An 85,253-nucleotide genomic window follows, 5' to 3' on the forward strand; every position below is an offset into this window, starting at 1 on the left:
TCAATCTCACCGGGTTCGATACGGTATCCCCTTATCTTGACCTGGTCATCACCGCGACCGAGGAACTCGATATTGCCGTCGGGGAGCCACCGTCCCAGGTCACCAGTTCTGTAGATACGATCACCGGCTACGGTACTGAAAGGGTGGGGGATGAACTTTTCGGCAGTCAAGTCAGGGCGGTTAAGATAACCCCTCGCCAATCCGGCCCCGCTGATGCAGATCTCACCGGTTACCCCAACAGGCACCAGTCCCTGATCCGGCCCCAGGATGTATATCTGGGTATTGGCTATCGGATGACCGATAGGTACTAAGTTATGATTTTCATCTTTAAAATGATAAACTGTGCTATAGGTGGTACATTCTGACGGACCATATAGGTTTCGAACTTCAATAGTAGAATAGTCAAGGGCTTCTTTAAGTTTTACAGGTACGGCTTCCCCCGCTATATTCAAAGCAACTACGTTATGCCAGTTGACTCCCAGTTCAATTAAACTTCTTACTGCGGATGGCACTGTATTAATCAGTACCATGCTATCCTGTAATAAGTAGTTTTGAATTTCAAACACAGAATTAAGTACTCTGATAGTTTTCCCTAAAATAAGCGGTAAAAAAAATTCAAAAACAGATAGGTCAAAACAATAAGATGTCGTGGCATACATTATCTCAAAAGAGACTTCCTTAAACGCATTAACAGCCCAATTTAAAAAAGCTATGGCATTGCCATGGCATAGTTCTATCCCTTTCGGTTGTCCTGTAGAACCGGAGGTATAGATGACATAAGCGAGGTTTTCATATCCTGCTTTTTTTCTCACTTTTTTGGATAATCTTCGTTTTGAAAATTCTCCAACCCTTTTAACATTAATTATACTTCCATCAAAAGTACGAGGAATTACTTCTAATCCATTTTCGTCAGTCAAAAGCAGATTTAATAGCGTATCTTGAATTATATCAGTAATTTTTGATTCAGGGTAATTTATGTCAATTGGTACGTAAGCGAACCCAGCTTTTAATACCGCTAATAACGATATGATCATCCATTCAGAACGATCGAGGAGTAAGCCAATAATTGAATTTTGATTACCTTCTTTAAAATTCCAATCAACCAATAATTTGGCTAAATTGTCAGAACATAAATCTAATTGTTTGTAAGAAATAGTATTATCTTGAACTAGTATTGCTGTTTTGTGAGGGTTCTTTAAAAATGATTGGTTAAAAAGATCAAGGATGTTATTTTCTTTTATTTTTTCAATTGGTTTGTTAAAATGGAATAAAAGAGTATCTTTTTCTACCTGAGTCAATATTTCAAGATCTTTAATTGGTTTTTCGGGAAAGTCGATTACTTGTGATAATATTATCAGGTATATTTCGTAATATTTTGATATTGTAGATTTATGGAAAAGATCCGTTGAGTATTCGATTTCGAGAAAGAAATCGCCATCAGGGTCATTCGAAAAAAAAAAGGTTAAATCCAGCTTGGAGGTTAAATTTTCGAATTCAATTTTTCCTCTAGGAAATAAATATTTCTCTATAGAACTCCATATCAGGGAACTCTGTTGGCTATTGAAGTTACCCCAATTCGTTTTATGTAAAACAACCATAACATCAAACAAGGGATTTCTACTGGCATCCCATTTTAAGTCAATGGCTTTTATCATTTCCTCAAAAGGGAAATCCTGGAATTCAGTTCCTTTGAGCGTATTTAAACCAAGTGTTTCAAAAAAAGATAAAAGCGATTGTTTTTCATCAATATGAGAGCCTATGGGTATTGTATTAATGAATAATCCGATTTGATTTTCAATAGCAACATGATTTCTTCCTGATACGGGAGCTCCAATGATAATTTTTCTTTGACCGGATAACTTGTAAATCAGCAAGATCAATACTCCAGAAAGCAAATTGAATACGGACAAATTTATCTTTTTGCAAAAATCAACAACGGTTCCATACTTTTCTTTTCCAAGGTAGAATTTAGATATTCCTCCATTAAACGTCTTTGTTTGCTTTCTGGAATAATCATAGGGAAGATCAACCAGATCGTATCCTTCTAAAAGATTGCTCTCGCGAAATAATTTTGATTTTTTTTCCTTAGAATCATTAACCTTTTTTATAAACCAGTTAGAATAATCCCTATATTGAATACCAAGAGGCTCAAGGTTAACAGACTTATTTTTAATAAGGTTTTCGTATGCGGTATTTACTTCATTTATTAATATATCTAACGACCACCCATCGCATATAATATGATGAATGCAGATAAATATTGCAGCTTCGTTATTTGCGACATTAGTTAATACAACTTTAATTAGAGGGCCTTCCGAAAGGTTAAAATAATGATTATGTAAGACATTGATATTTTTTAAAATATCTTTCTTCTTATGGGTGACTTGGCTGAAATTCTCAAATTGGATATTGAAAAGAACGTCATTTAAAATAAATTGTCGCGGTTCGTTTTTTACTTCTTTAAAAATTGTACGTAGACTTTCGTGCCGTTTTATAACAATTCTAAATGCTTCTTCTAGATGAATTTCATCGATGTGTCCCCGGATGAGAAAGCCTTTTACTATATTATAAGCTATGGTACCTCTTTGGGACTGGCACAAAATCCAAATCCTAAATTGAGCATTTGAGAGCGCGTAACTTTCTTCCTCTTTTATTTTTTCAATTGGATTACTAGTGTTGGTGGAGTTTCTTAAAAACGCAATTAAATCATTTTTTTTTTTCTTAACCTCGGCGATGAATTCATCTGATAGATTCTCCACTTGTCCAATTAATTTTAATTGACCGGCCTCTGCTGCTACAGGAACAACATTTTTATTTTTTAATTCCTGAATAATTTCAAAAACATTCATAAGATGATTTGGTTTCCATGCGCTTCATTGTATTTCAGCCATACTATTTGTTCAATAAAGTTAATTAGTGAACTAAGCCTACTATTTTTAAATATGTCAGAAGCCTGAAGATTAATACTAAAATCTTTGTTAATTATGTTAATTATTTCCACCATTATTAATGAATCTACCCCGATTTCGTTGAGTTCAAGATTTGAGTACTCAAGCAGTTCTATATCAGTTAATCCTGATTTTAGAGCGATGATGTAAATTAAATATTTTTTTACACTTTGGAAGTCTTTTTCTAATATTACCCGATTTAAAAGTTCTGTTTTTGTTTGCGGCAGTGTGACATTGATGGCTATTTTATTCTTCGACATTAGGCTTTTAAAATCTTTTTTCAGATAGAGCTCTTTACACAGCAGCCGCTGCAATTTTCCGCTAGTGGTTCTGGGAATTGCACGGGGTTTTAAAATAACTATGTCAGACGGTGATATACCGAATTTAGAAGTGACACAACGGCTGATCGAATTAATTATTTGGGTTAAATCGATTTGATTAAGAAACTTTCTTTGCAATTCTGCAGCAATTATAAATGTGTCTTTTTCTTGTGGGTTTTCAAAAACAACAACTCCATTGGACTCCAACTTTGAATGGCTTTCAGATACCGCCCTCTCAATGTCATATGGGTAATAATTTTTACCTCTAACGATTAACATCTCTTTTATGCGGCCGATAACAAAAAGTTCATTGTTGTAAAAAAAACCAATATCTCCGGTTTTTAGATATCGATTTCCGCCTAGTTCGATAAAACCCTCACCACTTAATCCACTCCAGTACCGTTTGGTTACGTTCTTGCCAGAGATGCAAATTTCTCCACATTGTAACTCCTGGCATTCAATAATATATTTGGTTAAAATTATTTTAACTGTTAAAGCATCAGGAACTTTCCCAGAGCTCACAATTTTTTCTGATGTTTTATTGTTTTTTTTTGTTAGTTGAATAAAGCCCCCGTCTTCTAAATTTTCCCCCTTATTAATTGAAATGATAGTTGGTTTCTTTGAACTTTTAATCCCGGAAACAAGCAAAGTAGCTTCCGCTAAACCATAACACGGGTAAAAAACATTTTTTTTAAATCCACATGGTCTAAAAAAAAATGAAAATTGGGTAATCGTCCCCGGTTTTATATAGTCAGCTCCGTTAAATGCGACTTTCCAGCTTGAAAGATCAATTTTAGATAAATCACTATCAGCCATTGCTTTAATACATAAATCATAGGCGAAATTGGGTCCCCCAGAATGAGTAACTTTAAACTTCGATATGGCTTCAATCCATATTTTAGGCTGTTGAAAAAAATAAAATGGAGAAACTAAAATACAAGTGCAACCAACGTAGATACTTTGAATGATGTTTCCAACCAACCCCATGTCATGGTGAAATGGAAGCCAGGAAAAAATGATAGACTCTTTGTTACAATTGAATGCCTGTTTTATTTGACGTTGATTGCTTATCAGATTTTCGTGTGTAATCACCACGCCTTTAGGGTTGTCTGTGGAGCCAGACGTATATTGAATAAAGGAAATTCCACTGTTTAAGATATCAGGAAATCTTGAACTCTCGATTAATGGGTAATTAAGGTCAGTAGCAAATATGGGTAAATATTCTAAATGGTTTAACTTAAGCGAATATTCTATTTTTGATAGTAAACTATTTGAACACAAAATAAGGCTGGCTTCAGAATCCTTAATTACATTTAAAAATTTCTCAGTTAGGTTATTCTTTAATAACGGGGCAATAGGTACAGCAACGGCACCCACATATTGACAGGCAAAGAAAGAAATGATAAATTCTAAGGTATTATCGTATACCAATAGTACATTTTTTCCATTATGTGACCTAAATAGTAGTTGATTAGCTAGTGACTCAATTCTATTGTGAAGTTCACCATAGGAAATTTTAATATCAGAAGCATCATTTGTGTCGGCAAATATAAATGCCGTTTTTTCAGGAAAAATAGTGGCATTTTTTTTTAGATATTTAACAATGTTATCCTGGATTTCCTCCATAATACAAAAGCGTTTGTTTTAATATTTATTAATTTTTTTTAGCTCAGTTGGAAACAATGTGCGGCGTATTATATGAAAGCATTTAAAATTAATAACTAAAAGTTGAAGTTGCCAATAAAATATAGTTTCGAAAAGATATAATTCTATAATGCGGTCGTAAGTTTTTGTTAATTAAAAAATTGGAATTAAACAATTGAAGGAAAGTACTAAAGGGGTTAGAAAAATCAAAGAGATAATGGAGGTTGCAGGCGGAGATCAGGCAGCTATGGAATTTATAGGTTTAAAGCAGAGAGCTTCATTGCGGCTATTGTTCCTGTATCTTAAATTTCTAAAAAACGCCTTTATTTTTATTCGCAAAATGTAAGTGCCTCTTGATAAAGGTTTGCTAATTTGGGGTCGCAATAAAAATAATAGGGGTATTTGAAATTGATAGATGGCAGTCAGCGATTACAATATCGGCTGAAAATTGGATTTTTTGAGCGCTGATATTTTTAAAAGATTCTAATAAACATGGCGAGGGAGAGATAAATATTATATTCCAAAACTTAATTAATTTTCATAAATGATAGCTTATTGGGCATAAGTGTAGATTGGGATAGTACTAAAAACGCCATTAACTTAAAATTATTTATGCTGAAATGTATTTTAAATTTTTTATAATCAATTATTTAATATGAATTGTATTGTAATATTTATCAAAAGACTCTTTGAGAAAATGTAATATATAGTAAAAGCAGTATGAATATAGAAGTATTAAAATCAAAAATCCACCGTGTAAAAGTCACGCAGTCTGAGTTAAATTATGTTGGTAGTATAACCGTCGACGAAAATCTACTGGATGCCGCAAATTTAATTGCGGGTGAAAAGGTACAGGTTCTTAATTGTAACAATGGTGAACGTTTAGAAACATATATCATTAAGGGAGAACGCGACAGTGGAATCATATGTCTAAATGGACCTGCAGCGAGGAAAGCCTCGGTTGGCGATATCATTATTATAGTATCGTACGCAACAATGGATTTCGAAGCAGCTAAAGAATTCAAGCCTTGGATGATCTTTCCGGATTGTGATAACAACCTAATAAAATAAATCTCTTTCCGAAGGAAATGCCTTTAGTTGGTGTTGTTAATTAGATACGTCGCTGGGAGAGTTTGTATTTTGTAAATTTGTTTGGAATCATAAACAACGAACATTTATGTGCTTGAGTAAACAAAATATAAATAAGAATGAATGAAATCTGATGCTCGATACAAAGATGTCGTTTAAGATTTGCAAAAAATATTCTAGATTTTATTTCGACATCGTATGGAAAATATAAAGAATAAATTGAATTGTATTCTTCATTTTTGAAATTGGCACCGTGTTAAATAAAATTTTAATAAATAAGCTGATTTGATAAAATCTGAATATATATATATTTATATTGTAAGCGCTTTGACTAGGCTTCAAACAATAGTTTGAAAAGAAAATGTAATCTCAAAAAATTAAAAGATAAATTTGATTAGGATGGAAGATAAAATGTATCTAAAACCCAATGTGGTGTTCGAACCTTTAATTTCAAATTGGTATGCCTGGAGTCATTTAGTGTTTCCTGCGACCGCTGCGCTAAATTTGACCGGCAGATACCTCCCTATCATAGATTCTTACCTTTTGGAACCGGAAGCTCATGCAGAATCAGTACGTAACCCTAAAATGTTGGGGGGGCCATTTATGGATTTGAAAGGCGAAAAAGTGGATGAGGTTAGTCAACTTAAAACGAACATTTTAAAATTTAATAGTCTATTAATTAATTTTTCCGACGCTATCAAAGCTCTTGATAGGTTACTTTTCTATGAAGCTAAGGGATATGGACTTGAGAGCCTTTATGAAAAAATACCGCAAATTCTGAAAGGATATGTGGAACTATATTATGATCGCAACAACAACGCTGATTTTCGATTTGTAGAGCCATTGTTATATAAAAGTAAGTATTATAATAAAGAGATACAAAGTATAGCAATATGGGTTACAGAGAATGATCAACGGCCATTTTGTCTTAGTACCCCTCGTTTTAAAGACCTAAAAACAGTTTTTTTACCTTTGCCATTTGAGGACCGTCGCATAGATGAATTAGTTAAAATGAAAAGAATACCTCAACCGCTCCAGAACATTAAATCATTGTTCGATATTTCAGAGTCAGACGAGAAATTATTTGATTCGTTTTTTACCGAAGAAAAGCCAAAAGAGTATAAAAAATATTTAGGGGATAAAATACGTATGCGATATTTTGGACATGCATGTATATTAATTGAAACTAAAGAACTTTCGATTTTAATAGATCCACTAATTAGCTATTATGGATATGTTTCTGAAGTAAATCATTTTTCTTATGAAGATATTCCGGAAACTATTGATTACGTACTGATAACGCATAATCATCAAGATCACATTTTGTTTGAGACTTTACTACAATTGCGATATAAGATAAAAACAATTATAGTCCCAGATTCAGGCGGCGGTAGATTGGAGGACCCCAATTTGAAGCTCATTTTAAATAATATCGGTTTTGACAATGTAATTTCCATTAAGGAGATGGAAACTATAAATTTTTCTGATGCTGCTATAACGGGAATACCCTTTACCGGAGAACATAGTGATTTAAATATTTTGTCAAAAACTTGTTTCCTGGTAAAAATAAGCAAGTTTAAACTCTTATTTATGGCTGATTCAAGGATTATAGACCCGACATTATATCAACATGTTCAAAAAGAGATAGGAACGGTTGATGTAATGTTCTTCGGAATGGAATGTGATGGAGCTCCATTAACTTGGCTTTATGGTCCATTAATGACAAAAAAGATTCCTCGGGATCAAGATGCTAGCCGTAGACTTGCTGGTTCCAATTTTGAGGAGGCATTCTCGTTGTTAAATATTTTTCGTCCAAAAGAGGTTTATGTTTATGCAATGGGGCAGGAGCCGTGGTTGGAATATATATCTTCTGTAAGGTATACCGACGAGTCGAATCCGATTATTCAATCAAATAAATTAATAGCAAAGTGCAAAGAACTTGGACTGACTACTGAAAGACTATTTGGAGAAAAAGAAATCCTTTATGAACGACTTAGTTGATTTTTCAGATAAAGAAATGAACTGCAATTTATTAATTCGTTTATCATAAAATACAATTAGGTTTTAAAAATAAAATGAATATTGATGCTGCTATTAAAATTTACAAAAGTATTCATTAGTGCAAATAGCAGCCTTTGGTTATAGAGGATATGAATGGAAATTCTGAGAAACACGAAAATAGAAGAAGACAGTTATTTTTGTTTCATTTTGCCGGGGGGAGTCGTTATTCGTTTGAGTTTATGATGCCCTTTCTTGCCGATTTTGAAGTAATTGCTTTAGAACTGCCAGGAAGGGGAAATCGGATTAACGAAAACTTAACAAAAGATTTTGAAGAAGCTGCATGTGATTTTTTCGGTCAAGTATTAAAATCTTTAAAAGGCTTAAATTTTGTACTTTACGGACATAGCCTTGGTGCATTATTTGCTTTCAGAGTTTGTCAGCTTTTGGAACAACGAAATGTTTTTCCGACATATATTGTCGTAAGTGGTAATCCGGGGCCAGGAATAACTCTAGATAAAAATCTGAGTGAGCTTAAGAGAGACGATTTTGTATCCGAATTAATAAATCTGGGTGGTATTCCTCACGAGATAGTTGAAGATTCAGACACATTGGATTTTTTTATACCGATTTTGAGATCAGATTTTGGAATGGCTGATTATAAAAAACTCAAATTAGTAGGTGTAATCAATGCTCCTATTTATGCTTTGATGGGGGATAAGGAAGAGAGCGTAAACGAAATTACAAATTGGAAAAACTTCACTAGAGCCGATTTTCAGTGCAACGTTCTAGATGGAAATCATTTTTTTATTTACGAGCAAGCTGAAAGGATTGCCAACGTTATTAAGTCATTTAATTTAAGGAATAATTGATATATTAGGTATGAAAAAGCAATTACTATTGGCCGCCAGTTTACTGATGGCATCTATTACCACTGAGGCCCAGATAAGCGACACGGCGCGGATACTGGTGCATTACAAATTTACCCATATAAGAGATACAACAGATCGACTACATGCATACACAGAAAACATGGTGCTGTTCGTCGGTAAAAGTGCGAGTGCTTATAAAAGTTACGACGGAATCTTAGCAGATGCTCAATTTAAAAAGGACTATGCCGTGCAGTCAGCTAGCAGCCCGGATGGCCGTGTTAGAATAGATCGACGACATGTGGGGTCTTTCTCCGAATATTATCAGTTCCCTAATAAACAAAAGCTATTCATAACGGATCAGCTGATGGTCAACAGGTACCTGATAGAAAGCCAAATGCCAACAATCGAATGGAAGATTAGCAGTGATACCGCTACTTTTAGTAGCCTGCATTGCCAGAAAGCCGTTTGCAATTTTAAAGGGAGAAGTTATACTGTATGGTTTTGCCCTGATCTGCCTGTGCGTACCGGCCCATGGAAATTAAACGGATTACCTGGCGTTATCGTAGATGCCCACGACTCAAAAAACGAAGTGATATTTAAGTTTGACGGAGTAGAGAATGCAATTCCATCACCGCCAAAACGTCAACCTTCAGGCAGCTCCAATTCCAGTGGGCAGGATCTGCCCCCAATATTGCAGGGTTTGGATGATGACCTTAATTTAATAGAACCGCCGGTCAGAGCGATCAAAACTACACAAAGGGAATTCGACAAGCTACAGGAAACCATGAAGAAGGACCCGAATGCATTTGCGCAAGCCATAATGGCGGGGCAGCGCGCGGATATACAAGGCGACCGTCCAAAACCAGATGCTATCAGGGTTAAACGCGGTCCCGGCCGAACTGGTCCAGTAATCAATAACCCAATAGAAATAATCCAATAGGAAAGGAAATGATGCAGTTGATGCGAGTTGCATCTTTATCGCTTTTATGGTTTTTTTTTGCTGCTGGGGGATATGCACAATCGGTGAGGGGAACAGTGAAGGACACTATTGGGAAGGGGGTGCCTTATGCCTCCGTTAGCCTGAGGAACAACCTGAACAATACCATCGTTGCTTATACGATAACTGATAGTGACGGCAGCTATACTTTGAAGATTCCTGTTAACTCCCCTACAAATAATCTGGCGATTGTAGTCCGCATTATTGGTTATAAATCTGCAGTCAAAAACATAGCAAGTCTTGATCTTCCTGTTGATTTTACGCTAATGACAGTGCTTAACCAGTTGCAGGAAGTAGTGGTCAAGAGCAACCTGCCGGTAATACGTACCCGTGGCGATACATTGAGTTACAAAGTATCCGATTTTACCAGTCCGCAGGATCGAGTAATCGGAGATGTGATCAGGAAATTACCGGGTATAACTGTCTCGGCCGACGGAACAATAAGTTATAATAACAAGCCGGTTTCGGCTGTCTATATAGGTGGTGATAATCTACTCGACGATAAGTATAGCATTGCGACGAGTTCTATTCCGCAGGGAGCGGTTAATCATGTGCAGGTAATTCAGAACGACCAGCCTATAAAAGTATTGCAAAACAAGGTGATGAGTAATGACGTAGCATTGAATCTGGACTTCAATAAGGGGGCAAAACTGCATTTGATCGGAGAGGAGAGTATCGGCGTCGGACTGCCTGGCAATTACGACGTGACTTTGAATGCCATGACGTTTAAGAATAGTTATAAGGCTATCAATTACCTCGGAGGCAATAATGTTGGTTACAATGTGCAGAAGGACTTGTTGTCACATAACATAACCGATTACAACCAGCGCATAGATAATGCTTTGCCCGCAACGATACTTTCAATTGGTACGGTAAATACCCCAGCGCTGGCGGAAAATAGGTATCTACTTGATAAGGCGGGGGTCTTCAACTTAAATAACCTCATAAATCTGAAGAAAAACGTACAACTTAAGGTTAATGCTTACTACGTGCACGACACACAACGACAGGAATACAGGCAGCAAACAAGTTATTTTTTACCCAACGACACAGTGAGATACACGGAGATACAGCACGGCCGTTCAGTCTCCGATATTTTGCATACTCAGGCTACGCTGAATATTAACCGGGATAAATATTACTTAAACAATGCTTTATTGATAGATTTTAAAGACATAACCACTTATTCGGGATTGAATACCGACAGCGCTGCGGTTAATCAGGTACTTAAGGATAAGACTCTGAACATCTCGAATGAATTCAATTTGATTAAGGTATTAAAGTCGAATAATATTATTCAGGCGTATTCTTATATCAGTCACTCCGCGGAGCCGGAGAACCGTTTGATTGGCCCAGGTTATAATGCCGCAGTATTCAATTACAATATGCCATACGCACAACTAATACAAAATGTGAATATCCCTAGTTGGTATACCAATAATTATTTTTCATTCAAGATACCTTCAAATCTGATAACGCAGAGCTTCAAAACAGGCTTTAGCGTTCAATCGCAAATACTTTCGTCGGATTTGAATGTTGTGCAGAATAATAACAGTGTCAACCTAGAATCGGATAGTGCTTTGAATCACGTCAATTGGAGAAAGAAAAAACTGTACGCCGAAGCGGCATACGACTTGCTTGGCACTGTTATGAAAGCAAACTTGACCTTGCCGGTTGTTCTCCAGCAAATCAACTATTCCGAGGGTTTGTATACACTAAATAAAAATCTGACGCGGTTTTATTTTAATCCGCAATTGAGTGTTAGATATCAGGTGGGTACAGAGAATTATATGAACTTTTATTACAGTTACCGTGATCAAACTGGGACTATTGAGGATATTTACCCTGGATACATCCTGATTGATTACCGCACACTTTATGCCAATAATGCCGGACTCACCGAACGTAAGAACCAGCAAGCTGGTGGCGGTTTTAGCTACCGTAAAGCAATTAAATTGTTTTTTTGGAATATTAATACGCTTTATAATCATATTGCTGCCAATAACATAGCATCAAACGTGATTACTAATAATTTACAGAAAGGCATTGTGCTTCCATACCCCAACACCACAGATTCGTGGATAATCAACGGCTCCATTAGCAAATATTTATTTGCGCTGCGTACCACCTTTAGTGGGGCTATACAGTGGCGGAGCAGCCGTTCTGTTCAGCTACAGAATAACGCCCTGTTACCGTTCAAAACGATATCTGAAACATTTAGTTTGAATGCCGATACAAAAGTGAGCGACAGGATAAATTTTAGCTATAAAGCAACATTGACTCAAACGTACAGCCATTCGCCGGCGGTGACCTCCGCATATCAGGTCAATCAATTGCTACAGCAGGGTTCAGTTAGTTATATTCCGGTCGAGGCTTTACAATTCAAATTATCAGGCGAGCATTATTTCACCCGCCAACAGGGGAATTCTGATTTAAAATATTTTTTCGCCGATGTCGCAGCCAAATTCCGGTTGAATAAATGGAAGACGGACTTCGAACTAACTGCTGTTAATTTGCTTAATGTGAAAACTTATGACGCGCTCTACTTATCAACAAACACGTTGACGGTCAGTTCATACGAATTACCCGGAAGGATCGTATTGCTTAAAGTGATGTTCAATCTATAATCTAAATACATCCGAAACCTGAATTGGGGGACAAGCCGTTACCAGAGCTGTACATTACACTTTATTTAATATACTCCCTTTAGCAATGTTAGCCTACTGGCTTAAAGCTATTATGCTGATGCTTTCGGATTTTGCCAAACTCGATAGTTTGGCGCTAAGTATTAATGGCAATTTGAACTACAACGGCATTGGTACACTTATTTTATTACCCAGATGATGCTTACAGATTAAAGAATTACATAAATGCCGCCACCAAAGGTGAGGGCTTTAAAGAAAGCCCGTAAGGTGGGATTCATTAGGATAATTTTAAATCTGTTGTACTGTCTTGTTTAGGCTCCTTCAGTTCCTGATATTTTTCGTACTTCTTTAGCGGCTCTTCATCCATTCATACCGTACTTATACCATAATCTCTGCTCCAAAATTATTTCCCCAATACTGCTTCTTGCGTAAACCCGGGTAATTCTTGAACATTGTCAACGCTGTTTTTCCTTTTATTATCCCCATAGACCCGCCAATGCTCAAGTTGGATGGAATGCTGCATGCCGGATGTACATGGTCTGCCGGGATGGTAATCTCCAGAATCTCCACTTCATTCCAGTTACATACTGCCTTTGTCTTGTTTTTCGATGTATTAGCTGCCATATTACCATCTTGTTTAATATAATTTAATGTTGTAAGGAGGCTTTTGTTTATCAGATTAGTAACTTTATGGCAATCTAATTGATACATGACTTTTCCTTAGATACGTCAGCTACTAAACTGCCTCAGTTTACAAGAGCCAACGGCCCTAAAACTATATATCACTAGCTTACTATAAAGGTAATAGTATTCCGCATTACCAGTTGTCTTATCATTATATGGCGATTGATCTCACAATTAAATCGAACCATTGTATATTTAGTTCGAAGTATGTCCAGTAAGAATTTACTAACCATATTCTACAGTGAGCAGAAAGTGCAATTGGTCTAACATGTGGCCCAAACTCTGCCAAATACGAGAATTTCAAAAACAAAAGCCTCAAGTCGAAAGATTTGAGGCTTTTGTTTTATATGTATATAAATCTTCCGTGATATAGGGAGGAAGTAAAGCGTGCCGATTAACGAGACAAATAGATTTCCCCCATATTGGTGTAGTTACTATATGAATAAGTATCATGTGTTAATTTTCTGCTTTTTTTTATTGTTAATAATTGTAAATATTTAGCAAGCAATTTATTGGTATATTGCGTTATATCTCGATGGTTTTTTGTTTTTGTTTTTTGTCCAAATCTATATCAGCCACCTAATGATAAAGCATCATTTTAAAATTGCTTTTCGAGTATTTTGGAAGCATAAATTGTTCACTCTGGTAAATATTTTCGGTTTATCTATCGGTATAAGTGCCTTCCTAGTGATTTACATGGTTGTCCATTATGACTTTACGTTTGATAAATTTCATAACGACAGCGACAGAATATACCGTGTTGTTATGGACATTTCATCGCAAGGGCAAAAAAAACATTCTAGCGGCGTGCCCGTCCCGCTGGCTAAAGCAGTTAAAGAACAATCCACTGGGATACAGGCAACTGTGCCACTTTTAACACTATCGCCAGATTTCGTTTACGTCGAAGGAAATAAAAATGCAAGGCGGCGGTTTAAAGGAGGGGCCAGGATCACATTGACTGATCAGCAATATTTTAAAATTTTTAACTATACATGGCTTGCTGGTTCATCGCAACACGCGCTGGATGCACCTAATCAGGTAGTATTGACATCTAAACAGGCAATGCTTTACTTCCCGTCTTTGCCATTCCAGGATATAATTGGTAAAATAGTTACCTATGATACCCTGAGCACAACTGTTAGCGGAATAGTTCAAACACCTGCTAAAAACACTGACTTTGCTTTTCATGATTTTATCTCCTTTGGTACAGCTACAACTAACAAGCCTTTAGCTGCTGGATTAAAAATAGATACCTGGAACAGTATCTTTTCAGGATCGCAGCTTTTTGTAAAACTAATGCCAGGTGTATCCGCTACTGGAGTTGTAAAACAAATTAGTATCATTTACAGGAAGAGTAATCCGCCACAGTCGGCTAAGCAAGAGCTTACAAACACTACGAACCTGATCTTGCAACGATTAGATGATATTCACTTCAATCGCGATTATAGCATTTTTGATTTTTCTTCTCCGACCAGTAAAACCACCCTTTACGGTTTGCTGACTATTGCCGGCTTTTTGTTGTCACTTGCATGTATCAACTATATTAACTTAACCACCGCCCAGGCATCACAAAGGGCAAACGAAATTGGCATCCGCAAAAGTATGGGTTGCAGTCGACTGCAATTGATAGTTCAGTTTTTAAGCGAAACATTTTTTATAACATTCTTCGCCGTTATCATATCTATGTTACTCGCGTTAGGTATTTTAAAACTGTTTGCCGACTTTATACCTCCGGGCATCCATGCAGATTTACTATATCAGGAGGATGTTATAATGTTCCTTCCCATTTTAGCTATTGCGGTAAGTGTTTTGGCTGGTTTTTACCCTGCGATTTTACTATCTAGCTATAAACCGATATCGGTTCTAAAAAATCAAGTTAGAAGTGAAAGCGGCAAAACGCGAAACGGATGGCTCCGCAAGTCACTTACTGTTTCACAATTTATTGTAGGTCTGTTTTTTCTAATGGCAACGATTTTGGTAAGCAAGCAGATTTATTATGTATTGCATAAAGACCTAGGGTTTAAAAAAGATGCTATCCTTATCATTAGAACACCCAAGAATATTAATATGGTTAGCCGTAATAAGATCCTACTGAATGATTTCCGATTGATGCCCCAGATTACCCTTGTAAGTTTAGGTGACGAACCTCCCTCATCGTTTACTTATAACAGAATGCGGGGTGTTTACGACGATGGGAAAAAACAGATAATAACGGAAGAAGTGATATGTGAGGCAGGTGATGAAAATTTCATTAAATTATACCAGATAAAACTACTTGCAGGTAGAAATATACAGGAATCGGATAGCGGGAAAGCCATTATTGTCAATAATACATATGCTAAGGCATTGGGATTTGTTAACCCTTACGATGCTATTGGAAAACAGCTGACCGGTTTTTCTGGCAGCGGAAAATCCGTAAACATTATCGGGGTGGTTGCTGATTATAATCAGCGGTCACTGCATTCGCCCATATATCCTTCAGCTATACTATGGCCACAGCGTAAGATAGATATGAGAACAATACATGTTGGTTTGAAACCTGCAACTGCGGGCGGTAATGAGTGGAAAACCGCTATTGCTGAGATGGGGAAGACGTGGAAGAAAGTTTATCCTGATGACGATTTCGATTGCCAGTTTTATGATGAAACAATAGCTAAATTTTACGATGAAGAACAACAAGCATCAACTTTGCTCAGGTGGGCAACAGGGTTTTCAATACTGATTAGCTGTCTTGGGCTATTAGGACTTGCTGTTTATACAATGAACCAACGAAAAAAAGAAATCGGTATACGCAAAGCTTTTGGAGCAACTGTTGCTCAAATAGTAATCTTACTATCAACCGAATTGATTTTGCTTATTTTACTTGCTTTTATTATAGTGACGCCGATTGCGTGGTACGCCATGCACCATTGGCTAGAAAACTTCGCTGACCACACAGCTATAAGCTGGTGGATATTTGTTTTAAGCGGTATGGGGATGGTGCTTGTTGCGATATTGACGTCTGGATTTGAAACAGCTAAAGCAGCGTTAGCCAACCCGACGAAAAGTTTAAGGAGTGAATAAGTTTATTGCAATGCCCCTATCAACTAAAGGCTCCTGCTAGTTTTAGTTCAATAGGAAGGGGCCAAATCTTATACTTGCATTCCTCTCATGACCATTTCGCAAATAGTCCCAAATGGATAAACTGGCTCCTTGAGGTGAAATTTTCGGGTCACATCAGTTCGGCTATGTGTCTATGGTCGGTCTTTGTTTTTATATACTCAATGAAACATCAGGAGAATTAATTCAGGTATGGGGTAATATCAAAAGATAATATCAATCCGGCAGACTTGATAATGTCAACCCCATCCAATTTGAAATCGCTAACTCCATGGGGCTTAGAATAAACTTAGTTGAACCAAACCTACAAATGCTTTTTCAATGTCACTTAAGGTTGCCAGGATAATAGTTTGTTTATCGTTTATGGTATCCGTACTGCCAATCTTTGCAGTCATTTCAGATTTCAGATCGTTCAAGGCTGCATTTAAGGCATCCTGACGGTTTTTAAATTGTTTACCATAAACAGAGAGACCATAGCCGCCACCTGCAATCCCAAAACTATAAGATAAGGCATACGTCCATACCGCGTTAGGGCCCCTGCCTGGACATTCCGGGGGCCTTGACCACCTTATCCGAAAACTGCAAACAGGCAGTTCCGTAACACTTTGATCATATTAATTCATTGACTGTTAATTGCGATTTTCCAAATTACAGACACAACTCAATGCTCTATTGGGCACGGAATGGGCTGGTCTAGCTACTCAGAATATCCAATTACGATCAGAATTTCATAAAAATTACGTTACAGTTGATGTGCTTAGAAAAACAATTTTTGAAAGCCTGGACGCTGAAATGTCTAAAAGCCGCGTCAGGCTTTTTTAACAAATTCCGATTTGAGAGCCATCGCGCCAAAACCATCAATCTTACAGTCAATGTTGTGATCGCTGTCTACCAAACGGATGTTCTTGACTTTTGTGCCGGCTTTAATGGTTTGGGAGATTCCTTTTACCGGCAGGTTTTTGATCGTTACCACTGTATCGCCAGCCACCAGGATATTGCCGTTACTGTCCTTTACCACTAAGCCTTCATTTCCTGGCGTTTCCACTGCAGCGTTCAATTCATGACCACATTCCGGGCAAACAAGTAAGCTTTCCAGTTCATAGGTATAAGGGGATTGGCAGATCGGGCACGGCAAAAGTTCAGTCATGGCAAATAGGTTGTTAAAACGTAAAGGTAAAAATTGCCATGTTCGTGCAGGAGCAAATAATAAATCAACTGGTGACAGTGAAATTTTCAACATAAGTACAACTATTTGATTACCTGATTGTTTAAGATATATGGAACGAACAGAGGAAATGCACAGTTTTCCGTATGATGCGACTATTGATGGCATCGAACATCATTTCCGCATTACGCAAAATCATAGTAGCTACGGCATTGAACAGGATGGTGTGGTGATCGGTGAGGTGGCACACTTCGACAACTGGCAGCAGACGACAGGAGAGCCACTGAGCAAGAAATTACTGGATAGCATCTGCGAACATATTGAGTCACACTATGGCTGAAATTTCAGCGCGGATTGAATTTGATGTGCGCCAGATAGGGAGTCACCAGTTGCGTGCCTTCGAATACACGGTACCGAAGGATACGGTTAGCCAGCCGGTCATAATAGACCTCACCGTAAATCGATCCAATATTATACAATTGCACAACTAACCCGTTCTCTTCCCGGTCGGCAAGGAAAGTACCCTGCATGATCGCTTCTGCTTTTTCCTGCTCGCTTAATAGTTGGTATTGTTCCATCGTCAGCATATCCAAATTTAAGCAACAAAGCTGACAAATCGGCTTCATAATAATACATTTGCCGTATGACTGTGAATTTTACTATTGAACTGGACGGTGTAAATTTCCGTTTCCATACGATGAACCGGGTGCGGCTGCAACTCTACCAAATCTATGTGCAGCATGAGGGTAAGGAATTGCGGTTCCATATGCAGGCGGATGAAGCCGGGGAATTTAAAATCGTGGGTGACCATGTCTGTCCGGAGACCTACCTGCACCTGGAAAGCACCTTTAGCGATGCGATCAAAAAACTGGGTGAAATAACTTCATAAATACTTAAAGCTCTTGCAAACTATGGGTAACAAATTGCTTTTCCCGTTCCCGCAGGTTGCGGTCCGTTTTGATCTGGTATCCTTTTTCCATTTCATGCAGTTTGAACCAGTCGATTGCCGGTATCATATTCCGCGAATGAAGTTCGAGCCTGATCATCAGGCTTTCGTTTGGTTCCCGGCGGTTCTTGATAATATTGCTTAGTTGCGTCTGGTGGATCTGGATATCAACGGCGAATTCCTTCTTTTTTCTGCCGGTCACCCGGAGGTACTGATCGAGGTAATAGCCGAAATGATGGGTAGGCTCGAAATGGCCTTTTTTGATATAATTCTCTAGTTTAAATTTGAGCTGCATAAGCTGGTAACGCAATTTATCGTCGCTGCTCATCGATTCCTGGCGTTTTTTCCGATGCGCTGCCAATTCCTGGTCCGCTTTAGCTTTTTGCCTCGGCGTGATCCGCGCAGGCATCAACATGCTGTCGGCGATCTGTTCACCATTATTTTCTGTTAATATTTTTTTGATGCTCATGCCAGGTATTCGTTTATGACGTTAAATAAACCGATGTCTTCCAGATATAACTGTCTGCCTGAATCCTCCATGCCATAATGGTTCATGTAGTGTTGCTTCAGGTTCGTTTTCGGCAACAGGGATATCGCCGGGAAATCCTCGAAGCGGTCCATGGCCTCCTGCGCAGCAAATGCGATCAGACACCCGGCGACCCGGTCGAACTGCTTGCCCTGCCCGATGTTTTCACTGGACGCCGTCAACAATTTGATCTCGATCCTTTGCTCGGCCGGATGTTCGATTAAAGCTACTAGGCCCAGTATATCATCGCTGCCAGTTATTGTCAATTTGTATAACTCGCAATCTGCAACTAAGGGCCGCCACCGGAACACATACCGTTTAACGGTAATGTTCCTGAAGTCCGCAGGCAATACCGGCGAAACCTGCGCCGGGTGCTGCGCTCCATTAGCTACTTCGAGTATATACATATCAAATATAAATAAAAATTTACATAAATGGTAAATTTTATAGCGAAACTTTTCAGCTTCCTTGCAATTTAACCATTCATTCGCCGTGAATTCCGAGTGACTTCAGCCTGAACAAGTTAATGGTCTTAAAACAAAAGTGCAGAAAAAAATGTAAAAAAGATTATGGAATTGCTAAAAATATTAGCATAACTTTATAGTCCCAAATTTAAAACGTTATGGTGCCCTTCAATTTAGAAATCGAACTGGAAAACACAGCGGCCTCGGCCAGCATTGAGCAACTGGACCGACTGGCAGATGAAGATGGCTTTATCCGCTTTGATGTGACCTGCTGCGAACGCCGTTCGGTGATTTATGTCAATGTCGAGAATGATGTCCCGCCTGTCACACCACAGGGTGCCGAAGCTTATTTTGAAGCAGTGCATTATCCCGAACAGCCATTGGCCTTCAGCGAAGAAGAGGTTTTCAGCCGGGACGAGATGCAGGCTATTGGACACGCGATCCGTAAATACAACCGGGAGCTAAACAGCGGGTCTGGACGCTTAATGTCACAACCTTAATATTAAAAAATCATGGAAGCAGAAAAAGAAACTATTATCGCCCGACTTCGCCAGGACATCCTGGCCTGGGAGGGCTTCAAGCCACCGCAGCCGGGTGCCGCGGGCAGCTTTGGTCTCGGCCTGCTGGAATCTGCTTTTCCTAACGGCGTATTCCCGACGGGCGCAATTCATGAATTTATCAGTGAGTGCCCCGAAGAAAGCTCGGCTTGCAGCGGGGTTATATCCGGGCTATTAAAAAACCTGCTGGCGCAAGGAGGCGCTTGCCTCTGGGTCAGCTATACGCGTCGGATCTATCCGCCTGCGTTGAAGCTTTTTGGCATCGACCCCGACCGCATTGTATTTGTGGATGTACCCCGCCAACAAGATGTGCTTTGGGTTGCTGAAGAAGCGCTGAAATGTGACGGCGTAGCGGCCGTGATCTGCGAGACGGCCAGCCTGACCTTTATGGAATCCAGGCGCTTACAGCTGGCGGTAGAACAAAGTCATGTGACAGGCTTTATCCTGAGAAAGAATGCTAAAAAGATAACGGCGACCGCCTGCATCGCCCGCTGGAAAGTGACACCTGTACTCAGCAGGCTGCGGACAGGCATGCCCGGTGTGGGTTACCCGCGCTGGCAGATCGAGCTGTTAAAAGTAAGGAACGGCACGCCAGGCAGTTGGACTGTGGAATGGCGGCACCATCAGTTCCGCCCGGTGACCAGAGAAAAGCAACCCGAAAAACTGCGCCGGTATGCCTAAGCGTTTTGTATCCATATGGTTTCGTCATTTGCTGACCGACCGGCTGACCATTCGCCGCCAAGAGCTCAAAGGGAAGGCTTTTGTCTTTGCAGAACCTCAGCGGGGCCGGAAGGTGATCACCGCAGCAACAGCGACTGCCGAAAAATACGGGATCCTACCGGGCATGACACTGGCCGACGCCAAAGTGATCGCGCCGGACCTCCAAGTATTTGACGCAACGCCCGGCCGTAATGAAAAGCTACTGAAGGGCCTGGCTGAATGGTGCCTGCGATATACGCCGCTAGTGGCTGTCGATCTGCCTGACGGACTGTTGCTGGACGTTACCGGCTGTACGCACCTTAAAGGCGGCGAACGTGCTTTTCTCAAAGACCTCGTCGAACGGCTGGCAACTCTCGGTTATGATGTGCGGCCGGGAATGGCGGATACTATCGGCTGCGCCTGGGGAGTGGCACGCAGTGCCAAAAAGGGGCTGATTGTCGCGCCCGGCAAACACCGCGATACGCTAATACCCTTACCGCCATCAGCATTACGTCTGCCCCTGGATCTGCTCATGAAATTACATAACCTTGGCCTTTATACAGTCGGTAGCTTTATCCATATGCCCAAAGCGGTCATCCGCCGCCGCTTTAATAAAGACATGGTGCTGCGTTTGTACCAGGCGCTGGGCCAGGAAGAAGAATTCCTGATCCCGATGCAGGAGCCGATGCCCTATAGTGAACGGTTGGCCTGCCTGGAACCCGTTCGTACCCGGACCGCCATTGAAATGGCGCTGACGACTTTACTTGAAACCTTATGCAAACGTTTGTATCAGGAAGGAAAGGGATTGCGAAACGCGGTACTGACCTATTACCGTATCGACGGCAAAATTGGCACCGTCAGCATCGGTACCAATCACCCGACACACCGCTGCAACCACCTTTTCAAGTTATTCAGCTTAAAATTAGATACCGTCGCACCGGGATTAGGAATTGAGCTATTTGTTTTGGAAACCCTAGCTACCGAACCAGTCACCGATATGCAGGCCGATCTTTGGGCTGCGAAGCCCGGACCCGACAGCGAAGAGGTAGCTGAACTGCTGGACCGTGTCGCGGGCCGCATCGGCGTCGAGGGCATTCAACGTTTTTTGCCTGCCGAGCATTTCTGGCCAGAGCGCAGTGCAGAGCCCACCGGGAATATCGCTAAAAAGCCCGTTAATGAGTGGCGAACCGATAAGCCGCGCCCAATACAGTTGCTCGAACCGCCGGAAACAATAGAGGCGATGGCGTTGACTCCGGACTATCCGCCGAAACAGTTCAACTATAAGGGAACGCGGCATGTCATCGTCCATACCGACGGACCGGAACGGATCGAGCGGGAATGGTGGCTGGATCAAGGGGAACACCGGGACTATTACACGGTCGAAGATGAGGATGGCCGCCGGTATTGGGTTTTCCGTTCCGGGCATTACGACCCCGATAAGCCGCAGCACTGGTATTTACACGGATTTTTCGCATGAAATACGTTGAATTACAAGTCACCAGCAATTTCAGCTTCCGGCGTGGCGGCAGTCATCCGGAGGAACTCGTCGACCAGGCGGCCGACCTGGGCTATGACGCCATTGCAATCACCGACCGAAATACGTTTGCCGGTGTAGTCCGCGCGTATGTCATTGCCAAAGAGCGGGGCATTCGCTTCATCCCGGCCTGCCGCCTGGACCTGCTGGACGGCCCAAGCCTGTTAGCCTACCCGAAGGACAAGGCTGCTTATGGGCGCTTATCGGCGCTGTTGACAGTAGGCAACTTGCGGGCCGAAAAAGAAAAATGCTACCTCTATAAAAAGGATGTTTATGACTATGCGGAGGGCAACATCTTTGTGATCATTCCACCCGACAAGATCAACGAGGATTTTGAATTTGAGCTGGTTTTTAAAAATCATGTGCATGATTATCGCGACCATCTGCCCGAGCTCTACCTGGCGGCAACCCGCTATTATACCGGTGATGACAACAAGCGGCTTTTCCTGCTCTCGGAACTCGGTGTACCGCTGTTAGCTACCAATGATGTCCATTATCATGAGCCCGGTCGCCGGGAAATTCAGGACATTCTCACCTGCGTTCGGGAAAAATGCACAATCTTCAATGCGGGTTATCGGCTGCACCAGAACGCCGAGCGCTTTCTGAAGCCCATCCCGGAAATGGAGCGCTTATTCCGCAGCTACCCCGAAGCCCTTGAAAACGCCCGCAATATCGCCGATGCCTGCAGGTTCGATCTGAAAAGCCTGGAATATGAATATCCCCGTGAACTGACCGAGGATGGCCGGACACCACAGGAACAGCTGGAAATGCTAACCTGGCAAGGCGCAAGGGCTTATTACGGCAACGAGATCCCTGAAAAGGTGCGCAAAGCACTGATCTCCGAATTGTCGATCATCGAAGAAACCAAAAACGCCAATTATTTTCTAACCGTCGAGGACTATGTACGCTGGGCCAATGACCGGCAGATCCTGAACCAGGGACGCGGCTCTGCCGCTAACTCCGCGGTTTGTTTCTGCCTGAAGATCACTGCAGTAAAGCCGCACAATTCGCGGCTCCTCTTCGGGCGTTTTCTGTCCGTCGAAAGAAACGAACCGCCTGACATTGATGTCGACTTTGAACACGAGCGCCGGGAAGAGGTCATGCAATATATTTATAATCGGTTCAGCCGGGGGCGAGCCGCGATCCTGCCCACGGTGACTGTTTTGCATTATAAAGGCGCGGTGCGGGATGTCAGCCGGGCGATGGGCCTGTCGGTGGATGTCGTGAATAAACTAGCAGAGGCATTTGGTGAATTCAATGAAGAAGATATGGACGCGAAACAACTCCGGGAATATGGGCTGAACCTGAAAGATCCGCACCTGCTCAAAGTCCTGCAATTGACCGGACAGATGATCGGCTTTCCCCGCCAGCTCGGGCAGCATACAGGTGGCTTTGTCATTACTGAGGGCCAGCTGACCGACCTCTGCCCGGTGTTCCATGCCCGCATGGAGAACCGGACTAATATTGAGTGGAACAAAGATGATATCGATGCGCTCGGCTTTATGAAGGTGGATGTGCTCTCGCTTGGCATGCTTACCTGCATCCGTAAGGCGTTCACGCTTTGCCAGGAATTTTATGGGATGACGCTCAACCTAGCTAATGTGCCGGAAGATGATCCCAAAGTATATGAGATGATCACCGCAGCCGATACACTTGGTGTATTCCAGATCGAGAGCCGCGCGCAGATGTCCATGCTGCCGCGCATGAAACCGACCTGCTTTTATGACCTGGTGATCGAGGTCGCTATCGTACGGCCAGGTCCGATCCAGGGCGATATGGTGCATCCTTATATCCGCCGCCGCAATGGCGAAGAGCCCGTGGATTATCCTTCCGACGAGATCAAGGACATCCTGGAACGTACGCTCGGCGTACCGCTTTTCCAGGAGCAGGCGATGGAATTGGCCATCGTTGCTGCTGGTTTTACCCCTGGTGAAGCCGACCTGCTTCGGCGCAGCATGGCGACCTTTAAGTTCAACGGGTTGGTCACCAAATTTGAGCATAAGCTGATCAACGGGATGGTGTCCAGAGGGTATACGAAGGAATACGCACAGCGTATCTTCAAACAACTGGAAGGATTCGGCAGCTACGGCTTCCCGGAGAGCCATGCTGCGGCTTTTGCACACTTGGTCTACATCTCCTGCTGGTTGAAATACTATTATCCTGAGATCTTCGCGGCGGCTTTACTCAATAGCCAGCCGATGGGTTTTTATTCGCCTGACCAGATCGTGCGGAACGCTCGGGAACATGGGGTAACAGTATTGCCTATCGATATTAACTATTCTTACTGGGATAATGTGCTGGAGGCCAGACAAGGAAAGTACTTTGCCCTGCGCCTCGGCTTCCGCGAGATCAAAGGAATCCGTGAGGAAGATATGCAACTGCTGGTAAACGCACGGAAGCAGTCCTATACCCACGCAAACCAACTCTGTGAGATCGGGATCGGTGTTGCCATGCTGGAACGGCTGGCGAACGCCGATTGTTTCCGCTCGCTTGGCATGGACCGTAGGCAGGCGCTTTGGGAAGTAGCCGCGTTAAAAGACCGGCCCATTGGTGCCTTCGAGGGGCAGCCCTCCGAAAGCGAATTTGAACCGCAGGTGAAACTGCCTTTCATGCGCCTTTCCGAACATGTGGTTCATGACTATGCTTCCACCGGCCTGAGCATCAAAGCGCATATAGTCAGCTTTATCCGGGAAAAATTAGCGCTGCTGCGCGTACGGCCCATTCACCAGGCAAACAATACAGAAAATGGCACTGTGATCAAGGTCGCTGGCAGGGTCATGAACCGACAACGACCCGGAACCGCCAAAGGGGTTTGTTTTATTACGCTTGATGACGAGACAGGGTTCTGCAACCTGGTGGTGTTCCCAAAGACATTCGATCAGTACCGCAAAGCAATTTTGGGTTCACGCATCCTGATGGTGGAAGGTAAGGTGGAGCGCACCGAGGTCGTGCATATCATTGTCAGCAAATGTTATGATTATACGAAGCTGCTTGGCAACCTGACCGATACCATGGGCGATGAACTGCCCATCATGACACCAACCAGTTCGGATGACAAAAGCGGCTTATACATCCCAGATGATCTGCGAGGTAAAAGCAAGGGCATGCTGCCGCAGGAATACCTGGACAACGGCCGCAATTTTCGATAAGATATACGATCTTTGCAGCCCATGAATGCAACAAACGCAAAAGCCACACCTGAGATTAAACTGCTCAACTTCCAACCCAAAGATGCAGAAGCTTTTATAGCAATGGTCGGTGATACAGAGATCAAAGCGTATTACGCCGAATTTAATGACGAAGAAGAAGTGATCCTCTCCAAATTCAACGGCTTAAACACCGATATTCCTTTCGTTCAATACTGGGGCATTTTCAATGCTGGTGGCGTACTCGTGGGCTTTGCCTCCCTGAAAAAAAGCCATTCGATTTTTAAAACCCTTCAAAAGCTGGAACAAAAAAAAGCAGATGATACAAATGTGGACATTGAGATTGAAACGGATGGGCAAGTCAAAAGGCGGGAATGGCGCGAAAAGGTACAAGCGCCGTTTACTATTGATATTGCCGTCCATCGTGATTACAGAAAGCAAGGCATAGCCAGGGCCGCCTTAAACCAAGTATACCAATATGCAACGGAGGCCGGCTTAAAAGAGGTCTATTTTGAAGTAGGTCACGATAATGAAAAATCCCAGTTGTTAATAGAAAGCCTGAGCGCCGAAATAGTCACCACCGCTGAAAACCATTACGGCCACGACCTTTACCGCTTGCCCGTTTATGTAGAACCCGTACCGGATGCCGAACTACTCCAAGCAATAAAGGATGAAAAAAACGATGCAGAAAAGATACTGTTGGTTAAGTGGCGTTATATCGTACGGGCAATCCCTGAACTTACACCCCACCGGAAGCTAATCATTGACTTATTCACTGCGATTATTTTAAAAAAAGGATCTATAGACTTTCATGATCGCCATGAAGGATGCAGTCATTCCTCTTTTTTGGGACACCACACGGTAAACATCAGCTTGAAAAGCCGGCCTGACCCAATAACAATTATCTGGTCAATTGCTCATGAGTATGGGCATCTGTTGCAAGATCCTGCCTCCGATGATGAACAGAAACTTTATACTCGGAAAAATTTCATTAGGGAAGAAGATGCATGGAAAAAAGCAGAGGAATGGCTGAAGGAAAAGCCCATGTTTATCTATAACTGGCCAAACTTTACGCGTTTTCGTCACCGCCGTCTTGAAGACTACTTGCCTGATCGCAATTTTCAGGCGGATGCTTCTGACCCTTTAGAGGACTAATCTGTATCCAACATTCCCATTTCTATAGCATAGTCAATGAGTTGTTTACATCGTTGAATGGAGAATACATAAATTATTTTGGTATCAGGTTTAACTGCGCTTGCAACGCCAACTAAATTTTCTTGAGAATCCAATACCGGTGCTCCGCTACACCCCTTATAATCATACTCATCTCGGATAATTTCAGGGGCAAGCAAAATATAAAAATCACCTAATTTGCACTGAAACTCGAGCGAATGTTTTAAAGTTGGCTGTGATTCATGAACGCGTGGGCCTGGGTTATGTCGCACTTTGCCATAAAATCCATATCGCTCATTAAGATTAGGTATTGCGACATAATCAAGATTAAGTGTGATTTTTTCAGTTTTTTCAATCGTAAAATACTCAAAATCAATCGGTAGTTGTATTAAGGGGAAGTCAGATTTCAATTCAGTAAAACATATGTCGAGCCGTTCTTCTTTTTCATTTTCAAGCAATTTTAATAAATCTTCAGGCACTGTCACCTCGCTGCCTTCGATCAAACTAAAATAACAGAAGCCGCCGATTTTTTTCCATATCCAGGCTCTTTTATCTTTATCGTATATGTTTGTTTCAAGGTAATTATCTAAATCGCCCTTGTCAGTTACATGAGCAACTGAAATAAAAAAAAGGCGATCACGATATACTGCTTTAAAACCTGAACCAAAACCGATAGCTCTGTCTTCACCTGGGCGAGTTTGGTATATCTGGACTGATGATAACACCATCAATTCCGCATCAGTCAATCCACTCATGAGGGTTCAATGTTCAATTCCAGTGCAGGCAAATTCGCATAAGTGAATGGTTCAGTCGGGTCAGGTTTTCCTAAGAAATCACTGGCAACGCTACAAGCAGCCATCTCCTGATAAGGATATTGGGTAGCGGCAATTTGCAAGATTTCCTCATCGGTCAAGTCTTCACTGATCCAGCGCCAGGCAAGATCATCGTTAAGGATAGCTGGCATGCGCTCCTTCGAATTGTGGACTTCCTTTGTAAGTGGATTCGCGACTGCAGTTACCATTGCGACCGTATTCACCATTTCGCCCGTTTCCCTGTCTGTCCACGGATTCCATATACCGGCGGTGAAAAAATATTCATGCTCAGGAAGGCTAACATAGTACGGATATTTGTCCGGTGTTTTTAATTTTTCTCCTGTTTTTTTGTTTGTTCTATATATGTGACGCCAATCAAAATAATCTGTTGAGAGGATAAGGCACCTGTGATTCTTCGCCGCATCATAAAACATTGATCTCCGGCCACTCCGCTCACTTACAAAAAGATTTTCAGATTTTGCATTTAGCTGGGGCTGGCCCTGTATCCATTTCCCGTTCGCATCTTTGTAACCAGTACGCATACGACGTACCTCTTCTCGGTTATTTAAGTAGTTGGGTATAAAACCCCACTCCATCTGAACGACGTCAAAATTATTTCTATAAGGAGTAGCTACAATCACAGCTACCGGTGTATCTGTAAACCCGCTGATCACACCTTTATCTAGAAAGTTGAAGTTCTTTACCGCCCGTTCCATTTGTTTGAGGCGTATATATTCAGCTCTTGTAACCTTTGACCATTATAATAGCACATCTTTTTAGCCCTTTAGTTTATTACGTATAAAGTTAGCAATTAATTTGCCGAATTGTTCGGCCTCAGTTTGCCTGCCTTGCGGCACCGAGGTCCAAAACTTTTCGCCAGATGGCCGTTTTTCTGCAACGCTAATATTCAGCGCTTTCCTGTTATCGGAAAAGACAAGGTGGAATATCCGATCCCCGGAAACACTGTGCTCCGTAATCGATATAGTTATCCCATCACTTTGAATTTGAAAAGGTGGCTCCAGTTCTCGCATGCATGCAAATTAAGTAAATTTGATTCACTGATAATAGTAGGGATTTAATATGAAGAAAACGGTTGAATTGGATCGATACCTCAATGGCCAGGCGGCTGCAAGAAATCACATAGCCCAATACGAAGTTCCTGAAGGAGATGCGAAACGGATCATTTCGTGGTATTTTGAACGTTCCGCGAGGCTTGACCTGGCCGTTCCGTGCGCTTTGGAGCACCGAGTTGTGTAGTCAGTTAGGTAAATCGCAATTGATAATAAACAAATTAGGATGGTCAAAGTGTTACGGATCAACTGTATGCTATTTCCGGAATGAGATGGTTAATGGCTTCGGAATACCCACGTAGAGCTCATTTATTAGGTTTCTAGGTATTCTTGATTGAAGTTAAAATACGCAAGATTTTCGATAACTTTTCGAACGCTTGTAAAACACTTGATGCCCGTAAGGGCCGCCTGGGATTTGGGCGGTCATAACGGTGCTGTCGGTCGTTTACAACCTTTTCAACTTTTAATTGAAAAGTGGTTACAGATGGATTATAATGGTAATAATTGCTATCATAATACACAATGCCCCCAACAGGTTTAGTAGGGTCTCTAAAATGGTGGTTACTACGCCTTTAAAATAACTGCTATATAGTTGTATACCAGTAATACTCCTGCGGTTAAACCTGCGCCTGCCGATTTGGTAGCGAATGCATAAGCCTAATACTAAAAGCAGGATTCTGTGGTAGTTTGAATGGTTGATATGAAGAAATAATACTGTCATGGTTTTGCTGATTAGTGGAACGGTAAAAGCAAGGGGGATAAAATCCCCCTTGCGATCAATTGAGGGCGTTTGCGCCGATTTTGGTAAAATCCATACAGAGGTCAAAAGCCGTTTGCGCTCTTGTTAGGGCTGTTCCTGCCATGATAGATTTAAATTTGCTTTCTTCGGTTTTGAAGTTGCGCACGTTTTGATAATACCCCGTGATTGAATTAAATGCCCCAAAAACCGTCCCTTTGGTAGTTTCCAGTTGTTGGGTTGGGCTTTGCTGGCTGTACTCGTAAACGTTATTAATGATATTGTTATAAGTGGTCGAAAGTCCATCTTCCTGAGCTGTACGCAGTTTTTCCAGTACTTCCTTATTCGGCGCCATGGCCATTTGAATGAGCCGTTTTAATTCGGGATCGGTGATGCGTACCCTTGCCCATCGGTTATAGATGGCTTCCATTTCCACAGACAGCATATTAGAAATCCCTAACAGCTTATGCGCCTGTTTTAATTTATCGGTCGCACTGGCGGTATGGCGTATTTTCAGAATACCCGAATTGTTTTTTAAGGCTGCATTAAGGGTGTTGTTACAGCAAACCCTTATTGGCGTAAAGGCAATATTGATACTGCCCGAACCATCATGTGATGAAGTTAAAAACAGGTATTGAGATATTAAATCTTCCCTCCCCACACGGATGTATTCAGGCAACTTGGCGGTGATAAATATAATTTCCGCATTGCCCAATGCCCCGGCAGTTTCATATTTGATACCATCTTTACCGCCAACAATACTGTCAAAAAAGCTAAAGGCATCAATGTTCTGTACCACATTATAGTCTTTGCCAATTTTGTCGCCTAATACCGCCTCGTTATCGGTACGGAAAGTATAAAAACTGTTATCTGATACAATGCTGTTACCACTTGGTAGGGTGTGGATATTCGGGCGTTTAGCTACTTCAAAGTCAAGCCCTGCAAACTGTATAGCTTCTGCACTTGTCGGATAATGCGTGATGATCTGCCCGAGATTATGCCATGCGGGCACATTCACGCTCATAAAACTGTATTTCCCTGTTTGCTCGTTATAATTTAGATTGTGTGCCATGATTGATATTTTTAATGTTCCTTACTCTTGATACTAATATTTCAGTTTCCAGTATATTGACGTTTGCGGTATCTGTTAAACTCAATTTTGACTGTGTTTCCAGTTCGTTAACAATTTCGGCGATACTGGTATGGTCGGCGTGGACTGCCACACGGACCATGATAAAAAGGGTTTCGTATTTCATCTTGATTATATTTATGTTTTTAGGGTATGATTAGCTTTAAATTTTTCCAGTTGCTGGTAAAAAGCTGTGGGGTTTTCTTCTTCAAATTCTACGGCATAGCCCTCGTAATAAATCTGATCTAAAAAATCTCTGAATGCGTCTAACATGATTTTTTAATTTATGGTGGTGGGAATAAATACCCCTGCCAAATGATGGCAGGGGTATTGTGAATTAGGCAGGGATAATAATACCTGCTTCAATTTCTGCCAGTTTATCCACACAAAGCGCATTAACGAACTGTGCCACGGCCTGAATGATAACCGGGTTTTTAGTAATAAATTCCCTGCGGTCGTCATCCATAATCTTTAATGCGCAGCCCTGATAATAATTACCACCAGTTTCGTCCGCTTCTTTTTCCAAATCCACGTTAAAGGCTTCCAAATTGTTGATGGTTGCTAAAAGCTTATCCCTTTGTACCTTTTTTACATGCAGGGTTTCCAGTAGCTTAATGGTTTCATCTAAATTTAAGACTGGTTTAGTAGGTGCAATTTTAACCACTTCTTTGGGTTGCTCTGCCTGTGAGGCTCTTGCTTGTAATGTTTCTGCTTTTGGCTGTTCCTGTGCAGGTTCAGCAGGTTTTACCGTTTCGGGTTTGGCGGTGTTCAGTTCTTCTTTTTCATCGGTTTTTACCGATACCTTGTTTACGGGGTTACCTGCTACAAACTGTGTTTTTTTGTCCGCTTTAACGGTGTTAATTCCTTTAACTGCTCCGTTGTTGTTTTTTGCATTAGTTTCCATTTTTTATGGTTCTTAAGTTCCACCCTGCCTACTACCATTCGGCAGGAGCCATTTCCGGCTTTTTGTTAAGCAACCTCACCTGATGGAGCAGGGGTGATAGACAAGGCTTTGCCGAAAAAAATACTACCCGGAGCGCAGCGGAGGTGTGGAGATTTTTTTTGGCAAACCCGCAGGGCTTGGCCTTGGCTGGCAGCCCTGCGGATCAGAACTTTTTGCGCAAACAGCCTAAATTCAGTTTGATCAATCATCAGAAAATCTTTATCAGTGGCAAAAAAAGAGCTTGTGGTTTGAGTGGTGCGTAGGCAAGGACCAAACGCATGATCTTTTAAAAGGTAGCGAAGCTGCTGAAAAGGGGGAACGAAATGAGCTGCTGGAGCTGCTCTCAATAGAAGACTTAATAAGTGACTTATATTACGGCATTAAGATAGATTTACATCGGTTTATATTTTTAAAGAATTAAAAAATAAGGCGAATGTGGACAGATTCAAACATTAAAGGGGATATCTCAAGATGTCTTTGTTTTTTTATAGTACTATATTTACATGTTAAATTATAGAACCTAATAGCCTATGCCTAAAAAGAGACCGTGGAATTTGTGGCCGCAGAAATTCAAAGAGGAGCTTAATAGTGTTGCAGGGGTAACTGGATTTGGTGGAGCAGCCATGTCTATAGCTGGAATGACTATCATGGCCGGAACGGTTGGTTTGGTAACAAGTGGTGCAGGTGCAGTGATTACGGCCTTAACTTTTGCTTACGCAGGGTATAAAGCTATTCCCGCTAAGTTCATTAATGCTGAAAGTGTCGTAGGTATAAGCTTTAATTTGCGTGAGTTAAGCAACATATACCCACCGATAAAAAAACTGGCTATTGTCGGGCCTGAAAGTGCGGGTAAAACGACTTTAAAGACTAACCTTGCTTTTGAGGCACGCACCAGGCAACGAACTCAACTACTTTCTGCTCAAATTGTCGCTATCCCGGATTCGCCACCAAAATACTTAGCAGTTATCGATGGAGCAGGAGAAAAATTCTATCAACAGTTTGAAATTGCTAAGCAGGCGGATTATATATGTATTGTCATTGATCACAACATATCGGATATTGATATTAAGCTTTCGTCCGATAGAATTCAGCAAAACACTGATTTTCTAGACCAAGTAAGAAATATGCTGTCAGAGGAAAGGCTACCTCGTAAAAACTGGATTGAAATCTTAATTAATAAACATGATCTTTGGGGGAATGCAAGTACAATACAGCAGGCCAAGTTTGATGATTTTTGTAAAAGTGAGCTTGTTAAATGGCAGGGAAGTAACCTTGCAGACCACGTAGACATGCATCCTCATTCCAACGAGCGAACCGGTGACGTTAACAAGTTTATGGAAGTATTAAAAAGAAGTTTAAAGAATAACTAATTATTGGAAATGATCTTATACGAACCCATTACGTTTGACAATTCTCCTATTGAGTTTGTTCTAATAGGACCTTTTAAAGGGAAAGATGTCATTTTGATCAAAAGTGTTCATGCTGGCCTGGATCTAATTGGTCTGGCAAATTTCAGGCAAAAGACTTCGGAATATATACCCAATAATAATTCACTTTTAAGTTCTCTTTCGGGACCTGTACGGCAGTTAAACATGGTTGAAAGCGGCAAATCGTTCGATATAGAAATGGAAAGCGATGGCAGAAGATCAGCTTATCGTTTTGCCTGGGTTGGAAGCGGACATAACAGAGATATACAGCGGGTTGGAGGCCTGTTAGATGATATAATCAGCGTAATCAAGGTCGAAATAAACAATCGCGATGTTGCTGAAGTGGAGTTATTGATTAGTGCTATCATATTGGAATGTTCCTTAATTGATCAAAGACGATTAAAGACCAAAAGGACCATGATCGCTGTTTTAATCAGCTACGCCATAATAATTGTACTAACTGTAATCTATTACTTTTGGTGGCAAAATCTTAAAAAATAACCAATTCTTAATTTTAGTGGCACTAAGCATGGGTCGAATAAATAAAAGGCTGACGGAATCTCCGCCAGCCTTTTTCCCAAAACAGTTTGTTAATAAACTTACTTACTTTCTTTATTCTTTAGTTCTGTTACTTCTGTACGGCCAGCTTGTGCCAATACCTTAATTTCCTGATAAGCTTTACGGAGGCGTGTTCCTGCGGCTTTGTTATTTTTCTCGTGAAATGCAATAGCATCAGCTTCTGTAGCAGCAACTAAGTCTTTTAATTTTTGAAATGTTGACATAATAAATGATTTTAAAAGAGTGAATGTATAAAAAATTGATTAATTAAGTTCAAAACGGCGATTACACGCTCATTTCATGGCTTTCAGTCTGGCTCTTATCCTTGCCGGTACCTTTGGACAAATCTTTTTCCAGTTTCGGTACTTTCAGGAAATCCTCCCGTTTTAAAGGTGCGTCGTTATGTACCTGGTAAAAATTGATGTTGCCATAACGAGGAACAGCTTCGATCCGCAGTATAACGTCTTTCCCGTCTTTACCCTCCACAGTAACAACCGGCCTGTTGCCATTTTTCAAATCGGTCAATAGGTGTTCTTGTTTCTTAGGATCTGCATCCAGCTTAATCTTGTATTCCCCAAGCACTTTGTTCAGGTCATAACCATAACCCTCGCTGAATTGCTTCACCTGGAAATTCCCGTATTTATCTTTGGGTTTATCAAACAAGAATACTGACCAGGCTTTATATTGTTCCCCGGAGGTCCGGTTGACCAGATCTTCGCGGTAAGCCGAACGGCCTTGCAGCAAATTGGCGGCTTGCGTCACCGGAAACCCCTCGCCCTTTTGCACGTAAAATGAATTGGTGACAGCAGAACTGTAATAGGTCTGCTGAAAATCTTTGACCACATAATCAACTTTGCCGTCTTTCATGGTCGCCAGGGTGGTCTTGAATTGCAGGTCTTTATCAGTTGGCTTCCCAACGGCCAGTTCACTTTTGCCGGTTTGTGATTTAAAGAAGTCAATGGCCTCAACCGGGCTATCGAACTTTTTAAAGATACTTTTATCTTTTTCACCGGGAGAGATGACCAGGTACTTCTGCTCGTTCTCCAATGGTTTGGCTTTGCTTAAAGCCAGGTCGTACCGATTGAAATAATAGTAGTCCGACTGGCCGCTTTGCCTGAAATGGAGCGTTACATCCAGTTGCCCTTTGTCTGAGGGTAGTTGCCCTTTTAGTTTAAAATCCGGGAGGTTCTTCTCCATGTGGGTTTCCATGTCCTTGATGTATTTTTCATCAAAGCCGAGGCCCTTTAATTCGCCTCTCAAATTATCCAGATTATTTCTGTTCATTGCTTTTTGTTTACTGTTTAATAATGAATGATTTATACGATGCTAAGCGAAATTCCCATTTCCTGCTTTTTATCCGGTACCCGCTTTCTGCTCAATTTTTGCTTGTTAACCAAATCCCGCTTTTTTACCGCCTGTTGCCTTTGAACCAAGGTATCTACAGTGACCGGCTTTTGATCGGTATCCCGGATCAGGATATTTTTATCACCAGGATTGGCCTGAAGAAACAGCGCCTCCCCAGTAGTCGGACATTTAAAGGAAATGACATTGCCTTTCTCTATATGGGACAGCACTTTTTCATCGGCAATGGCTGGGATATTGGTCGCTCTGGCCAGCTCCTTTAAACAGGTGTCCGGGTCAAAGCCGTAGTTATGCCGGTATTCCTGCAATGTGCCTTTACCATTTTCCTGAGGGTTAAACTCTAATTGTAACCAGGTATAATCAAAGTTCTGCTCCAGTTGCTGCTGCCGGATAGAAAATACAGGTCTGCCTGCTAACAGGTTGGCTGCTGTTTGAATATCTGTCACGCCCTTATCCTCGAAAGTATATTCCCTTTTCCGCTCCGGTGCATCCCTGTCCACGATACCCGCTGTGAACCTGGGCAATTGGTAACGTCCCGACCCGTCTTTCTCCAAATGGAGCATCACATCCAGCCGTTCACTGCCACTCAACTGGGTTGACAGTTCAATGTTAACCTTATCCCGTTCGTAATCCAGGTAGTTTTCCAGTTTACCTGAAAAGGAGCCAAAGCCTTTCGCGTCCATATAGACTGCCAGTAATTCCAAATTTTCCGCACGTAATGCGGCCTGCTGCCTTAAATACCGGGGCTGATCATAAAGCCTGTGTTTAAGCCGTATGGCGAACCGCACCAACCTGTTGGGATATAGTTCCTTTTCCAGTTTAGCGGTCACGCCTTTCAGCAGGCCCAGCACGATCTTTTCATCCGGAGTAGGATTTACGGAAATACGGGTAATGCCCTTTTGCAGGAAATCATATTTCTGCCTGCTGAAATGGGGATCAGACAACTTCCCGCCTGAAAACATCCCTTCCAATAGCCTGTGCTTATCCTGCCAGTTTTGCCAAAGCTGGTTCGCGCGGTTGATTTTCCCAGCCATATCAGTGCGCCTTTTTAGTGTTATCCCGCAAGAGTAAAGGATAACCTGTCTTCAGTTTCACCTTAATGCGCCTGATTTTTTTAGAAAACATCCCTTTAGCCGCCTCAATACCCGCCCCGGCGGCCTGTACGCCTAAAGATTGATCCATGCTGAGAAATTGCATACTTTGAAGGGCATTACTACTACCAGTACCTACCGCGCCGCTCAATTCGGCCTCGGGTGCATTGATACCGATCATCGCATCTGTTTTATCAAACACGGTCAGGTTAACCGGGATAATGGCCGTACCCAGGCCAATGTTTTTGATCTCTAAATTCAGGCGTTGGTTGCTGATGGAGGCCAGCCCATAAATCAGGTGCCCTTTGGGAATGACCTGCCCGTTCATCGTAATGGTATCCATTAAACGTAATTCGACGACCGCACCCTCGCTTACTTTCTGGTCACGGGCAATCACAGCAGGTATAGCCTTAAATAAACTATCCGAAACCACTGGAACGTCCTTTTTCAAAGTTTGCTTGACCAGTTCCGGGTCTTGAATTTGCAGAATCTTATCCATCATACTGTTCAGCTGCTTCATTTCAGGATCTTCACCACTGTTATTTTGTTGCATAGTTTTCATCAGGGCTTCCAAACGCGCCACATCTTTTGACATGTCCTGCTGGTTTGCTGCCTGCGGAGCAGGTGCATACCCTGTTATCGTAGGTGCTACGGGTGCACTGATCTGCTGATGGATAGCGGCCAACTTTGATTGGATCTGTTTGGTTTGCGGGTCATTGTCGGGGTTGAAACTCAAACGGCCTGCCACATCGGCAATCGCATTGCTACCAGAATGCACCGAATCCCGGTCTGCCCGATTATAAATGTCCATTTTATCGGTTGGCTCCGTTTTTTTAAACTGCGCTCCCGGCAGTTCAGTATTGATACCCTTTGTTGCAGCAGTACCCGCCGAAGCTTTTTTGCCGCCGCCAAGCGCGTAAAAGATGAGCGCACCGAATAATAATACCGGCAGCAATAAGAATAAAAACATCGTTCGCTTGTCCACTCTTTTGTTTTGTGTCATTGATTTTGTGTTTTAAAAAGTAAATAATTTGGTTAACTGAATGCATGGATGAGCAGGAACAGACAATAAGCCCCGAATGCAGCGCAAAACAGGATAAGCAGGCAAAGCCTTGCTTTGCCGGATAGGTGCGCCGTTTTGCGGTTCAAGTAGTCCGCTGCCTGGCGTTGTCCTTTGAGTATGCCGCCTGCTATTTTTGCCGCTGCTTGTTCCTGTTTCGCGCTTAAAACCCGCTCTCGTCTCCTGAATATTCTCATGGCTTTACCGCTTTAGGGTCAATGTTCGAATTGACCAGGGTTTCCCAATGCTGGATCAAAAAGCCATGCGGGTTATTATCGGTCTGGGTTTTAATATCCCTGACTTCGCCCTGCGTGACCAGTTTGCGGAATACGGTACTGCTTGACCGCACCAGTTTTTCGGTGGCATAACAAGTGAAGCTATAGGGGTTACGGTTCACATCCACGTTGATGCTGTCCACCGTAATTTCCTGCGAGATATTGGCAGAGATCAGGTTATTGTAGTAGCCCTGTTCCCGCAAATTATCATAAGCCTGCTTTGCGCTTTCATCCGCCAGGTATAAAGCTTTGGTAATCCCGGCTTGGATAGCTTTTTCATCCGGCGACAGGTTGAAAAAGTACTGATGAAAGGTCTTAATGTGGTCCCGCAGCTCGACGGGCAGGTTCATTTTTCGGTCGGATGCTAATGCTTCCAGTACTTTGCCGTTATACAGGATATATACCCGGTTTTGCGCTTCATCAACTAAACTGTAGCTTTTCCAGATGCAAAAGCATAGGATCAGCACATTGGCAGCGATCAAAAAAAGGCTGAACCGTTTGATATGCTGAAATGCGGTATCTATATTTTTGAGTTGTTTAAACATAATACCCCCCTACCTCCCCAAGGGGGAATTTTTAAATGGTTAATAATTCTGTTATTTACTTGCTGGCTAACTTATCGTGCTGGTAATCGCTGCCGCCGCTTTTTCCAGCGGTATTATAGCCGTCTACCACATCAAAAGGTGCGTGTAGGATGTTGGAAACGCCTCTTGCCATTTGCCCACCAGCGGCCAAACCTCCGGCTTTACTGTATTGTGCCGCTGCCGAAGTGGCGCCCGAAACAATACTGGTCACCTTTTGTAACAACGCATTGCCGCCGCCCGCATGGACGATATAGTTCGCCACATTCGGCACCGTAAAATACCCCACAATACCAATGACCATAAATATCATGTAAGCGCTATCATTGACTGAAAAAAAAGTATCGCCCTGCTGACCGATCTGGCTAATGTCGATCTTGAGCATATTTTCCTGGATCTTTCCTAAGATGGCACTGAAGATATTAGCTACCGGCAGCCACATAAACACATTGACATAGCGGGCCAGCCATACCGATAACGTTTGCTGGAAACCATCGTAAACAGCGAAGCCGAAAACGAGCGGCCCCAATATGGCCAGGACAATGAGGTAAAAAGTGCGTATGGTATTGATACATAAAGCTGCTGCTGCGAATAGTACCTGCAATACTTCCGATAACCATTCCTTGATAGAATTGCGGAAATTGTAATAATTCTTATCGGCCCAGAACTTGATATCATTGCCTATTCCCTCGAACATACTTTCATCCTCGCGGTTTGGGTCTTTTGGGTGGGTGTATTTGTACCACTTGTTCGCATCACCACTGCCTGTTTCACCGACATACATTTTCCATTGCTCGCTGTTTTTTACGGCCTCATCCTTCTTTTTTAGTAAAGCCATTACCGCATCATTGCTACCGCTTACTATTGCACCCGTAGCCGTAACCACTGGTTGTAAAATCCCATTCATTACCGGGATAACCAATTTTTGAAAGGCGATGATCGCCAACCCTAAAGCAAATGGCCGCAGTAAGGGATAAAAGTCGATTGGCTCCGCATTGGCGATCTGCCGCCAAACACGGGAAGCGATATACCATAAAGCACCAAAGCCCGCCAGCCCCTGCGCCACGCCAATGAGTTTACCACAAAGCGGGATCATCTCGTTATAGACGTTATCCAGCACCGGTTGCATCCCGCCGATAGTATCAGCAATACCCTCGGCAAATAAATTATTAGGCAAAAGCATAGCCAGCACCGCAAAAAATGCGGCTGTTAAAATTGATCTATACATAATTGTTTACTTTAAATTGTAATAATTTTTCACACCTGTCACATCGGCTTTTTCACGCTGCCGTTGGAAGTTGAGTACGCTCGTTTGGCGGTTAAAGGATCGCAGGAAGACCAGCTTATTATCCGTATCCGCATAAATGTAGTCAATAGCCTGTAAGCGCTCATCATCAGACATTCGCATTTTATTGGCCGTAATGACCATGGCCAGCTGATCGAGATTTTCCAGGCTTTCTTTGAGCAGCTGGCTGTAAATCTTACTCAAATAATTCAATTCTGATACCGTGAAATTCCCGCCGGAATTGAATCTTCTGTAAGCTGCCTTATATTCGGAAACCAAAGCGGCCTGCTCATTAATGATATCCACTATCCGCCCGTACTTCCGTACCTCGGAGCTGACTAGCCACAAGCCATCCAAAAATGCTTCATGCAAGGAAAAATTGCCCTGGGCGATGTTCTTCACGGAGTTATAGCCGGTACTTAATATGGTATAGCCTTTCTTCATATCCGAAAGAATGCTTTTAAACTGCGCCAACTTCTCCACGTTCAGTAGCAATTGTTGTATTTCATCTGACTGTGCGGCGGCAGGATTAATACTAAGAGCAGAAAGCCCAAAGCATATCGTAAATACCAGCAAAGCTTTCTGCTTTAACCTTTGTGTCTTTAGCTTATTCATAATACCTCCCTGTCCGTTTGATAGATTCCAGTTCATCAGTTCGTTGCCGGATCAATAATGCCGCTTGATTACAGAAGTTCTGCGTAAAAGCGGTTTTATCCTGCATACTGAGGTACACCTTGTTTAGCCTTTCAATCCGCTCATCGTCCGTCATTTCTACCTTACCGGAGGTGATAACCAATAGCAGCTCGTCCATATCTGCATCGCATTCCGATATAATTTTATTCCTGACTGACCGTACATAAGCGTTATGGTCTGTGGACAACACAGCGCTGTTATTGATCCTATCAAATGCCTGGCCGATATACTCTTGCATGCCTACAATTTCATCGATGCGCTTATCATCAAGGATCACGGGATTGACCTGCTTTAAGGAACTGATGTACAGATCATGCAGATGAAACTCCCCGTTAGTAATGTCCTTTATGGTATTGAGGCCAGAATGCACAACGTTGTAACCCTTTTGCAGGAAAGTGATATACACCTGCAAAGCTGCGATCTGCTGGATCAGATATTTCTTTTGTGTCCTGTCTTGCTTAAACCACTCGGCGAAAGTTTGCGCCTGAACAGGCTGAAAGCTGAAAGCACAAAACCAAAAGCAGCACAAACCCAATAAAAAATCTTTAAGCTTTCCGCCTTTAGCTTTCGGCTCTACACTAATTGATCTCATACATTTGCTTGACTTGTTTAACCTCCATTTGTGACCTCGACCGCTGGATACTGAGCGTAATGTTCTGGTTGTTGAACTCCCGGAGATCACTGTAATTTGTGTCCATTTTACCCGCTGCCTCGTTGATCAATTCCATCCGCTTGGCATCGGTCATTTGCGTTTTGAAAGAATTGATCACGATAAAGATCTGATCCAAATTCTTGATGCTTTCTTCCAAAATGCCTTTGTACACGCTTTCCATCTGCGTGAGTTCTTCAGGCGTAAAATGCTTGTCCTTATTGAACAAAGCCATTGTCCAGTTGTATTCCTTCACAATTGCGGTTTGCGTTTCAGCCAGGTCCTTGATACGCTGGTAAGTGGAGATCATGGATTTTACTTTTACTAACTCATCATAATAAGTGGCGTACAATTGCCTCTGTTTCTCCGTCAAGTCGGATATCTCGTTGAGTTTTAATCTGGACAGCTCGTTCTCCACTGTTTTCTGTGCATTTTGCAGCCAGATGGTCTGGTTTTGTAGACGCTGAACTTTGAGGTCAATGGCCTTAATGACTTTTTTGATCCCTGCCTTGATGACTTCTGCTATCGCGATCTGCGCATTCGCCCCGGAGGGGAGCGCAACCAGGATAGTCATGGCACTAAGCGGCAATACAACCATATAGGTTCTTAATTTTTTTTGCATATAAATAGGTTATATAAGCGCCTGCGGAAAGAAAGGCAGGCGCTTATTGGGTAAATAATATGGTTACTTCAACCGCCGGTATATGCGCTTACCAACGGTCATGCTGTCAGAGTCAGGAAAGGCGATCACCTTGCCTTTACCGCTTTCGATTAATACACTCGTTTTCGGGTCTAAAACAGCTGTCCATTCTTCGGTTTCAAAAAGGTGCTTACCGGGCTTGCCATTTACAACCATTTGAAAACCCGTCTTGCGGTGGAGCAGGTAGGTATTGTCCTTGCTGTGTTCCACCACCAGCGTATCATGCGCTATACTGGCTTCGCTTTGTGCATCGTTCACATAAGTTCCTACGATGTTATCCGAAGAAGGACCGCTTTTGCAGGCACCAGACGATAGGGCTGCTACAGCCAAAAGGATTAATGATGAATTGATTTGCTTTTTCATAGTCTATAATTTGTCTTTTAAAGGATATGAAGAGCCCTTCGGGGTTTTCATATTGATGGTTTTTAAGTACTTATAATACATTTGTACCAAGCCGGATGTCAGCCGCGAGGGCGGCGATCCCCTTGTGGATATCGCCGAACCTTGCGGCGTATTCCGTAACTTTCATTTTCTCTTTTTCCTCTGTTGTATAGGTTAAATATTCCTCTAAACAGAGTTCGTTACGGTAAACGTGCATAGACTGTCCGCCCTGATCTACAAAAATTTCTCGGTAGTTTTTGCCATCTTCGTTTGCCTTATTAAGGGACAGCAGCATCGTTTTTGCCTTGTCTGATAAACCTAATACTTCCTGGATCTTATCAAACTTGTTCATGAACTTCCGCATGTCCAGCAGCAGTTTGGTATCGGAAAGATTGATGACCGTTTCTTTGATGATTGGCGAACTGATCAAATCCTCGACCTCCTGGGTAATGAGAGCTGTAATCCCGTTGAACTTCCTAATGGTTTTGTACAAAAATTTGATAAAATGGGCCATACCGGACTTGGCAATTGCTACCCAGGCTTCATCAATTGCCAAAATCTTGCGCTTACCCTTCAGTTTCCGCATCTTGGAAATGAACATTTCCATAATAATGATGGTCACCACCGGGAATAAAATCTCGTGGCTTTTGATGTTATCCAACTCGAACACAATAAAGCGCTCGTTCAACAGGTCAAGGTTTTCTGTGGCGTTTAGCAGGTAATCAAATTCACCGCCTTTGTAGTAAGGGTTTAAGACATACGCAAAGTTCCCCAAATCAAAATCTTTCTCCTTTACATCGCCGTTTTGCAGTACCTCCATGTATTCCGATAGCAGGAAATCATAGAAGGAATTAAAGCCTGGAAAGACATCGGGATTAGCCGCTAAATGCTCATAGTATAGATTAATGGCACCGGAGATCGCCACATATTCCGAACGGGTATAATTATCACTGTCTTTCTTCCACAAGGCTAAAAGCAAGGTTTTCAGGCTTTCCTTTTTCTCCACGTCCAGCACATCATCCGTGCCGATGTAAAAAGGATTAATGCGGATCGGGTTATCTTCGGTATAAGTAAAATAATAGCCGCCAACTGCATCACATAAGCCCTTGTAACTGCCGCCGATATCAATGGTTACACAATGCGTACCTTCGTCATACAGGCTGCGCAGCAGGTGGTTCATGGCAAGCGATTTACCTGCACCACTGGAACCGCAGACAAACAGGTTCCTGTTGGTAATTAAGCCGGTCTTCATCGGCGCATTGAACAGGTCTATGTAAACCGGCCTGCCATAACTCCGGTCGCCTAAACGTAAACCTGAACCATCCGACCGGCTCATGCCCTCCAGGTTCAGGAAACAGGCGGCCTGTTCCGCGAACGTATCAAACGTATCATTCATGGGAAAATCAGCCTCATTGCCCGGCATACCTGCGAACCATACCTGCGGGGCGCCGTCTGTTTCCTGTTTGCATACCGCATCCATTTGCGCCATTGCCGAACCGACCTTGTTTTTCAGTTCTGCCAGTTCTTCCGAATTATCTGCCCAGGCCAGTACATTGAAATGGGTCTTGACGGGCAAGCGCTGTTGCCCGATCGCCTCATTTAGGAAATCATTACAGGCATCGCGAGAGATCGCATTTTCACGGGAATAGGCAGACAGCGACTGCAACCTTAATTTCTTCGCTTCCAAAGCTTTGATGGTCTTCTGCGCATCACCAATGAACACAAACTGGTTATAGATGTGATTACAGTTCAGGAATTGCCCAAGTGGTGAAGCAAAGCCAATACTGTACTTCGTGCGGTCAGTAGAATATTTATCATAGTTGATCCGACTGCCACAAAGCGCGGGCAGGTCTTCCGCATCAGCCAGTGTGTAAAGCTCCACATGCTTGTCACCAACCCGTATTTCGTCTTTGATATGAATATCTCTAATGATCGGCTGCTGCCCTGGGTTTAATAAAAAGCAATATTGCTCAATGATTCCCGACTTGTTAGCTGTACCAGCCAGCCCATCATCATTCAGTCGTTTTAAACTGATCAAACCACTGTCGGTCAATATCCGCTCGAACTGCCCGCAGGTCGATAAAAAGTGTTGAAACAGGCGCTCGTCTTTTACCTCAATCGGGGCGATGGATTTACGCAGGATATTTGAATAAGCCGAACTGGATAGTTTCCGACCCGCAGGCTGCTGCGTTAAAAAGATATAACAGCGATGGTCTAAATAAGGCCTGCCCGCAAAATGCCGTTCAGATGCAGCCCCCAGTAAACTTTCACCGGCCAGCTTCGCATCCGCTTTAACGACCGCCTTTGTGAACCAATCCATCTTATGAAAGATCGTTCCCGGCTGGAATACCCGCATAGCCTTTACAAATGCCTGGTGCCCGGCTTCAAAGTCCTGGGCTGATTGCGTGCCAAATTCCGGCAAACTGACCTCATAACCAATGGTCTTGTCACCCTGCATAGAAATCAGCGTACCGTTCTCCACTTTCCAGATGGGTAGTATTTTTTCGATGTCGATCATTTGCCCGCCTTTCTCAACATGATAAATACCCGTCTCGATTTGAACCTGACATATTTTGGAAGACCGCGCTTCGCAATAAATTTTTCCAGGCCATGCACGCCAAAACGTTTGGATAACCGGAACACGGTGAAGATCAGGCCGCCGCCCAATACAAATACCAGCGGAACGGTAATCAGCAAGCCTGCACCTAAGAGATAGAGTGCCACAAAAGTAAGCAGGAGTACGACCAGTCCTATAGCCAACCAGGCAATGTATTGACCGTACAAACCGCGAAATTCTATGGGTTTGTTAATGCCTTTATTTATTTGATATACTGAACTCATAATTTTGTTGTTTTAAGGTTATGGACGGACGAAACGGCTCTGCCATTCTTGTTACGTCTTTACGCTTCGCCCGTCCTGACCTGTTAATTTCTAAACCCTGCTTATATCCCGAAGAAGGATTTGAGTACTGTAGCAACCACGACTAAAAAGATACAGGAGCCAAACCAGGCTGCCGCTACCTTGTTGGTATCCGGCTCGCCTGCATTCCACTTGTTGAATACCTTTACAGCACCGACTAATCCGACGACCGCGCCGATGGCATACATCAGGTTACAGCCTGAATCAAAATAACCTTTGACCTTATTGGTCGCCTCATCGATCCCAGCCGCACCATCCGCAGCGTACAGCGATATGCTGCAAAGCATATTGTACACGCACAGGGTTACCGATAACAGCCACCATTTGGCCAGGACTTTCTTATCCGTTTTCTTTACAATTTTTTTCATGCAGTATCATTTTTGTTTTCGTTTCCTTACAGGCCGCACCATGCGGTCTTTTCTCGTGAAGGATTCTGAAAATCAAAAGCTTACCTGCTTGTCAAATCATCAATTAAAGCGCTGCCTGTAACTCCGCTGGCTTCAGGTTAAAATCCAGTGCACCTGATTCCAATACCTGCTCGGCCACCAACAGGTAAAAAGTTTCCAGTAAAGGACTATTCATTAGTTTCGGGTAATGGCGAACTTCCTCATTGACTGCCTCGATCAAACCTGCCTTGTCCAGTTCCGGTGCTTCAAACAAAGGCTTGACATTTTCCATCAGATCGAATAGTTCAGTTTGAAGAACCTCGCCGGAATCAACTTCAGCCTGTTCCGGCAAATCTTTTGGCGCAAACCCGAAATCATCCTGCCCTAAAATGTTTACACCATCGGGCTGAACCGTTTTACCCATGAGGTCATCATCAGCTGGCTGCTCAAAATCATCCTGCCAGGCATGTTTCAAAGGCTCTACTTTCGAATCACCGGATAAAAGTTTAAAGACCGCTTTCCGGTAAAAGACAAGGAAGACGACCAACAGCCAGACCAGGCTGAAGATCAGTGCGGCAATCAGGAATTGTTGCCATGTGAATGCTTGTAACATAAAATATTTTTGTTTTAACCCGGCACGAAATTGTGCCGGGATGATGGATCAAAGGTTGGGAGAAACCTGTTTTTTGATTGGGGGCTTTTTAGGGGTGACACTGAAAGATAATCACAAAGCGCTAATAGTCAGCATTTTTGCTATTATTGGAAGCCCTGGCCTTAGCTGCCCGCTGGGCACGTTTCTCCTTTCGCTTGCGTTTTTCTTCCTCAGCCTCCGGGTCGTAGCTGTTTTTTCGGTCTATGCGCAGGTTGATCTCCCGTTTCATCCTGTCCAAAAAGTAGGTGGGACTGATCTTTTTACGGGCCTCAATTTCGTCAAACCTCCTGGTCGGTCTGCCGATCTTGATCTGCAGTGATTCCTCCATCCATTCAAAAATTTCTGCAAGCGTTGCGGTCCCGTCATTGATCTGCCCTGTATCATGGATGCCAAAAGCAATTTCAGCTAAATTTATACTGTCACCTGTCCAGCGTATATCCCTTTTTCGTTTACGTACAGGAGCCGGCGAATGCTCGATTTGAGGCTTTTCGCTTAATTCTGAAATAATGGCATTGGTCAGCATTTCATAAGCCCTGAATTTGGCAAACAAATAGCCGCAGGGCGTAGGAAAAATGGCATCATATTCCAGAACTTCCGGAGTTAGCGCTCTCTGCACCCCCGGATGTTTAATAAAAAAAAGCTCATCGAGGTCGGTCCCTGATAACTTATAGTAACCATAATGTAATGGATGTTTTGCAGGAAACCTGCTCATCACGCGTAGTTCATCAAGCCAGAACGCTTTTACGTTTTCGGCTGTTGTAACTGGTACAGCAGCAACCATGGCATACCATTCCTGGTGAAAAATATACCAGCAGTAGATTTTAGGCAGGAGGGTTTTACAGTAACTAATTTCCTCCTGTTTTGTACCTGGGGGATGTTCTGCATAGTGTTTAGATAAAAGACTTAAAGATTTGCGGATAACCGTAAGTGCAGCTTTCAGTCTGTCTAAAGGGGTATGGGCGGCCAGGTCAATTTTTTGAAGTGCTTCTTCCATCACCAGTAACTCTTGTTCATAAATTTCAAATAACATAGCTAAAAAATTAAATGAGTTCTTTTCCAGATCGATACGTTTTGGTAATGCCGATCACGAGAAAAAGAAAATTAAACAGTTTTATTCCTATAGGTTCCATTTCATGATCCCGGTACAAGAAGGCTAGAATGTGAAGATTGATCAGGCGCCATGGTTCGCCCGGTCATCTTTGCATTGCATCGCTTTCTGTGAGAAAACAAATATGAATTACAAAAATGGCTGACTATGAACAGTACGGCAATACGCTATTAGACGGATTTTATATACGCCATTCGGCGTATTTTCGCTTAAAACAGGGTGTTTAAGGAATTTATTTGAAATATAATTTATGTAAAAGCTCAACCCGGGATGTTGCACCAGTTTTATTAAAGATATTCTCAATGTGCTTTTTTACCGTTCCTTCGGAAATATTTAAGCTATCGGCAATCACTTTATTTTTTGATCCCCTATGGATAAAACCTACAATTTCAATTTCTCTTTTTGTAAGTCCGTATGTCAAGAAATTTTCGGCAGAAAAGCCCTCTTGAATGTTTCCATTAGTCTTTATCGCTATAAATGCCTCATACTCCTGCCTGGTGTTCCTGATGGCTTTGAGTATAAATATGATGGTAATTGTAATGAATCCAAAGTTCGTGCATAAGACCTCGACCAACTGACTTACCTGGAACCAAGAAAATACCGTCATAGCTGTCCATGGAGATACTGCGCAATAAACTGCGATCTCCTCAATCGCATTTTTATGGTTCTTATCTTCTTTATAGTGATTTCTGATTGCCTTTAGTATTACCCACAGTAAAACAAGAGAGTAAATAAACGGAATAACTACTCCCAGCTTAATATTAAGGTTACCGTTTATCGCATAAACAATTACAAAAAATAAAAGATAGGGAGCCATGAGAAAAAAAGGCACCCCGTATAGTGCATGCCATCTAAGTGCTTTCAAATCGAAGGCTTTATAGAAATAAAACGGAAAATAAGAAGCCATTAAAAAACCAGAACCATATGCAATCATCATTTGGGTCGGAATGGAAATCAATGTAATCTTATCATCGGGGAATAATCCGCCCGTGATATTATAAAATAAAAGCAATGCTAATAATAGGAGATACCATAAGCGGCTTTTATCCTGCGGCCTGAATTGGTAATAAAAAAACTGGAATATAAACATCCCAGCTTCCATCACTATAAATATAAAAGTGACGATGTGTATTTGCGTCCCGAAAACCAGCATATTTTAAAAATTATCCGGTTTACGTTTTAAGAAGAATAATTTATAATCAAGCTGTAATTCATCATAAATTTCAAATTGAAAGTTATTGTACCATTTTAAATTTTCTACCGTTGAGGTTTCAAGGTACAATGGCAGCTTCTTTTCATTGGAGACGGAAATAATTTGTTGCATTAGTTTAGTTCCTATGCCCTTGTTTTGCGCATTTGGATCAGTCCCAATAAACCAGAGATAGGACATAGCTTCCTTTGGTTGTATACTCTTTATTTTGCTTTCCCTGCTAAGCGTTTTGCCAATCCCGGTTATACCAATCGATTTAAATATTAACTTGATATCAAGTAATATCGTCTTTAAGGTAGTCTTCTTTAACTGAGGATATAATAATAACGCGCAAGCATTTTTGTCATCCGTCAAATAAACCTCTCCGAACAGTTCACAAACTGCAACAGAATACTCCATCAGGGAACGTATTCTATCTTTTTTTCGACTATCTTGTTTGACGATATAATTTATACTCTTGTTGTATTCAAATGCGTCTGTTAATATTTTTATAATCCGTTCTTTATCAATGCTTTCTTTGTTTACCATATATGAAATCTATTAAAAGAATACCCTTTTAGGATATTGTCAATTATTTAAACACATACATATTGCTTAATAATAAATACATATACGTTTAAAATTGAGAAAATATTGCTTAAAAAGTAATTTATTTATAGGTAGAAATAATGTGATAATTTACTTTTCCAAAAAAACAAGATATTATAAATATTACAGATGGATAAATGTTGCTTAGTTTGTGTAGATAAGTCAGGATGTCATAAACGATATCTTAAAGCAACATTTCTGGCGATTGCCTTTAGTAGCCCAGGCTGGTCGCCGACGGCAACTTCCTTAACATACCATTCATTTTGGGGACTCCGAAGCAATGTAAAATCTTCTCCGGCAATACTGATCTTGATCTGATCTGTTTCTTTAGTAATTCCCTTTGTTAAGACCATATATGTGTAGTCTTTGCCATCAAATGTGATTCTTAGCGGTAAACTCATAACGGTTTCAAAGTTATCAATTATCCTGTCCAGATCTAAATACTGGGTTTATGATCCAATTAGATGCTGATACCCTCAGTTTCCTTTCTGTTTTTAAAACTTTTAGTCGTTAGCTGCTTTGGATATGAACAGGTACTGGTTTATTGTTTTTCTGTTGTCATGAAGTGGAAACAGAAAAAAGAGGAACACCGGTTATATAGACAACAAAAGCCGGGAGTAAACAAAGGCAGGATCAAAATCAATCCTTATCACTGCTGAATTTGTTGTTGCTGTTGTTGCTGGATCTGACGCTTTGTATTTTCAACATTCTGTTGCTGCTGTTGCTGCTGCTGAATTTGTTGTCGCTGCTGTTGCTGCTGAATTTGTTGTTGCTGTTGTTGTTGTTGCTGTTGTTGCTGTTGTAGGGCTTTGATGTCATTCACAGGAAGTAGCTTTTTTGATGGGGCTGGGATTACAGCGTTTGGCTGACAGGCCCTCAATTTTATCTCTAAGCTATCTATAATAGACCGGCTGATCACTTGCTGTGATAAAGATTTTTGATATAAATCCCCCTGAACATGTAAAGCGGTCCGAAGGCTATCCGCTTGTTTTTCAGCGGCTGTTTTGTTTTTTACAACAATATTAAAGGCTTGTTGTACGCTAACTACAGATTCTAATGCTTTGGCAGTGTTTTGAGCTGCCTGCTCCTGTATCTGTCTTGCCTTTTCAGAACTGACAGATCCGATAGTTATCCATGATTGCCTCGGAATAAGGATATTTTTAATATCGTCAATGCCAAAAGATGCCATAGATACTTGTTCCTGATAATGAATGTATTTCCCGGGGGTATTCAGTGTCTTTTTTTCCGGAGCGGTAATAGGCTTTTTTTGAGTTACATACATGTCTCCTGCTTTTTTCAGGATATTATTTAGTCCGGTCAGAGACGAAAATAGTATTGCAGAATTTAATGCTGTGATCCATGCGTATTCAGCGATACTTGATGTAGTCTCCTTCTTTAAAAACGTTAAAGAATACGCGATGCAAAGAACAACTGCAATTCCTGCCAGCAAAGATTCAGGAATATTAGAACCTCTGATCTCGCCGCTTACCAGCATAATAACATTCAGCAATACCGTAAGTCCTGATGAGGCTGCAGCAAAATTCTTAAGCGATCTCGAATCAACAAATGCGTTCGGGGAGTTTGATTTTAATCTCGGGTTTGGATTTGGGTTTATGTCTTGGGTTTTTGCCATGATAAATATTGTGATGCTAAACGTTTAGGTTAGTATGAAAGCTGTGGACGCCTTCGTTATTGCAATTTCCGCCATTTTAATATGCTGAAACATTGAAGTAAATTTAATTAAAATACATTTGATAAAAAAATTATTGACAAGGAGAATGTTAGTAAGAATATGCAACCCCAAATGTTAGTTCCATCCGGGATTTTGTATTTTAAACGTATAAGCTGTATTTATAAATTCTAAAATACTGAGGAAGGTATTTTGTAAATTTTACTGTAGGGGCGAAATTAGTTGACGGGATAACAGCATGGCATATACTTTGCACTCGGGCCACAAGGCTGTAGACTTGCGGTAGCAGCGGGATTGTGTTATGCTAGTGTGATACTGATTAACCCAGATAACAAAGTTGAGCCGTCACTCACCCCAATCCATCAGCTGGTGCTATGAACTTAATAGTTTCAAAATCGCAAATAAGCCCAAAGTAACCTCTGTTGGAAATGCCAATCTAATCACCAGCGAGGGTAATCATTTTAAAATCTCGTTTGATAAAGGATGGGGAATTTGCCAATATTCTCCGTTTTATCCGCGCCAGGGATATATTGGCGCAGGGATTCTTGTGAAAGGACGATGCTTTCCTTCACTTCTTTGCTGGTAAGGATACGCGTACGTTCATTGGCATAATGAATAATGAACTTGGAGGGCAGGCGATGATAATCATCATAGCAATGTTGCAGGTATGTTGTCAGGATCGAGTTCAACGCAGGGGTATTAGGCCTAACGTCGAAATGCTGCCCCACGAGTTCCACGCTGAAATCGGTATCGCCCTCCAGTATGATCGGATCATAGAACTTTACCTTTTCCTTAGGAGGTACCATCGAGCTATCCACGGGCTGTGGGGCAGCGGCCTTCGATGTAGTTGTTGTATCCGCATGCTTGGCGTTACGATCTCCGTTGCAGCCGTACATTACTACAGAAGTGCCTATTAAGACAATGATCAAACAGTTTTTCATTATGATTGCTATTCAGGTATAAAAAGTATATTCTTTTTAGCGAGTCCCGGTAGACCTGAGTACCTTCAGATCGGTAAGAAACATGTTGATTTTATCACCGGCTCCCATGTGATCAAGATGGGTAATCGGCCTTTAGTAAATAATGGCCCAAAACGGCGTTTGCCAGGCTGATAGAACATCGAGTGCAGGAAATTCGAATGCTAGATCTCGAATTGCTGAATATATAAGACGTTAAAGGAATTGAATCCGTGTAATTTCAATTGATCCGTCAACTTCTGATGGAAAGACCTGTTTCTTACAATATGGAAACAGTTAACAAGTTTTTTATTTCACCTGTTTCCTCAATTCAGCAACTTCATTTTTCAACTCTGCAACTCGTTCTTTTAGTTCAGTAATTAGCTCTTCCTTAGATTTTAGTTGTTCTGTATAGAGTGTCTTTATAAATTCTAAATCAGTTTCAGCATATTCAGAGTTGAATAATTGATTAACCTTTTGATTGTTATAAACATAATTATTTACCGCAGAATTAAAAAAATATTCTGCGTCTACATCGAAGAGCGATCCAAGTTTAAGAGCATTGTCCCAAGATAGCTTGGTTTGATCAGATTCTAGTTTAGACACAGCAGGTTGCGTAATTGACAATGCATTAGCAATCACACTTTGATCCCAGCCTCTTTGTTCTCTTAATAAACGAATTTTTGTTCCAGTTGTCATCTCGTAAAATATAACCTAAAGTTATGCGAATATAATTATAGGTTATTTATTTAATATAAATGGGTTAGTATATTTGATATGTGCGATATAAACAAATATAAACATTTTAGTTAATAGCCCGAATACAAATGAAGATACACTGAACTTTGAAAATATTGTTATTTTTGAAAACTTTATAGTCTAATAAGACAAAGTTTTTACAGGACTCTCGCGAGATGAAAACCGCTAATTTTCCCAGAGCGTGAGATGATAGTTAAAGCATTGTCCCCATCCATATTATTATGGTAACGGGGGCGATGTTTCTATCAGCTTACCACGCTCAAGGCTCTTAGCGGTGCCCCATCCGCGGTAAGACGAAACATCGCCTTCGTTATTATTACAGGCAACTCGTCTTAAGATTTAAATTAAGCACATTTCACTATGCCTGATAAAAAGCACATTTCATTAAAGGTAATTAAACGTAATCTCGGTTTCGGCCGAAACTACGATGCTATAAATAAATGTGTTTTGTTATGGCGAGCCTCTTTTACTTTATGCACGCCTGAATTTTCTAATATAGGTATTGTTGATAATTTAATTTTCAATTCATGCGTCAATTTTACTTCCTATCGGTTTAAGAATATTCGGATTATCTCCTACCCCCTCCAAAACCCAATTAAGAACGTAATAAAAAGCCCAACATAAATTCCGAAAACGGCAGCCGCAGTTAATAGTTAAAAAATAACAGCTGCCGTTTTCTTGTTTTTGCTTAGCCGGGAAACGTTATGGTTTTTCTCCGGAGGGGTGAACTATGTTGTTACTTTATCTTTTATTTCATGGTGATATATGAGTGCTATAGTAGTTGATTTGAAAGATATGGGTGTAAGAACGCCCGAGCAGTTAGTCCGTGTTTTTTATTCCACATACGATCCTGAAAGTGTAAGGGTAGGCCTGTGGGAAGCCTTTCGTGGTTTTGCTATAGCTAACGAAAACTTAAAGGAAAAGGAATTGCCCGACACTAAGGAAACGGCGCTGCTGTTTGACGGGCTGATAAGTTTGGTTAACGCGGTTTACGACTTGCGGGATAAGACAATCGGTCGCTGCGTAATCTGCGGAAGAAGTGATGATAGCAATCTTAATACGAATGAGGGTGGTGATATAAATAATGATGATGGCCTGGATAATGCGGGTTAGTGATCCGGCTGCTGCCGGTGAGTACTCTGGTTAAATAATAATCTTTAAAGTGTTTTAAAATGAAGCGAATTTTTGGCTTCCTGGCTTTGCTTTGCCTTTTTTTAGGCGTAGGAGCACAGGAAAATATAGGCGATAGGGGTATAATGATAGGACAACAGGTACCCGATGTTTTGGTAAAGGGCGTAATCGGGCTAAAGCTTGACGGTAGAGCGGTTAATAGCTTCCGTTTTTCGGAATTGCATGGCAGGTTCGTGATTTTAGATTTTTGGGCCACCTGGTGCGCACCCTGCCGGGCCATGGTGCCGATGATGGATTCGCTACAGCGGGCGATGGGCGATGTCCTAATAATCCTGCCGGTCACCTACCAGTCTGCCAGTGTCGTTGCACCCGTACTCGCGGAAATGCAAAAGGTAAAAAACTTCGCACTGCCCGGTGTGACCAACGACAAGGTACTGAATGACCTGTTCCCGCACCGGTATCTGCCGCATTATGTATGGATCGACGCAAAAGGCGTTGTCGTCGCCATAACAGAAGAAAAACAACTGACGGAGAAGAACTTGCGCGCCGCCATTTCAGGCAAACCCCTGCAAATGGAAGCGAAGCGCGACTTGGTGATCCCTTACGATAAAGAGAAACTTTTATTTACCGCAGGTAATGGCGGCAACGGCAGTGCCGTAAGCTACCACGCCACTCTGTCGGCCTATGTGCCCGGGTTAGCACCAGGCATGGATATGACCCTGCCCGATAGTATGAAAGGACAACGGTTTACCGTGCGCAACGTGCCGTTCACTTGGCTTTTGCGGATGGCTTACAGCGATCACAATCGCTGGTTTACTGACGCTCGCATCAGGCTGCTTTCGGCCGATTCCGGCAGGATGACCACCCAACTTGCCGGGCAGGCCTATGATGGCTGGCTCGCCGACGGAAACGGGAAGTGTTATGAATTGTTGGTACCTCCCGGACTGGTCCGTTCTGGATTTGATATCATGCAGGAAGACGTGAAGAGGTTGTACCCACGGTATCACGTCGCCGTAGAGCGGACAGAGACCATGTCGCTTGTATTGGTGAGAACATCGGCTGAGGATAAACTGCATACCACTGGCGGCGAGTCCGTGGTCGATATCGGGCCTTATGCCTGTGAATTGCATAATGTAAAATTATCCCACTTGGTAAAGCGCCTTGAGGTTCAATACCTGCAAGGCCTGCCATTACCCATCACCGATGAGACCGGGTACACAGACCCGGTAGATATCTCGCTACACACACAATTGTACAAAGTAGAGGACCTGAACCGTGAACTTAAAAAATATGACCTGCAATTCGTCAGGCGCAAGGCCATGGTGGATCTGCTGGTCGTGCGGGATACCGCCCATCAATAACCTCAACCATAATCATGATGAAACAATATTACAATTACTTTTTATTATGGATAGGGCTGCTGCCCACCGTTTGCCACGCGCAACAGGGTTACCTCCTGCGCGGACGTGTACAGGCAGGAGCTGGAATGCCCCTATCAGGTGCCAACGTATTCTTCGCCGGGACCGCATACCATACAGTAAGCGATACCGCAGGCCATTTCGAACTGTGGGCACCGGCCGGAAGCTATCACCTGCGGGCCACCTACATCGGCTACGCCCCGAAGGTGACCGATATCCTATTGCCTGCGACTGGCCCAATCCTGATGACGCTACAAAGCAGCGCCGGGGAGTTAAACGAAGTCGTCGTATCCACAGGCTATCAACAGCTCCCCAAGGAGCGGGCTACCGGCTCGTTCGTCGCGGTAGACAAAACACTGCTAAACAGGAGCGTAAGCACCGACCTGATTGATCGCCTGAAGGGCGTGGTGCCGGGGCTGAGTTTTAATTCCGTGGGTACACGCATCAGTATCCGGGGGCAGAGCACCATCTTCTCGAATGCCGAACCACTCATCGTCGTAGACGGGTTTCCTTACAACCAACCCATTGAAGACCTGAATCCCAACGATGTGGAAAGCGTGACCGTATTAAAAGATGCCGCCGCTGCTTCGATCTGGGGTTCGAAGGCCGGAAACGGCGTGATCGTGATCACGACCAATAAGGGTAGGCTGAACCGCCCCGCTAAAGTGTCACTGAACAGCAATGTGACCGTAGGTGCCAGACCTAACCTTTATTACCAGCCGCGAATGAGCACCGCGGACTATATTGGCCTGGAGAGAAAACTGTTTGGCGAAGGATATTATGACGCCGTAGAAAGCGCCGACGGGCATCTTCCTTTATCACCGGTGGTAGAACTCTTGGCCGCCGCGAGGGACGGACAACTGAACCAGTCAGCCGTGAACGCCCAGATAGACGGCCTGAAAAATACAGATGTACGGCATGACCTGGATAAATATCTTTACCGGCAAAGTGTGAACCAGCAATACGCCCTTGGAATTGACGGCGGCTCAGCGGTGCAGCGTTACGCGTTTTCTGCCGGTTTTGATAAAAACCTGAATGATCTCGCTGGTAACGGGTTTCAACGAGTAACATTGAGCGGCAACAATACCTGGATACTTTTAAAAAATAAGTTGGAGCTGTCGGCTGGTATTAACGTCACGGAAACAGGCACGGACCTGGATAACCCGGGTGACCTGACCTGGAACCGGGGATTGCGCATCTTCCCATATGCTCAATTAGCAGATAGCAGGGGCAATCCGCTGGCCGTAACACATGATTACCGGGAAGGCTTTGTGCAGGCCGCGTCGGGACAAGGGTTGCTGGACTGGCAATACAAACCTTTGCAGGAATTAAGGGACGCCGACAACCATAGCAAGGTAACGGACTACCGGCTGAACACGGGTCTGACCTACAAGCTTCTGCCTGGACTGAACGCCCAGGTACTTTACCAGTATGATCACAGCCTGAACACCGGCAGGCAACTGCAAAGCACGGATACCTATTATACCCGCAACCTGATCAACCGCTTTACGCAGGTGGCGGATGACGGAACCTTTTCCCGGCCGGTGCCCATGGGTGGCATACTGGACCTGAGCAACGGCACCTCGGTAAATCATGATGGCAGGTTACAGGTGAACTACGACGGCGGCTGGGGCAAAAAGAACGAAATTACGGCGATAGCCGGTTACGAAGTGCAGACCCTCCATGTGACCGGAGACTCGAACCGGGTTTACGGTTATGATACCGACCATGCCACTTCGCAACAGGTTGATGGCGTAACGCAGTTCAGTTATTATGATAATCCAAACAGCGGGACGAATATACCGCTGAACCAGGCGGAAACCGATGCAACAGACCATTACCTATCGTACTATGCCAACGCGGCCTATACCTATGACCGAAGGCTGACCCTGTCGGGCAGCGCGCGGCTGGACCGTTCCAACCTGTTTGGTGTCCATACCAACCAAAAGGGTGTACCACTGTGGTCGGCTGGAGCAGCCTGGGATATCAGCCGGGAAAAGTTTTATGATTCGTCATTGCTGCCATACCTAAAACTCAGGGCAACATTCGGTTATAACGGAAATATCAATAAGAACCTGTCTGCTTACACAACAGCCAGCTACTTTGACGGCAGCAGTTCACAGACCGCGCTGCCATACGCGCAGATCATCAACCCGCCCAACCCTGGATTGCGCTGGGAACGCATCCGGCACATCAACCTGGGCCTGGACTTCGCTTCACGCGGACAGCGGATCTCCGGCACGCTGGAATACTATTTGAAGCGAGGCATTGACCTGATTGGTAACACGTCGTATGCGCCGTCAACCGGTATTACGCTGTTCACCGGCAATACAGCTAATACCAGCGGCCACGGCATGGACCTGAATATCGATACCCGCAATCTGGTTGGAGTGTTTAAATGGTCAACGGCGTTTTTCCTGAGTTATGTGACCGACAAAGTATCACGTTATGACCAGGAGTCGAACGTGACCGACTACCTGGTTTCCGGCAACCTCGGCAGTTTCCCGCTACAGGGAAAGCCGCTGTATGCCATCTACAGTTACCGATGGGCAGGGCTAGACCCAGCCACGGGTGACCCGCGCGGGTACCTGAACGGGGTGGCCAGTAAGGATTATACGGCAATCCAAGCGGCGGCCACGCCGGGGACATTAGTGTATAATGGGTCATCGAAACCGGTATGGTTTGGCGCGTTCCGCAATACGTTTAGTTATAAGGCGATCAGTTTATCCGCCAATATAAGCTATGAGTTGGGCTATTATTTCCGGAGGAATTCGGTGCGTTACAGCAACGACTATGGCCTATCGCAGCAGAATGGCGATTATGCGCTGCGCTGGCAAAAGCCTGGCGATGAGCAGCGTACCGTGGTACCGTCGCTGCCTGCGGTTAGCAACCAACAGCGTGATGATTTTTATACTTACTCCTCTGCCCTGGTAGAAAAAGGGGATAACATCCGCTTACAGGACGTCACCCTCAGCTATAGCTGGAACAAGGGCACGCTTAGCTTCCTGCCGGGGCTAGGCCTTCAGGTATACATTTACGCAGCCAACCTGGGCATCCTCTGGCGGGCCAATCATGAACACCTTGACCCGGACGCGGTTTATACGTACCACGCACCGAGGACAGTTGCAGGCGGTATCCGGTTAACCTATTAAACTGTAATGATGAAAAAGATATTTTCGAAATTAAGACTTGGTACCAACGCCTCCGGAAATCGCATCTGGCTTTACCCCCTTTTGCTGATCTTGCTGGCCGGTTGCAAAAAGGACTTTCTGGATACACGGCCCAATAAGGCACTGCTGGTGCCCACTACTGTAGCTGACATGCAAACGCTGCTGGATAATTTACAGGTATTCAACAATACGCCTGGTCTGCCCTTTATCGCCGACGGGGACTTTTACACCCCCGATGCTGGCTATAATGCTTTCGGGCTGGACATGGAACGCAACAGCTACACCTGGGCCAAAAACATATACGGGGGAATACCGGATGCCGACTGGAACAATTCCTACCAGCAGATATTTTATGCCAACGTGGTACTGGAAGGCTTAGCCAAACTGCCCACAGCATCTACAACGGCCGAAAAGAACGCGGTAGCTGGTACCGCCTTATTTGCGCGGGCCTTCGCCTTATACAACCTCGTTCGGGTCTATGCAAAACCTTATGACCCTACTACAGCGGCTACAGATGCCGGGGTGCCGCTCAGGCTACAAGCCGATGTAACACTCAAAGTCGCCCGTGGTACAGTAGCACAGGTTTATGCCCAGGTATTTACCGATTTGTCGGCGGCCCGGAAACTGCTGCCTGCGGGAACCGCCTATAAGAGCAGGCCAACGGTCGCTGCCGTGCAGGCCCTGAGAGCGAGAATTTGTCTGACCAAGGAAGAATACGTGCAGGCCGGCCTGTATGCAGACAGTGCGCTTGCGTTGAGCAAAACATTGATTGACTACAGCACGCTGAGCCAAACCGCCAACAGGCCTTTCCCGAGGGTGCTGCCCGATGCGAACGACGAGGTGATCTTTTACTCGGCACAAATTGCGTATTCGTTCAATACAACATCGGCACCCTCTTATGCAGACAGCCTGCTATACCGTTCTTACAAAGCAAACGATCTGCGCAAGGTGATCTTTTTCCGGTTGCTAACGCCGGGGAATTATAAGTTCAAGGGGAATTATGCGGGTTCATTGCTACTGTTCTCTGGCCTGGCCGTTGATGAAATGTACCTCATAAGAGCGGAATGCGCAGCCAGGGCGGGCAATACCGCCGCGGCGATGGAGGCCCTGAACACAATGCTGGTTACACGCTGGGTAACAGGAACCTATGCGCCCCTTGCTGCATCTGGAGCGGAGGATGCCCTGCGCCAGGTGCTGATGGAACGGCGAAAGCAGCTTTTGGGCAGGGGGATACGCTGGGACGATCTCCGGCGGCTGAATACCGATCCACGTTTCAAGGTAACGCTGAACCGCAATGTGGGTGGTAACGGTTATTCGCTGGGCCCCGGTAGTCCGCGCTATACATACCCGATCCCGGATGAGGAGATCCGGTTGAACGGACTGACGCAGAATGAGCGGTAAACAAAAAGGCCGCCCGGATCGGACGGCCTTGGCAGGATCAACGGGACATTAGTTACTGAATGTGCCGGAAACGGTGCTCAGCGGGTTGCTGGGGTTGGAATTCGGGTTCTGCGTGGCAGGGTAAACCGCGGTACAGGTGTTGGTGCTGCTGGTACATTGATAATCGGTGCCCTGTTGCTCGCCGGTAATGTCAATGTAAGCGCCTGTAGACAATTTGCCCCAGGTTTTGTTGGCAAATGGTTTAGGTGCGGCGCTGGTCACCAGTGCAGAACCCAGGCCAAGAACAACCGCCACGGCGGCTAATGAAACTTTTAACTTTTTCATGATGAAAAATTTTAATAAATAAATGAAATGGTGCCTACTCTTTTCGCAGGTTTTCGGCTTACCCCTGTATTGGTATTATCGGGTTGAGGTCAGTTTTTCTCTTGGGTGGTCTGGTATTAGTATGGACACTAGCGCCATCAGAAGGAAAACGCAATTAAATACGAGGTGCGCACCCCAGCCCATATGGCTCAGAATACCGCCGCAAGAGCAGGGTACGCGGTTCCAGAAATGCAACATGACCAATGTGATATATCCGGTGAACGCGCTCATTAGTAATAGGGAGACCAGCAAACCGAGTCTTTGTGTTCTCGGGATACAAAGCAGACCGACTGTAATCAGTTCCAGCGTCGGCAGTGCATACAGGAGGAAATCAGCCATCAAGTGTGGAAAGTCCTGGTTGTACAACTGGCCCCTGAAAAGCTGAAAGGTCATGAGTTTGCTCGCGGCGGCATAGACGAACAGGAGAATGAATAGGAAGATAGCTGATTGTTTGAACTTCGATTTCATAGTGGTTGATTTTGCTGGAACAAAGTAAGGCTGTGGAGAAATGGTAAAACAGTGGTAAATGGGTGGTAAACCCTTTTTGATGAATTATATGTTTGATAATAAACAAGTTGTGTTTTCGGATCGGGTTTTTCTAAGGAGACCGTTTTTCAGCGCGTCCAGCTACAAGGCAGGGAAGTTAAAAGAGGTACTTGTCTCTAATGTTTTCAAAAATGCCTTATGGCTGGCATCGCCTGAATTTTACAAGGAGTTGAAAAAGAAAAACTTTGACTTTGATTTATTGGGTAGGAAGGAAAGGCTAACCGCGTTGAAATTCTTTAACAGGATGAGTTTGCGTGCAACTCCATTTGGCGCGTTTTCTGCTTTTGGCTTAGTTCCCTGGGCTGTCGAGGGCCAATTGGTACAAATGAAAGATGTTGGTATGCGACTTCACCTGTTGCCTTCAGTAGAAAAAGAACTGGAAATGTTGACATCCCAGATACAAAATCAGGAAATTCTGCTGGCTGTCAATCCAACGCTCTATCAGCTGACTTCTGGCTGGCGTTATACACGTTATGAAACAGAAAAGAACGGGAAATTATCTTTTTACTCTTACCATCTGGAATATAACGATGCGGACGCAACACTGCTGGAGTTGTTGGCTGCTAAGGCATTACCATATGTGTCGGTTCAAAACTATTTAACAGAAATTACAGATTGTGAAGATAGTGAAGCGCTAAACCACCTTGAAAAATTGTTGAATGAACAAGTACTGTTAGCCGATAGCGATATATCCCTACTTCTCGAAAATGAATCGGAAGCGATTTTTCCAGCATTGGATTATCAAGAGTATCTGTCGTTGCCGTCCGCCTTATCATCAATCGGAAACGGTCAGAACAGTGACCAGGATGGCAAATCATATTATGCGGGTTTAGAAATGAAGGGCTTAAGTGGAGGCATTGATCAAAGCTTTCAGGCCGAAATCCTACGTGCCCTTAGCGCGCTTGATCTGCTTGCAGTTATTCCGCCAAAAGACTCGCTGGATAAATTTAAAAAGGCATTCGAGCAAAAATTCGGGGAACGAATGGTACCCATGCTGGAAGCACTTGACCCCGACCTTGGAATCATTTACGACGGCCTGCAACAACAGGAAGAACATGAATTAATACAGGGTTTGGAGTTTGATGGCGAGCACCGAAGATCTGACAGGCTAACCTGGACACCGGTTCATCGCATGCTAATGAAAGTTTGGCTGCAAAACAACAAGCGCGGTACTTATGAAACTGTACAGCTCATGCCGGAAGATTTAACGGGATTAGCTTCACCGGGTATGCCACTGCCGCCGTCCATAGCTGTTCTTTTCACATTGGTAGAAAACCGACTGATTCTACATAGTGCAGGCGGGGTAACCGCCACTTCGATTACCGGGCGTTTTTCTGCTTTCAGTGAGGATTTTCATCAATTTTGTAGGGAGACGGCAAAAAATGAGATGGAAGCAAATCCCGATATCCTGTTTGCAGAAATCCTGCAGGTAAGCCATCGTAGGATCGACAACATCAACAGGCGGCAGCAGGTTTATGAGTACGTGATCCCGCTCAATGCTTTCCCGTCGGCTAAGGCTAATCTACAACCAGGAGATTTAAACATGGGTGTCAGAGCTGGAGAAATAGTTTTGGTGCATAAACCGACCGGAAAAAGAGTAATACCAAGGTTACCTACCGCTTTTAATTTCCATCATAATGAGATGCCGCTCTTCAGGTTTCTTTGTGACCTGCAATTCCAATCTGTCAGGGTGGGATTTGACTTTGATCCTGAAAAGTTGTTCCCTGGGCTGGGTTTTTATCCCCGGATCGAGTATGGGAACGCTGTATTAAGCCTTGCAAGATGGCACCTCCGAAAAGAAGAAATCGAATTACTTCAGCAACAGCCATTGTCGATCAGCGGGCTCCACCTGTTTTGCCGGCAAAGAGGTATTCCGGTTAATATCGCCGCTGGAAGAGGTGATCAGCAACTCATATTTAATCTTGCTCATGACGACGAAGCGCTCTTCTTTCTCGAAGCTCTCCATGATTTGTCAAATTCTGTCATTGTCGAATTTCCAGGGCCAATCCAAAATAATCTGAAGACTAATGAAGGCTTTGTTATGCAATATGTTGCAACCCTCCATAATACCGTCCAGGTATACCACTCAATGCGAAAACAACATGCCATCCCGGATGATCCGGTCATGCGGGATTTTCCACCTGGCTCTGAATGGATTTATATAAAAATATATTGTACTAATCGGAGTGCCGAATACATCCTGTTAAATGTCTTGTTACCCTGGCTGGAGATCAACAAGTCGAGGATCAGTCAATGGTTTTTTGTTCGTTTTCATGACCCTGACAGCCATTTACGTGTTCGTTTTAGAGGTGCAAGAAAAGATATTAAGGACGTACAGTACGAATTGCAGTCCCTACTTGCTCAAAAACACAATTCAGAATTGGTGCAAAAGGCTTATTTCGACACTTATCAGCGTGAAATCGAACGCTATTCTGCTGAAATGATTGATATCGTAGAGTCAGTTTTTCATCGAGGCAGTGAAGTGGTAGCCACATATTTGATTCATTTCGAGCAAAACAACGGACAACAAGAATTGCTGTGGCCGGTATTACATTGCTATCAAATGATCAATATTTTTTTTGACGGTGATATCGAACAGGTCATTGCACTTAGTCAACGCGTCGCCGCTTCATTTTTACAGGAGCACGGCGGGGAGAAAAAATTGAAAAGATCAATGGATGACCGATTCCGAGAGCTTAGACCGGGTTTGACGGCTTTGGTACGCGATGGAGGTTCAACGATACTGGAAACCACATTGGCTTTTGGGGCTGTATTACGAAATCTCTCCATAACCTGCCGAGCGGAAAGACCTGACATGTCGGGACAATTGATCTCCGACATGGTACACATGCAAATCAACCGGATATTTCCATCCGGTCAGCGCAGGAACGAAGCTTTTATCTGGCATTGTATAGTCAGGCTTGCGGTCACTGCCAGAGAAAAAAAGGAAAATCTATGTTTAGCGTTATTGACGGCCGTTAATCATTAGCTTGTTCAAGCTAAGCATGAAGTCCTCGCGGTATTGCCTGCCTATAGGAATGGCTGTGTTCCCGGTCATCCACACCTGTCCATGGTCGACAGAAAGTACTTGTGAAAGGTTGACAACAAAAGACCGGTGGATACGGAAAAACTGGCCTGCTGGCAACCAGGCTTGAACATTACTTAGCGTATGCATGGCGTTAATGTTGCCCGACGGTAGCGTAATCAGGACAATGTTGTCTTTGCTTTCTACCGAGATTATTTCTTGAATGTTGATTTTAAGGTATTTCCCACGCGTTTCTGTGCGTATAAAAAAGTAATCCAGAACGGGAGGTTTCATTGCTTCGCCCGGCGACATTACCTTTTCTACCGCTGTTAGAAAGCGTTCATAAGAAAAAGGCTTCAATAGGTAATCATATACCGCTAATTCGAACGCCTCCGGACCGTAGTTTCGGAAGGAGGTGGTGAGGATAATACGGGTTCTTGGCCCGACGATCCTGGCAAAGTCGATACCGGTGATTCCGGGCATATCCACGTCCAGGAATGTGATTTCAGGTGGATTGGGATAATTATAATGCCCCAGGGCATCCATAGGATCGGTAAAGGTACTTTCCAACAATAGTCCATTCGTTCTTTGAATATAGGCAGAAAGCAACGCAATAGCAGGACGTTCATCGTCAATGATAGCTACGTTCATGAGTTCAAGTTAACGGTCAGTTCCAGTATAAATAATTTTTCAGTTTCCGTCAAATTCAGCGTGTAATTATTGGGATAGGCATAATCCAGTCGCAACCGAGTATTTGCCAGACCAATATGAGTATTCTCGTTGGATTCCTTGATTCGTCTGGGTATATTCACGGTGGTAAAAGCCATTCGGCCTTTGTCATCAATTTCTATATTAATGGAGCGGGGCGAAAAACGGAGGTCGCCGTGTTTGAACATGTTTTCGGTGAGCGTGATTAATATTAGCGGGATGATGGTGTATTTTTTCGGGTCGCCATGAATGCTTAAATCTATCGACATTGGATAGTCGAACCGGTAAGAATTTAGCTCGATCAGGTTTTGCAACTGCGCCAGTTCATTGTCGAGCGAAACGCGGCCATCCGTTCCGGGCTCTTCAAAACTGTACCTGATGATTTCTGAGAGCAATAATACGGCTTTTGATTCTTTTGGGGAGCTTTGGTAAACCGTACTATAAATGGCATTAAGCGAATTGAAAAGCAGGTGCGGATTGATCTGCTGTTTAAGAAAGGCATTTTGTGCGCTTGAAAACTGATATTGTAATTCTGCGTGGGCTTTTTCCGCCAACGCCTTTTTTAACGATAAATCCATAACACGCTGTTGAAATTTATTATAATTTGTTAGAGACCAGATGACTGTTGAAATGAATAGGTAATAAAGATTTCGGTAAAGGTCCGTCCCGAGGGCGATTCTTAGCAGATCCCTCGGCTTACTAGAAAATATCCCATAGATAAATGCAAAATATTCCCATATACCTTTAATAACCAAAAACACTATTAACTCCAATAGCATGCCAGCCGCTAGTTGCAAATACCGCGGTTTAGGTGTATCAAGGCATTTATTTAGTAACAGGTGATTGATATAAAACAAGCTAATATTACATGTATAAAAGAAAATATAGTCTTTTAATGGCGTTGTTACATGGAAAAAGAATATTGCAAAAAATACCTCGTAGAAAATAAATAATGACCAGCATAAAGAATGAAATGCAATTTGCCTGTTCCGAGGTCGCCAAGTGTTATTAGATAGGTCGTTGCTGCTGTTCATCGGTCGAAAATTGTTGTTTGCATTTATTTATGGTGTTCATAAAAACATGTATTAATATAGAAAAAAAATAATTATGAAAACTGAAAAGCTAAAATTAACAGAACCAAAAACCTCGAAATTGTACGGTTACCGCAAGCCAGGTGCAGAGAAATTGTTTGAAACGTCGAGTGGAACAGATGCGACAACAACCTGTACAAGTGTTGTTTCTTCCACTCACTTTAACAAAATTTGACGGTAAATGCTGAAAAACGAGCTGGAAATATTGGCGGCCGATTCCATTCCGAAAAACGGAGGATCTGGGGGTGTCTCCAAAGACGCTGCGCTGGATTTCAGTGGAATGGTTTCAGAAAGCTGCGGTAAAGCCCGGGAAGCCTGGGCCGCCGCGGCTTTTTCTGATAATGGCGACGATACGCTTCGCCGTTACTATGACTTTCATTTTAAATTTTTATCAGGGCTAATCTCAGAAGTAGGCGATGAGTCGGAGAACGAGGTGCTATCGGATCTATGTTCACTCATGGATCATTTGCTTCTATTTTATGGTAATTTTATTGATCGGCAACAGGTACTTTTGCCCCGCTATTTTATATACAGGCTTCAATTAATTCAGTCAACATATGAACAGTTCTTCGAACGCCTGGAAGACGCAAAGATTAATAAAGAGTTCATGAAATGTTTGGGAATCTGTCTTTCGCCACTTTATTTAGAGGCCCCCTCTGATGGTCTGTTCCTAAGTGCACTTTTTTATAGGGAAGAGCTCTTGTTTGCATTGGTGGCCAATAGAGATGATGATCAGCTACAAATGACAGAAGAAAGCTTGACTTTCTTGCTAATGACTTTCAACTTTAACCACTTTCGTTTTTTTAACTATCTTCAAAAACAAGCAATTTTGGAGGTCGAAAAGATACCCGGTGAGAAACAGGGTAAATACCTTCTTGAGTCGAGTGCGTCTATTCAGTCACCCAACACCATAACCTATCCGAGTTTTGATAAAAGATGGTCCCACATCTGCGACATGTACAAAAGTTGGCTCGTGGAAAGGGGAACTCTGCTCAATCTTGGTACTGCAAATTTACAAGTTGACCAACCTTTCTTTAAAGTACCTCTGAATATTTCTGTAAATTATTTAGGCTGTATGATCCGTGCGCTTCATGAGGCCGGTTTTTACGGGACTATAAGCTTAACGGCTATATTTGACCATGCTGCCGCTGTGTTTAGCACCAAAAAGCAAGAACATATTTCACGTGACAGTTTGAGTAATGCATTCTATAACATCAGCCTTCCCACGGCTGCTCGGATGATCCGGATTTTAAATAATTCATCTGGATTTCTTAAATCCCGTTATTTCCCTGCGTAGATTGAAGCAGATGCAGTAGGTTATTTTCCGTGAGAAATTCTAGAAGTTCTCCGAGCCAAATATAATTAAATCCATCTTTTTTCTGCAATATGGCAGGATCCTCCGATACGATCTGTCGAAGGGTGGCATAGCCCATCTTGGCGCTGGATTCCTTAAACTCTTTGCTAAATGCCATCATACCAATTTTTTCTGCAAGTATGGCTGATTCTATAGAAGAGGTCATAGTGTTCAATTATTTCAGATTAGCATTAGTTTATGTTTTCCTATTTAAAGTGTTCTGTGGGCTGTATGTTAAGTCCTTTTCTTTTAAAAATCTGCTCCCTTAGACAAACCAATAACTGAAATGATTTATCATTGAAAATTTCCCCGTCTTGAGGTATCAGATTTCTTTGAAATTTCCAATCGAGTAATACCCTTTGAAATTTTCCTTATACAGAGTTAGCATGCGAATTTTCAAGTTCCCTGTCATTTAACGGTGTTCATTTGAACTTAATCAAACGTAAAAATAAGTAAAAATCACCCATATATGGGTTTATTGGTTACGTTTTTTTGAGTCAATTTCGGGTTGTGAAAGTAAAACGCGACCCTCAGCTAAGTAAAGATTTCGGAGAGACTCTCCGCGAGCTTCGCAATGAGCAAAAACTTTCTCAAGAATATGTCGCAAATATGCTTGGGACGTCACCGTCGCAAGTAGGAAGGCTGGAACGAGGTGAGACCAATCCCACCCTTGCCACCATGGGAGCTATTTTCGGAGTTCTCGGAATTTCATTAGGCAAGCTACTTCGGTTAAGAAATAATACGAATGACAATCGCACTTAAGTTGTACTCAGTTTTAAAATAGATTTTCACCAGACAAGATGACGGAATCAATTTTAAAGAGAAAAGAAAGTTGCTTTCTTTATATTTTCAAGAGTAATCACATAGAAAACGCTTTTTGTGGCTCATCGCTATCATCTGAATTTTTAGTTTCATCATCGTTACCGGAACTGTTAGATTCAAGCTGTTCCAACTCCTTCGTCAGTAATTGCGCAACGTCTTTTTTAATCCTTTTATAATTCTCCTGGATATCTTCTTCCGTTACCTGCGCAACAACTGGCAAAGGTTTATATAGAGTCTCCTCCTGCTTAATTCCCTCGTGGTCATTCTGCAACTCCGCATGGAACATCTTTAATTCAATTTTACAATCTGGGTTATCCGCCACAATTCCTACAAACTGCCCCGAGGAGAGCGCAGCGATCTTGGATGCCGGTATCGCGTAATCCAATTGCGTTGACTTGGAAACAGAGGTATCGGAACTGTTGATACTCAGACTTTCCCGGTTCTGCATGATCTTACCGAAGTTCTCACTCATTTTCTTGGCCGTATCACCAGTAACCTGCCCGCAGATTACATTACCCACAATCCCTGTGATCACATCCGCATGATCTGCACCATAATCCTTTTTCAACTGGCTGAAATCCTGGATGCCAATCGTCACACTGATTAGGTTAGACCTTCCTGTACTGATCGTAGGTATCAGATCAGCCGTTAAAGTTGGAAATTCATCGAAGATCAGACTGCTTTTTAATTTGCCTTTCTTGTTAATGAATTTAAGCATCCGGTTCACGTACAAAGAAAGTACTGCACCATACACCTGTAGCTTTTGCGGATTATTGCCCATACAAACGATCTTAGGCTCATCGGGATTATTAATATCTAAGGTGAAATCATTACCCGACAACACATAATACAATTGCGGTGAAGCCAGCCTGGCCAGACCGATCTTAGCCGATGCAATTTGCCCCTCCAATTGTGCCATTGCCTTGTTATGATAAGCCGATATAAAAGGATTGATCAAAACTTTAATCTCTTCCTCCTGCTCCAGTACCGCAAAAAGCTGGTCATAATCGGCCTGCATTAATTCGATGGCATGAGGCAAAGTACAATACCTGCCATGATCATATTTGCGCAGATACCAGATAATAGCCGTCAGGAAATTGATCGGGCTTTCTACGAAGAAATCGCCTTGTTTTTTTAGCCACTCCCTGTTTAATCCCAGCATAATCGTCCGGCTTGATTCCGTGGCATCGGTAATGTCTTCCATGCTCTGCGGGTCGAGTGGGTTACAACGGTGGTATATTTTATCAAAGTCGATCACCCAAAAGGTGGGTTTGACCTTATAATTAGCCCGATATTTTAACAAGGCATTATAAGCGATCCTGGTCAGATCGTCAAACTTGAAATCATATAAAAACATACTGTGTCCTTTACGGATGTGCTGGTCGATGATATGGCGAATTACGAAGTACGTTTTTCCAGCACCTGCCAGGCCTAGAACTGCCGTTGAGCGATGGGGGTTTATAATGTTCACGTATGAATCCCTTATTTTTCCGTTCAATTTATACTTGGCCCGCAGATTGATGGAGTATTCGTTTTCCAATAGTCTTTCCTCTTGGGGGAATGTTTCGTTGTCTTTATTGAAAATATCCTTATTCAGGTTCGCCTTAATTAATCTTGATAACCAGGTGCCGCCGGTCAGGATCAGCAGGTAACCTGTTCCTGTTATGCCCATATACAGAATAGCCACCACGCTATTCCAGCCAGGCATGTAGAACACAATCAGGCTTAGAAAGTAGATAAGTAGCCCGCATAATATGTAGGCGACTATGCTGTTTAGCTGGATTTTTTCGTCCTTTTTGCCCTTTGCGCCAAGCAAGGATATGCACAAGAAAAGCAGCGCCGCCAGTTTCGGTTTGAGTATACCGCTGAATAAGCCTGTTTTGGCGATGTTGCCAATGATGCGGTCTGCAAATGTTGCCGTCCAGTGCCATTCCCTGAATGCCTGGTAGCATGTCAAATAAAAATGTACGCTTAATATCAATAAGCTGATGAGCCTGGTCAGATCAATGATCTTGCGCAAGCCCTGTGTATCCTCACCTGTATTCATAAAATATCTTATAGTGTTAATTCGTTATCTGTTGAGATGCCCTTTCGTTTCTTTCTCCGGCGTTTTCGTGGCATAGCTGCCGAGGGTTCGTGATCTGCCTTTTCAAAAAGTGTTTCTAAAAACTTTGTTGGCTCCGGTGGTTGGAGATAAGCAGTACCCGATTCACCCTTTTTGAGGTACTGCGTTTGCTGCTGTGGTTTTAAATAGGATTTTGGTTGTATGGCTTTGTCGGTAACCGCGAACCTTTCCGTTATATCTTTGGCACTATATGCCTTGCCTAGATCGCTGCCATTAAATACCGAGCGGTTCTTGTTATCAATAAAGGTCAAACCGTAAATAAATCCCTGTTCATTCTGCCGGAAAGTCGTGTGAATCTTGTGCTGTTGCAGTTCTTTGAGGAAAGTAGCTTTAGATATGGCGGTGTACTTAGCAAATACTTTATCTATTCGTTGTTTCAAGTCATCTTTAAAAGCTTTGCGCTTCTCCTTGTTCCGTTCAAATTTTTCCTCCAGGTTTTTCAAGGTAGGTTTGCCGTTTAAGCTGCTGGCCTTAAAAGGGATACCGACCTTGTTGCCATCCTTATCCAGTATGGAGTAGATCAATCCTTTCTTTTCAAACATCAGCGTATCCTCCCGGCCCCGGTCGGCAATCACGTTGAATTGTTTGAGTACCGCATTGAGTTCGGCTATAGAGGTGAATTTGTAGGTATTAGTGACTTCGCTGACAATATTGGTGATAACCCTTTTGGTGGGTGTTTTTCCATAAACCGCTTTCTCCAAATCAATGGGCTTGATGCCCAAAGCTTCTTTTAATCCTTTGCCTTCCGCTTTAACTAAGCCGTGTTCGACTTCCAATTCCTTGCGTGCCGGTTCCGATAACAGCCTGCCGATATTATGCACGTCGATACGCTTGCCATCGGCCTGCATATTGGTGGTGACAATGTGAACGTGATCGTGTGAGGCATCGTTATGCTTATAAACTAAATAGGGCTGGTCGCCAAATCCGATTTTTTCCATATAGGCTGCCGTGATTTGTTGCAAATCTGTAGTGCTGATCGTTTCCGAGGTGTCAAAATTCAGCATAATATGCAGGGCATTGGTTTTTACCCGGCTGTTGAGCATGGTCAGGTTTTCAAAACGGGTTAGCTTGTTTTTAAAACTCAATTGCTCAATGTCACCGCCAAAGCGACTGGCCATAATGAGTTCGGCTTTATTTGTTTCGACCTTGTTCTCGTTATATAGCAACAAGCCCCTGATATTTTTTCCATTGATTATTTTTGCAACCATTCTACGGATAGTTGGGAAACGATAATTAATAACCTGTCTACTTTTTCTTCTACCTTTTCATAGCGTTCCGCGACTTTCAGGATAAAGAAATTCTTTTGCGCCTCGTGCCTGGAGATATGAAAACTGCGGGTAAGCTGATTGATGTTGATGCCGATGGCTTTCAGTTCTTTGCGGATGCTGCTCAATTCCTCCATCGGGCCGTTCAGGCTGATGTCCTTATGAAAATAAAGGATGCGTTGTCTTTGCAAGATCTTCCTGACCACTTCGCCGAGTGATTGACAATTGCTGTTGGCCTGTATTTTCTCCAGCTTTTTAAACTGGCCTTCGCTCACCCGCATAATAATAGGATGGCTCAAAAGTTCGTCCTGATCTTCCGCTTTTTTACGGCTCATAAATACATATTTTATGGTATCCAGAAACCGCAAGTTCCGCAGCGGTTCCCCCGAAGGATGAGGGGCAAGATCTTTTCGTGTATACGAAAATACATCTTGCCGTTAACTGGTGTTAACTGTCTCCTGGGAAAAAGCCGTGCTGCTGAACGGGGTTCCTGTTGTTAATAAATGTTTGTGATTGCTGCCTTTCGGCTATTGGGTGATCGTGTCTAATTGCTCCATTTCAAGCTTTGAAACGGAAAGGCGCAAGCGCTTTTTGACCATGTGCCCGGGATGCTCACGAATGCGTTTGATCAACGGCTTGTCACTCAGCTTGGGATTCCATTTGGTGTGCGGTCTTGTTTTCGTTCTGCTCATGGCGATTCGTTTTTGAATGAGCCAAAAGTGGAAAGAACGGGGGGGGGTGATTGGGGACTTTGTTGGGGTGACCCCTGATTTATTATAAAGTCATTAGAAATGACATACGCAACTTATAACCCCTTCTAAGAATTGAGTAGCTGAAAGGTCAAATTCTATAAGTTAGGAAAGTTATCCATTACGGTTGTTATCTCATCCATTTTTTCATTTAGGAAGTAAATAGCAATGAAAATGGTTATCATAGCCAGAACCATAATCCATAGGATCGTATAGCTTTTTATCTTCTTTTTGATGTATTTGATATCGGCATCAAATTCTTTATCCTCATTTAAAATCCGGCTAATATCTTCCGAATTTAATAGATCAGTATAGCGTTCTTTAAAGTTTTGGTAGCTTTTCTCATAGCGTTCTTTTTGTTCAAAAGATTCTGTCCTTGACATAAGCATATAAACTAAGGACACGACTATTATGATTAAAGAAAAAACAGAACTATAAGTGACAAAGTTCCCGGAAGTATTTGTATTCCCTAAAACTTTAAGTGCTATTATCGAAGAAAATAGGGTAAGTACGGATAGTGCACTTTTCTGAAATGTGCTGGCAAAACCCTCAACTATTGTATTAGCCCGTTTATTGTAATCAATTAGCTGGTCAGACAATTTATTTCTGATTTCAATATATTGCTTAATGTTTTGTTTTTCATAAACTTTGTACGCCGATAAAATAGAGCTAAACATATTTCCAGTAAAAGACAAGTCATTTGCCGGGTTTAAATGCAGTTAAATGATATTCCTTGCTAAACCCAGTTTATCGATAAGATTACCTGATTCATGTATCCAATTATAAATTTTTCTATACTCCTTAATATAATCCGTTACGGGAATTACGTTCAGGTCAACTGTACCATCAATACCTTTATAACCATTTATTCTAAACGTTAACTCATTATCTGATAAGTGAGTGATGTCAAAAACCGCAATTATAATTAATGTAAAATCTATTCTTTCAAATAAATTCTTCAATAACCCAGGAGGGGTTTGATTGAACTGAAAGTCTTCCGGAATAATCAGTTTATCAGAAAGCGATATGGCATGTGTTGATGATTGTATGTTTTTTAAACGTCCGAGCCGAATGTTATTGTCCAAAAAAATTATGGGTTGATCCGGTTGGGTATTGTTTTTAAAAGCTAAGGACGCAGAATTATAATTTTGCTGAATATCCCTCGAATTGAAAATTATTGTTCCATATAATTTTATTTTTTCGGAAAAGAACGCAATTAAATCAGCTGTTGTAAATTGGGCCAAATACGTTTCAAAGGCTCCTATTGAATAAATAGATAACTGATTTTCTACTACCTTTTTTTCAATTCGGACTTTTATCGTAACGACAGTACCCTGCTCTATACCACGGATTTTTACTTCTAAAGATGCTTTAAACTCTGCGAAGTCAACGCCCTTAAAAAAGACTATACCATCATCTGACTCGTCGATGTTGATATAAATGATGCAAGTATCCGAATCTTCAAAAATATTTAGACAGTCATTTAAGGGCTGTTCATCCGGTACTTTTATAGATTCAAGAATATACTTGGTTTCAAATATTTCAAAGTCTTCCTGTGAAGTGGAAATCTGGTAATTTTCACCAAACTGATCAATAAGACTAGTAGAAATATTCATAACGGCTTAATTCGTTGTCTTTTTGAAAGCATCATATCCGGCATCGCTGCGTATTCTTATGTACTTTCTTTGGTGGTGCAATTCTGCTGTAATTGTACTTTCAATATTGATCTCATCTTTTATGACCAAATCAATATTCTCTGTCAGATTAATCGCATACTTGATTTTTGCAGTAATTTCAGATGGTTTTAAATCGAATCTTTCATCAAATGAAAATTTTTCTGGCAATTTCCTAACAGCTTGTTTTAAAGAAGCTACATCTACTTTTCCTGCTAAGACCCGTTCATAACCCTCCAAACAAGTTTCAATGAATTTTTCTATAGTAAACTCCTGATTTGTTCTAAAATATCTGATTGTTGAATTTCTCAAGTAGGTATGATCAGCCGGTGATTCCTTTTTTATATTTGATAATATTTTTGTATCAATAATATTGAAAGCGGTTTTGGTATTGTAAATGTCATCCCAAAACTGGTCTAGTTCCAAAAAATCATCCCACCAATAGGTTGCTCCCTTGCTATTTAAATCATGGACAGTAATGTCAACAATAGCATTTGAGTCATTTATTATAAATTGTACAGATCTGAAGATTTTTCGTTTTAACGGATAACCGCTATTTAGATTGAAATTTATTTTATCAATGTACTGTAGATCTTCCACCTTACAGATAACCGCTTTCTTTATACCGCGATCCTCGATTAATGATATTATCAAGAGCCCTTCGTTTATCATTTAATTCAATCCTTTTTTGATATTGCTGTATAGTGTTTATATAGTACCATAATAATCGAGTCGTTTCATCGGAAGGTTCAACCGAATAATAAATATCATCAAAGTAGGTTTTGGGAGGCTCTCCAACTATAACATACTTGGCCGGCTGAATATTTTTCATAATATAGATGCCAATTATGAATAAATAAATAGAACCTAATGTTCCTGCGAAGAAAATACTATCAAGTGAAGAGGTTTCCATTTTACTTACGGTAATACCTAACAACGCTATCAAAACACCGGATACCAATGTTATTAGTGTATTTGTTCTATTAATAATCAGTTCGCTACTTTCAACTGTATCTTTTAATTGTTTTTCTGCTTGTTCAAAGATGAACTTAGCCTCATCGATTGATAATTTCTCTTTTTTATTAAAATCTATTTCCCAAAAAGTCTCCATTATTTTTCAATTGATAGGTTTATAATAAACAATGAAGTTACTTTAAATAAATCCTAAAATCGTCTTTCTTTAACTTTGCAACAAGTTGTAAAGGAAGAACTTGTATTAGGATTTCGATACCAACCTTTAAATATTCGTCATCGTCAATATATAGTTTGTAAAAACTTGATGATGGACCCATATGGTCTTTTATTCTTATTTCGAGGCCGAAACTATACTTTGTGATTTTAATTATAAAATCATTTATTTCTATCAAGCGATTTCCCCTCTCTAAAGGTGTTTCATGGAACAAGGTCAAATAGCCTACCTCTAAATTGGATGATACGCTTTTTATAAAAAAAAATTGTCCTCCGCCATATTGAAATGAAAACCTGTCATTTTCATTTTTTACGTCTGTTATACAATTATGTTTAATCGATAATAAACGACTTTGCAATTCATTTAGCTCCTGTTTCATTAGTAGAAACTTAGGAATTGAAACATTGATTAAATAAATCGGTGCATTCTTGCCTGATAACAACAGGGACTTCTGAATCTTCATTAAACCAAAATGTTATTCCATATCCCTTTCTATAATACTGATAATGATTATGTAATCTGTCGTGTTCGTCCTTTTCAAAGGGGGATTTTCTCTGTTCAAACCAATACTTATATTTTTCCTCTATAAGCAATAGTCCTTCATCAAATTTATTTCTTTTTTCTACAAATTCTGGATTATCGAGCGGGTCAAGGATTGACATGATTAAATGTTTAGGTTAATTAGTAGAGGTAATATAGATTTTAAAAATCACATATCCAATACTTTAAATATAATACACAGTTTACTTCAACTGGTTAGGGGAATTAGTTTAGGCCAAGTTAAGTGTATCGTAGAATGGAAAAATTGTAAGAATGGAAGTTTTGTGCATAAGTTTTTATTAAAAAAAATGAATAAAAATCTTATAAGATGTATATTTGAATATACAATTTTGTATATTCAAATAAAACAAACAGCTGGATAGAAAGGGAATAACATCCTTTCTTTTACATCAACTCTCACATTGAGAACACATGCTGAATGTTTGGCAACTTCCGCTGAGAACGGATTTTACCTACACTTTCAAGAACTAACTTTAAAAGCTATCATAAAGGTAGCTTTTATTATTAAATGCTGCATCATGTGTTGAAAAGTTGCATATGTTATTGTTAATGAAATACTTTAAAATTCTTCAAAACCCATTCAAAAATAAAATGCCTGATTATTAAATTAGGGATTTCGGCTTTACAAATGGTTAGTTTATTTTAGTTGCGTGAGATAAGCTTAAAACGAGCCTATAAAGGAGTATATCACTACATGAGCGGTAAACATTTACAAAGATATTGTAATGAAGTAACCTTCAAATACAACAATAGCGGTTATGGTGATTTCTATTTATTCGAAAAACTAATGAGTAATATTCCAAATGTGGTATTACGCTATGATGATTTGGTAGGCAAAAATTTGAAAAAGGCCGCTTAATTTAGGATAAAAGAGCATAATAGATTAAATAATGTATTAAACGATAAAACATATCCAAATAAGAAAATGCCCGTATAAACCGGGCATTTTTGTTTAAAAAGACTTGCATTTTTTGGATTGTAGTATATATTTGATTTGAACGGATTTAGATGTTCAAACAGACGTATTATTACCTAAATTAAACTCACATGTAGTGGAATTTAGAAGGGTTTTTAACTAGGATCGGCGTTAGACAATCATTGTATTTAAATACTAAATTTAATAAACATTTAAATATAACACCGTTTATTTGAGGGGTGACCCTTAAAAAGTCACCACTTCCCCGGTTTTAAAGTCCGGATCATTGGGCTTTAATTTTAAAGGCAATGAATTTTATTGATTCCAAACTCAGGCAGGTAACACCTGAAATGGCTGTGCAGATATTAAAGGAACATGGCACAAAAGTTACCATTGAAGAAGCGAAAGTGGTTTTGGATTTTATGTATAAAATTGGTAAATTATCTGTTGATCAATACGTTAAAATATAGAATTATATATGAGGGCAGCAGATTTGTACATTAGGGTAAGTACGGACGAACAAGCGGATAAGGGTTACTCCCAACGTGACCAGGAAGAACGTTTAAGAAAATATTGTGCTATAAATTCCATCGACATCAGAAAGGTGATCTTTGAAGATCATTCCGCTAAAACTTTTAACCGGCCGCAATGGAACAGCCTGTTAGCAGAGTTAAGTAAGAGCAAGGGCAAACATACCAGCCTGATACTTTTTACCAAATGGGACAGGTTCAGCCGGAATACCAGTGATGCTTATCAAATGATCGGCAGACTGTCCAAGTGGGGGATTGAACCGCAGGCAGTTGAACAGCCCCTGAACCTCGAAATTCCCGAAAATAAGATCATGCTCGCGTTTTACCTGGCCACACCGGAAGTGGAAAATGATCGTCGGGCCTTGAACGTCAAACAGGGTATGAGAAAGGCCCGGAAAGAGGGTAGATATATGGGCCGCGCGCCGTATGGCTATGAAAACAAAACACGTGAAGATGGCAGCAAATATATTATACCTGATACTAAAGAAGCTCCAATGATGCGCTGGATATTTGAGTCTATAGCTGAAGGTGTGTTTGCACCGGATCAGATCAGGAAAATGGTCAATGACAAAGGGTTGATGATTAGCAAGTCTAATTTCTACCGGGAGGTTAGAAATCCTGTTTATTGCGGAAAAATTGTCGTCAAGCAATATAAGGATGAAGACGAGCAATGGGTGGACGGACAGCATGAGCCAATTATCAGTGAAGCTTTATTTTATGAAGTTCAGGATGTGCTCAGCGGGAAGAAAAGAGTGCTTAGAGTACAGGCGGTAAAGGTCTGCGCCGCATTACCTTTAAAGGGCTTTCTGCAATGCGATAAATGTGATCGCCCGCTAACCGGGAGTGCTTCAAAGGGTAGAAATGGTTTTTATTACTATTATCACGCTCAAGGCGCTTATGGTTGCGGGTGTCGTTATAAAGCGGACGAAATGAATAAGGAAGCAGCTAAAATGCTTAAAAAATATATACCGGCAGCCGGAATGAATGAGTTATACAAGATGGTTGTTTCGGATATTTATAGAATATATAAGGGTTCATCCCATGTCGGAAGAAGGGAAATAAGCGAGGAAATTTCAAAGCTGAATGCTAAACTGGCTAATGCCAGGGATATGCTTTTTGATGAAAAGCTGGATCACGATGATTATAAAATCATGAAGCGGGAATGTGAGGAAAAGTTAAAAAGGTTGGAATTAGCCCTAACGGAGGCAAAGGTTCAAAATTCGAACCAGTTGAGTATTGATAATATGCTTTTAAAGGCAATAGAGGCGCTTTCTAAACTTAATGAGTTGTTTTTGGATGGGGATATATTGAAGAAAAGAGAGGTGCTTGGTTCGATATTCAGAGAAAAACTAGGTTTTGACGGATTGGATTATCGAACCGGTAGAATTAGTGAACCGGCGAAGCTTATCTTTCAGATTAACAAAGAGTTAAGGCATAAAAAAAACGAGAAAGATTGCAAGCCATTGCATCTTTCCCGTTCAGTACTCAGAGCGGGAATCGAACCCGCACTCCGTTTACGGGAACAGGATTTTAAGTCCTGCGTGTCTACCAGTTCCACCATCTGAGCAGGTGTTAACCTTTTAAAAATAAAGCCCAACTTTTTGAAGGAAGGGCTTTGAGCGAAAGACGAGATTCGAACTCGCGACCCCGACCTTGGCAAGGTCGTGCTCTACCAACTGAGCTACTTTCGCGTTGGGAGTGCAAATATAGACAGAAAACCATATTCTGCAAGCAGAAAATAAATTTGACGTTTTCAGTATTACAAAGAGTTTAAGGAGATGTGTGTGGTTTTTAGCAAAATGAGGGAATAAAACAGACTTTGCATTAAACTTAGTTTAATGCAAGATTAAATTTTATACAGCTATTAGATTGAATATCAGCGTTAAATAATTACACTTGATATAGCAAGGTATTACTAATTATAGATACCTTTATGTAAACCTAAATAATTGGATTAGGTATTTCTGCCTGTAAATTATTAAAAATACGCTTCACAATACCTCATAGTCTATAATGTAGAACATTTATTATAGCTGATTGCGTTTTGTCAAATTTTAAACTTAAACTCATATAATTATGCATTTATTATTTCAAATTTTATTAGGCGGTATTGCCGGGTGGCTCGCCGGAAAAGTAATGAAGGGAGATGGTTACGGAATTATTATAGATATTCTGTTGGGTTTGGTAGGCGGATGGGTCGGTGGTGCCATTTTAGGATGGCTGGGTATTCATTGGGGAGGTAGTATTGGCTACCTGATCACTGCCTTTTTGGGTGCTGTGCTGCTGGTGTGGATATCAAGGCTCATTAAGGGTAATTCATAGTTCACTTATACAGCCGTTATTGTTAAAACAAGCAGGCTCGGTATGGAAATATCGGGCCTGCTTGTTAGTAAATGACGCGATTTTTTAATTTTTCTGAATAATATTAAAGGTCATTTCTTTTCTGGCTACGAAACCCAGTTTTTGATAAAGTTTAATAGCTATTGCGTTATCAGTACGTGAGTGAAGATAGGGGATTCCCGATGTTGCTATAATTTGCCGTATATGATAATTAATGAGTGTACCAGCACAGCCTTTGCCAAAATGATTGGGGTGGGTACATACGGCGCTAATTTCTACATAAGGTGATGGTTGTGTACGGTATCCGGCCATTGCAATGAGCTCACCATTGTTAAAAATGCCTTTGTAATTCCCAAAATCAATGGTGCGCTCAGTAAAAGGCCCAGGATTGGTTATTTTGGTTAATGCGAGCATGGCCGGTATATGTTGATCCTCCAAGGTGACCAATTCATAGTTTAATGGTTCTGATGGCAGGGAGCCATCAAATACCATCTGTAATATTTTCATGTTGTTCAGTACCTTCCATTGATCGGGAATGATAATTTCTTCTGCCGAAACAACTGCAAAAACGCGTTGATCGGTTACCTGTTTGTGTAAGGTATTAAAGTTAGCCGCTGAATAGTCTTCAAAACCAACAAAAGGCGCTACATTTTCGGCAAAATATTTAACCCGGTTGTTGCCGTGGGCCAGGTTACTGTTTCCTGATATTAAGGCATTCCAGATGGGATTGTCGAGCGGCTGTTCCATTTCCTATTTAGGTGTAGTAGTGCAAAATTAAAAGAAATGTCAGAGTCAATCGTCATCTTAAACTAATAACGAATGGAACTGAATGGGCAATTTTTTTTGCCGTATTTTGTTTAAGTATTAAACATAAAAATATATGAGCTGGTCGTCCGGGCAGTATTCAAAATTTGAGCATGAACGCAATCGCCCTATCCGGGATCTGCTTTTTAATATTCCACTGACCACAGTAAATATCGCTGCCGACATCGGGTGCGGGCCAGGTAATTCAACAGAGTTATTACAGACCCAATTTCCCCATGCTAAAATCATGGGCATGGATAGCTCCGAAAATATGATTGAAGCGGCACGCAAACGTATGCCCGGTGTTCGTTTTGAGGTTGATGACATTTCAACATGGCACAATCCCGGGCCATATGATGTTATCCTGGCCAATGCTGCCTTGCAGTGGGTGCCTGATCATAAAACGCTGTTCCCCGCGCTGATCAGTAAGCTGGCTAAAGGGGGGTGTCTTGCTGTACAAATGCCCGATAATTTTGAGGAGCCTGCGCACCGCCTTATGCGTGAAACCGCTACCAACGGGCCTTGGGCTGTTAAATTAAGTGAAGCATCAAAACGAATAAAAAGGGAAACAGCCGAATGGTATTATCATAACCTTCGCGATAAGGTTACTACACTGGATATCTGGCGTACGGTTTATCATCATCCGTTGCAGGGCGGCCCTGCGGCAATTGTGGAGTGGTTTAAGGGCACCGGTCTTCGCCCGTTTGTTGAACCGCTTGATGATGCCGAACGCAAGGCTTTTCTCAGTCAATATGAAGAAGGAATAGCGAAAGCATACCCGCAATATCCAGATGGTTCGGTATTGTTACCATTTCCAAGATTGTTTATTGTGGCAACTGTTTGAGTTGTCTAAACTTATAAAACAACAAAACCTCCCGATAGTATTGTCGGGAGGTTTTGTTGTTAATCATCCCAATTAACTTTGTAATTGTATTTCCAGCCCATTGGTCCTAAGCCAAATAGCTTGAGGAAAATTGACATCGTAGTATCCCTGAACCAGGCAGAGGCCAGTGAATGCACTTTTTTATCGGTGTTATGTTTTTGGGCATCGGCACGTACTTTCTCCACCCGTGGTTTTCTGATAGATTGAAAATCGGAAAAAGCTATAGAATACTCAGCCGTTGTGTGTGCCCTGAGCAGCTTGGCTAATATCATTGCGTCTTCCAGGGCTAATGATGCTCCCAGGCCGCTGGTAGGACTTACCGCATGCACGGCATCGCCTATTAAAATTGTTCTACCTTTGTACCATTTGGGTAGGCTGGGCATATCATACATAACGGTTTTGATGACATGATCTGAGTTGGTGATCAGTTGTGGGACAGGCTGATAAAAATCTTCATAATCGGCAGTTAATTTACTTTTTAATGCTTCAGCTGAAAGGTTTGTCTGCGTGTATTTGGCATCCTGTTCAGATAATTCTAAACTGCACCACCACATGAGTTCATTTGCAGTTTGAAAACTAAAACCAAAGAATCCACTTAAGCCAAATGACAGGTTAAGCGCATCATGGTCATATTGCCCCAAATATGGCTCAAGTGCTGATTTTTGAACAAATCCCCCGGCGCCATAAAAACCGGTATATTCTTCAGGAAAGGCATTATTAAAAATGATTTTCCGGGTTGATGAGTGGATACCGTCCGCACCTATGACCAAGGAACCTTCGAAACTGCTCCCATCATCAAAAACGGCGGTTATTCCTTCAGTGCTTTCATGAATGCCCTTCAATCGTTTTTGAAAGTTTACTGCTATACCCTGTTTAGCTGCCTCCTGGTAAAGTATCTGATGTAATGTGGCCCGGGAGATCATCACAAATGGTTGCCCAAATTTTTTGATGGCATTGAGTTTGATCCGTGCCAGGAATTTTCCTTTGTAGTTTCTGAAATTATTATAATCAAAGATCTTTCCGGCATTGATCACTTTCTCATCCAGGCCCAACTCCTGCAATACATTTATGCCATTTGGAGCCAGACCTATACCGCCGCCAATGCCTTTTACATCAGGGTATGCCTCGAATACAGTTGAAGTGATACCTGCTTTTTTCAAAAACAGAGCCAGAGATAAACCTGCATAGCCGGCCCCTATAATGATTACGGGCTTATTGATAGTTTCCATATTATTTAACGTGTTTAATAATGCCATTTCCATACTGCTTTACGTCTGTTAGTACCGCGTTGCCTGCATAATGTACATCGCCCTGGCCCCAATGAGCAATACTGATGGATCTGTTGGCATATAGTTCTACATTACCCTCAGCCATGTTTCTGATACTCAAGTCATCTGCAATCATTTCCAGGGCAAATAAATTTCCTTCGCTTTGGTTTTTGATGGTCAGCGAACCGCATTTACCTTTAAGTGTAACATTTCCGGAGCATTGGCTTAATACTTTTATAGCAGGGGCACAAATGTTCAGGTTGGTATTGCCTATGCTTTGTATTTTTATTTCAAGTGGGTTATTAAGCGTAATTACCTTACTGCAGTTTACATCACCACCATCACAACGTACATAAAGTGTATCTATCTGGCGTAAATAAACCATGATCTTGCACCTGGTAAAAGATAACTTTCTGAATTTTGCTTCGGATGATATATAGAGGGTGCTACCCGAATTAACTGCTTCAAAATAATCAAGCAGGTTTTCGTCGGTTTCTATTATTACTTTTTCTTCATCAGATGATACCAATTCTATTAACCCTTTTGCTGCCAGGTGAAGCCTGATAAAGGAGCTTACCGGTATCTCTTTGGAAACTATATTCCCATTTCCTTTTATTTCAATCATTTGTCTTAATTTTTTAAAATTCATTTTAGGTTACTATGTCTGGCGTTAGTAACAAGAAATGCTTTTCTGTATCTTACTATTGATTGCCAGGGTTCGATCAGTTTTTGTACTACAAAGATGCCCGCAACGCGGTAGTCGATTGTTACATCAAAAGGAGTATGATTTATATAATACGGAGTAATGCCATTTGAATTAAAAGATACAGCCAGTAACAATATTCTGTATAGCCATCCGCTTAACGAGGCCGGATTTAATACGGATGAACTAAAAACAGAGCTGGTTACCTTGAACTTGCCATTTGGTGACATGCAAACACGTATCTGGATATTTAATGGCATCCGGATGAGTTACGCTGAATCTGTTTTCAGGGAACTGGGTACGCTGGATTGGCGGGGGGATATGAAAATGGTGACCATGTACTTTAGCCTGAAAGGTAAATTGCTCATGGTAGATAAGCGCCTGAATAAGCAGTTTGAGTTAAGCACCAATCAGCACAATCTTTTTTACGGAACAGAGGCGGAAGGTAAGATGAAGGTGGAGGAATTAAAAATGCGATCGTTCATGATTCAGTTTACCGAAAATGCTTTCCTGAACATTACCCGTGATGGTAACGATACTCTGAAAAGATTTGCCGACAAAATATTAAAAGGAGAGTCGGCAGCGTTATCTGCCGATAACTTAAATATCAATCTGGCCATTCAAAGCTGTATCAATGCTGTTATTAACTGCAAATTTACAGATCCGTTAAAAAAGATGTTCCTGCTTTCTAAAGCAATCGAAATACTGGTTTTGCAGGCCGAGTCCTATAATCAGCTGCTTACGCCAACAAAAATATACGCCAAAACAGATTATGATAAGGAGCGCCTGGTATATGCCCGGGATTATTTGATACAGCATATAGAGGTACCGCCAAGTTTATCCCAACTTGCCCGTGCAGCAGGCATTAATGAGTATAAATTAAAGCGGGGATTCAAAGAGCTGTTTGGCACTACCGTATTTGGGTATTTGGCCGAAAACCGGCTGGAACTGGCCAAAATTGATCTGCTCGAGGGCCGAAAATCAGTTACAGAGATCGCTTTTGAACTGGGCTATTCCTCCGTTCAGCATTTTAGCACTGCTTTTAAAAAGAAATTCGGGGTGGCGCCAAGTCAGTTAAGGTAATATATCACTTCAGCCTGCAACTAAGCCCATTGGTTGCAGGCTGAATAAAAAAATTATCCTGGTTACTGTAAATGTATTTTATTACAAGTTTTCGGTATACTTTTTAAAATTATCAAGGATAGCCTGCCATCCTCCGCGTTGCATTTCGATAGGGTTTGTACTTTCCGGATCAAAGGTCTCAATTACTTTAGTGCTATTTCCCCGGTCTTCAAAAATAACCGAAACCTTTCTGCCATCACCCATAGTGTATTCAATAAGCCGATGTTTTTCGACCATGGTATAAACGCCTCCAAAATCAAAGCTAAAACTACCGTCTTTAGCGGCCATGGTAGTTTTAAAGGTTCCGTCAATGCGCAGGTCATTATCTGCATAAGGTGCGTGCCAATCGTCAGATGCCTGGCACCATTGGGTAATATGTTCGGGCTCGCTCCAAGATTCCCAAACTTTTGCAACAGGAGCGTTTACAATAGTTTCAACTGTAATTGCGATGTTATTTGTTGTTTCCATTTTAATTAATGTTTGGTTTTAATAAAATAAAGGTAAGGCAACATATTTAAAAACAGAGGGTGCAATTACGACAATTACAGGGTGTGGATTACTATATGCTGCATTAGGCGATAAGCTATTGGCAAGGTGGAAAAGAAAAAATTGAAAATAAATTTGCATATAATATGTATACATATTATATTTAAACATACAATAAACTAAATCTTAAAATCATGTGGAAAAGAACCTATTCAACCGTAACAACAGAAGTAACCAAAGAGCAATTATGGAGGCTGTTTGCTGATGTAAACAATTGGCACAATTGGGATACCAATATTGAATTTGCCAAAATAGATGGCCAGTTTGAAGCTGGCAATAGTTTTATATTACGACCAAAGGGCGGCCCAAACGTTAAGATACAACTGCTTGAAACCATAAAGGATAATAAGTATATTGATGTAACCAATTTTCCGCTGGCCAAAATGTACGATGAGCATTTGTTTGAAGATACGCCCGAAGGTGTAAAAATAACAAATACCATTTGGGTAACCGGCTTGTTAAGCTTTGTATGGGTAAAACTGGTGGCCCAAAAAATTGTTGATGATACCCCGGCAGATATGCAGAAGCAAATTGCAGCTGCCAAAAGTTTGTAAATATATATGGGTACACTATGTTCACCGTACAAAATATTAAAAAATGGAATTAACTGATAACACCTTTAGTGTGGATAAGGCCGAAGATAGCAGTGGCTTTTTATTGTGGCAGGTTACCAATTTATGGCAGCGTGAAATTAGAAAAGCATTAGTGCAGTATGATCTCACCCATTCCCAATATGTATTGCTGGCAAGCATACATTGGCTAACCTTGCAAAAGCAGGATGTAACCCAGGTTTTACTCTCAACACATACCAAAATCGACCCGATGACAACTTCAACGGTGCTGCGTGCCTTGCAAACGAAAGGGCTTTTACAAAGACGGGAGCATGCTACAGACACCCGGGCCAAAAGTGTTGCCCTTACTGAAACCGGTAAGCAGGTTATCATGCAGGCAGTTATTGTAGTTGAAGATTTTGACCGGCGATTTTTCTCGGCTTTGGGTGCCGGAGCTGCCGAATTTAATAAAAAGCTGATAGCTCTGCTGGGTTATGCTCATAAAACGGAATGATTTGGCTGTTATCAAAACAACCGGGTTACGATGATGATTCACAAAACTTCTTGAAAACATCAAGTGTAATAGTCCAGTAAAAATCAAGATGTTTATAGGCTGTTTCATCTGTAATCTTACTTAGGGTTAAGTTTAGCACAGTTTCATTTGCTGTTATTGGATTCAACGTAAAACCAACTATAATATAGTTTAAGGGTATATCAGGCAGCCCTGAAAGTGTGCTCCAATAATTATATTGAAGGACCTTTTCTGGTTCAAATTGCAGGATGGTTCCTTTATTCTCAAAATCTGTCCAGTGCAAACTCCCGCTAAAAATAATAGAACTTCCAATTTGCCAGTCGGTAGTCACATTTATTTCCGTGTCCAGCATCCATCGCTTTATTAATTCCGGAGCTATTAATGCATTCCACACTTTTGACACCGGGGTGTTAATGGTAACAGTCTTATTTATTTTCCTTTCGTCTGAATAGTGTGGCATCTGATTGCTTATTGATGGCGTATGTCCAAAAACTGAAAATAATAGTATTTTCCTTTAATGCGAACGGATAATGAGTATTTGATATTCAGTTGACTGGAACTGCGTTATATTTACATCAGTAATGAAGTTATAACCAGTATAAATTGAAACTACCTATTGTTATTGTGGTTCCCTTTCTTAAGGTAAGCGGTATGGCTGTTTTCCCTTTTATCCTGGTAAAACACCAGGATTTAAAAAGCGATGATCAGCTCATCAGGCACGAAACCATTCATTTAATACAGGAATTGGAGTTATTAATAGTGCCCTTCTATGGTTTGTATCTGGCTAACTATTTAATCAACCGGATCAGATATCGTGATCATGAAAAAGCTTACATGAATATTGTTTTTGAACGCGAGGCGTACGCTGGGTATTCTGCGGAGGGTGACCATGCTATTCCGTGGCAAACGGAGCATGTATTTGGCTGGCGGACGAGTACAGC

At 42.0% G+C, this 85,253-nt stretch carries 87 protein-coding genes, 2 tRNA genes and 2 pseudogenes; 32 read left to right on the top strand and 59 right to left on the bottom strand.

Features of this window, described 5'->3' with window-relative positions; all coding sequences use genetic code 11:
- Together AB6735_RS24225 and AB6735_RS24230 are read right to left on the bottom strand one after the other, a co-directional pair.
- The coding region (locus tag AB6735_RS24225) for an amino acid adenylation domain-containing protein (RefSeq protein WP_370998717.1) at positions 1–2,849 on the bottom strand (2,849 nt) is incomplete at its 3' end.
- Positions 2,846–4,894 (bottom strand): AMP-binding protein, encoded by a 2,049-nt coding sequence (locus tag AB6735_RS24230; protein ID WP_370998718.1) that lies wholly within the window; start codon positions 4,892–4,894, stop codon positions 2,846–2,848. The genes AB6735_RS24230 and AB6735_RS24225, both read right to left, overlap by 4 nt.
- Before the next feature lie 738 nt (positions 4,895–5,632).
- Between AB6735_RS24230 and panD the strand changes: the two genes are divergently transcribed.
- The 6 genes from panD (at position 5,633) to AB6735_RS24260 (ending at position 12,712) form a co-directional block, all read left to right on the top strand.
- Positions 5,633–5,983 (top strand): aspartate 1-decarboxylase, encoded by a 351-nt coding sequence (gene panD / locus AB6735_RS24235; protein ID WP_370998719.1) that lies wholly within the window; start codon positions 5,633–5,635, stop codon positions 5,981–5,983.
- A gap of 417 nt (positions 5,984–6,400) precedes the next feature.
- The gene (locus AB6735_RS24240) at positions 6,401–8,002 is read left to right on the top strand and encodes an MBL fold metallo-hydrolase (RefSeq protein ID WP_370998720.1); all 1,602 of its coding nucleotides are present in this window, start codon (positions 6,401–6,403) and stop codon (positions 8,000–8,002) included.
- A gap of 134 nt (positions 8,003–8,136) precedes the next feature.
- Positions 8,137–8,871 (top strand): thioesterase II family protein, encoded by a 735-nt coding sequence (locus AB6735_RS24245; protein ID WP_370998722.1) that lies wholly within the window; start codon positions 8,137–8,139, stop codon positions 8,869–8,871.
- 28 nt (positions 8,872–8,899) lie between these two features.
- Entirely contained in the window at positions 8,900–9,811 is a 912-nt protein-coding gene (locus AB6735_RS24250; protein WP_370998723.1) for a GLPGLI family protein, read from the top strand.
- Between the two features lie 20 nt (positions 9,812–9,831).
- A complete protein-coding gene (locus AB6735_RS24255) occupies positions 9,832–12,495 on the top strand; it encodes a carboxypeptidase-like regulatory domain-containing protein (protein ID WP_370998839.1) in 2,664 nt (887 codons plus the stop codon).
- 85 nt (positions 12,496–12,580) lie between these two features.
- Positions 12,581–12,712 carry a hypothetical protein gene (locus AB6735_RS24260; RefSeq protein ID WP_370998725.1) on the top strand — a complete coding sequence of 44 codons (132 nt, stop codon included), beginning with the start codon at positions 12,581–12,583 and terminating at the stop codon, positions 12,710–12,712.
- A gap of 179 nt (positions 12,713–12,891) precedes the next feature.
- Here the strand turns inward: AB6735_RS24260 and AB6735_RS24265 are convergent, their stop codons facing one another.
- Entirely contained in the window at positions 12,892–13,137 is a 246-nt protein-coding gene (locus AB6735_RS24265; RefSeq protein WP_370998726.1) for a transposase, read from the bottom strand.
- Between the two features lie 642 nt (positions 13,138–13,779).
- Here AB6735_RS24265 and AB6735_RS24270 point away from each other — a divergent pair.
- On the top strand, positions 13,780–16,260 hold the full coding sequence (locus AB6735_RS24270; RefSeq protein WP_370998728.1) for an ABC transporter permease: 2,481 nt from the start codon (positions 13,780–13,782) through the stop codon (positions 16,258–16,260).
- Positions 16,261–17,104: 844 nt separating this feature from the next.
- Here AB6735_RS24270 and AB6735_RS24275 read toward each other — a convergent pair.
- On the bottom strand, positions 17,105–17,443 hold the full coding sequence (locus AB6735_RS24275; RefSeq protein ID WP_370998841.1) for a zinc ribbon domain-containing protein YjdM: 339 nt from the start codon (positions 17,441–17,443) through the stop codon (positions 17,105–17,107).
- 148 nt (positions 17,444–17,591) lie between these two features.
- Between AB6735_RS24275 and AB6735_RS24280 the strand changes: the two genes are divergently transcribed.
- A complete protein-coding gene (locus AB6735_RS24280) occupies positions 17,592–17,801 on the top strand; it encodes a hypothetical protein (RefSeq protein WP_370998730.1) in 210 nt (69 codons plus the stop codon).
- Positions 17,802–17,805: 4 nt separating this feature from the next.
- On the opposite strand, the gene AB6735_RS24285 is transcribed toward AB6735_RS24280, so the two are convergent.
- Positions 17,806–18,039, bottom strand: coding sequence for a hypothetical protein (locus tag AB6735_RS24285; protein ID WP_370998731.1), 234 nt, complete (start codon positions 18,037–18,039; stop codon positions 17,806–17,808).
- Between the two features lie 65 nt (positions 18,040–18,104).
- Between AB6735_RS24285 and AB6735_RS24290 the strand changes: the two genes are divergently transcribed.
- Positions 18,105–18,350: a hypothetical protein gene (locus tag AB6735_RS24290; RefSeq protein WP_370998733.1), complete on the top strand. Its 246-nt coding sequence runs from the start codon at positions 18,105–18,107 to the stop codon at positions 18,348–18,350.
- A 4-nt stretch (positions 18,351–18,354) separates the two neighbouring features.
- On the opposite strand, the gene AB6735_RS24295 is transcribed toward AB6735_RS24290, so the two are convergent.
- Together AB6735_RS24295 and AB6735_RS24300 are read right to left on the bottom strand one after the other, a co-directional pair.
- Positions 18,355–18,876, bottom strand: a complete 522-nt coding sequence (locus AB6735_RS24295) for a hypothetical protein (RefSeq protein ID WP_370998734.1) — start codon at positions 18,874–18,876, stop codon at positions 18,355–18,357.
- Positions 18,873–19,340, bottom strand: a complete 468-nt coding sequence (locus AB6735_RS24300; protein WP_370998735.1) for a hypothetical protein — start codon at positions 19,338–19,340, stop codon at positions 18,873–18,875. Before AB6735_RS24300 ends, AB6735_RS24295 begins: the two co-directional genes overlap by 4 nt.
- Positions 19,341–19,555: 215 nt before the next feature.
- On the opposite strand from AB6735_RS24300, the gene AB6735_RS24305 reads away from it, so the two are divergent.
- Genes AB6735_RS24305 through AB6735_RS24325 form a run of 5 tightly spaced genes read left to right on the top strand, consistent with a single transcriptional unit; the run spans position 19,556 to position 26,488 of the window.
- On the top strand, positions 19,556–19,897 hold the full coding sequence (locus AB6735_RS24305; RefSeq protein ID WP_370998737.1) for a hypothetical protein: 342 nt from the start codon (positions 19,556–19,558) through the stop codon (positions 19,895–19,897).
- A gap of 12 nt (positions 19,898–19,909) precedes the next feature.
- Positions 19,910–20,635, top strand: a complete 726-nt coding sequence (locus AB6735_RS24310) for an ImuA family protein (RefSeq protein ID WP_370998739.1) — start codon at positions 19,910–19,912, stop codon at positions 20,633–20,635.
- Positions 20,628–22,130, top strand: a complete 1,503-nt coding sequence (locus AB6735_RS24315) for a DNA polymerase Y family protein (protein WP_370998740.1) — start codon at positions 20,628–20,630, stop codon at positions 22,128–22,130. The genes AB6735_RS24310 and AB6735_RS24315 overlap by 8 nt, the downstream gene beginning before the upstream one ends.
- Complete coding sequence (locus tag AB6735_RS24320) at positions 22,127–25,336, top strand: error-prone DNA polymerase (RefSeq protein ID WP_370998741.1); 3,210 nt, start codon at positions 22,127–22,129, stop codon at positions 25,334–25,336. The genes AB6735_RS24315 and AB6735_RS24320 overlap by 4 nt, the downstream gene beginning before the upstream one ends.
- A gap of 21 nt (positions 25,337–25,357) precedes the next feature.
- The gene (locus AB6735_RS24325; protein ID WP_370998742.1) at positions 25,358–26,488 is read left to right on the top strand and encodes a GNAT family N-acetyltransferase; all 1,131 of its coding nucleotides are present in this window, start codon (positions 25,358–25,360) and stop codon (positions 26,486–26,488) included.
- Here the strand turns inward: AB6735_RS24325 and AB6735_RS24330 are convergent.
- The 8 genes from AB6735_RS24330 to AB6735_RS24365 form a co-directional block, all read right to left on the bottom strand.
- Positions 26,485–27,261 (bottom strand): hypothetical protein, encoded by a 777-nt coding sequence (locus tag AB6735_RS24330; RefSeq protein ID WP_370998743.1) that lies wholly within the window; start codon positions 27,259–27,261, stop codon positions 26,485–26,487. The two genes, AB6735_RS24325 and AB6735_RS24330, sit on opposite strands and share 4 nt — an antisense overlap.
- Positions 27,258–28,034 (bottom strand): SOS response-associated peptidase, encoded by a 777-nt coding sequence (locus AB6735_RS24335; RefSeq protein WP_370998745.1) that lies wholly within the window; start codon positions 28,032–28,034, stop codon positions 27,258–27,260. Before AB6735_RS24335 ends, AB6735_RS24330 begins: the two co-directional genes overlap by 4 nt.
- Positions 28,035–28,866: 832 nt before the next feature.
- Positions 28,867–29,109 (bottom strand): hypothetical protein, encoded by a 243-nt coding sequence (locus AB6735_RS24340; protein ID WP_370998747.1) that lies wholly within the window; start codon positions 29,107–29,109, stop codon positions 28,867–28,869.
- A gap of 55 nt (positions 29,110–29,164) precedes the next feature.
- A complete protein-coding gene (locus AB6735_RS24345) occupies positions 29,165–30,196 on the bottom strand; it encodes a DUF932 domain-containing protein (protein ID WP_370998748.1) in 1,032 nt (343 codons plus the stop codon).
- The gene (locus tag AB6735_RS24350) at positions 30,174–30,380 is read right to left on the bottom strand and encodes a hypothetical protein (RefSeq protein WP_370998750.1); all 207 of its coding nucleotides are present in this window, start codon (positions 30,378–30,380) and stop codon (positions 30,174–30,176) included. The genes AB6735_RS24345 and AB6735_RS24350 overlap by 23 nt, the downstream gene beginning before the upstream one ends.
- Before the next feature lie 11 nt (positions 30,381–30,391).
- Positions 30,392–30,526 carry a hypothetical protein gene (locus tag AB6735_RS24355; RefSeq protein WP_370998751.1) on the bottom strand — a complete coding sequence of 45 codons (135 nt, stop codon included), beginning with the start codon at positions 30,524–30,526 and terminating at the stop codon, positions 30,392–30,394.
- Positions 30,527–30,590: 64 nt separating this feature from the next.
- Entirely contained in the window at positions 30,591–31,157 is a 567-nt protein-coding gene (locus tag AB6735_RS24360) for a hypothetical protein (RefSeq protein ID WP_370998753.1), read from the bottom strand.
- 65 nt (positions 31,158–31,222) lie between these two features.
- On the bottom strand, positions 31,223–31,543 hold the full coding sequence (locus AB6735_RS24365; RefSeq protein ID WP_370998754.1) for a hypothetical protein: 321 nt from the start codon (positions 31,541–31,543) through the stop codon (positions 31,223–31,225).
- A 183-nt stretch (positions 31,544–31,726) separates the two neighbouring features.
- Between AB6735_RS24365 and AB6735_RS24370 the strand changes: the two genes are divergently transcribed.
- Positions 31,727–32,566 (top strand): GTPase domain-containing protein, encoded by an 840-nt coding sequence (locus tag AB6735_RS24370; protein ID WP_370998755.1) that lies wholly within the window; start codon positions 31,727–31,729, stop codon positions 32,564–32,566.
- 9 nt (positions 32,567–32,575) lie between these two features.
- Positions 32,576–33,124 carry a hypothetical protein gene (locus tag AB6735_RS24375; RefSeq protein ID WP_370998757.1) on the top strand — a complete coding sequence of 183 codons (549 nt, stop codon included), beginning with the start codon at positions 32,576–32,578 and terminating at the stop codon, positions 33,122–33,124.
- Positions 33,125–33,222: 98 nt separating this feature from the next.
- On the opposite strand, the gene AB6735_RS24380 is transcribed toward AB6735_RS24375, so the two are convergent.
- From AB6735_RS24380 to AB6735_RS24485, 22 genes are all read right to left on the bottom strand, one after another.
- Entirely contained in the window at positions 33,223–33,405 is a 183-nt protein-coding gene (locus AB6735_RS24380) for a histone H1 (RefSeq protein ID WP_370998759.1), read from the bottom strand.
- 61 nt (positions 33,406–33,466) lie between these two features.
- Positions 33,467–34,465: a hypothetical protein gene (locus AB6735_RS24385; protein WP_370998760.1), complete on the bottom strand. Its 999-nt coding sequence runs from the start codon at positions 34,463–34,465 to the stop codon at positions 33,467–33,469.
- Between the two features lie 32 nt (positions 34,466–34,497).
- The gene (locus tag AB6735_RS24390) at positions 34,498–35,577 is read right to left on the bottom strand and encodes a hypothetical protein (protein WP_370998762.1); all 1,080 of its coding nucleotides are present in this window, start codon (positions 35,575–35,577) and stop codon (positions 34,498–34,500) included.
- Between the two features lies 1 nt (position 35,578).
- Positions 35,579–36,637, bottom strand: a complete 1,059-nt coding sequence (gene traM / locus AB6735_RS24395) for a conjugative transposon protein TraM (RefSeq protein ID WP_370998763.1) — start codon at positions 36,635–36,637, stop codon at positions 35,579–35,581.
- 32 nt (positions 36,638–36,669) lie between these two features.
- Entirely contained in the window at positions 36,670–36,891 is a 222-nt protein-coding gene (locus AB6735_RS24400) for a hypothetical protein (protein WP_370998765.1), read from the bottom strand.
- Entirely contained in the window at positions 36,888–37,514 is a 627-nt protein-coding gene (gene traK, locus AB6735_RS24405; protein ID WP_370998766.1) for a conjugative transposon protein TraK, read from the bottom strand. The genes AB6735_RS24400 and traK overlap by 4 nt, the downstream gene beginning before the upstream one ends.
- A 55-nt stretch (positions 37,515–37,569) precedes the next feature.
- Positions 37,570–38,778, bottom strand: a complete 1,209-nt coding sequence (traJ, locus tag AB6735_RS24410; RefSeq protein WP_370998767.1) for a conjugative transposon protein TraJ — start codon at positions 38,776–38,778, stop codon at positions 37,570–37,572.
- Between the two features lie 6 nt (positions 38,779–38,784).
- On the bottom strand, positions 38,785–39,486 hold the full coding sequence (locus AB6735_RS24415) for a TerB family tellurite resistance protein (RefSeq protein ID WP_370998769.1): 702 nt from the start codon (positions 39,484–39,486) through the stop codon (positions 38,785–38,787).
- Positions 39,443–40,120, bottom strand: a complete 678-nt coding sequence (locus tag AB6735_RS24420) for a hypothetical protein (RefSeq protein ID WP_370998771.1) — start codon at positions 40,118–40,120, stop codon at positions 39,443–39,445. The genes AB6735_RS24415 and AB6735_RS24420 overlap by 44 nt, the downstream gene beginning before the upstream one ends.
- Positions 40,107–40,799 (bottom strand): conjugal transfer protein TraI, encoded by a 693-nt coding sequence (locus AB6735_RS24425; RefSeq protein WP_370998773.1) that lies wholly within the window; start codon positions 40,797–40,799, stop codon positions 40,107–40,109. The genes AB6735_RS24420 and AB6735_RS24425 overlap by 14 nt, the downstream gene beginning before the upstream one ends.
- Positions 40,800–40,862: 63 nt before the next feature.
- Positions 40,863–41,240, bottom strand: a complete 378-nt coding sequence (locus AB6735_RS24430; RefSeq protein ID WP_370998774.1) for a hypothetical protein — start codon at positions 41,238–41,240, stop codon at positions 40,863–40,865.
- A 70-nt stretch (positions 41,241–41,310) separates the two neighbouring features.
- Positions 41,311–43,776 (bottom strand): TraG family conjugative transposon ATPase, encoded by a 2,466-nt coding sequence (locus tag AB6735_RS24435; RefSeq protein ID WP_370998775.1) that lies wholly within the window; start codon positions 43,774–43,776, stop codon positions 41,311–41,313.
- Complete coding sequence (locus AB6735_RS24440; protein WP_370998777.1) at positions 43,773–44,099, bottom strand: DUF4133 domain-containing protein; 327 nt, start codon at positions 44,097–44,099, stop codon at positions 43,773–43,775. The genes AB6735_RS24435 and AB6735_RS24440 overlap by 4 nt, the downstream gene beginning before the upstream one ends.
- A gap of 101 nt (positions 44,100–44,200) precedes the next feature.
- Positions 44,201–44,545, bottom strand: coding sequence for a DUF4134 domain-containing protein (locus AB6735_RS24445; protein ID WP_370998779.1), 345 nt, complete (start codon positions 44,543–44,545; stop codon positions 44,201–44,203).
- A 103-nt stretch (positions 44,546–44,648) separates the two neighbouring features.
- Complete coding sequence (locus tag AB6735_RS24450; protein ID WP_370998780.1) at positions 44,649–45,176, bottom strand: hypothetical protein; 528 nt, start codon at positions 45,174–45,176, stop codon at positions 44,649–44,651.
- Positions 45,177–45,297: 121 nt separating this feature from the next.
- Positions 45,298–46,245, bottom strand: coding sequence for an RteC domain-containing protein (locus tag AB6735_RS24455; RefSeq protein ID WP_370998782.1), 948 nt, complete (start codon positions 46,243–46,245; stop codon positions 45,298–45,300).
- 310 nt (positions 46,246–46,555) lie between these two features.
- The gene (locus AB6735_RS24460) at positions 46,556–47,425 is read right to left on the bottom strand and encodes a response regulator transcription factor (RefSeq protein WP_370998783.1); all 870 of its coding nucleotides are present in this window, start codon (positions 47,423–47,425) and stop codon (positions 46,556–46,558) included.
- Positions 47,426–47,479: 54 nt separating this feature from the next.
- Complete coding sequence (locus tag AB6735_RS24465; protein WP_370998785.1) at positions 47,480–48,061, bottom strand: GNAT family N-acetyltransferase; 582 nt, start codon at positions 48,059–48,061, stop codon at positions 47,480–47,482.
- A 230-nt stretch (positions 48,062–48,291) separates the two neighbouring features.
- A complete protein-coding gene (locus AB6735_RS24470; RefSeq protein WP_370998787.1) occupies positions 48,292–48,522 on the bottom strand; it encodes a hypothetical protein in 231 nt (76 codons plus the stop codon).
- Between the two features lie 248 nt (positions 48,523–48,770).
- Entirely contained in the window at positions 48,771–49,754 is a 984-nt protein-coding gene (locus AB6735_RS24475; protein ID WP_370998788.1) for a hypothetical protein, read from the bottom strand.
- Positions 49,755–50,272: 518 nt separating this feature from the next.
- Positions 50,273–50,752, bottom strand: a complete 480-nt coding sequence (locus AB6735_RS24480) for a hypothetical protein (protein WP_370998789.1) — start codon at positions 50,750–50,752, stop codon at positions 50,273–50,275.
- A 324-nt stretch (positions 50,753–51,076) separates the two neighbouring features.
- Positions 51,077–51,466 (bottom strand): helix-turn-helix domain-containing protein, encoded by a 390-nt coding sequence (locus tag AB6735_RS24485; protein WP_370998791.1) that lies wholly within the window; start codon positions 51,464–51,466, stop codon positions 51,077–51,079.
- 825 nt (positions 51,467–52,291) lie between these two features.
- On the opposite strand from AB6735_RS24485, the gene AB6735_RS24490 reads away from it, so the two are divergent.
- The 4 genes from AB6735_RS24490 to AB6735_RS24505 are packed head-to-tail and all read left to right on the top strand — an operon-like array spanning position 52,292 to position 58,646.
- A complete protein-coding gene (locus AB6735_RS24490; RefSeq protein ID WP_370998792.1) occupies positions 52,292–52,639 on the top strand; it encodes a hypothetical protein in 348 nt (115 codons plus the stop codon).
- Positions 52,640–52,698: 59 nt separating this feature from the next.
- On the top strand, positions 52,699–54,018 hold the full coding sequence (locus AB6735_RS24495) for a TlpA family protein disulfide reductase (protein ID WP_370998794.1): 1,320 nt from the start codon (positions 52,699–52,701) through the stop codon (positions 54,016–54,018).
- A gap of 14 nt (positions 54,019–54,032) precedes the next feature.
- Positions 54,033–57,227 (top strand): SusC/RagA family TonB-linked outer membrane protein, encoded by a 3,195-nt coding sequence (locus AB6735_RS24500; RefSeq protein ID WP_370998796.1) that lies wholly within the window; start codon positions 54,033–54,035, stop codon positions 57,225–57,227.
- A 9-nt stretch (positions 57,228–57,236) separates the two neighbouring features.
- Positions 57,237–58,646 carry a RagB/SusD family nutrient uptake outer membrane protein gene (locus AB6735_RS24505; protein ID WP_370998798.1) on the top strand — a complete coding sequence of 470 codons (1,410 nt, stop codon included), beginning with the start codon at positions 57,237–57,239 and terminating at the stop codon, positions 58,644–58,646.
- Between the two features lie 48 nt (positions 58,647–58,694).
- Here AB6735_RS24505 and AB6735_RS24510 read toward each other — a convergent pair whose 3' ends face one another.
- Positions 58,695–58,970 (bottom strand): hypothetical protein, encoded by a 276-nt coding sequence (locus AB6735_RS24510; RefSeq protein WP_370998800.1) that lies wholly within the window; start codon positions 58,968–58,970, stop codon positions 58,695–58,697.
- A gap of 75 nt (positions 58,971–59,045) precedes the next feature.
- A complete protein-coding gene (locus AB6735_RS24515; RefSeq protein ID WP_370998801.1) occupies positions 59,046–59,477 on the bottom strand; it encodes a MauE/DoxX family redox-associated membrane protein in 432 nt (143 codons plus the stop codon).
- 58 nt (positions 59,478–59,535) lie between these two features.
- On the opposite strand from AB6735_RS24515, the gene AB6735_RS24520 reads away from it, so the two are divergent.
- Complete coding sequence (locus tag AB6735_RS24520; protein WP_370998802.1) at positions 59,536–62,544, top strand: thiopeptide-type bacteriocin biosynthesis protein; 3,009 nt, start codon at positions 59,536–59,538, stop codon at positions 62,542–62,544.
- On the opposite strand, the gene AB6735_RS24525 is transcribed toward AB6735_RS24520, so the two are convergent.
- On the bottom strand, positions 62,521–63,231 hold the full coding sequence (locus AB6735_RS24525; protein WP_370998803.1) for a LytR/AlgR family response regulator transcription factor: 711 nt from the start codon (positions 63,229–63,231) through the stop codon (positions 62,521–62,523). The genes AB6735_RS24520 and AB6735_RS24525 overlap by 24 nt on opposite strands.
- Complete coding sequence (locus AB6735_RS24530) at positions 63,228–63,866, bottom strand: sensor histidine kinase (RefSeq protein ID WP_370998805.1); 639 nt, start codon at positions 63,864–63,866, stop codon at positions 63,228–63,230. The genes AB6735_RS24525 and AB6735_RS24530 overlap by 4 nt, the downstream gene beginning before the upstream one ends.
- 694 nt (positions 63,867–64,560) lie before the next feature.
- On the opposite strand from AB6735_RS24530, the gene AB6735_RS24535 reads away from it, so the two are divergent.
- Complete coding sequence (locus AB6735_RS24535; protein WP_370998806.1) at positions 64,561–65,676, top strand: hypothetical protein; 1,116 nt, start codon at positions 64,561–64,563, stop codon at positions 65,674–65,676.
- Here AB6735_RS24535 and AB6735_RS24540 read toward each other — a convergent pair.
- Complete coding sequence (locus AB6735_RS24540; RefSeq protein ID WP_370998808.1) at positions 65,651–65,899, bottom strand: hypothetical protein; 249 nt, start codon at positions 65,897–65,899, stop codon at positions 65,651–65,653. The genes AB6735_RS24535 and AB6735_RS24540 overlap by 26 nt on opposite strands.
- A 344-nt stretch (positions 65,900–66,243) precedes the next feature.
- Between AB6735_RS24540 and AB6735_RS24545 the strand changes: the two genes are divergently transcribed.
- Positions 66,244–66,495, top strand: a complete 252-nt coding sequence (locus AB6735_RS24545) for a helix-turn-helix domain-containing protein (protein WP_370998809.1) — start codon at positions 66,244–66,246, stop codon at positions 66,493–66,495.
- Positions 66,496–66,592: 97 nt separating this feature from the next.
- On the opposite strand, the gene mobC (AB6735_RS24550) is transcribed toward AB6735_RS24545, so the two are convergent.
- The 10 genes from mobC (AB6735_RS24550) to AB6735_RS24595 all read right to left on the bottom strand — a co-directional run bounded on the left by mobC (AB6735_RS24550) (position 66,593) and on the right by AB6735_RS24595 (position 74,218).
- Positions 66,593–68,602 (bottom strand): conjugal transfer protein MobC, encoded by a 2,010-nt coding sequence (gene mobC, locus AB6735_RS24550; RefSeq protein WP_370998810.1) that lies wholly within the window; start codon positions 68,600–68,602, stop codon positions 66,593–66,595.
- Between the two features lie 8 nt (positions 68,603–68,610).
- On the bottom strand, positions 68,611–69,888 hold the full coding sequence (locus AB6735_RS24555) for a relaxase/mobilization nuclease domain-containing protein (RefSeq protein ID WP_370998812.1): 1,278 nt from the start codon (positions 69,886–69,888) through the stop codon (positions 68,611–68,613).
- Positions 69,873–70,280, bottom strand: a complete 408-nt coding sequence (mobC, locus tag AB6735_RS24560) for a plasmid mobilization relaxosome protein MobC (RefSeq protein WP_370998814.1) — start codon at positions 70,278–70,280, stop codon at positions 69,873–69,875. The genes AB6735_RS24555 and mobC (AB6735_RS24560) overlap by 16 nt, the downstream gene beginning before the upstream one ends.
- A 192-nt stretch (positions 70,281–70,472) precedes the next feature.
- Positions 70,473–70,637, bottom strand: coding sequence for a hypothetical protein (locus tag AB6735_RS24565; protein ID WP_370998815.1), 165 nt, complete (start codon positions 70,635–70,637; stop codon positions 70,473–70,475).
- A 155-nt stretch (positions 70,638–70,792) separates the two neighbouring features.
- The gene (locus tag AB6735_RS24570) at positions 70,793–71,077 is read right to left on the bottom strand and encodes a hypothetical protein (RefSeq protein ID WP_370998816.1); all 285 of its coding nucleotides are present in this window, start codon (positions 71,075–71,077) and stop codon (positions 70,793–70,795) included.
- 336 nt (positions 71,078–71,413) lie between these two features.
- A complete protein-coding gene (locus tag AB6735_RS24575; protein WP_370998817.1) occupies positions 71,414–72,310 on the bottom strand; it encodes a hypothetical protein in 897 nt (298 codons plus the stop codon).
- 6 nt (positions 72,311–72,316) lie between these two features.
- Positions 72,317–73,039 carry a hypothetical protein gene (locus AB6735_RS24580; protein ID WP_370998818.1) on the bottom strand — a complete coding sequence of 241 codons (723 nt, stop codon included), beginning with the start codon at positions 73,037–73,039 and terminating at the stop codon, positions 72,317–72,319.
- Positions 72,969–73,478, bottom strand: a complete 510-nt coding sequence (locus tag AB6735_RS24585) for a hypothetical protein (protein ID WP_370998819.1) — start codon at positions 73,476–73,478, stop codon at positions 72,969–72,971. The genes AB6735_RS24580 and AB6735_RS24585 overlap by 71 nt, the downstream gene beginning before the upstream one ends.
- Before the next feature lie 37 nt (positions 73,479–73,515).
- Positions 73,516–73,935 carry a hypothetical protein gene (locus AB6735_RS24590; protein ID WP_370998820.1) on the bottom strand — a complete coding sequence of 140 codons (420 nt, stop codon included), beginning with the start codon at positions 73,933–73,935 and terminating at the stop codon, positions 73,516–73,518.
- 10 nt (positions 73,936–73,945) lie between these two features.
- A complete protein-coding gene (locus AB6735_RS24595; RefSeq protein ID WP_370998822.1) occupies positions 73,946–74,218 on the bottom strand; it encodes a hypothetical protein in 273 nt (90 codons plus the stop codon).
- Positions 74,219–74,778: 560 nt separating this feature from the next.
- Here AB6735_RS24595 and AB6735_RS24600 point away from each other — a divergent pair.
- From AB6735_RS24600 to AB6735_RS24610, 3 genes and pseudogenes are all read left to right on the top strand, one after another.
- Positions 74,779–74,866 (top strand): annotated as a pseudogene (locus tag AB6735_RS24600) (transposase); the annotation flags it as partial.
- A 475-nt stretch (positions 74,867–75,341) separates the two neighbouring features.
- Positions 75,342–75,503 (top strand): hypothetical protein, encoded by a 162-nt coding sequence (locus tag AB6735_RS24605; RefSeq protein WP_370998824.1) that lies wholly within the window; start codon positions 75,342–75,344, stop codon positions 75,501–75,503.
- A gap of 8 nt (positions 75,504–75,511) precedes the next feature.
- Positions 75,512–76,246, top strand: a pseudogene (locus AB6735_RS24610) (recombinase family protein); the annotation flags it as partial.
- Between the two features lie 799 nt (positions 76,247–77,045).
- Here AB6735_RS24610 and AB6735_RS24615 read toward each other — a convergent pair.
- Positions 77,046–77,130: transfer RNA gene (locus tag AB6735_RS24615), tRNA-Leu, on the bottom strand.
- Between the two features lie 51 nt (positions 77,131–77,181).
- Positions 77,182–77,254 (bottom strand) — tRNA-Gly (locus tag AB6735_RS24620).
- Positions 77,255–77,639: 385 nt separating this feature from the next.
- Here AB6735_RS24620 and AB6735_RS24625 point away from each other — a divergent pair.
- Complete coding sequence (locus AB6735_RS24625; RefSeq protein WP_370998825.1) at positions 77,640–77,885, top strand: GlsB/YeaQ/YmgE family stress response membrane protein; 246 nt, start codon at positions 77,640–77,642, stop codon at positions 77,883–77,885.
- A gap of 84 nt (positions 77,886–77,969) precedes the next feature.
- On the opposite strand, the gene AB6735_RS24630 is transcribed toward AB6735_RS24625, so the two are convergent.
- The gene (locus AB6735_RS24630) at positions 77,970–78,650 is read right to left on the bottom strand and encodes a GNAT family N-acetyltransferase (protein ID WP_370998826.1); all 681 of its coding nucleotides are present in this window, start codon (positions 78,648–78,650) and stop codon (positions 77,970–77,972) included.
- Positions 78,651–78,783: 133 nt separating this feature from the next.
- On the opposite strand from AB6735_RS24630, the gene tam reads away from it, so the two are divergent.
- Positions 78,784–79,551 (top strand): trans-aconitate 2-methyltransferase, encoded by a 768-nt coding sequence (gene tam / locus AB6735_RS24635; RefSeq protein WP_370998827.1) that lies wholly within the window; start codon positions 78,784–78,786, stop codon positions 79,549–79,551.
- Between the two features lie 59 nt (positions 79,552–79,610).
- On the opposite strand, the gene AB6735_RS24640 is transcribed toward tam, so the two are convergent.
- Together AB6735_RS24640 and AB6735_RS24645 are read right to left on the bottom strand one after the other, a co-directional pair.
- Positions 79,611–80,819 carry an FAD-dependent oxidoreductase gene (locus AB6735_RS24640; RefSeq protein ID WP_370998829.1) on the bottom strand — a complete coding sequence of 403 codons (1,209 nt, stop codon included), beginning with the start codon at positions 80,817–80,819 and terminating at the stop codon, positions 79,611–79,613.
- A gap of 1 nt (position 80,820) precedes the next feature.
- Positions 80,821–81,507, bottom strand: coding sequence for a GIN domain-containing protein (locus tag AB6735_RS24645; protein WP_370998830.1), 687 nt, complete (start codon positions 81,505–81,507; stop codon positions 80,821–80,823).
- Positions 81,508–81,663: 156 nt separating this feature from the next.
- Here AB6735_RS24645 and AB6735_RS24650 point away from each other — a divergent pair, with 156 nt between their 5' ends.
- On the top strand, positions 81,664–82,644 hold the full coding sequence (locus AB6735_RS24650) for a helix-turn-helix transcriptional regulator (protein ID WP_370998831.1): 981 nt from the start codon (positions 81,664–81,666) through the stop codon (positions 82,642–82,644).
- 81 nt (positions 82,645–82,725) lie between these two features.
- On the opposite strand, the gene AB6735_RS24655 is transcribed toward AB6735_RS24650, so the two are convergent.
- Positions 82,726–83,151 carry an SRPBCC family protein gene (locus tag AB6735_RS24655; protein WP_370998832.1) on the bottom strand — a complete coding sequence of 142 codons (426 nt, stop codon included), beginning with the start codon at positions 83,149–83,151 and terminating at the stop codon, positions 82,726–82,728.
- A 212-nt stretch (positions 83,152–83,363) separates the two neighbouring features.
- Here AB6735_RS24655 and AB6735_RS24660 point away from each other — a divergent pair, with 212 nt between their 5' ends.
- Together AB6735_RS24660 and AB6735_RS24665 are read left to right on the top strand one after the other, a co-directional pair.
- On the top strand, positions 83,364–83,783 hold the full coding sequence (locus tag AB6735_RS24660) for an SRPBCC family protein (RefSeq protein ID WP_370998833.1): 420 nt from the start codon (positions 83,364–83,366) through the stop codon (positions 83,781–83,783).
- Positions 83,784–83,826: 43 nt separating this feature from the next.
- Positions 83,827–84,294 carry a MarR family winged helix-turn-helix transcriptional regulator gene (locus AB6735_RS24665; protein WP_370998835.1) on the top strand — a complete coding sequence of 156 codons (468 nt, stop codon included), beginning with the start codon at positions 83,827–83,829 and terminating at the stop codon, positions 84,292–84,294.
- A 25-nt stretch (positions 84,295–84,319) separates the two neighbouring features.
- On the opposite strand, the gene AB6735_RS24670 is transcribed toward AB6735_RS24665, so the two are convergent.
- Positions 84,320–84,772 carry an SRPBCC domain-containing protein gene (locus AB6735_RS24670; protein ID WP_370998836.1) on the bottom strand — a complete coding sequence of 151 codons (453 nt, stop codon included), beginning with the start codon at positions 84,770–84,772 and terminating at the stop codon, positions 84,320–84,322.
- 143 nt (positions 84,773–84,915) lie between these two features.
- On the opposite strand from AB6735_RS24670, the gene AB6735_RS24675 reads away from it, so the two are divergent.
- A partial coding sequence (locus AB6735_RS24675) for a hypothetical protein (RefSeq protein WP_370998838.1) occupies positions 84,916–85,253 on the top strand: 338 nt, incomplete at its 3' end.

The sequence above is a fragment of the Mucilaginibacter sp. RCC_168 genome, from assembly GCF_041355315.1.
GTDB lineage: Bacteria > Bacteroidota > Bacteroidia > Sphingobacteriales > Sphingobacteriaceae > Mucilaginibacter.

Excerpts from the sequence above, each read along its gene's own strand:
- AB6735_RS24530 (WP_370998805.1), bottom strand. The coding sequence starts at position 63,866 with ATGGATTTATCGTTAAAAAAGGCGTTGGCGGAAAAAGCCCACGCAGAA.
- AB6735_RS24580 (WP_370998818.1), bottom strand. The coding sequence starts at position 73,039 with ATGATAAACGAAGGGCTCTTGATAATATCATTAATCGAGGATCGCGGT.
- AB6735_RS24330 (WP_370998743.1), bottom strand. The coding sequence starts at position 27,261 with ATGAGTGGATTGACTGATGCGGAATTGATGGTGTTATCATCAGTCCAG.
- AB6735_RS24440 (WP_370998777.1), bottom strand. The coding sequence starts at position 44,099 with ATGAGTTCAGTATATCAAATAAATAAAGGCATTAACAAACCCATAGAA.
- AB6735_RS24510 (WP_370998800.1), bottom strand. The coding sequence starts at position 58,970 with ATGAAAAAGTTAAAAGTTTCATTAGCCGCCGTGGCGGTTGTTCTTGGC.
- traK (WP_370998766.1), bottom strand. The coding sequence starts at position 37,514 with ATGTTTAAACAACTCAAAAATATAGATACCGCATTTCAGCATATCAAA.
- AB6735_RS24650 (WP_370998831.1), top strand. The coding sequence starts at position 81,664 with ATGCCATTTGAATTAAAAGATACAGCCAGTAACAATATTCTGTATAGC.
- AB6735_RS24490 (WP_370998792.1), top strand. The coding sequence starts at position 52,292 with ATGAGTGCTATAGTAGTTGATTTGAAAGATATGGGTGTAAGAACGCCC.
- AB6735_RS24515 (WP_370998801.1), bottom strand. The coding sequence starts at position 59,477 with ATGAAATCGAAGTTCAAACAATCAGCTATCTTCCTATTCATTCTCCTG.
- AB6735_RS24590 (WP_370998820.1), bottom strand. The coding sequence starts at position 73,935 with ATGAAACAGGAGCTAAATGAATTGCAAAGTCGTTTATTATCGATTAAA.
- AB6735_RS24480 (WP_370998789.1), bottom strand. The coding sequence starts at position 50,752 with ATGAAAAACTGTTTGATCATTGTCTTAATAGGCACTTCTGTAGTAATG.
- AB6735_RS24565 (WP_370998815.1), bottom strand. The coding sequence starts at position 70,637 with ATGAGCAGAACGAAAACAAGACCGCACACCAAATGGAATCCCAAGCTG.
- AB6735_RS24375 (WP_370998757.1), top strand. The coding sequence starts at position 32,576 with ATGATCTTATACGAACCCATTACGTTTGACAATTCTCCTATTGAGTTT.
- AB6735_RS24360 (WP_370998753.1), bottom strand. The coding sequence starts at position 31,157 with ATGGAAACTAATGCAAAAAACAACAACGGAGCAGTTAAAGGAATTAAC.
- AB6735_RS24350 (WP_370998750.1), bottom strand. The coding sequence starts at position 30,380 with ATGAAATACGAAACCCTTTTTATCATGGTCCGTGTGGCAGTCCACGCC.
- AB6735_RS24345 (WP_370998748.1), bottom strand. The coding sequence starts at position 30,196 with ATGGCACACAATCTAAATTATAACGAGCAAACAGGGAAATACAGTTTT.
- AB6735_RS24280 (WP_370998730.1), top strand. The coding sequence starts at position 17,592 with ATGCACAGTTTTCCGTATGATGCGACTATTGATGGCATCGAACATCAT.
- AB6735_RS24535 (WP_370998806.1), top strand. The coding sequence starts at position 64,561 with ATGCTGAAAAACGAGCTGGAAATATTGGCGGCCGATTCCATTCCGAAA.
- AB6735_RS24310 (WP_370998739.1), top strand. The coding sequence starts at position 19,910 with ATGGAAGCAGAAAAAGAAACTATTATCGCCCGACTTCGCCAGGACATC.
- AB6735_RS24415 (WP_370998769.1), bottom strand. The coding sequence starts at position 39,486 with ATGAACTGGAATCTATCAAACGGACAGGGAGGTATTATGAATAAGCTA.
- AB6735_RS24445 (WP_370998779.1), bottom strand. The coding sequence starts at position 44,545 with ATGAAAAAAATTGTAAAGAAAACGGATAAGAAAGTCCTGGCCAAATGG.
- AB6735_RS24275 (WP_370998841.1), bottom strand. The coding sequence starts at position 17,443 with ATGACTGAACTTTTGCCGTGCCCGATCTGCCAATCCCCTTATACCTAT.
- AB6735_RS24295 (WP_370998734.1), bottom strand. The coding sequence starts at position 18,876 with ATGAGCATCAAAAAAATATTAACAGAAAATAATGGTGAACAGATCGCC.
- AB6735_RS24460 (WP_370998783.1), bottom strand. The coding sequence starts at position 47,425 with ATGGAAGCTGGGATGTTTATATTCCAGTTTTTTTATTACCAATTCAGG.
- AB6735_RS24640 (WP_370998829.1), bottom strand. The coding sequence starts at position 80,819 with ATGGAAACTATCAATAAGCCCGTAATCATTATAGGGGCCGGCTATGCA.
- AB6735_RS24540 (WP_370998808.1), bottom strand. The coding sequence starts at position 65,899 with ATGACCTCTTCTATAGAATCAGCCATACTTGCAGAAAAAATTGGTATG.
- AB6735_RS24630 (WP_370998826.1), bottom strand. The coding sequence starts at position 78,650 with ATGGAACAGCCGCTCGACAATCCCATCTGGAATGCCTTAATATCAGGA.
- AB6735_RS24470 (WP_370998787.1), bottom strand. The coding sequence starts at position 48,522 with ATGAGTTTACCGCTAAGAATCACATTTGATGGCAAAGACTACACATAT.
- AB6735_RS24450 (WP_370998780.1), bottom strand. The coding sequence starts at position 45,176 with ATGTTACAAGCATTCACATGGCAACAATTCCTGATTGCCGCACTGATC.
- AB6735_RS24385 (WP_370998760.1), bottom strand. The coding sequence starts at position 34,465 with ATGAACAGAAATAATCTGGATAATTTGAGAGGCGAATTAAAGGGCCTC.
- AB6735_RS24500 (WP_370998796.1), top strand. The coding sequence starts at position 54,033 with ATGATGAAACAATATTACAATTACTTTTTATTATGGATAGGGCTGCTG.
- AB6735_RS24430 (WP_370998774.1), bottom strand. The coding sequence starts at position 41,240 with ATGAAAAAGCAAATCAATTCATCATTAATCCTTTTGGCTGTAGCAGCC.
- AB6735_RS24265 (WP_370998726.1), bottom strand. The coding sequence starts at position 13,137 with ATGGCAGCTAATACATCGAAAAACAAGACAAAGGCAGTATGTAACTGG.
- AB6735_RS24390 (WP_370998762.1), bottom strand. The coding sequence starts at position 35,577 with ATGGCTGGGAAAATCAACCGCGCGAACCAGCTTTGGCAAAACTGGCAG.
- AB6735_RS24370 (WP_370998755.1), top strand. The coding sequence starts at position 31,727 with ATGCCTAAAAAGAGACCGTGGAATTTGTGGCCGCAGAAATTCAAAGAG.
- AB6735_RS24355 (WP_370998751.1), bottom strand. The coding sequence starts at position 30,526 with ATGTTAGACGCATTCAGAGATTTTTTAGATCAGATTTATTACGAGGGC.
- AB6735_RS24315 (WP_370998740.1), top strand. The coding sequence starts at position 20,628 with ATGCCTAAGCGTTTTGTATCCATATGGTTTCGTCATTTGCTGACCGAC.
- AB6735_RS24420 (WP_370998771.1), bottom strand. The coding sequence starts at position 40,120 with ATGAGATCAATTAGTGTAGAGCCGAAAGCTAAAGGCGGAAAGCTTAAA.
- AB6735_RS24255 (WP_370998839.1), top strand. The coding sequence starts at position 9,832 with ATGCGAGTTGCATCTTTATCGCTTTTATGGTTTTTTTTTGCTGCTGGG.
- AB6735_RS24305 (WP_370998737.1), top strand. The coding sequence starts at position 19,556 with ATGGTGCCCTTCAATTTAGAAATCGAACTGGAAAACACAGCGGCCTCG.
- AB6735_RS24340 (WP_370998747.1), bottom strand. The coding sequence starts at position 29,109 with ATGACAGTATTATTTCTTCATATCAACCATTCAAACTACCACAGAATC.
- AB6735_RS24475 (WP_370998788.1), bottom strand. The coding sequence starts at position 49,754 with ATGGCAAAAACCCAAGACATAAACCCAAATCCAAACCCGAGATTAAAA.
- AB6735_RS24665 (WP_370998835.1), top strand. The coding sequence starts at position 83,827 with ATGGAATTAACTGATAACACCTTTAGTGTGGATAAGGCCGAAGATAGC.
- AB6735_RS24380 (WP_370998759.1), bottom strand. The coding sequence starts at position 33,405 with ATGTCAACATTTCAAAAATTAAAAGACTTAGTTGCTGCTACAGAAGCT.
- AB6735_RS24495 (WP_370998794.1), top strand. The coding sequence starts at position 52,699 with ATGAAGCGAATTTTTGGCTTCCTGGCTTTGCTTTGCCTTTTTTTAGGC.
- AB6735_RS24230 (WP_370998718.1), bottom strand. The coding sequence starts at position 4,894 with ATGGAGGAAATCCAGGATAACATTGTTAAATATCTAAAAAAAAATGCC.
- AB6735_RS24585 (WP_370998819.1), bottom strand. The coding sequence starts at position 73,478 with ATGGAGACTTTTTGGGAAATAGATTTTAATAAAAAAGAGAAATTATCA.
- AB6735_RS24505 (WP_370998798.1), top strand. The coding sequence starts at position 57,237 with ATGAAAAAGATATTTTCGAAATTAAGACTTGGTACCAACGCCTCCGGA.
- AB6735_RS24575 (WP_370998817.1), bottom strand. The coding sequence starts at position 72,310 with ATGAATATTTCTACTAGTCTTATTGATCAGTTTGGTGAAAATTACCAG.
- traJ (WP_370998767.1), bottom strand. The coding sequence starts at position 38,778 with ATGTATAGATCAATTTTAACAGCCGCATTTTTTGCGGTGCTGGCTATG.
- AB6735_RS24660 (WP_370998833.1), top strand. The coding sequence starts at position 83,364 with ATGTGGAAAAGAACCTATTCAACCGTAACAACAGAAGTAACCAAAGAG.
- AB6735_RS24400 (WP_370998765.1), bottom strand. The coding sequence starts at position 36,891 with ATGAGAATATTCAGGAGACGAGAGCGGGTTTTAAGCGCGAAACAGGAA.
- AB6735_RS24425 (WP_370998773.1), bottom strand. The coding sequence starts at position 40,799 with ATGCAAAAAAAATTAAGAACCTATATGGTTGTATTGCCGCTTAGTGCC.
- AB6735_RS24455 (WP_370998782.1), bottom strand. The coding sequence starts at position 46,245 with ATGTTATTTGAAATTTATGAACAAGAGTTACTGGTGATGGAAGAAGCA.
- AB6735_RS24320 (WP_370998741.1), top strand. The coding sequence starts at position 22,127 with ATGAAATACGTTGAATTACAAGTCACCAGCAATTTCAGCTTCCGGCGT.
- AB6735_RS24605 (WP_370998824.1), top strand. The coding sequence starts at position 75,342 with ATGAATTTTATTGATTCCAAACTCAGGCAGGTAACACCTGAAATGGCT.
- AB6735_RS24525 (WP_370998803.1), bottom strand. The coding sequence starts at position 63,231 with ATGAACGTAGCTATCATTGACGATGAACGTCCTGCTATTGCGTTGCTT.
- AB6735_RS24670 (WP_370998836.1), bottom strand. The coding sequence starts at position 84,772 with ATGCCACACTATTCAGACGAAAGGAAAATAAATAAGACTGTTACCATT.
- AB6735_RS24645 (WP_370998830.1), bottom strand. The coding sequence starts at position 81,507 with ATGAATTTTAAAAAATTAAGACAAATGATTGAAATAAAAGGAAATGGG.
- AB6735_RS24555 (WP_370998812.1), bottom strand. The coding sequence starts at position 69,888 with ATGGTTGCAAAAATAATCAATGGAAAAAATATCAGGGGCTTGTTGCTA.
- AB6735_RS24290 (WP_370998733.1), top strand. The coding sequence starts at position 18,105 with ATGACTGTGAATTTTACTATTGAACTGGACGGTGTAAATTTCCGTTTC.
- AB6735_RS24270 (WP_370998728.1), top strand. The coding sequence starts at position 13,780 with ATGATAAAGCATCATTTTAAAATTGCTTTTCGAGTATTTTGGAAGCAT.
- AB6735_RS24260 (WP_370998725.1), top strand. The coding sequence starts at position 12,581 with ATGTTAGCCTACTGGCTTAAAGCTATTATGCTGATGCTTTCGGATTTT.
- mobC (WP_370998814.1), bottom strand. The coding sequence starts at position 70,280 with ATGAGCCGTAAAAAAGCGGAAGATCAGGACGAACTTTTGAGCCATCCT.
- traM (WP_370998763.1), bottom strand. The coding sequence starts at position 36,637 with ATGACACAAAACAAAAGAGTGGACAAGCGAACGATGTTTTTATTCTTA.
- AB6735_RS24435 (WP_370998775.1), bottom strand. The coding sequence starts at position 43,776 with ATGATCGACATCGAAAAAATACTACCCATCTGGAAAGTGGAGAACGGT.
- AB6735_RS24285 (WP_370998731.1), bottom strand. The coding sequence starts at position 18,039 with ATGGAACAATACCAACTATTAAGCGAGCAGGAAAAAGCAGAAGCGATC.
- AB6735_RS24465 (WP_370998785.1), bottom strand. The coding sequence starts at position 48,061 with ATGGTAAACAAAGAAAGCATTGATAAAGAACGGATTATAAAAATATTA.
- AB6735_RS24655 (WP_370998832.1), bottom strand. The coding sequence starts at position 83,151 with ATGGAAACAACAAATAACATCGCAATTACAGTTGAAACTATTGTAAAC.
- AB6735_RS24625 (WP_370998825.1), top strand. The coding sequence starts at position 77,640 with ATGCATTTATTATTTCAAATTTTATTAGGCGGTATTGCCGGGTGGCTC.
- AB6735_RS24595 (WP_370998822.1), bottom strand. The coding sequence starts at position 74,218 with ATGTCAATCCTTGACCCGCTCGATAATCCAGAATTTGTAGAAAAAAGA.
- AB6735_RS24335 (WP_370998745.1), bottom strand. The coding sequence starts at position 28,034 with ATGGAACGGGCGGTAAAGAACTTCAACTTTCTAGATAAAGGTGTGATC.
- tam (WP_370998827.1), top strand. The coding sequence starts at position 78,784 with ATGAGCTGGTCGTCCGGGCAGTATTCAAAATTTGAGCATGAACGCAAT.
- AB6735_RS24325 (WP_370998742.1), top strand. The coding sequence starts at position 25,358 with ATGAATGCAACAAACGCAAAAGCCACACCTGAGATTAAACTGCTCAAC.
- AB6735_RS24300 (WP_370998735.1), bottom strand. The coding sequence starts at position 19,340 with ATGTATATACTCGAAGTAGCTAATGGAGCGCAGCACCCGGCGCAGGTT.
- AB6735_RS24570 (WP_370998816.1), bottom strand. The coding sequence starts at position 71,077 with ATGTCAAGGACAGAATCTTTTGAACAAAAAGAACGCTATGAGAAAAGC.
- AB6735_RS24520 (WP_370998802.1), top strand. The coding sequence starts at position 59,536 with ATGGGTGGTAAACCCTTTTTGATGAATTATATGTTTGATAATAAACAA.
- mobC (WP_370998810.1), bottom strand. The coding sequence starts at position 68,602 with ATGAATACAGGTGAGGATACACAGGGCTTGCGCAAGATCATTGATCTG.
- AB6735_RS24240 (WP_370998720.1), top strand. The coding sequence starts at position 6,401 with ATGGAAGATAAAATGTATCTAAAACCCAATGTGGTGTTCGAACCTTTA.
- panD (WP_370998719.1), top strand. The coding sequence starts at position 5,633 with ATGAATATAGAAGTATTAAAATCAAAAATCCACCGTGTAAAAGTCACG.
- AB6735_RS24485 (WP_370998791.1), bottom strand. The coding sequence starts at position 51,466 with ATGACAACTGGAACAAAAATTCGTTTATTAAGAGAACAAAGAGGCTGG.